Annotated in this window: 90 protein-coding genes, 3 tRNA genes and 6 rRNA genes (2 of these 99 cut by a window edge); 48 read left to right on the top strand and 51 right to left on the bottom strand. The window is 57.5% G+C overall.

Going from position 1 to position 115,343, the window contains the following annotated elements; translation table 11 throughout:
- On the bottom strand, positions 1 to 1,150 hold the 5' portion of the coding sequence (locus tag MTP39_RS13115) for a GH25 family lysozyme (protein WP_249240856.1). 278 nt of this gene lie to the left of the window's left edge; only the first 1,150 of its 1,428 coding nucleotides appear in the window; the start codon lies at positions 1,148 to 1,150; its stop codon lies beyond the left edge, outside the window.
- A 391-nt stretch (positions 1,151 to 1,541) separates the two neighbouring features.
- Here MTP39_RS13115 and MTP39_RS13110 point away from each other — a divergent pair, with 391 nt between their 5' ends.
- The 10 genes from MTP39_RS13110 (at position 1,542) to MTP39_RS13065 (ending at position 22,970) form a co-directional block, all read left to right on the top strand.
- Positions 1,542 to 2,600: a PTS transporter subunit IIC gene (locus MTP39_RS13110; RefSeq protein ID WP_097783316.1), complete on the top strand. Its 1,059-nt coding sequence runs from the start codon at positions 1,542 to 1,544 to the stop codon at positions 2,598 to 2,600.
- 319 nt (positions 2,601 to 2,919) lie between these two features.
- Positions 2,920 to 4,152, top strand: a complete 1,233-nt coding sequence (locus MTP39_RS13105) for an argininosuccinate synthase (protein WP_249240855.1) — start codon at positions 2,920 to 2,922, stop codon at positions 4,150 to 4,152.
- 134 nt (positions 4,153 to 4,286) lie between these two features.
- A complete protein-coding gene (gene argH, locus MTP39_RS13100; protein ID WP_249240854.1) occupies positions 4,287 to 5,687 on the top strand; it encodes an argininosuccinate lyase in 1,401 nt (466 codons plus the stop codon).
- Positions 5,684 to 6,625: an N-acetyl-gamma-glutamyl-phosphate reductase gene (gene argC, locus MTP39_RS13095; protein ID WP_249240853.1), complete on the top strand. Its 942-nt coding sequence runs from the start codon at positions 5,684 to 5,686 to the stop codon at positions 6,623 to 6,625. The genes argH and argC overlap by 4 nt, the downstream gene beginning before the upstream one ends.
- Positions 6,626 to 6,657: 32 nt before the next feature.
- Positions 6,658 to 7,887 carry a bifunctional glutamate N-acetyltransferase/amino-acid acetyltransferase ArgJ gene (gene argJ / locus MTP39_RS13090; RefSeq protein WP_249240852.1) on the top strand — a complete coding sequence of 410 codons (1,230 nt, stop codon included), beginning with the start codon at positions 6,658 to 6,660 and terminating at the stop codon, positions 7,885 to 7,887.
- A 16-nt stretch (positions 7,888 to 7,903) separates the two neighbouring features.
- Positions 7,904 to 8,758, top strand: coding sequence for an acetylglutamate kinase (argB, locus tag MTP39_RS13085; protein WP_097783321.1), 855 nt, complete (start codon positions 7,904 to 7,906; stop codon positions 8,756 to 8,758).
- Between the two features lie 99 nt (positions 8,759 to 8,857).
- Positions 8,858 to 10,060: an aspartate aminotransferase family protein gene (locus MTP39_RS13080; protein ID WP_249240851.1), complete on the top strand. Its 1,203-nt coding sequence runs from the start codon at positions 8,858 to 8,860 to the stop codon at positions 10,058 to 10,060.
- Complete coding sequence (gene argF, locus MTP39_RS13075) at positions 10,057 to 10,971, top strand: ornithine carbamoyltransferase (RefSeq protein WP_249240850.1); 915 nt, start codon at positions 10,057 to 10,059, stop codon at positions 10,969 to 10,971. The genes MTP39_RS13080 and argF overlap by 4 nt, the downstream gene beginning before the upstream one ends.
- A 298-nt stretch (positions 10,972 to 11,269) precedes the next feature.
- Positions 11,270 to 18,229, top strand: coding sequence for an InlB B-repeat-containing protein (locus tag MTP39_RS13070; RefSeq protein WP_249240849.1), 6,960 nt, complete (start codon positions 11,270 to 11,272; stop codon positions 18,227 to 18,229).
- A gap of 418 nt (positions 18,230 to 18,647) precedes the next feature.
- Positions 18,648 to 22,970, top strand: coding sequence for a carbohydrate-binding domain-containing protein (locus MTP39_RS13065; protein WP_249240848.1), 4,323 nt, complete (start codon positions 18,648 to 18,650; stop codon positions 22,968 to 22,970).
- Positions 22,971 to 23,257: 287 nt separating this feature from the next.
- On the opposite strand, the gene MTP39_RS13060 is transcribed toward MTP39_RS13065, so the two are convergent.
- From MTP39_RS13060 to MTP39_RS13045, 4 genes are all read right to left on the bottom strand, one after another.
- Positions 23,258 to 23,551 carry a GIY-YIG nuclease family protein gene (locus MTP39_RS13060; RefSeq protein ID WP_249240847.1) on the bottom strand — a complete coding sequence of 98 codons (294 nt, stop codon included), beginning with the start codon at positions 23,549 to 23,551 and terminating at the stop codon, positions 23,258 to 23,260.
- Positions 23,535 to 24,365, bottom strand: a complete 831-nt coding sequence (locus tag MTP39_RS13055) for an MYG1 family protein (protein WP_055186687.1) — start codon at positions 24,363 to 24,365, stop codon at positions 23,535 to 23,537. Before MTP39_RS13055 ends, MTP39_RS13060 begins: the two co-directional genes overlap by 17 nt.
- A 177-nt stretch (positions 24,366 to 24,542) precedes the next feature.
- Positions 24,543 to 25,502, bottom strand: coding sequence for a hypothetical protein (locus tag MTP39_RS13050; protein WP_249240846.1), 960 nt, complete (start codon positions 25,500 to 25,502; stop codon positions 24,543 to 24,545).
- Between the two features lie 239 nt (positions 25,503 to 25,741).
- Positions 25,742 to 26,377: a phosphoribosyltransferase gene (locus MTP39_RS13045; protein WP_249240845.1), complete on the bottom strand. Its 636-nt coding sequence runs from the start codon at positions 26,375 to 26,377 to the stop codon at positions 25,742 to 25,744.
- Here MTP39_RS13045 and MTP39_RS13040 point away from each other — a divergent pair.
- Positions 26,367 to 26,726, top strand: a complete 360-nt coding sequence (locus MTP39_RS13040; RefSeq protein WP_249240844.1) for a hypothetical protein — start codon at positions 26,367 to 26,369, stop codon at positions 26,724 to 26,726. The two genes, MTP39_RS13045 and MTP39_RS13040, sit on opposite strands and share 11 nt — an antisense overlap.
- 32 nt (positions 26,727 to 26,758) lie before the next feature.
- Positions 26,759 to 28,126, top strand: a complete 1,368-nt coding sequence (locus MTP39_RS13035; protein ID WP_249240843.1) for an MATE family efflux transporter — start codon at positions 26,759 to 26,761, stop codon at positions 28,124 to 28,126.
- Positions 28,127 to 28,181: 55 nt separating this feature from the next.
- Here the strand turns inward: MTP39_RS13035 and MTP39_RS13030 are convergent, their stop codons facing one another.
- From MTP39_RS13030 to MTP39_RS13015, 4 genes are all read right to left on the bottom strand, one after another.
- Complete coding sequence (locus tag MTP39_RS13030) at positions 28,182 to 29,453, bottom strand: ATP-grasp domain-containing protein (protein ID WP_249240842.1); 1,272 nt, start codon at positions 29,451 to 29,453, stop codon at positions 28,182 to 28,184.
- 128 nt (positions 29,454 to 29,581) lie between these two features.
- Positions 29,582 to 30,340 carry an esterase family protein gene (locus MTP39_RS13025; RefSeq protein WP_249240841.1) on the bottom strand — a complete coding sequence of 253 codons (759 nt, stop codon included), beginning with the start codon at positions 30,338 to 30,340 and terminating at the stop codon, positions 29,582 to 29,584.
- Between the two features lie 41 nt (positions 30,341 to 30,381).
- Positions 30,382 to 31,152, bottom strand: coding sequence for an alpha/beta hydrolase (locus MTP39_RS13020; protein WP_249240840.1), 771 nt, complete (start codon positions 31,150 to 31,152; stop codon positions 30,382 to 30,384).
- Between the two features lie 174 nt (positions 31,153 to 31,326).
- The gene (locus MTP39_RS13015) at positions 31,327 to 32,406 is read right to left on the bottom strand and encodes a branched-chain amino acid aminotransferase (protein WP_118658609.1); all 1,080 of its coding nucleotides are present in this window, start codon (positions 32,404 to 32,406) and stop codon (positions 31,327 to 31,329) included.
- Positions 32,407 to 32,657: 251 nt separating this feature from the next.
- On the opposite strand from MTP39_RS13015, the gene MTP39_RS13010 reads away from it, so the two are divergent.
- Positions 32,658 to 33,311, top strand: a complete 654-nt coding sequence (locus MTP39_RS13010) for an HAD family hydrolase (protein ID WP_249240839.1) — start codon at positions 32,658 to 32,660, stop codon at positions 33,309 to 33,311.
- A 65-nt stretch (positions 33,312 to 33,376) separates the two neighbouring features.
- On the opposite strand, the gene MTP39_RS13005 is transcribed toward MTP39_RS13010, so the two are convergent.
- The 6 genes from MTP39_RS13005 to MTP39_RS12980 form a co-directional block, all read right to left on the bottom strand.
- Entirely contained in the window at positions 33,377 to 34,327 is a 951-nt protein-coding gene (locus MTP39_RS13005; RefSeq protein WP_249240838.1) for an ROK family glucokinase, read from the bottom strand.
- A gap of 150 nt (positions 34,328 to 34,477) precedes the next feature.
- Positions 34,478 to 35,362 carry a fumarylacetoacetate hydrolase family protein gene (locus MTP39_RS13000; protein WP_005925410.1) on the bottom strand — a complete coding sequence of 295 codons (885 nt, stop codon included), beginning with the start codon at positions 35,360 to 35,362 and terminating at the stop codon, positions 34,478 to 34,480.
- A gap of 15 nt (positions 35,363 to 35,377) precedes the next feature.
- The gene (locus MTP39_RS12995) at positions 35,378 to 35,929 is read right to left on the bottom strand and encodes a DJ-1 family glyoxalase III (RefSeq protein WP_249240837.1); all 552 of its coding nucleotides are present in this window, start codon (positions 35,927 to 35,929) and stop codon (positions 35,378 to 35,380) included.
- A gap of 74 nt (positions 35,930 to 36,003) precedes the next feature.
- Entirely contained in the window at positions 36,004 to 36,297 is a 294-nt protein-coding gene (locus MTP39_RS12990; protein ID WP_112121429.1) for a YerC/YecD family TrpR-related protein, read from the bottom strand.
- A gap of 163 nt (positions 36,298 to 36,460) precedes the next feature.
- A complete protein-coding gene (locus MTP39_RS12985; protein WP_249240836.1) occupies positions 36,461 to 36,955 on the bottom strand; it encodes a GNAT family N-acetyltransferase in 495 nt (164 codons plus the stop codon).
- A gap of 8 nt (positions 36,956 to 36,963) precedes the next feature.
- Positions 36,964 to 37,485 (bottom strand): nitroreductase family protein, encoded by a 522-nt coding sequence (locus tag MTP39_RS12980; protein WP_249240835.1) that lies wholly within the window; start codon positions 37,483 to 37,485, stop codon positions 36,964 to 36,966.
- A 225-nt stretch (positions 37,486 to 37,710) separates the two neighbouring features.
- Between MTP39_RS12980 and MTP39_RS12975 the strand changes: the two genes are divergently transcribed.
- From MTP39_RS12975 to nagA, 4 genes are all read left to right on the top strand, one after another.
- Entirely contained in the window at positions 37,711 to 38,301 is a 591-nt protein-coding gene (locus MTP39_RS12975) for an RICIN domain-containing protein (RefSeq protein WP_249240834.1), read from the top strand.
- A gap of 193 nt (positions 38,302 to 38,494) precedes the next feature.
- On the top strand, positions 38,495 to 39,004 hold the full coding sequence (locus tag MTP39_RS12970) for an NUDIX hydrolase (protein WP_249240833.1): 510 nt from the start codon (positions 38,495 to 38,497) through the stop codon (positions 39,002 to 39,004).
- A gap of 284 nt (positions 39,005 to 39,288) precedes the next feature.
- Positions 39,289 to 40,755 (top strand): PTS transporter subunit EIIC, encoded by a 1,467-nt coding sequence (locus MTP39_RS12965; protein WP_249240832.1) that lies wholly within the window; start codon positions 39,289 to 39,291, stop codon positions 40,753 to 40,755.
- A gap of 203 nt (positions 40,756 to 40,958) precedes the next feature.
- A complete protein-coding gene (gene nagA, locus MTP39_RS12960; protein ID WP_249240831.1) occupies positions 40,959 to 42,086 on the top strand; it encodes an N-acetylglucosamine-6-phosphate deacetylase in 1,128 nt (375 codons plus the stop codon).
- Between the two features lie 121 nt (positions 42,087 to 42,207).
- On the opposite strand, the gene MTP39_RS12955 is transcribed toward nagA, so the two are convergent.
- From MTP39_RS12955 to MTP39_RS12930, 6 genes are all read right to left on the bottom strand, one after another.
- Positions 42,208 to 42,720: a PTS sugar transporter subunit IIA gene (locus MTP39_RS12955; RefSeq protein ID WP_249240830.1), complete on the bottom strand. Its 513-nt coding sequence runs from the start codon at positions 42,718 to 42,720 to the stop codon at positions 42,208 to 42,210.
- A 243-nt stretch (positions 42,721 to 42,963) separates the two neighbouring features.
- Positions 42,964 to 43,302, bottom strand: coding sequence for a GIY-YIG nuclease family protein (locus MTP39_RS12950; protein WP_249240829.1), 339 nt, complete (start codon positions 43,300 to 43,302; stop codon positions 42,964 to 42,966).
- Positions 43,303 to 43,313: 11 nt separating this feature from the next.
- A complete protein-coding gene (locus MTP39_RS12945; protein ID WP_249240828.1) occupies positions 43,314 to 43,532 on the bottom strand; it encodes a hypothetical protein in 219 nt (72 codons plus the stop codon).
- Between the two features lie 21 nt (positions 43,533 to 43,553).
- Positions 43,554 to 43,706 (bottom strand): hypothetical protein, encoded by a 153-nt coding sequence (locus tag MTP39_RS12940; RefSeq protein ID WP_249240827.1) that lies wholly within the window; start codon positions 43,704 to 43,706, stop codon positions 43,554 to 43,556.
- A gap of 34 nt (positions 43,707 to 43,740) precedes the next feature.
- A complete protein-coding gene (locus tag MTP39_RS12935) occupies positions 43,741 to 43,923 on the bottom strand; it encodes a hypothetical protein (RefSeq protein WP_249240826.1) in 183 nt (60 codons plus the stop codon).
- A 29-nt stretch (positions 43,924 to 43,952) separates the two neighbouring features.
- The gene (locus MTP39_RS12930; protein WP_249240825.1) at positions 43,953 to 44,138 is read right to left on the bottom strand and encodes a hypothetical protein; all 186 of its coding nucleotides are present in this window, start codon (positions 44,136 to 44,138) and stop codon (positions 43,953 to 43,955) included.
- Positions 44,139 to 44,392: 254 nt separating this feature from the next.
- Between MTP39_RS12930 and MTP39_RS12925 the strand changes: the two genes are divergently transcribed.
- From MTP39_RS12925 to MTP39_RS12915, 3 genes are all read left to right on the top strand, one after another.
- Positions 44,393 to 45,493 carry a WYL domain-containing protein gene (locus tag MTP39_RS12925; RefSeq protein ID WP_249240824.1) on the top strand — a complete coding sequence of 367 codons (1,101 nt, stop codon included), beginning with the start codon at positions 44,393 to 44,395 and terminating at the stop codon, positions 45,491 to 45,493.
- A gap of 175 nt (positions 45,494 to 45,668) precedes the next feature.
- A complete protein-coding gene (locus tag MTP39_RS12920) occupies positions 45,669 to 46,892 on the top strand; it encodes a DUF3048 domain-containing protein (RefSeq protein WP_249240823.1) in 1,224 nt (407 codons plus the stop codon).
- 12 nt (positions 46,893 to 46,904) lie between these two features.
- A complete protein-coding gene (locus MTP39_RS12915) occupies positions 46,905 to 47,984 on the top strand; it encodes a DUF3048 domain-containing protein (RefSeq protein WP_249240822.1) in 1,080 nt (359 codons plus the stop codon).
- A 208-nt stretch (positions 47,985 to 48,192) separates the two neighbouring features.
- On the opposite strand, the gene MTP39_RS12910 is transcribed toward MTP39_RS12915, so the two are convergent.
- The 3 genes from MTP39_RS12910 to MTP39_RS12900 all read right to left on the bottom strand — a co-directional run bounded on the left by MTP39_RS12910 (position 48,193) and on the right by MTP39_RS12900 (position 50,176).
- The gene (locus tag MTP39_RS12910) at positions 48,193 to 48,798 is read right to left on the bottom strand and encodes a twin-arginine translocation signal domain-containing protein (protein ID WP_249240821.1); all 606 of its coding nucleotides are present in this window, start codon (positions 48,796 to 48,798) and stop codon (positions 48,193 to 48,195) included.
- A gap of 98 nt (positions 48,799 to 48,896) precedes the next feature.
- Complete coding sequence (locus MTP39_RS12905) at positions 48,897 to 49,571, bottom strand: histidine phosphatase family protein (RefSeq protein ID WP_249240820.1); 675 nt, start codon at positions 49,569 to 49,571, stop codon at positions 48,897 to 48,899.
- A gap of 38 nt (positions 49,572 to 49,609) precedes the next feature.
- A complete protein-coding gene (locus MTP39_RS12900) occupies positions 49,610 to 50,176 on the bottom strand; it encodes a leucine-rich repeat domain-containing protein (RefSeq protein ID WP_249240819.1) in 567 nt (188 codons plus the stop codon).
- A 416-nt stretch (positions 50,177 to 50,592) separates the two neighbouring features.
- Between MTP39_RS12900 and MTP39_RS12895 the strand changes: the two genes are divergently transcribed.
- The 5 genes from MTP39_RS12895 to MTP39_RS12875 all read left to right on the top strand — a co-directional run bounded on the left by MTP39_RS12895 (position 50,593) and on the right by MTP39_RS12875 (position 53,620).
- Positions 50,593 to 51,288 (top strand): helix-turn-helix domain-containing protein, encoded by a 696-nt coding sequence (locus tag MTP39_RS12895; RefSeq protein ID WP_055186477.1) that lies wholly within the window; start codon positions 50,593 to 50,595, stop codon positions 51,286 to 51,288.
- Positions 51,289 to 51,406: 118 nt separating this feature from the next.
- Positions 51,407 to 52,024: a twin-arginine translocation signal domain-containing protein gene (locus MTP39_RS12890; protein WP_249240818.1), complete on the top strand. Its 618-nt coding sequence runs from the start codon at positions 51,407 to 51,409 to the stop codon at positions 52,022 to 52,024.
- 170 nt (positions 52,025 to 52,194) lie between these two features.
- Positions 52,195 to 52,710, top strand: coding sequence for a twin-arginine translocation signal domain-containing protein (locus MTP39_RS12885; protein WP_249240817.1), 516 nt, complete (start codon positions 52,195 to 52,197; stop codon positions 52,708 to 52,710).
- Between the two features lie 47 nt (positions 52,711 to 52,757).
- A complete protein-coding gene (locus MTP39_RS12880; protein WP_249240816.1) occupies positions 52,758 to 53,333 on the top strand; it encodes a twin-arginine translocation signal domain-containing protein in 576 nt (191 codons plus the stop codon).
- A gap of 196 nt (positions 53,334 to 53,529) precedes the next feature.
- Positions 53,530 to 53,620: transfer RNA gene (locus MTP39_RS12875), tRNA-Ser, on the top strand.
- Between the two features lie 315 nt (positions 53,621 to 53,935).
- On the opposite strand, the gene MTP39_RS12870 is transcribed toward MTP39_RS12875, so the two are convergent.
- From MTP39_RS12870 to MTP39_RS12860, 3 genes are all read right to left on the bottom strand, one after another.
- Positions 53,936 to 54,373, bottom strand: coding sequence for a YaiI/YqxD family protein (locus MTP39_RS12870; RefSeq protein WP_249240815.1), 438 nt, complete (start codon positions 54,371 to 54,373; stop codon positions 53,936 to 53,938).
- Positions 54,370 to 55,038 (bottom strand): alpha/beta hydrolase, encoded by a 669-nt coding sequence (locus tag MTP39_RS12865; RefSeq protein WP_249242066.1) that lies wholly within the window; start codon positions 55,036 to 55,038, stop codon positions 54,370 to 54,372. Before MTP39_RS12865 ends, MTP39_RS12870 begins: the two co-directional genes overlap by 4 nt.
- Before the next feature lie 205 nt (positions 55,039 to 55,243).
- Complete coding sequence (locus MTP39_RS12860; protein ID WP_249240814.1) at positions 55,244 to 55,879, bottom strand: helix-turn-helix transcriptional regulator; 636 nt, start codon at positions 55,877 to 55,879, stop codon at positions 55,244 to 55,246.
- Positions 55,880 to 56,269: 390 nt separating this feature from the next.
- On the opposite strand from MTP39_RS12860, the gene MTP39_RS12855 reads away from it, so the two are divergent.
- The 6 genes from MTP39_RS12855 to MTP39_RS12830 all read left to right on the top strand — a co-directional run bounded on the left by MTP39_RS12855 (position 56,270) and on the right by MTP39_RS12830 (position 63,189).
- On the top strand, positions 56,270 to 56,644 hold the full coding sequence (locus MTP39_RS12855) for a RidA family protein (RefSeq protein ID WP_249240813.1): 375 nt from the start codon (positions 56,270 to 56,272) through the stop codon (positions 56,642 to 56,644).
- Positions 56,645 to 56,681: 37 nt separating this feature from the next.
- A complete protein-coding gene (locus tag MTP39_RS12850) occupies positions 56,682 to 58,007 on the top strand; it encodes an L-cysteine desulfidase family protein (RefSeq protein ID WP_249242065.1) in 1,326 nt (441 codons plus the stop codon).
- A gap of 50 nt (positions 58,008 to 58,057) precedes the next feature.
- Positions 58,058 to 59,254, top strand: a complete 1,197-nt coding sequence (locus MTP39_RS12845) for a dicarboxylate/amino acid:cation symporter (RefSeq protein WP_249240812.1) — start codon at positions 58,058 to 58,060, stop codon at positions 59,252 to 59,254.
- Between the two features lie 231 nt (positions 59,255 to 59,485).
- Positions 59,486 to 60,670 (top strand): cation diffusion facilitator family transporter, encoded by a 1,185-nt coding sequence (locus tag MTP39_RS12840; RefSeq protein ID WP_117950226.1) that lies wholly within the window; start codon positions 59,486 to 59,488, stop codon positions 60,668 to 60,670.
- A 59-nt stretch (positions 60,671 to 60,729) separates the two neighbouring features.
- Positions 60,730 to 61,917: a pyridoxal phosphate-dependent aminotransferase gene (locus MTP39_RS12835; protein WP_249240811.1), complete on the top strand. Its 1,188-nt coding sequence runs from the start codon at positions 60,730 to 60,732 to the stop codon at positions 61,915 to 61,917.
- Positions 61,918 to 61,977: 60 nt separating this feature from the next.
- Positions 61,978 to 63,189, top strand: a complete 1,212-nt coding sequence (locus tag MTP39_RS12830) for an NADP-dependent isocitrate dehydrogenase (RefSeq protein ID WP_005925517.1) — start codon at positions 61,978 to 61,980, stop codon at positions 63,187 to 63,189.
- Between the two features lie 264 nt (positions 63,190 to 63,453).
- On the opposite strand, the gene MTP39_RS12825 is transcribed toward MTP39_RS12830, so the two are convergent.
- Both MTP39_RS12825 and aroD read right to left on the bottom strand, forming a co-directional pair.
- Positions 63,454 to 66,192 carry a response regulator gene (locus MTP39_RS12825; RefSeq protein WP_249240810.1) on the bottom strand — a complete coding sequence of 913 codons (2,739 nt, stop codon included), beginning with the start codon at positions 66,190 to 66,192 and terminating at the stop codon, positions 63,454 to 63,456.
- Positions 66,193 to 66,448: 256 nt separating this feature from the next.
- The gene (gene aroD / locus MTP39_RS12820) at positions 66,449 to 67,204 is read right to left on the bottom strand and encodes a type I 3-dehydroquinate dehydratase (RefSeq protein WP_249240809.1); all 756 of its coding nucleotides are present in this window, start codon (positions 67,202 to 67,204) and stop codon (positions 66,449 to 66,451) included.
- Positions 67,205 to 67,783: 579 nt separating this feature from the next.
- On the opposite strand from aroD, the gene MTP39_RS12815 reads away from it, so the two are divergent.
- From MTP39_RS12815 to MTP39_RS12780, 8 genes are all read left to right on the top strand, one after another.
- Positions 67,784 to 69,294, top strand: a 16S ribosomal RNA gene (locus MTP39_RS12815).
- A gap of 127 nt (positions 69,295 to 69,421) precedes the next feature.
- Positions 69,422 to 69,497: transfer RNA gene (locus tag MTP39_RS12810), tRNA-Ala, on the top strand.
- A 3-nt stretch (positions 69,498 to 69,500) separates the two neighbouring features.
- A tRNA-Ile gene (locus MTP39_RS12805) sits at positions 69,501 to 69,577 on the top strand.
- Positions 69,578 to 69,784: 207 nt separating this feature from the next.
- Positions 69,785 to 72,619: ribosomal RNA gene (locus tag MTP39_RS12800) — 23S ribosomal RNA — on the top strand.
- A gap of 126 nt (positions 72,620 to 72,745) precedes the next feature.
- A 5S ribosomal RNA gene (gene rrf, locus MTP39_RS12795) occupies positions 72,746 to 72,862 on the top strand.
- Together the 16S, 23S and 5S rRNA genes with 2 tRNA genes alongside form the textbook arrangement of a ribosomal RNA operon.
- A gap of 137 nt (positions 72,863 to 72,999) precedes the next feature.
- Positions 73,000 to 73,863, top strand: a complete 864-nt coding sequence (locus tag MTP39_RS12790) for a TraX family protein (protein WP_249240808.1) — start codon at positions 73,000 to 73,002, stop codon at positions 73,861 to 73,863.
- 4 nt (positions 73,864 to 73,867) lie between these two features.
- On the top strand, positions 73,868 to 74,548 hold the full coding sequence (locus MTP39_RS12785) for a response regulator transcription factor (protein ID WP_249240807.1): 681 nt from the start codon (positions 73,868 to 73,870) through the stop codon (positions 74,546 to 74,548).
- Positions 74,530 to 75,480, top strand: coding sequence for a histidine kinase dimerization/phospho-acceptor domain-containing protein (locus tag MTP39_RS12780; protein ID WP_249240806.1), 951 nt, complete (start codon positions 74,530 to 74,532; stop codon positions 75,478 to 75,480). The genes MTP39_RS12785 and MTP39_RS12780 overlap by 19 nt, the downstream gene beginning before the upstream one ends.
- Positions 75,481 to 75,624: 144 nt before the next feature.
- Here the strand turns inward: MTP39_RS12780 and MTP39_RS12775 are convergent, their stop codons facing one another.
- The 4 genes from MTP39_RS12775 to MTP39_RS12760 all read right to left on the bottom strand — a co-directional run bounded on the left by MTP39_RS12775 (position 75,625) and on the right by MTP39_RS12760 (position 80,209).
- Positions 75,625 to 76,560 carry an alpha/beta fold hydrolase gene (locus MTP39_RS12775; protein WP_249240805.1) on the bottom strand — a complete coding sequence of 312 codons (936 nt, stop codon included), beginning with the start codon at positions 76,558 to 76,560 and terminating at the stop codon, positions 75,625 to 75,627.
- Between the two features lie 21 nt (positions 76,561 to 76,581).
- Positions 76,582 to 76,833 carry an AbrB/MazE/SpoVT family DNA-binding domain-containing protein gene (locus tag MTP39_RS12770; protein ID WP_249240804.1) on the bottom strand — a complete coding sequence of 84 codons (252 nt, stop codon included), beginning with the start codon at positions 76,831 to 76,833 and terminating at the stop codon, positions 76,582 to 76,584.
- Positions 76,834 to 77,520: 687 nt separating this feature from the next.
- Positions 77,521 to 78,816 (bottom strand): cation:proton antiporter, encoded by a 1,296-nt coding sequence (locus MTP39_RS12765; RefSeq protein WP_249240803.1) that lies wholly within the window; start codon positions 78,814 to 78,816, stop codon positions 77,521 to 77,523.
- 364 nt (positions 78,817 to 79,180) lie between these two features.
- Positions 79,181 to 80,209: a glycosyltransferase family 2 protein gene (locus MTP39_RS12760; protein ID WP_249240802.1), complete on the bottom strand. Its 1,029-nt coding sequence runs from the start codon at positions 80,207 to 80,209 to the stop codon at positions 79,181 to 79,183.
- Positions 80,210 to 80,458: 249 nt separating this feature from the next.
- Between MTP39_RS12760 and MTP39_RS12755 the strand changes: the two genes are divergently transcribed.
- On the top strand, positions 80,459 to 82,036 hold the full coding sequence (locus MTP39_RS12755) for a RecQ family ATP-dependent DNA helicase (RefSeq protein ID WP_236132167.1): 1,578 nt from the start codon (positions 80,459 to 80,461) through the stop codon (positions 82,034 to 82,036).
- Between the two features lie 177 nt (positions 82,037 to 82,213).
- Here MTP39_RS12755 and nrdG read toward each other — a convergent pair whose 3' ends face one another.
- Together nrdG and nrdD are read right to left on the bottom strand one after the other, a co-directional pair.
- On the bottom strand, positions 82,214 to 82,771 hold the full coding sequence (nrdG, locus tag MTP39_RS12750; RefSeq protein ID WP_097782280.1) for an anaerobic ribonucleoside-triphosphate reductase activating protein: 558 nt from the start codon (positions 82,769 to 82,771) through the stop codon (positions 82,214 to 82,216).
- A gap of 89 nt (positions 82,772 to 82,860) precedes the next feature.
- The gene (nrdD, locus tag MTP39_RS12745; RefSeq protein WP_249240801.1) at positions 82,861 to 85,032 is read right to left on the bottom strand and encodes an anaerobic ribonucleoside-triphosphate reductase; all 2,172 of its coding nucleotides are present in this window, start codon (positions 85,030 to 85,032) and stop codon (positions 82,861 to 82,863) included.
- A 962-nt stretch (positions 85,033 to 85,994) separates the two neighbouring features.
- Between nrdD and MTP39_RS12740 the strand changes: the two genes are divergently transcribed.
- The 4 genes from MTP39_RS12740 (at position 85,995) to MTP39_RS12725 (ending at position 92,237) form a co-directional block, all read left to right on the top strand.
- Positions 85,995 to 87,505, top strand: a 16S ribosomal RNA gene (locus tag MTP39_RS12740).
- Positions 87,506 to 87,776: 271 nt separating this feature from the next.
- Positions 87,777 to 90,611 (top strand): 23S ribosomal RNA (locus MTP39_RS12735).
- Between the two features lie 126 nt (positions 90,612 to 90,737).
- Positions 90,738 to 90,854 (top strand): 5S ribosomal RNA (gene rrf / locus MTP39_RS12730).
- Positions 90,855 to 91,076: 222 nt separating this feature from the next.
- Positions 91,077 to 92,237, top strand: a complete 1,161-nt coding sequence (locus tag MTP39_RS12725; protein WP_249240800.1) for a glycosyltransferase family 4 protein — start codon at positions 91,077 to 91,079, stop codon at positions 92,235 to 92,237.
- A gap of 50 nt (positions 92,238 to 92,287) precedes the next feature.
- Here MTP39_RS12725 and MTP39_RS12720 read toward each other — a convergent pair whose 3' ends face one another.
- Positions 92,288 to 93,904, bottom strand: a complete 1,617-nt coding sequence (locus tag MTP39_RS12720) for a phospholipase D-like domain-containing protein (RefSeq protein WP_249240799.1) — start codon at positions 93,902 to 93,904, stop codon at positions 92,288 to 92,290.
- Between the two features lie 191 nt (positions 93,905 to 94,095).
- Here MTP39_RS12720 and udk point away from each other — a divergent pair, with 191 nt between their 5' ends.
- Entirely contained in the window at positions 94,096 to 94,725 is a 630-nt protein-coding gene (udk, locus tag MTP39_RS12715) for a uridine kinase (protein ID WP_249240798.1), read from the top strand.
- A 602-nt stretch (positions 94,726 to 95,327) separates the two neighbouring features.
- Here udk and atpC read toward each other — a convergent pair.
- From atpC to MTP39_RS12640, 15 genes are all read right to left on the bottom strand, one after another.
- Positions 95,328 to 95,726, bottom strand: a complete 399-nt coding sequence (gene atpC, locus MTP39_RS12710) for an ATP synthase F1 subunit epsilon (protein ID WP_249240797.1) — start codon at positions 95,724 to 95,726, stop codon at positions 95,328 to 95,330.
- Between the two features lie 3 nt (positions 95,727 to 95,729).
- Positions 95,730 to 97,124 (bottom strand): F0F1 ATP synthase subunit beta, encoded by a 1,395-nt coding sequence (gene atpD, locus MTP39_RS12705; protein ID WP_005921508.1) that lies wholly within the window; start codon positions 97,122 to 97,124, stop codon positions 95,730 to 95,732.
- A gap of 83 nt (positions 97,125 to 97,207) precedes the next feature.
- Positions 97,208 to 98,056 (bottom strand): ATP synthase F1 subunit gamma, encoded by an 849-nt coding sequence (atpG, locus tag MTP39_RS12700; protein ID WP_249240796.1) that lies wholly within the window; start codon positions 98,054 to 98,056, stop codon positions 97,208 to 97,210.
- A gap of 19 nt (positions 98,057 to 98,075) precedes the next feature.
- Positions 98,076 to 99,596, bottom strand: a complete 1,521-nt coding sequence (gene atpA / locus MTP39_RS12695) for a F0F1 ATP synthase subunit alpha (protein ID WP_005921512.1) — start codon at positions 99,594 to 99,596, stop codon at positions 98,076 to 98,078.
- Between the two features lie 90 nt (positions 99,597 to 99,686).
- Positions 99,687 to 100,226 carry an ATP synthase F1 subunit delta gene (atpH, locus tag MTP39_RS12690; protein WP_112090726.1) on the bottom strand — a complete coding sequence of 180 codons (540 nt, stop codon included), beginning with the start codon at positions 100,224 to 100,226 and terminating at the stop codon, positions 99,687 to 99,689.
- Positions 100,223 to 100,729: a F0F1 ATP synthase subunit B gene (gene atpF / locus MTP39_RS12685; RefSeq protein ID WP_015537344.1), complete on the bottom strand. Its 507-nt coding sequence runs from the start codon at positions 100,727 to 100,729 to the stop codon at positions 100,223 to 100,225. The genes atpH and atpF overlap by 4 nt, the downstream gene beginning before the upstream one ends.
- A gap of 37 nt (positions 100,730 to 100,766) precedes the next feature.
- A complete protein-coding gene (gene atpE, locus MTP39_RS12680; RefSeq protein ID WP_005921517.1) occupies positions 100,767 to 101,048 on the bottom strand; it encodes an ATP synthase F0 subunit C in 282 nt (93 codons plus the stop codon).
- A 51-nt stretch (positions 101,049 to 101,099) separates the two neighbouring features.
- Positions 101,100 to 101,843, bottom strand: coding sequence for a F0F1 ATP synthase subunit A (locus tag MTP39_RS12675; protein WP_015537345.1), 744 nt, complete (start codon positions 101,841 to 101,843; stop codon positions 101,100 to 101,102).
- Positions 101,844 to 102,347 carry an ATP synthase subunit I gene (locus tag MTP39_RS12670; RefSeq protein ID WP_005921521.1) on the bottom strand — a complete coding sequence of 168 codons (504 nt, stop codon included), beginning with the start codon at positions 102,345 to 102,347 and terminating at the stop codon, positions 101,844 to 101,846. It lies immediately after the preceding gene.
- A 15-nt stretch (positions 102,348 to 102,362) separates the two neighbouring features.
- Positions 102,363 to 102,623: an AtpZ/AtpI family protein gene (locus tag MTP39_RS12665; RefSeq protein ID WP_172679811.1), complete on the bottom strand. Its 261-nt coding sequence runs from the start codon at positions 102,621 to 102,623 to the stop codon at positions 102,363 to 102,365.
- Between the two features lie 339 nt (positions 102,624 to 102,962).
- Positions 102,963 to 104,381, bottom strand: coding sequence for a glycogen synthase GlgA (gene glgA, locus MTP39_RS12660; protein ID WP_249240795.1), 1,419 nt, complete (start codon positions 104,379 to 104,381; stop codon positions 102,963 to 102,965).
- A gap of 165 nt (positions 104,382 to 104,546) precedes the next feature.
- Entirely contained in the window at positions 104,547 to 105,674 is a 1,128-nt protein-coding gene (glgD, locus tag MTP39_RS12655; protein WP_097783029.1) for a glucose-1-phosphate adenylyltransferase subunit GlgD, read from the bottom strand.
- Entirely contained in the window at positions 105,668 to 106,861 is a 1,194-nt protein-coding gene (locus MTP39_RS12650; protein WP_113621535.1) for a glucose-1-phosphate adenylyltransferase, read from the bottom strand. Before MTP39_RS12650 ends, glgD begins: the two co-directional genes overlap by 7 nt.
- A gap of 86 nt (positions 106,862 to 106,947) precedes the next feature.
- A complete protein-coding gene (gene glgB, locus MTP39_RS12645) occupies positions 106,948 to 109,215 on the bottom strand; it encodes a 1,4-alpha-glucan branching protein GlgB (protein ID WP_249240794.1) in 2,268 nt (755 codons plus the stop codon).
- Between the two features lie 402 nt (positions 109,216 to 109,617).
- Positions 109,618 to 110,610: a 3D domain-containing protein gene (locus MTP39_RS12640; protein ID WP_249240793.1), complete on the bottom strand. Its 993-nt coding sequence runs from the start codon at positions 110,608 to 110,610 to the stop codon at positions 109,618 to 109,620.
- Positions 110,611 to 111,396: 786 nt separating this feature from the next.
- Here MTP39_RS12640 and MTP39_RS12635 point away from each other — a divergent pair.
- The 3 genes in view from MTP39_RS12635 to MTP39_RS12625 are tightly spaced (at most 12 nt apart) and all read left to right on the top strand, a layout consistent with a single transcriptional unit that may run on beyond the window.
- The gene (locus MTP39_RS12635) at positions 111,397 to 113,010 is read left to right on the top strand and encodes a hypothetical protein (protein ID WP_249240792.1); all 1,614 of its coding nucleotides are present in this window, start codon (positions 111,397 to 111,399) and stop codon (positions 113,008 to 113,010) included.
- 12 nt (positions 113,011 to 113,022) lie between these two features.
- On the top strand, positions 113,023 to 113,622 hold the full coding sequence (locus MTP39_RS12630; protein ID WP_249240791.1) for a hypothetical protein: 600 nt from the start codon (positions 113,023 to 113,025) through the stop codon (positions 113,620 to 113,622).
- Positions 113,619 to 115,343, top strand: the 5' portion of a protein-coding gene (locus MTP39_RS12625; protein ID WP_249240790.1) for a collagen-like triple helix repeat-containing protein. Its footprint extends 771 nt past the window's final position; the window shows 1,725 of its 2,496 coding nt (coding positions 1–1,725); it begins with the start codon at positions 113,619 to 113,621; its stop codon lies off the right edge, out of view. The genes MTP39_RS12630 and MTP39_RS12625 overlap by 4 nt, the downstream gene beginning before the upstream one ends.

Raw genomic sequence — 115,343 nt, 5'->3', positions numbered from 1 at the left:
GGCCGGTGCCGCCCGGGGCGGTGGAAGCCTCGGTGTCGTAGAAGATGGGGTAGTCCAGCATCCGGCCGTTCAGCGCCCAGTTGCAGCCCTCGGCCTCCTCCTGCGCCTCGGCTTCGTTCACGGCCTGCGTAAAGAAATACACGCCCACCTTCAACCCCGCATTGCGGGCGTTGGTGAAGTGCTCCTCGAACATGGGGTCCTTGACCAGATTTCCCGCAGCGCCGTAGCCCCGGTAGCCGATGCGGATGATGACGAAGCTCACGCCGGATTTTTTGATCTTGTTCCAGTCCAGCCCGGACTGATACTTGGACACGTCGATGCCAAAGGTCACGTTGTCCTGCTTTACGCCGTTGGCATCGAAATAATACAGCTTGCCGTCAATGGAGCGCAGACCGGTGACCTTTTTGTTGGTGCCCTGCGCGTAGTAGTAGGTCTTGCCGTTCTCGGTGCGCCAGCCGGAGTACACCGGCTCTTCTTCTTTGTCCTTGATGCCGAACAGCCAGTTGAACAGCCACCGGAAAAAGCTGTTTTCGTCGGTCAGGTCGATGCACTGCGCTTCGGCATCCTCCAGCGCGCCGGAATCCAGCGCCTGCTGGATCTGCTCCGGGGTCAGCAGTACGCTGTCCTCCGGGGTGTGCTGGGCGGCGGTGTCGTTCTGGGCGGTGCCGTCCGCTGCGGGAGCCTGCGGGTCCTGTGCGGCCAGCTCCGGGGTCTCTTCCAGCAGCATGGCAGGGGAGTTCTCCTCTTCCAGTGCGGTATCCTCAGCGGGCTGTGCCGGTGTTTCCGGCGTTTCGGCGGCTTCTTCCGGTTCAGCCGGTGCGGTTTCGGCGGTTTCCGGTTTTTCGGTCTGTTCCGGGGCGGGGGCAGTCTGCTGCGGCTGCGCGGTGCTTTCCGCTTCCTGCTCCGGGGCGGCGGCCGCTGTGCTCTCGGTGGCCGGTGCAGGGTCAGCCGCTGCCGGGCTGCTTGCCTGCGGCGTCTCGGCGGTAATATGGGGCACGACTGCGCCCACGGTCAAAGTTTCCGGCTGTGCAGACAGCAGGGTCGCTGCCCCTGTGCCGCCCACAGCCAGAACCAGCGCCATGGTCAGCGCTGCAACGGCTGCCGCCGCCTTGCGGCGGGCTGTGCCGGATCGGTCAAATCGTTTTTTCATCTGTCGTCTCTGCCTCCGAATCTCCCGGTGGTGCAGCACTGCGCTGCCCCGGGTCTTTGCCCCTTGCCCGGGGCGGGCCTGCTTTTATTCCACGCCGCCCATGGGTTCAGGATAAAAAGGACGGCGGATGATAACTTTACGCTTCCTCTAGTATACACCCGCACGCGGGGAGCAGTCAACGGCACAGCGGGCTTCTACACAAATTCTCCACCGGGGCAGTGTGTCGGAAAATGTTCCAAATGGAATACGTTCCGGCAGGGCAGAACATTGCACAAAGCTGAAATTTCACATTTTTTCCAGCAACCTCTTGCTGTCTTGACAGGTGTATGGTATGATACAGGGCATACGTTCGTAACCTTAACGATCTGTTTTGGATAGAAAGGCAAGTTTTATGTCGAAGCTGAAAGAATTTTTGGCGCGGAAGGATATCGTCATCTCTCCGCAGCGTTACCTCATTGACGCACTGGGCGCAATGGCGCAGGGCCTGTTTGCCAGCCTGCTCATCGGCACCATCATCAAGACGGTGGGTCAGCAGACCGGTCTTGCACTGCTGGTGGATCTGGGCGGCTATGCCACGGCTATGAGCGGCCCCGCCATGGCCTGCGCCATCGGCTGGGCACTGCATTGCCCGCCGCTGGTGCTGTTCAGCCTGATCACCGTGGGCTACTCGGCCAATGCGCTGGGCGGCGCAGGCGGCCCGCTGGCCGTGCTCATCATTGCCATTGTGGCAGCAGAGCTGGGCAAGGCTGTGAGCAAGGAGACCAAGGTGGATATCCTTGTCACCCCGCTGGTGACCATCTTTGCGGGCGTCGGGCTTTCCATGCTCATCGCCGCCCCCATCGGCGCAGCCGCAAGTCAGGTGGGCACTCTTATTATGTGGGCCACCGAGCAGGCTCCGCTGGTCATGGGCATTCTGGTGTCGGTCATCGTGGGCGTGGCACTGACCCTGCCCATCTCCTCTGCCGCCATCTGCGCCGCACTGGGTCTGACCGGCCTTGCGGGCGGCGCTGCCGTGGCGGGCTGCTGCGCCCAGATGGTGGGCTTTGCCGTGATGAGCTACAAGGAGAACGGCGTAGGCGGCCTTGTCAGTCAGGGTCTGGGCACCAGTATGCTGCAGATGGGCAACATCATCAAGAACCCCCGCATCTGGATCGCCCCCACGCTGGCCAGTGCCATCACCGGCCCGCTGGCTACCTGCCTGTTCCACTTTGAGATGAACGGCGCAGCGGTGTCCTCCGGCATGGGCACCTGCGGTCTGGTGGGTCAGATCGGCGTTTACACCGGCTGGGTCAGCGATATTGCCGCCGGCACCAAGGCTGCCATCACCCCCATGGATTGGGCTGCCATGGCACTGCTGTGCTTTGTGCTGCCTGCCGTGCTCAGCGTGGTGTTCTGCGAGGTGGAGCGCAAGCTGGGCTGGATCAAGGACGGCGACTTGAAGCTGAACTAAATATTGATAGGAAAACCACCGGAGCGTCTGCGGATGCTCCGGTGGTTTTGTTTGCAGAGGGTTTATCCTCTCCGAAAACCCATGAAAAAATACACTCGAATTGCATAAAATGCGCATATATTTAATAATATTTGCATAAAGATACAGATTAAACCAAAAGAAAAGCGAAACGGACGCTATGTTTGGCAGTTTTTAGCATTGACGAAAAACCCGCGCTGCGTATAATAAAAGCATCAACCGCAAACGAAAGACAGAGGATGCGAAGGGAAATGCGCATCAGAGAACAAAAGTGTATTTTTATTAAAGGAGCGCGTTTATCATGAAAAAGGAAAACATCAAAAAAGTCGTGCTGGCTTACTCCGGCGGTCTGGATACCTCCATCATCATTCCCTGGCTGAAGGAAAACTACAACAACTGCGAGGTCGTTGCTGTTTCCGGTGACGTGGGTCAGGGCACCGAGCTGGACGGTCTGGAAGAAAAGGCCAAGGCTACCGGCGCATCCAAGCTGTATGTGCTGGACCTGAAGAAGGACTTTGTGGAGAACTACATCTTCCCCACCCTGAAGTTCGGCGCGAAGTACGAGGACTACCTGCTGGGCACCAGCTTTGCACGTCCGTGCATCGCCAAGGCACTGGCAGACATCGCCATCAAGGAGGGCGCAGATGCCATCTGCCACGGCTGCACCGGCAAGGGCAACGATCAGGTGCGTTTTGAGCTGACCCTCAAGGCACTGTGCCCAGATATGGCCATCATCGCTCCGTGGCGTGAGTGGGACATCAAGAGCCGTGACGAGGAGATCGACTACGCCGAGGCGCACCACATCCCCCTGAAGATCAACCGCGAGACCAACTACTCCAAGGACAAGAACCTGTGGCACCTGAGCCACGAGGGTCTGGATCTGGAGAACCCCGCCAATGAGCCCCAGTACAATAAGCCCGGCTTCCTGGAGCTGGGGGTCAGCCCCGAGCAGGCACCCGATGTTCCCACCTATGTGACCATCCACTTTGAAAAGGGCGTTCCCACTGCCGTGGACGGCAAGGAGATGGGCGCTGTGGAGCTGGTGGAGTACCTGAACGCGCTGGGCGGCGCAAACGGCATTGGTTTGCTGGACATCGTGGAGAACCGTCTGGTGGGCATGAAGAGCCGCGGCGTGTACGAGACTCCCGGCGGTGCCATTCTGTACAAGGCCATCGACGTGCTGGAGACCATCACGCTGGACAAGGAAAGCTCTCACTTCAAGGCACAGCTGGCACAGAAGTACGCCGACATCGTGTACAACGGCCAGTGGTTCACCCCGCTGCGCGAGGCACTGGATGCCTTTGCCGACAGTCTGGAAAAGACTGTTACCGGCGATGTGAAGCTGAAGCTCTACAAGGGCAACATGATCAACGCCGGTGTCACCTCTCCGTACACCCTGTACGACGAGCAGACCGCTTCCTTCGGCGAGGACGAGGACTACAATCAGGCCGATGCCGCAGGCTTCATCAACCTGTTCGGCCTGTCCATCAAGGAGCGCGCAAAGCTGTCCAAGAACTGGCCGGAGGTCAAGTAATCGCAACATTTTCGACTGCGTGTGTTTTCACACTTTCACACGCGGGTTCTCACACCGGCATCGTTGCCGGCGGCACCGCCGCAGGAGCGTTTTCCCCTGCGGCGGCTTTGCCGTTTTTATAAGGAGTTTATATTATGGCAGAACAACTCTGGAAGGGTCGGTTTTCCAAGGCGGTGGACAGCCGCGTCAACGACTTCAACTCCTCCATCCGCTTCGACCAGCGGATGATCGCGCAGGATATGCGCGGCAGCGGCGTCCATGCCGCCATGCTGGCACGGCAGGGCATCATCTCGGAGCAGGACTGTGCGGACATCCTCAGCGGTCTGGCCTCCATCGCGGACGACCTGTCCAGCGGTGCGCTGACCATCGACCCTGCCGCCGAGGACGTGCACACCTTCGTGGAGCAGACCCTGACTGCCCGTATCGGGGATGCGGGCAAGCGGCTGCACACCGGCCGCAGCCGCAACGATCAGGTGGCGCTGGATATCCGCCTGACTTTGCGGGATTACAGCAAAACTTTGCAGGCTTACATCGTGGAGCTGGTGCGGGTGCTGTGCAAAAAGGCAGCGGAGAACACCGCCTCTGTCATGCCCGGCTACACCCATTTACAGCGTGCCCAGCCCATCACCTTCGGTCATGCGCTGATGGCCTACGCTTCCATGCTGCTGCGCGACCTTGACCGCTTTGCGGACGCCACCGCCCGCATGGACAGCCAGTGCCCGCTGGGCTCTGGCGCACTGGCGGGCACCACCTACCCGCTGGACCGGGATTTCACCGCCGAAAAGCTGGGCTTTGCCGCCCCCTGCGCCAACAGTCTGGACGGCGTGTCCGACCGTGATTTCTGCATCGAGCTGGCAAGCGCCATCTCCATCTGCATGATGCACCTGTCCCGCCTTTCGGAGGAGATCATCCTGTGGTGCAGCTGGGAGTTCAAGTTCATTGAGCTGGACGATGCCTTTACCACCGGCTCGTCCATCATGCCCCAGAAGAAGAACCCCGACGTGACCGAACTGATCCGCGGCAAGACCGGCCGGGTGTACGGCGACCTGAACACCCTGCTGGTGATGATGAAGGGTCTGCCGCTGGCCTACAACAAGGATATGCAGGAGGACAAGGAAGCCATCTTTGATGCGGTGGATACCTTGGAACTCTGCCTCAAGACCATCACCCCCATGCTGGATACCATGAAGACCCTGCCTGCCAATATGCGCCGCGCCGCCGCAAAGGGCTTTATCAACGCCACCGACTGCGCCGACTACCTGACCAAGAAGGGAATGCCCTTCCGGGATGCCTACAAGCTGACCGGCTGCATGGTGTCGGACTGCATTGCCGCCGACAAAACGCTGGAGGAGCTGACCCTGACCCAGTTCCAGACCTACAGCCCGCTGTTTGAGGACGATATCTATGATGCCATCGACCTTGTGCACTGCTGCGAGGGACGCACCAGCTACGGCGGCCCCAGCGCCGCCAGCGTAGAAAAGCAGATCGCGCTGGCAACGGCGCGGCTGGACGCATGGGAGGAGGAAAACGCATGAAGGTAAAGGTATTTATTGATGGCTCTTCCGGCACCACCGGCCTGCGCATCGCCGACCGTCTGGCCGAACGTCCGGAGATCGAGTTGCTGTCCATCTCTGCCGAAGGGCGCAAGGACGTGCACGAGCGGGCAAAGGTCATCAATTCTGCCGACCTTGCCTTCCTCTGCCTGCCGGATGCAGCTTCTAAAGAAGTCATGCCCTTGCTGCGCCCGGACGTGAAGGTGCTGGACACCTCCACCGCCTTCCGCACCGATGCCGCATGGGACTACGGCTTCCCGGAGCTGAAGGGACAGAAGGAAAAAATTCAAAACTCTTACCGCGTGGCAGTGCCCGGCTGCTATGCCAGCGGCTTTATCAGCATTGCCCGCCCGCTGGTGGAGCTGGGACTGGTGCCGCAAAGCTACCCCTTCAGCTGCACCGGCATCTCCGGCTACTCCGGCGGCGGTAAAAAGATGATCGCGGACTACGAAAGCCCCGCCCGCCCGGCGCACAGCAAGCTGGATGCGCCCAAAAGCTACGGCCTGAGCCTTGGCCACAAGCACCTGCCGGAGATGCAGAAGATCAGCGGCCTTGCGCATACGCCGATGTTCGTGCCGGTGGTGTGTGACTACTACTGCGGGATGCAGGTGCTGGTGCCGCTGGATCTTACCCTTGCGGGTACCACCGCCGAGGCCGTGGCTGCCGCCCTTGCGGATTACTATAAGGACGCCGCCACCGTCAAGGTGCACGGGCTGAACGAGCCGCTGCCGGAAAACGGCCTGTACTCCAATGCCATGGCGGGCACGGACCGCATGGAGCTGTACCTGACCGTGAACGCCGCCGGAGACCAGATGATGCTGGTCTCGCTGTTTGATAATCTGGGCAAAGGCTCCTCCGGTGCCGCCGTCCAGTGCATGAACCTGATGCTGGGTCTGGAAGAGACCAAAGGGTTGGAATAAATTGTTTTTCTTTGTGGGAAAGGAAAATCGTTATGCAGTATAAGGAAGTTGCGGGCGGCATCTGCGCGCCCAAGGGTTTTGCCGCCGCCGGTGTCCATTGCGGCATCCGGGCAAATCACAGCGAAAAATACGATCTGGCACTGATCAAGGCCGAGGTGCGCTGCGCTGCTGCGGGCGTGTACACCACCAACAAGGTCTGCGGTGCGCCCATCAAGGTGGACCGCGCTCATCTGGCCGATGGCTATGCACAGGCCATTGTGGTAAACAGCGGCAACGCCAACACCTGCGCCGCCAACGGCGTGGCGCTGGCAGAGGAGTGCTGTGCACTGGTGGGCAAGGCGCTGAACATTGACGAAAAGGATGTTCTGCCCGCCTCCACCGGTGTCATTGGTCAGCCCATGGTCATCGACCCCTTTGCCCGGGGCATCCCGGCGGCAGCGGAAAAGCTGGCTGCCACCGCGCAGGGCAGCACGGACGCTGCCACCGCCATCATGACTACCGACACCCATAAAAAGGAGTACGCCATCCAGTTCGAGCTGGGCGGCAAGGTGTGCACCGTGGGTGCCATCGGTAAGGGCAGCGGCATGATCGCTCCCAACATGGCTACCATGCTGGCGTTCTACACCACGGATGCTGCTGTCTCGCCCGCGCTGCTGGAAAAGGCGCTCAAGACCGTTGTGCCCGGCACCTATAACCAGATGAGCGTGGATCTGGATACCTCCACCAACGATACCCTTATCATCATGGCATCGGGTCTTGCGGGCAACCCGGAGATCTGCGAGGAAAACGCGGATTACGCCGCCTTTGTAGCAGCGCTGACCGCCATTGCAGAGCACATGTGCGCCGAGCACGCCGGAGACGGCGAGGGTGCTACCCACCTCATCACCTGCGAGGTGACCCACGCGCCCGACCTCAAGACCGCCCGCGCCGTTTCCCGCAGCGTGGTCTGCTCCAACCTGTTCAAGGCGGCGGTCTTTGGCCGCGACGCCAACTGGGGACGCATCCTGTGCGCCATCGGCTATACCCCCGGCGATTTCTCCATTGATAAGGTCTGCGTCTGGCTTTCCAGCAAGGCGGGCGAGGTGTATGTGTGCGAGAACGCCGCCTACCATCCGTACAGCGAGGATGAAGCCGCCAAGGTGCTGGCAGAGCACGATGTTCTGGTCAAGGTGGATATGGGCACCGGCGAGGCAAGCGCCAAGGCATGGGGGTGCGATCTGACCTACGACTATGTGAAGATCAACGGCGATTACAGAACCTGACAGGAGCGCGGAACAGATGAAAAACGAAGAAATGGCGCGGCTTTTTTCGGAGGCCACCCCTTATATCCAGAAATACCATGGCAGAACCATGGTCATCAAGTACGGCGGCAACGCCATGATCAACGAGACGCTGAAAAACGCCGTGATGAACGACCTTGTCACCCTGACGCTGCTGGGCGTGCGGGTGGTATTGGTGCACGGCGGCGGGCCTGCCATCAACGAGATGCTGAAAAAGGTGGGCGTGGAAAGCCACTTTGCAAACGGTCTGCGGGTGACGGACGATGCCACCATGGAGATCGTGCAGCAGGTGCTGGCCGGTAAGGTGAACAAAGACCTTGTGGCAAAGCTGCGCGGGCGCGGCGTGGGTCTGTGCGGCATGGATGGTCAGATGCTCCGCTGCACCGAGCTGGACCCCCAGCTGGGTCATGTGGGCGAGATCGTCCATGTGGATGCGACCCTGATCGAAAGCCTGCTGGACGGCGGCTTTATCCCGGTGATCGCCACCGTGGGCATGGACGACCTTGGGCAGGCGTACAACGTCAACGCGGATACTGCCGCGGCGCAGATCGCCATTGCCCTCAAGGCGGAAAAGCTGGTGTCCATGACCGATATCGCGGGTCTGCTGCGGGATAAGGAGGACGAGACCACCCTCATCCCCGAGGTGGAGGTGACCGAGATCGAGGGCTACAAGTCCGCCGGTATCATTGCGGGCGGCATGATCCCCAAGATCGGCGGCATGGCAGATGCCATCTATCAGGGCGTGCACGAGGCTGTTATCATTGATGGCCGCGTGCCGCACTCCATCCTGCTGGAACTGTTCTCCGACCGCGGCTCCGGTACCCGCTTTTACCGCCGCAGCCACCGCGAATAAAAAGATTGCGCAAGCGAAAAAGCAGTATTATAATAGAAAAAACGCTCCCTCCGGGGGAGCGGCGCATGCGCGGAACTTCTATTCACAGGAGGTACACCTATGGATTCTGAAAAAGTCATCAAGCGGGACAACGAGTACGTCCTGCACACCTATAACCGCAGCCCCATCGTGCTGGAAAAAGGCCACGGGCTGTATGCCGAGGGCCCCGAGGGGCAGAAGTATCTGGACTTCACCAGCGGCATCGGGGTGAACAGCCTCGGCTACTGCGACCTTGCATGGGCAGAAGCCGTGTCCCAGCAGGCACACAAATTGCAGCACACCTCCAACCTCTACTATACCGCACCCTGCGGCAAGCTGGCAAAAAAGCTGTGCAAGCGCACCGGCATGAGTAAAGTGTTCTTCGGCAACTCCGGCGCTGAAGCCAACGAGGGTGCCATCAAGGCCGCCCGCAAGTACAGCGTGGACCATTACGGCAAGGACCGCTACAACGTTATCACGCTGGTCAACAGCTTCCATGGCCGCACCATCGCCACCCTGACTGCCACCGGGCAGGAGGTGTTCCACAACTACTTCGGCCCCTTCAACGAGGGCTTCCAGTACGTCCCGGCGGGGGATATCGAGGCGCTGCGGGAACTGGTAGACCGCCACACCTGCGCCGTGATGATGGAGCTGATTCAGGGCGAGGGCGGCGTGATGGCGCTGGACCCGGACTATGTACAGGCCGTGCGCGCTTTGTGCGACGAAAAAGACCTTGTGCTCATCGTGGACGAAGTGCAGACCGGCGTGGGCCGCACCGGCACCTTCCTGTGCTGTGAGCACTATAACCTCAAGCCGGACATCGTCACCCTTGCCAAGGGGCTGGGCGGCGGCTTGCCCATCGGCGCAGTGCTGATGAATGAAAAGGTGGCCGAGGGCATGGGCCCCGGCACCCACGGCTCTACCTTTGGCGGCAACCCGGTGGTCTGCGCCGGTGCCAACGTGGTGGTGGACCGTCTGGACCAGAGCTTCCTTGCACAGGTCAGTGAGCGCGCCGTACAGCTGCGCACCGGTCTGGCAAAGCTGCCCCACGTCAAGAACATTTCCGGCATCGGCCTGATGGTGGGCATCGAGTTCTTTGACGTGCAGGCTGCGGATGTGCTGGCTGCCTGCCGCGAAAAGGGCTTGCTGGTGCTTACCGCCAAGACCCGGCTGCGTCTGCTGCCGCCGCTGACCGTCTCCGAGCACGAGGTAGACATGGCACTGGATGTGCTGGCCGAGGTGCTGGGCACGATGGAGCCGACGGCTCCGAAGGAGCAGGCATGAAAAATCTGCTGAAAATGGGCGACCTTTCCCCCGCCGAGCTGACCCACATTCTGGATGTGGCAGACCAGCTGAAAGCGGACTGCAAGGCAGGCCGCACCGCCCCGCTGCTGGCGGGCAAAAGCGTGGCGCTGCTGTTTTCCAAGGCATCCACCCGCACCCGCACCAGCTTTGAGGTGGGCGTGTACCAGATGGGCGGTCTTGGCAACTACATGAACACCGCCGAATTGCAGGCCGGGCGGGGCGAGCCCCTGCGGGACACCGCCCGGGTGCTGGGGCGCTACTACGACTGCGCCGTCTGGCGCACCTACCGCCAGCGGGACTTGGAGGAACTGGCGGAACTTTCCGGCATTCCGGTGATCAACGGCCTGACCGACTACGCCCACCCCTGTCAGGTGCTGGCTGACCTGATGACCATCCGGGAGCGCCGGGGCACGCTGGCAGGGCTGAAGCTCTGCTTTGTGGGTGACGGCAGCAACATGGCCAACAGTCTGATCGTGGGCGGCCTTTTGGCGGGGATGCAGGTGTCCTGCGTCTGTCCACCGGGCTACCGCCCGGCAGCGGATGTGCTGATGTTTGCCCACAAATACGGCAATGCCTTCCACCTGACCACCGACCCCGCCGAAGGTCTGCGGGATGCAGACATCGTAGCTACCGCCGCATGGAACACCACCGCCCCCGGCACCGCCGAAAGTGAGCAGCGTCTGCGGGATTTTGTGGGCTTTCAGTTGACAGGCCGTCTGCTGGAAAACGCAAAGCCCAACGCGCTGGTGCTGCACTGTCTGCCCGCCCACCGGGGCGAGGAGATCTCCACCGCCCTGTTCGAGCAGCACGCGGACGAGATCTTTGACGAAGCAGAGAACCGCCTCCACGTCCAGAAAGCCGTGCTGGCGGTGCTGCTGGCGGGCAAGTAAAACGGTTTTGAATGCCCGCCGTGTTGCTTTGGGCATCAATAGCGGAAAGAATATTTTGTATTGCAGTTCCGAAACGCCTGCGGGCGTTTCGGAACTGCTTTTTTATGGGAGAAAAGCATACCCCCCCCCGTATCGTGATTTTGCCCATAATTTTGCGCCATTTTTTGGCAGGTGCTGCCCGCAAAAGCGCTTTATTTCCTTGAATTTTGGTGTTATACTCAACTTGGCGTTTTGTCCGTTCCGACTGTTCCATTTGGGGGTATAGCCGGACAAATCAACCGACAAAGGAGAGGATATCATGAAAAAACGCATCGTGAGCATGATACTGGCGCTCAGTATGATGCTCTCCATCCTCCCTGTATCCGCATTTGCAGATGCAGGGGCAGGGTTTTCTTCCGCAGCGGCGGAAGAAACCAACAGCATTACTTACAGCTCCGAAGAAGAGCATGAGGCTGTTGGTAAGAACTCTGAAACAAATAATCAGGTGGTCAAGATCAAGATCGGTACGAACGGTCTGCCCAAGGCAGCAGCCGGTACCGGCTGGAGCTTTGACGAAACTACCGGACTGACCATCACCGGTACCGGCAGTGAAGATACCGAGTACATTCTGGACGGCACGGTCAGCTGCAATGTGACCGTCAAGAATGCCAACAGTTACACGGTGTATCTGCTGGACGGCACTGTCACCGGCACACTTTTGATAGAAGCCGACAATATGTACGGCGTCTACGTTCTGGGCGGCAGCTACGCCGATGTGCAGCTGAATCTGGGCACCATTGACGGTGGTACCTACGATAAGCTGACCGAGAACGGCGGCAATGTCCGGGGCGGCTTTTTCCGTGATATCTCCGGCCTGAGCGCCAGCACGCAGCAGCAGGCACACCAGCTGCTTCTGCCGGAGGGCTGCACCCTGAACGGACAAAAGGAAACAAAAATCTATATCATCAAGAAGTATAACTATTCCGGTGACGGGAACAATCTGGAGCTGGCAGTGGAAAGCGACACCGGCTGCGAGGTATGGGCGGTAGCCTCTACCGGCGGCAGTGTCATGGCGTTGCCCGCCGGTACCCAAAATTACGCCTTTACATACTTTGGCTCTACGATTGCCACGATCTCCATCAGCGCAGACGGAAAAACGCTTTCCGCCAGCTTTAACATGATCCCGGCGCAGGACGACGCACCCATGAAGCTGGTTCCTATGGTACTTGGCGCCACAGAACTGCGCTTTAACAATGAGGGTCAGCCCGACCTGACCGACGTGACCCATGTGGACAGTCTGGACACGGACACGAAGCTGCGCCGTGTTTACATGGGCAACGGCTGGGCTTATAACTGCTACCCCAACGACAGCAGCAATGAAAGCATTTTGCAGATCCTGGATCAGGGCGGCGCGAACTTCGACTTCAGCCTGCTGAGCGATGTGCCTATCAACTGCTATGTCGAGATCACCAATGCCAATATTACCGGCGGTGAGTTTGGCAAAAACGGCCGACTGAATATTTACAGCGGTAAGATCAGCGACGGCACCTTCCACAATGTCAGCGCGGGCATCAACTCGATCAATGGGAACAGTGCGGTCGAGATCACCGGCGGCACCTTTGATTCCCTGTACTGCAATGGCTCGTGCTCTATCACCAATGCGGTGATCCAAAGCTGCAATTTCAATACCTATGGCAATAACACCTACACCGTTTCGAATACGGTTCTGGGCGAACTGCCTGACGGCATCCAGAATCTGCTGGCCGATGGACAGCAGCTCAGCACACTGGTGGTGCGCAACGGCAATGTGACTGCGATGAACGGCAGTACTCTGCCTCTTTCCACCAATACCATCTATCTGGTGGGCGCAGGCAGCGCAGAGCTTACCCTGAACACCGATGTGCTGAGCATCAACGAGGCACCGGTCAGCAGCTACAACGCCAACACCTCTGCCGATGGCAAGGTGCTGCGCATTACCGGCAACAATGACGGCGCAGAGATCTTTGTGAATAAGTCTACCGATCCAAGCGACCTCAAGCCCCTGCGCATTACCGAAGAGGGTCTGCCCGACCTGACCGGCGTGACCGGTGTGCCGGTGAGCGGCGAGGGCATGACGGCTAACCTCTATGAGGGTCTGGGCTGGAAGTACGCCACCACGAAAGAGAACGGAAGGACACGCACGGCGCTCTACATCACCACCCCGGACGGCAACCCGGTGGATCTTACTTCGGATACCATCAACCCCTACCATAAGGCCATTGCCGTGGAGCAGATTACTTTTGCAAATGTGACTGTCACCGGCATCGTGGCAGATGGCTCTGTTGGTATGGAGAACACCATCATTCAGGACGGCACCTTCCAGAAGGATGTCTACATGGATGAAAACAGCACCATCGCAGGCGGCAGCTTCTATGATGTCGTCCGCGCTTATGGCACGATCACCGGCGGCTCATTCATCGCAGAGGTCCAGCTGAACAAGAACAGCGAGGTCACCGGCGGCGTGTTCCACGATGTCCAGCTGCCGAACTATGCCTCGGAGGCAACGGTCATCCGGAATGCCGTGATCCTTGGCAGCCTGAAAACGGACAGCGACAGCAAGGCTGCTATTTCCAATACGGTGAGCTGCGGCTTTATCGAAAGCAGATTCCTTGCCGCCGGTCAGCAGCAGAGCAAGCTGATGATGACGGACGGCACTGTGGAACGCCTCAACGACTATGCCGCAGCAACAGACGCGGTTTACCTTATCGGTAATGTCAAGGCAGAGATCCGCTTCAGCAATGCAGTCACGAACATCAACGGTGCGGAAGCCAGCGATTACAACGAGGGCACCTCTGCCATTGACCGCTCGCTGACTATCACCGCCAAGAATGACGGCGAGCCTATTGTGGTGAACGTGGCTGCCACCGGAAAGCTGCCCTTCTCTTCCCTGAGCAAGAGCGACTTTACCGTTTCCGGGACGATCGAACATCAGACCGTTACCAGCAGCAAGGAAGGCGTGGGCGAATTGAGCCTCGTCTATGTGCGCACCTACGATAACGCGGAGTTTGCAACCTACCCGGCGGCAAATGACCTATATGGCGTCTACAAGCAGCGCATCGTCGCGAAAGAGGGCGACAAGTACACAGAAGGCTCGCTTGAGATCGGCGAGGTGGTACGCAGATATCAACCGAAGCGCACCGACTTTGCGTATGACCCCAAGACCCAAACTGCAAACTATACCGGCAAGATGTATTTTGAGGATGCCCCGCATTATTCCATCCAGTATGTCACAGAGGATGGCTCGTCCGCGTCTGTGACGAAGCCTACCAAGGCAGGTACCTACTCTGTCAACATCGTGGTGGATTATAGCGACCACTACTATGGCACCCAGTACGAAGTGGACACCTATACTGTCACAGACAGCGAAAAGCTGCCCTTCTCTTCCCTGAAGGAGAGCAACTTTAAGCTTGAGGGGACTATAGAGGACCCGATCATTACCTGCGATCAGGAGGGCGTGGGCGAGCTGAGCCTCGTCAGTGTGCGCACCGACAACAACGCAGAGCTTGACCACTTCCCGTCCCAAACCGAGTACGGCAGCTATAAGGTATACATCGAGGCCACGGAGGGCGAGCGGTACACGGCCGGCCGCGTTCTGGTTGCAGAGGAACCGGTTGTGCGCAAATATAGGCCGACGATAGGGAACTTCAGCTTTGACTTCGACGCCGGTACGGCAACCTATACCGGCCCGAAGTATTATGGCAACGCAGTCCCGAAGGCTGACCTTGTGTACAACACCACAAACGACGATTCGACTGCTACGGCAACTGTGCCCACCGAGGCAGGCACCTACTACGTCTGGCTTGCTGTGGAGTATGACGATTACTACGACGGCAGCAGAGACTATGTGGATAGCTACACCGTGGCTGAAAAGCTGCCCTTTGAGGGCTTTACGCTGGATGACTTTAATCCCAACGACAACGAGGATGGCACCTTCACGCTGACCAGCCCAGAAGGCGTTGGCAAGAGCACACTTGAGTTCAAGTGCATTACCGGTGTAAACAAGGGCAAGATCTTTATCAACGAGATACCGAATGCGTATGGCCGCTATCAGGGAACCATCGTTGCAGAGGAAGGCAAAAAGTACAAGGCCGGTTCTATTGTTATAGGTGAGGATTCTATCCGCTACACGCCCGAGGCTAAGGACTTTACCTACGATGCCGCCAAGAACAAGGTGAAATACACCGGCACAAATTACTACGATGCCGACCCGAAGATGACCCTGCTGTACGGCACCGACCAAAGCGAGACGGTTCCCACCGCCCCCGGCAGCTACGATGTGTACGTCAAGGTGACGGCGGGTAAGAACTACATTGCAGACGCCCACGCCGAGGTTGATTTCAGAATTTATCAGGTGGGCACCTATGTTGTGCCCGAGCCGACCAAGCCGAAGTACTACTGGAATGGTCAGGAAGGCATGGAGCAAAACGTGGGCGATAAGATCACCCTTGGCGCTGAAAAGCGGGAAGGCTATAACGTTATCTGGACGGTCGAAGGACTGGCAGAGGATGCGTATACCATCACCGATACCGGCACGCATATCGAGATCCGGTTCACCATGCCCGCAAACGACGTCCGCTTGAAGAGCGTCTATGAGCCGATCTCCTACACCCTGACCGTGGATGGGAAGGACGAACAGCGTGTCTTTGATGAGGACGTCACGGTTACTGCACCTGAGAAGGACGGTTACACCTTCACCGGTTGGGAGGTAGATGGCGTGCCCGAGGGTACGGACACCACCAAGGCAACTATTACCTTCAAGATGCCTGCAAACAACGTCACGCTGAAACCGCAGTACGAGAAGAACACCTACACCCTGACCGTGGACGGCGTGGACGAACCGCGTGTCTTTGATGAGAACGTCACGGTTACTGCACCTGAGAAGGACGGTTACACCTTCACCGGTTGGGAAGTGACTGGTCTGCCTGCTGATGTGGACACCACTAAGGCGACCATCACCTTCACGATGCCCGCAAACAACGTCACGCTGAAGGCACAGTACACCGAGAACGCTCCCAAGACCTATAAACTCGATGTCTCCGATGCAACGATCACCTTGAAGGACGGCAGCGATGTTGCCGACCTGACGGCTGTGCCTGTGGGTACAGAACTCGTTGCCACCGCACCTGAGAAGGACGGTTACACCTTCACTGGTTGGGAAGTGACCGGTCTGCCCGCTGATGTGGACACCACTAAGGCGACCATCACCTTCAAGATGCCCGCAAACAACGTTACGCTGAAACCGCAGTACGAGAAGAACACCTACACCCTGACCGTGGACGGCGTGGACGAACCGCGTGTCTTTGATGAGAACGTCATGGTTACTGCACCTGAGAAGGACGGTTACACCTTCACCGGTTGGGAAGTGACTGGTCTGTCCGCTGATGTGGACACCACTAAGGCGACCATCTCCTTCAAGATGCCTGCAAACAACGTCACGCTGAAACCGCAGTACGAGAAGAACACCTACACCCTGACTGTGGACGGCGTGGACGAACCGCGTGTCTTTGATGAGAACGTCACGGTTACCGCACCCGAGAAGGACGGTTACACCTTCACTGGTTGGGAGGTAGATGGCGTGCCCGAGGGTACGGACACCACCAGCGAGACTATCTCCTTCAAGATGCCCGCAAACAACGTCACGCTGAAACCGCAGTACGAGAAGAACACCTACACCCTGACCGTGAACGGGAAGCCAGAACAGCGTACTGTTGGTGAGGAAGTTACTCTTACCGCACGGAAGCCGGAGGGCATGACCTTCAAAAAATGGGAGATCAAGAAGGGTCTGGCCGCTGATGCGGTGGATATCAACAGCGAGACCATCACCTTCACGATGCCCGCAAACGATGTGGAGATCTCCGCGATTTATGACAAGGTCCCGACGCCTGATCCCGATCCCGAAACCAAGACCTATAAGCTCGAGGTCAAAAATGCACAGATTTTCCTGAAGGATGGCAGCGCTGTTGCCGACCTGGAGGCTGTGCCTGTGGATACAGAACTCAAGGCTATCGCATACGCGGACACCGAGACCGAGGTGTTCAAGTGCTGGACTGGTCTGGAACTGACCGAGGAGCAGAGCACCGCACGCGTGGTGTACTTCACCATGCCCGACCATGATGTGAATCTGATGGCGGTGTTCGTTACTCCTACTAACAAACTCGATGTCTCCGATGCAAAGGTCACCCTGAAGGACGGCAGCGATGTTACCGACCTGACGGCTGTGCCTGTGGGTACAGAACTCGTTGCCACCGCACCTGAGAAGGACGGTTACACCTTCACCGGTTGGGAAGTGACTGGTCTGTCCGCTGATGTGGACACCACTAAGGCGACCATCACCTTCAAGATGCCTGCAAACAACGTCAAGCTGGAACCGCAGTACGAGAAGAACACCTACACCCTGACCGTGGACGGCGTGGACGAACCGCGTGTCTTTGATGAGAACGTCACGGTTACTGCACCCGAGAAGGACGGTCACACCTTCACCGGTTGGGAAGTGACTGGTCTGCCCGCTGATGTGGACACCACTAAGGCGACCATCTCCTTCAAGATGCCTGCAAACAACGTCACGCTGAAGGCACAGTACACCGAGAACGCTCCCAAGACCTATAAACTCGATGTCTCCGATGCAACGATCACCCTGAAGGACGGCGGCGCTGTTGCCGACCTGAAGGCTGTGCCTGCGGGTACAGAGCTCAAGGCCACCGCAGACGAGGACACCGAGACCAGCGTGTTCAAGAGCTGGAGCTGCACCGGTCTGGAGCTGACCGAGGAGCAGCGCATCGCACGCGTGGTGGAGTTCACCATGCCCGACCATGATGTGGAACTGACTGCTGTGTTTGAAGTTCCTGCTACTCCCGATCCGGATCCCACTCCCGCACCCAGCGATGACGGCGGCGGCGCAGTCATCGTGGCAGTAGCCGCTGTGGGCGGCGCAGCCATTGGCGTGGGTGCCTATATCGCAGGCACCACAGCCTACCTGAAGAGCGTCCTGCCCGAGGGTATGGCCATCCCCGCTAACCGTCAGCAGCTGGCAGTTGCACTGTGGACCGCCGCAGGCAAGCCTGCTACCCAGAGCACTGCACTGTTCAACGATGTGGCAGCAGATGCCGCAGAGCTGCAGGCCATCCGCTGGGTCGTGGAGACCGGCCTGATGACCGCACAGGACGGCAACTTCAAGCCCGGCAGCCGCGTAGGCCGCATGGAAGTGATCCGCACTTGGAAAGCTTACCAGCAGCGTGGCTAAAACCGCTGCCCCGTAACCCCTTATAACCCCGCAGGGACTGTTGCACAGCACTGTGCAGCAGTCCCTTTTTTGTGCCCCAAAGGGGTGCGCAAGGGCTTTTCAGGGCGATTCGATGCATTTCAGGGGTCATTCACGCAGAAATGCTCCACTTTTGCCGCCGTTCGTGGTATACTACGGGCACAGAGCAGTGCTCTGTCTAATATGCCATTCCCATAATTCCTATAGAGCAGAAAACCGTCCGGTAACCGCAAACCGGGCGGTTTTCTGTTTTTTGCGGGTGCGCCCGGCGCGCCGGGTCGTTTCAGCGCATTTGCGGGGCGATTCGTGCCCAAAACCGTCCAAAGAGGGCAAAACGTGGTACACTGGGTACAACAAAAAGCACCCGGCTTGGAAGGGCGCTTGAAAAGGAGAGGATCTTATGCAAAAACGGCTCATCAGCATGGTTCTGGCGTTAAGCATGGCACTGTCCGCAATGCCGCTGCCCGCCCTTGCCCAGAGCGCCCCGCCCGACACCGCCAACGCCGCCGCACTGGCAGAGGAAAACGACGATGTCACCGATATCTTTCCAGATGACTGGTCTGGCAAGCCCGCCGGCGACCCCTTCGGCGGCGGCAAAGGCAGCTGGTCCTACGACAAGGACACTAATACGCTCATCCTGGAAAAAGGTACCTTCTGCCTCCGTAATTACGGCTATGACAGCTACAATAATTACATCAAATGGAACGTGAAGATCGAGCCCGGTGCCACCCTGCAGGAGGCGCGGATCGGCTCGGAATACCATAACGGCTATACCGTGACCAACGCGGGCACCATCTCCGGCGGCACCTTCTACGGCAAGGTGATCTGTGAAGCCGGGGCTGTCATCAGCGGCGGCACCTTTAAGGGAGCTGCCAGAGTTGATGCTGCGGGCGGCGAGGTCACCATTGAAGATGGCACCTTTGAAGAGGTTAGTTATACCAGCGGCGTGACCGTTAAAGCAGCGGGTACCCTTACCATCAACGGCGGCACCTTTAAGGGCAAGCGCATCTGCTCCGTGGATATCGACAATTGTGAAAAGATCGTCATCAACGGCGGCAGCTTTAAAAGCTCGCTCACGGATCTTAAAAGGACAACGGAAACCATCATCAATGGCGGTCTGTTCAACGACAAGCTGTATGTTGCAGGAGATAAATGTACCGTCAACGGTGGTCTGTTCACCACTGAAGATGACCCGCTGCCCGAGGGTGCAGCCGTCAACGGCGGCTATTTCACGGCAAAAAGCACAGGGCTTGTAGCCATTGATGCAACCGATGTTCCGGTGTATCTCCCTGTTGCGGTGGCAGCGGACGGCACGGTGACCGCGTGGTCGGCAGATGCTTATAGCACCGTCTATGTCACGCCCAATACCAGTGTCACCCTGAAGCCTACCCGCAAGCTGGAAAGTGTCGTCAGCGGCGGCGCGGAGCTGGAAAATAACGCCAAGGACGGCGCAGTCAGCTTTACTGTGGGCACGGAAGCTGTCCAGCTCAACAGCGTTACCGTAGAGGAACTGGTCATTGAAGCGAGCGGCTTCCCCAAGGGCACAGACGGCGGCGTCTACGGCGCAAAGGGCAAGGGCTGGTCCTTTGACCCGAACCACAAGCACGCAGAGTGGCATACGAGCGATACCCCCGTCCTGACCATTGAGGAGGGTACGGAACTGAACCTTGACGAGGTGGAAAACCACTCTGCTACCGTAAATTTTGCGATTGAAAATAACGGCACCCTTACCGGCACCCTGAACTCCACCCAGTATGTGTACAACAAGAAAACCGGCACGATCAAGGACGCCACGCTGAACAGTCTGGAGAATCGCTTTTATAATGACGGCCGCGTGGAGAACGCTGTGCTGCGCTTTTATTACATTGGCAACGGCTGGCGCGACCCGGCACAGTCCGTTATTATCCTCAGTTCTGCGCTGGACGTCAGCGGGAGTGTGGCCAACAGCTCTACCTACAAAGCCGTGCTGGAAGATTGCTATAACAGCGATGATTATACCGGCAATGGCTCTATCGACAACGGCGGCACGATCAAAGACGGCAGAAGTACCCTGAAGCTGGCAGTGGAAAACACGGATGGCTATGACGGTAACGCAAAATACAACCAGCCCACTATTGACGGCGGCGAGTATACCTTTGTCTATAACAAGAACGGCATCTACCTGAATGATCCCATCATCCATGTGATGGCGGCAAAGAAAGAGGAGGACGCAAATGTCCTGTCCGGTGCCACCTGCTACACCATGAAATACACCCCGCCGGAGAATGCCCGCTACGATGCAAAGTACATCAGCGGCCTCAATGGGACGCTTACGGGCATTTGGCGCGATAACCTTACCACCCTTTACGTTGCAACGATCGATGACAGCATTTCAGCCTTGACCTGTGACCGCATCACGAGCGTGAACGGCGTAGCCTATAACGGCTCTGTGCCCGAGGGAAAGCGCTACTCTAGCACCATCGACCTGCGCAAGTATAACATCCCGCAGACCCATGTCCTCAACCTGAGCGCCACCGACGAGGGCGCGGCAGCGCTGCCGGATGCAGACCCCGCAGACTTTACCTTTGCCTTGCCCACTAACCCGACCTATGACGGCAACCCCAAGATGGTGGAGGTGATCGTTCGGGAAAACGCCACCAAGAAATACGGCGCTGTTACCGTGACCTACAAGCAGAACGGCGAGGTGCTGGACGGTGCTCCCGTTGAGCCGGGCACTTACACCTTTACCGTTACTGTAGCAGCTACCACCACCTGCGCGGGCGGTGATGTGACCCCGAAGGATAACAAATTTACCATTCAGAAGGCTGCACTGAACCCCGCAGACTTTACCGTGACAGAACCCACTGACCTGACCTATGACGGCAAACCCAAGGAAGTGACTGTGACAAACAACAGCTCCAAGGACTACGGTAAGATCACCGTGTTCTATGAGATGAGCGGCGGCAAAGTGGTCCATGGTGCGCCTGTTGAGCCGGGTAAATATTACTATTCCGTCGTCACCGAAGGCAGCGCACGATACAAGAGCGGCTCTGTGGCAGATGGTACATTCACCATCACAAATGACGTCAAGCCTGACCCAAAACCGGAACCTGACCCCGCAGACTTTACCTTTACCCTGCCCGCCAACAGGGTGTATGACGGCGAGGAGCATGGCGTGACAGTGCGTGCATCTGCCGGAAAGGGCTATGGTAATGTTACCGTGACCTATATCTCCGATACAGAGAAGTTTACCGCAGTTTACGATACGGACGGCGTGCTGCTGAGCGGCAAGCAGCCTGTAAACGCAGGTGATTACACCTTTACCGCCGTGGCAGCAGCTACCGACAGCTGCACAGGCGGCGATATCACCCCGCAGGAGAACAAATTTAGCATCCAGAAGGCCGAGCTGAAGGCAACGGATTTCAACATTCTGGTCAGCTACACTACCGTCAGCGATGGACAGAGCTATACAGCTTATATGAATGAGCAGAGCCCCGATTCCCCGCTCGTTCTGCGCTACGGCGATACGATCACCGAGTACAAGATCATTCCCTATGCGGATGCCGCTGCTAAGCCTGCTTCCTACACCGCTGCCGTCATGGGCGACTATGCTGTGCTGGACGACAACGGCAACAAGATCGGCACCGGCACCGGTACCCCCACAGAGCCCGGGCGCTACCGCCTGAGCATCCGGGTGACCGCCGATGCAAACCACTATGCGGAGCCGGAGCTGTGGGACGAAAATTGGGTGCTGGATATCTGGCGCGCCCCGCTGTATATCTCGGACTTTACCGTGACGGAGCCTGACGACCTGACCTACGACGGCAAGCCCAAGGAAGTAACGGTGCAAAACAACAGCGACAAGGACTACGGCGAGATCACCGTGACCTACCAAAACGACCCCTATAATTCGGACGGCGCAGTGCTTGACGGCGCTCCCGTTGAGCCGGGCGTGTACTACTATACCGTCAAAGCCGCAGGCGGCGCACTGTACGAGGGCGGTCTTGTGGCAAGCGGCTCGTTCCGCATCAAAGAGGCTGACACGCCCGATCCCGAACCGGAAAAGACCTATCAGCTTACCGTTGCCGGTGCAGACATCACCCTGCCCGAGGATGCAGACGCCAACGCCCTGAAAGCAGGACAGCTGGTCAGCCTGACCGCTTACCCGGATACCGCCACCGAGCGCTTTACCCAGTGGGTAGTGAGCAGTTCTGACGGCAAGGAACTGACCCTGATGGATGCCGCAGACGAACCGCTGACAGAGGAAGCCTTTAAGCAGCGCACCCTGACCTTCAGGATGCCTGCACAAAACCTGAATATCACCGCTATGACCACCCCGGTGAAGCCGCTGCCGGAGGAGGAAAGCACCGAGTTCAGCCCGCTGCAAACGGTGGCCATCGTAGCCGGTACAACGGCATGGTTTGCAGGCAGTGCAGTAATGGGCTACGAGGCTGTTACTTACAGCATTCTTGCAGACCTGCTGCCCACGGGCACGCCCATCCCGCGCACCCGGGAACAGCTGGCCGTGCTGCTGTGGAGCACCGCAGGCAGGCCCGAACCCGCTGCACCCGCTGTTTACAGCGATGTAGCTGAGCCCGACACCGCCAAGGCAGCCCGCTGGGCTGTGGAAGCCGGGCTGCTGCCCGATAAGGGCGAGGGCGTCTTTACGCCCGGCAAGCGTGTGACCAAGGTACAGGTCATCCGCGCATGGAACCAGCTGAAAAAGCTGGGTCTGGCGAAATAACAATTGCCATCTCCCGATCGATCCTTTCCAATAAGCGCAGCAAGGCCGTCCGGCGAATGCCGGGCGGCCTTGCTGCATTGCCCCGCCCGTGAAAAAGGGGTTCTGAAAAGCCCACAGGCTTTTCAGAACCCCAAAATTGAAATAATTCTTCCGCTGCAACGACGACGACCGCCGCCAGTGGCGGAAACAGGGAGGAGTTGTTGGGGCAGCGGCCAGCAAGACGCGAGTGCCGCCCAAGGCACGAAGCGGATGCTGGGTGCCGCAACCCGGAAGACGCGGAGGGCATTTCAATCGTTCTCCACCCCGGGGCACCCGGCGGCGTGCCATGCGGCGCACAGCACCTCTTTTTCCGGCTTGGAAAGCTTTTTTAGGGCGGCTTCCCGGCGCAGGGCGGCGCATTTGTCCGCGCAGCGTTCTATATAGGCAAAGCCCACCGCGCCGTGGGCGCGGGTGTAGCGGGCCCCTTTGCCGCTCTGGTGCGCTTTCAGCCGGGCGGCGGGGTGGTTCGTCCAACCGGTGTACAGCTGCCCGCCGGTGCAGCGCACCATGTAGACGTAGGCGGCGTCAGGCAAGGCGTCCATTATTTTTCAGCACCTGACGGCAGGCCGCAAGGGCGGTCTCCTTGTCCTTGGCGGTGATGAGGAAGCGGCTGGCGTGGCAAAAGCTGATGCCCGGGATGCCGCTCTTCTGCTCGATGACCTCCTGCGGCTGCCCCGCCCACGACTGGGGGAAGGGCAGCTTGGACTTTTTGGTCTTGTGGTCGGTGACGCACTGGGCGCTCCACCCGCCGCGCTGGCTGGGATACACCACAAACAGGGCGTCGGTCTTGTACAGACCGTTTTTCCACGGCAGATAGCAGGGCAGCACCACGATGCCGTCGCGGGAGCTGCGATAGGCCTGCTGCACTTTTTCGTCCGCGCGGTTCACGGCGTTGGCGCTGTCGATCTGGTTTTCCAGAATTTGCTTTGCCACGGCAACCGCCTTGAAAAAGCAGCTGTCCTGATCCTCCTTGGAGTCCCACACCGGGTTGAAAAAGCCAATGGCATCGCACAGGCTGTTCTGCTCGCCGGTGTTGTCGTTCAGGTCCAGCGGCTGGATAAAGTTTTCGTCAATGAGCCGCGCCTGCCGCTCGCCCACAAGGCCGGGACCAAGCACCCGCCACAGCAGGCCAAAGGCCGCGTAGGGCACGCCGTTGGCGCGGTACTCCCGGGGCTCCTGATGGTGGTCGAACATCCCAAAGCCGATATCATACACGATGCCGTCAAAATCGTCAGGCACGGTAAAGCCCCGGGTGATCTTGATATCCGGGCGCAGAATTTGCAGCAGCGCCGTAGCAAACACGTCATCGGCATGGAATTTGCCGGCGTGGGTAAAACCGTTTGCGGGAATTTTCATGGATTTGATACCTCTTCTTTACTTTCAGATACACCTTAGTTTTGTCTGGTATCAGTATAGCACAATCCCGCCCGGGGGACAACAAAAAGGAGCTGCCGCTTGGGTGCGGCAGCTCCTCAGAGCACATATTACGCGTTATGGGACGTAGGCTGTGTGTGGAAAATTACGGTCATGGGGTCAGGACATCATCTCGAAGAAATCGGTCAACCACTTGAAGTCATCGGTGACATCCTTACCGTCCTTATCAAGAACCTTAATGCCGGTGGTAGCGTCCTCTTGCAGAGTGAACTTGTTACCGTTCGCATCGATGAGGGTGCCGGTATTGTCATCAAAGCTATAGGTCTTGGTGCCGCTGGGCAGCGCGCACAGACCCTTGCTGGTGCCGGAACCGACCTGAATGGTCTTGTACAGAGTGGCGCTCTCGAGCTGCTTTTCGTTGAGATCTCTTACAAACTGATAAACAGGTTTGCCGTCTTCAGTAAAGCAGGTGGTATACTCGTAGGAGTGGTACTTATAGACCTCGGCATAATACTTGGTCGGACCTACCTTTATCTCGGTAGACCACATCTGAGTGGGAAGCTTATTCGCGATGAGAACGCCCAGAGACAGATCAATGTCATCCTCGCTGCGTGACTTGACGGCTGCCTTGCTGCTGCGGAAAAGCAGGTACTGATCCCAAGTCGATTTATTCTTGAGCATCAGAGTCTCGATAAGCTGCTGTTTGTTATTCTTGCCCAACGTAGCCATGCTCACATAGCAGTTCTCACCCTTCCGGGCAGCACGTCCATCGATGGAACGTGCAACAGAGCCGTCCTTGCCATAGCTGACTTCCTTCATTTCAACATAGAACTCCGTAGCACCGGCGTATTTCTTGCTGAACTGCACCAGCTTGCTGTTGTTCACATCGATAATGGGGGTCTTGGTGGGCTTGGTTCCGGTGCCCTCGCCGCCGCCTTCGCCGCCGCCCTCGCCCTCGTCGATGTCGGGCAGAACGATCTGGCCAGAGTTGTCGGGCAGGGTGCCGGGGGTGTTGCCGCCGCCGTTGCCGCCGGTGCCGCCACCGCCACAAGCGGTCAGCATGGAAAGTGCCATCGCAGCGGTCAGCAGACAGGCAGCCGCTTTTTTGTATAGTCTCATGCTATAAATACCTCCTGTAATGTGTTTCAAGGCGTCCCAAACTCGCTTTCTGAGTTTATGGTATCGTATCAAAAAAGTGTTGTCAAGCAGTGTGGGAAATTTTGGCAATGTCACAAAAAGCCATTAAGATTTTTGCCGTTTTGACGAAAAAAAGAGTGTGGCTTTTCCTGCAAAAAAGCAGCTCCGGGGCGCCCGCAGGCGGTTCGGAGCTGCTCATAAAAATACTCTTTCCGCGTTGCTTACAGCGCCGAATAGCCGAAGCTGTTTACCAGCGCGTCAATGTGCTGCCCGGCCTTGCACAGGGGGCAGTCGCGGGAGTCGAAGCTGGCGTAATCCGGCAGACTGGTGGGGTCGAAGATGGAGGTGACCGGGTAGCCCAGACACTCGTGGGTGGTGGCAAAAATAGCCGAAAGCCCTGCCACGATGCCGCCGTAGTAGTTCACGGCCTCCACGGCCGCCTGAATGGTGTAGCCGGTGGTGACGGATGCGGCCAGAATGAGCACATTCTTGCCCTTGACCATGGGAGCAAGATTGTCCCGCAGAATGATCTGGCTGCCGGAGGTGTATTCCGGGGTGACGATGTAGATGGTCTTGTGGGCGTTCATATTGGTAAAGCCGTCCTTGGTCAGTTCGTTGGCAAGGCAGGTGCCAATGACCTGCGTGCCGTCCAGACAGAGCACGGTATCCACGATGGTGCTGTGCTGGTAAGCGCTGACCAGCTCCTTTGCCACGGCTTTTGCCTCGGAAAGGCGGGTCTTTTGGGTGGTCACGTCGATGTAATAGTTGATGTGGCTGTGGCTGGTGGCAAAATGTCCCTTGGCCACCCGCAGGAACAGTTCGCTTTTGCTGGTGGGAAGCTTGACCATGTTGATCATTGTACAGCACTCCTTTTTTCACCGGGCGCAGCTGCGCCGCAAAATACAAAACAGCGCGGCGACCCATTTTGATCGCAGCGCTTATTTTTCTTCTCTGCTTCTTTATTGTACTGAAAAATGCCGCTGTGCACAAGACACAAACCTGACGAAAAACCTTGCTTTTTTACAGACATATCGCCGAAAACTTGGATGCAAAGGCTGTTGCCGCCCGGAAAACCGCACCGCAAAGGGTGCGCAATGGCAACACCGGCGCTGCGGCAGGGGGGCGCACTTTTTTGCGCAGCACGGAAAATTTTGCAAAAAGGGGCTGGTATTTTTGCGGGTTTTGAGTATAATAAAGGAGAGATAGTTCAAATTTGAAGTAAAAGGAGAATCACTTCCATGGCACAGGCAAAACAGGACATGGGCTCCGGCAGCGTAAAAAAGCTGATGCTGCAGCTCATGATCCCTGCGGTCGTTGCACAGGTGGTCAACCTGCTGTATAATATCGTGGACCGCATTTACATCGGACATATCGCCGGCATCGGCGCGGCAGCGCTGACCGGCGTGGGACTGTTCACCCCCATCCTTATGCTGCTGAACGCATTCGCCATGCTGGTGGGCGCGGGCGGCGCGCCCCGCACCGCCATTGCGCTGGGACAGGGCGACAAGGAGCAGGCGGAAAAGATCATCTCCAACAGCTTTACCATGCTGCTGCTCTTCTCGGTGGTGCTGACCGTGGTGTTCTACGCCGGAGCACCCACCCTGCTGCGGCTCTTCGGTGCCAGTGACGCCACCCTGCCCTATGCGCTGGCGTACAGCCGCATCTACATTCTGGGCTCGGTGTTCGTGCTGCTGGTGCTGGGCATGAACCCCTTCATCACCACGCAGGGCTTTGCCAAGACCAGTATGCTTACCACCGTCATCGGTGCGGTCATCAACATTATTCTCGACCCCATCCTGATCTTTGGTCTGGGGCTGGGCGTGCGGGGCGCTGCCATTGCCACCGTGCTCAGTCAGGCCGTGGGCGCAGTGTGGATCCTGCACTTCCTCACCGGCAAAAAGACCATCCTGCGCCTGCGCAAGGACTGTATGCGCCCGGAAAAGAAGGTCATCCTGCCGGTGATGGCGCTGGGCATCTCCACCTTTGTGATGATGTCCACTGAGAGCCTGCTGTCCATCAGCTTCAGTTCCAGTCTGGCGCGGTACGGCGGCGACGTGGCTGTGGGTGCCATGACCGTCATCACCAGCGCTTCCCAGCTGTGCACCCTGCCCATTCAGGGCATTTGTCAGGGCGGTCAGCCGGTGATGAGCTTCAATTTCGGCGCGGGCAAAAAGTCCCGCGTCAAGGAGGCGTTCCGCTTCCAGCTGACCCTGTGCAGCTGCTACACCTGCCTGTTCTGGCTGCTTATGATGCTGGCGCCGGGGGCTGTGGCGGGCATCTTCACCTCGGATACGGCGCTGATCGACTACACCACATGGTCCATGCGCATCTACATGGCAGGTATCTTTGCCATGGGCTTCCAGATCGCCTGCCAGCAGAGCTTTATGGCGCTGGGTCAGGCCAAGGTCAGCCTGCTGCTGGCCTGTCTGCGCAAGATCATTTTGCTGATCCCGCTCATCTTCATTCTGCCGCACCTGCTGCCGGACCCGGTGTTCGGCGTCTTTCTGGCAGAGCCGGTCAGCGATATTCTGGCGGCTACTATCACCACCATCACCTTCTTCTCCCGCTTCAACGGTATTCTGGAGCGGGGTGCTGCAAAGGTATAATGAAATAGAACAAGCCCGGAAAGTCCGCAGACTTTCCGGGCTTGAATTTTTGGCTTTAAACGGCCTCCGGCTCGCCCAGAGCCAGCACCTTCGTCAACTCGGACTGCACCTTGGCGTTGGTGGCATCGGTGACGGCCAGCACGTCGGAATAGAACTTTTCCATCTCGTCGCGGGTGGAGAAGGTTGCCACATACATCTGGTTGCCCATGGCACCGGACAGCGCCGCGGGGATGCGGTCCACCATGCGCATATTGTCCTGATACCTCTGCATCAGCTGCTCGTGGCTGTAAACGAAGCTCTTGCCGTCCCGGCGGCCGGCAAAGGCGCAGTAGTAGTGCTCGCCCACCGGCATATCGGTGCCGCCGAAGGCGATCATGTCCGCCCAGATCTTGTACACGTTGGTGGAACGGGCAAAGTCGATCATGTCCGGGGTAAAGCCGCCGCAGGGGCGCATATTGACCTCCAGTGCCACGATCTGGCCTTTTTTGCCCATGCTGGCCTGATCCTCGGTCATGCGGAAGAACTCGAAGTGGACAAAGCGGCTCTTCACCCCAAAGCTCTTGACGGCGGCACGGCCTGCGGCGCGGGTGTCCTCCGGCAGATCCTTGATGATGTAGTAGATAGAGTTGTCATCGTTGTTCACGATGTCCATGATGGACACCGGGCTCACGTTGCCCGCCTCAAAGATGGGGTTGCCGTGGGCGTCGATGATGGCATCGTAGCTGTTCACCTCGGCGCGGACGAACTCCTCCATGATGTAGGCCACATCCGGGTGTTCTTTTTCCTTGTAAGCCAGAAATGCTTCCAGTTCCTTGTCGGTGGAAAGACGGTGGGTATCCGAAGCGCCCACGCCGTTGTCCGGCTTGACCACCACCGGGTAGCCCACCTGTGCCACAAAGGCCTTGCAGCCTGCAAGGTCATCCACCATGTGGTAGCGGGCGGTGGCGATCCCGGCCTTCTGATAGTACTCCTTCATCTTGCTCTTGTACTTGATGCGGGGCATATCGCAGGTCTGGAAGCCGCTGGTGATGTGGAAATCGGTGCGCAGGGCGGCATCCCGCTCCAGCCAGTATTCATTGTTGGACTCCAGCCAGTCGATGCGGCCATACTTGAAGGTGAAAAAGGCCACGGCGCGGTATACCTCGTCGTAGTTTTCCAAGCTGTTCACCTTGTAGTACTCGTTCAGGCTTGCTTTCAGCTCGGGCTTCAGCTCCTCATAGGGCTGGTCGCCGATGCCCAGTACGTTCAGGCCGTTGTTCTTCAGTTCCCGGCAGAACTGCCAGTAGTTCGTGGGGAAGTTGGGAGAGATAAAAATAAAGTTCTGCATAGTATTTGTTGATTCCTCTTTCCGTTACCTCTATGATTGCAATGCCCCTGCGGGGCGGGACAGACTTTAATATTGGGAAACAACGGCGCGTCCATGGACGCGCCGTTGTGCCATTTTCACGGGATGGGTCACTGCTGGCCCAGAATGTAGGGCATATAATACGCCACCTGCTTGTACCACCAGTTCCAGTCGTGGTTGACATCGTGACCCCACAGGTCTACCCAGATGGGGATATGCTTTGCCTCAAAAATGCGCTTGAGCAGCCATGTGGTGTCCGGCTGTTCCCAGTCGCCCTGACCGCAGCAGATGACCGCCTTCTGATTGCGGAACAGCTGCATATAGGGGTGATCCTCTGGGAAGTTCTTCATGTAGTCCACGGGGGAGTTCATGTACACCAGCTCGTCCATATAGTCGCCAAAGCCGTAGTGAGCAGTGTAGATGCCGCTGAGTGCCAGACAGCCGCAGAAGATATCCGGGCGGCGCAGATACAGGTTTACCGCGTGGGTAGCGCCCAGACTGCACCCGAAGGCGATGATGCCGGGCAGGTCGTTCCAGCCGTTGCGCTGCTGCGCCAGATGCTGAAGCATCGGGGCGACCTCGCGGGTGATGTAGCGCAGCCACTGCTCATAGCGGCGGATACGCCAGTAGGGGTTGCCCTGTGCGTCCGACCATGTTTCCTGATCCATGGTGTCGATGGAAAGCACCATGATCTGCCCGGACTCGATCCACGGGGCAAGGGTGTCGGTCATGTGGAAGTTTTCAAAATCGAAGAACCGGCCGTCCTGACAGGGGATGTACAGCATCGGGCGGCCGGCGTGGCCGTAAAGCTTGCACTCCATATCCCGTCCCAGTTCCGGGCTGTACTCCTTGAAATACTGCATCTCCATGGTGTTTCCTCCTTTAATGTGGTTATGGTGTCACCCTTCTTTTATTCCTCCACCTCATACAGCAGGGTGTGGAACACGAAGGGCAGCTGTTTTTCCCAGCTGGCTTCGCAGTGGGTGCCGCCGGGCACGATGCGGCTGGTCAGGTGGATGCCCCGGGTCATCAGCTTACCGCTCAAGGCAGAAAACTGTCGGCGGATGCCCTCGTGGTTGCCCATCTCCCGGGAGCCGTAGTCCATGTACAGCACCGTGCCGGGGGCAAGCTTTGCGCGCCCCACAAGGCCGGAAAGCTTATCCGGTGCCACCCAGATGGAGGGCGACAGTGCTGCGGCGCGGCTGTAAGTATCGTTATATTGCAGCAGGGCATACAGGCTCATCAGTCCGCCCATGCTGCTGCCGCCGATAAAGGTATTTGCCCTGTCCGGCAGGGTGCGGAAATTCTGGTCGATCAGGGGCTTGAACCGGTGGATGAACCAGCTCATGGTGGCCTGTCCCCTGCCGTCAAAGTGGCCGTAGGTGGGGTCATCGAAGCGGTAGGGGGAATACTCCACCAGACGCTCGTTGTTCGCCCCGGCGTTGCACTCGATGGCCGCCACGATCAGCGGGGTGTCGGTATAGTCCAGATAATCTGCTACGCCCCAGCTTTTGCCGTAGGTAGCATCCTCGTTGAAAAACACGTTCTGCCCATCGAACATATACAGCACGGGGAACCGACGCTCCGGCTGTGCCTCGTACATGGTGGGCAGATAGACATACGCCCGGCGCTGCTCGGTGCCGTTGACCGCCGGGTAACTCATGCTCCATTTTTTGATCATGGTGCTTCTTTCCTCTCAAATCTTCCTGCAAGGGGCACAGGCGGCAAGCCCACGCCCTTTATAGGTAGTGTAGCACCATGCGGCGGGAATTGCAATGATTATAGAGCAAAGGGACTGTTGCCCCAGACGGTGTGCAACAGTCCCTTTAAAAGCCGTAGGGTGACAGGCGGCTTCTTAGTATTTCTTTTCCACAGGCACGATCCAGCCCTTGGTGTCGGGCAGCTTGCCCCACTGCATACCGGTCATAGTGTCGTACAGCTTCTGGGTGACAGGGCCGATCTTGCCGTCGCCGATAAAGGCGTGCTCGCCCTTCCAGACCAGCTCTTTGACGGGAGAGACGACAGCGGCAGTGCCGGTGCCGAACACCTCTTCCAGCTTGCCTTCGCGGGCAGCAGCCATGATGTCGGCAATGGCGATCTTGCCCTCGACGACCTCGTAGCCCCAGTCCTTCAGCAGCTCGATGCAGCTGCGGCGGGTGACGCCGGGCAGCACGGTGCCCACGGTAGCGGCGGTGTACACCTTGCCGTCGATCTTGAACATGATGTTCATGCTGCCAACTTCTTCAACGTACTTCTTCTCTACGCCGTCCAGCCACAGCACCTGTGCATAGCCCTGCTCCTCGGCCAGCTCACCGGCCTTGATGGAAGCGGCATAGTTGCCGCCGCACTTGGTAAAGCCGGTCAGACCCGGGGCGGCGCGGATGTACTCGTCCTCCACATAGATGCGCACAGGGTTGATGCCCTCGGCGTAGTAAGCGCCGGAGGGAGCGCAGATGATGCAGAAGATATAGTGCTTGGAAGCGTGCACGCCCAGACCCACATCATTGGCAAAGATGAAGGGACGGATGTACAGGGAAGCGCCGTCGGTGTGGGGCACCCAGTCGCGGTCCACGTCCACCAGAGCCTCAACGGCCTGAATGTAGTCCTCTACCGGGATCTTGGGGATGCACAGACGGTCGGCAGAATCCTGAAAACGCTTGGCGTTGCAATCCGGGCGGAACAGCTGCACGGTGTCGTCGGCGGTACGGTAGGCCTTCATGCCCTCAAAAATCTCCTGTGCGTAGTGGAACACCACGGTAGCGGGGTCCAGCTCAAAGGGGCCGTAGGGGACGATGCGGGCATCGTGCCAGCCTTCGCCCTCGGTGTAATCCATGACGAACATGTGGTCGGAGAACTTTTTGCCGAAGCCGAGCTTCGTCTCATCGGTGGGCTTTGCCTTGGGCGCAGCCGTGCGGGTGATCTTGATATCCAACATAGTGAGTTTCCCTCTTTCCTTTTATGCGCGTGCGCACGATTTCCGGCGCTTTATGACACAAATGTTGGTTTCTATTATAATATTCCCAGCCGGTTTTGCAAGGAATCGCAAAATGTTTCATCTTACCACCCGGTAAGTTGCACCAAATTGTGAGCACAGTGGTGTGCAAACTGCCAAATCTATGGTACAATAGGGGCACAGAGCACTTTTGCGGGGCACAGCCCCGCTTTTCTATGGAAGGAGATACTGCCATGATCGACGGCGTTATTTTTGATATGGACGGCCTGATGTTCGACACCGAGCGGGTGTGGGCCACCCTGTGGGAGCCTGCACTTGCTACCCTTGGGCTTTCTTATAAGGAGGGGCTGGACGTTGCCGCCCGCGGCACGGCAGGGGACACCATGCGGGCGGTACTGCGCCGCTTCTACGGGGAAAACTGCGACACGGATGCTATCATCGAGGCGCTGCACGCACAGGCGGAAAAGGCGTTTCAGGCACCGCCGCCCAAAAAGCCCGGGCTGGACGAAATTCTGACATGGCTGGACGCGCAGCACATCCCCATGGCAGTGGCTTCCTCCAGCCGGATGGCGTCGATCCGGCATCATTTGGACGGCTGGGGCTTGACCCACTATTTTAAGGTGATCGTCTCCGGCGAGCAGTTCTCGGCCTCCAAGCCCAACCCGGAAATCTTTCGGCGGGCAGCGGAAGCACTGGGCACCCAGCCCGGCCGCACCCTTGTGCTGGAGGACAGCTACAACGGCGTGCGCGCCGGTGCCAACGGGCGTTTTATCACCGTGATGGTGCCGGACATGGCCCCCGCCAATGACGAGATGCGCCGCCTGTACACCGCCGAGTGCCGCGACCTGTACGAGGTGCTGGACGGGTTGCAGAAGGGGAGGTTCTGATTGTAAAAACAAAACCAGCCAAGCCCGCAGGCTTGGCTGGTTTAAAAGTTGTCGGTATTCCTTTATTAGGCACCCACGATCAGGCGCACGGCACCGTAGATGCCGGCGTCGTTGCCAAGGCTGGCGGCCTTGATGGGAGTTTCCTTGCAGGACTGGAAAGCATACTCCTTGTAGTGGCGCACCAGCGGGTCGAAGAGGATCTCCCCGGCGCGGGCCACGCCGCCGCCGATCATGAACATTTCGGGGTCGGTGGTGGCGGCAATGTTGGCCAGTGCCATGCCCAGCGTAGAAGCCATCTCGTCCACCTCGCGGGCAGCCAGTGCATCCCCGGCGCGGGCAGCGTCGAACACGTCCTTGGCTTCAAAGTCCTTGCCGCGCAGGGTGCAGGCAGTGTCCGGGTTTGCGTCCAGCAGCTTCTTCATGCAGCGCACAACGCCGGTGGCGCTGGAATACTGCTCCAGGCAGCCGTGCTTGCCGCAGCCGCAGACTGCGGTCTCGTGGGGGTTGACGGTGATGTGGCCGATCTCGCCGCCGGCACCGTGAGCGCCGTCGATGACCTTGCCGTTCACGATGACGCCGCCGCCCACGCCGGTGCCCAGCGTGACCATGACGGCGCTGCGGCAGCCCTGTGCCGCGCCCATCCAGATCTCGCCCAGAGCAGCCACGTTGGCGTCGTTGCCCACCAGCACCCGGATGCCGCCCAGCAGCTCGCTGAGCTCAATGGACACGTTGCGGTTGCCCCAGCCGCCAAGGTTTGCACACACGATGGGCACGATGCTGGAATCCAGCACCGGGCCGGGCACGCCCAGACCGACACCCTCGACCTCGTCTGCGGACAGACCTTTTTCCTGCATCTTCTGCTGCACGGCAGCAGCCAGATTTTCCAGAATGTGAGCACCGTTATTGGAAGTATCGGTGCTTACCTCCCACTTTTCCAGCAGCTTGCCGCTGGTGGTGAACAGGCCGACCTTGGCAGTAGTGCCGCCCAGATCGATGCCAAATGCGTATTCCTTCATATCATTTACCCCTTTGATGCGGATACGCCGCATTTTTTATCAGTATTTTATAGTATACCATATTTTTCCGCAAAAGAGCAGTGCTGCGGCGGCATTTCGTGCAATCGGACTGAAATCTGTGTAAAATTTTGGGCAGTTCCACAAGGGACTTCAGCGCACGGTGTTGGTCAGGGTGCCGATTCCTTCAATCTCGCACTGCACGGTGTCGCCCGGATGCAAAAACTGCGGCGGGTCCATGCCCATGCCCACCCCGGCAGGGGTGCCGGTGGCGATGATGGTACCGGCTTTCAGGGTCATGCCCTGCGAAAGCTCGTGGATGACATGGTCGATATCAAAAATTTGCAGCTTGGTGTTGGAATCCTGCCGCAGCTCGCCGTTCACCCGGCTGCGGATAGGCAGCGCGGGCGGGTAGGTGTCGAACTCATCGGCCGTGACGATGCAGGGTCCCATGGGGGTAAAGCCGTCCAGACTTTTGCCGAAGTACCACTGCTTGTGGGCGGTCTGCACGTCCCGGGCGGAGACATCGTTCAGGATGGTGTAGCCGAACACATAGTCTTTGGTCTGCCCGGCGGGCACATCCTTGGCGTCCTTGCCCAGCACCACGGCCAGCTCACACTCGTAGTCCAGCTTCTGCACAAGGTCGGTGTGCGCCTCGATGAAGCCGCCGTCCGGTACCGCGCGGCTGACCCGCTTGGAGAAGTAGATGGCGTCCTGATGCTGGGTGGAAAAGGCATCCGCAGAGTACTTTTCGGCTTCGTCCGAGTGCGCCATATAGTTGATGCCCAGACAGACCACGTCCTGCGCGGGGCAGGGGATGGGGCTTTGCAGGGTGACGGCCTCCACCGGCAGTGCGGGGATGCCGCTGATGGCCAGCTGCAAGCCGAACCGCACCTGCGGGGTGAGAAAGGGGATGGCGTCGGACAGGGTCTCGTAGGAGAGCCCCAGCCAGCTCAGCGGCCAGACCTGTGTCCCATCCTGCGAGAGGATGGCGGGGTCCTCCATGCCGTCCGGCAGGCGGCAGGTGACAAAACGCATACAGTCTCCCTCCTCTCAGTGCCGGTAGGCGATGGCGCTGCGGATGCGGTCGGCTTCGGCGTCTCCCGCCAGCTGACGTACCAGTTCCAGCGCAAAGGGGATGGCGCCGCCCAGACCGTAGCTGGTGGTGATGTTGCCATCCACGACCACCTCGGTGTCCAGCACATGGGCGCCGGCCAGTTTGTCCTGAAATGCAGCGTGAGCGGTGGCGTTTTTGCCCTCCAACAGACCCAGTGCCGCCAGCACGCTGGGTGCGGCGCAGATGGCGGCTACCTTTTTGCCCGCCTTTGCAAAGGCAACGCAGGTGTCGGTCACCGTCTTGTTGGCGGCAAGGTTCGGCGTACCGGGAATGCCGCCGGGCAGCACTACCAGATCCACGTCGGAATAATCGACCTCCTCTGCCAGCGCATCGGCGGTGATGTGCACCTTATGGCTGCTCAAAATCTCCCGGCTGCCGGAAGCGCTTGCCACCAGCACCTCCACCTTGGCGCGGCGGAGCAGGTCTACCACCAGCAGAGCCTCGCACTCCTCGGTGCCCTCCGCAAAAAATACAACAGCTTTTGCCATAAGAATAACCTCCTGTTCAAATATCAAAAAGAAAAGCCGCGTGCCGCAGCTTTGGGCGGTACGCGGCCTTTGTATCAGTCAGCGGACTTTTTTTCAGCTTCCAGCAGCGCACGCAGTACACTGTCGTCCGCGCTCAGCACCCGGCTGACCCGGCTGATGATGGCGCTGGACGCACCGGTCTTGTCCATGATCTCGGTGTAGATGCACTTATCGGCCAGCAGCTCGGCAATGTTGTAGCGTTGCTCCATTGCGCTGAGCTCCGAATAGCTGCACACGTCCTGCAGAAAACGATAGCATTCCTCCGGGGTCTTGAGCTGCAGAAAAGCCCGGTACAGGCCGGAGTTGCCGGTGGGATGATCTTTCGCCATGATAGTCTCCTTTTTTGCACAGAATACCCGCAGAAAGCGGCTTTATTACACTACATCAGTGTAGTACAAACGCGGAAAAATTTCAATGGCTATTTTGTGATTTCTTTGAAATCACGGAGCCATTTAAGGCTTCCCCCGGACGGGGGAAGCCTTAAATGTGCGTTCAGCTCAGGGTATGCTCATACACCAGCTCGTTGCGGGGTACGGTGCCATTTTCCTGCTCGGCGGGGCGCAGCTCGCGGTAGCGCAGCGCCTTGAAAAACTGCTGCACCGGCAGTGCCTTGGCGTGGATGGTGCACCACACCCGGCCCTTGCCCTCGCCCTTGGCCAGCCGCTCGCAGGTCTGCACGATATCCCGGCCAATGGCCTTGCCGCGGTACTCCGGCTTGAGGTACAGGTGCATCAGGTGCAGGGCGGTGTTCTCCATCTTCCACGCAAAGTAGCCGATGAGCTTGCCCCCCAGAAACACCAGAAAATAGTTCACGTCATTGTCGATGTCCTCTTCAATGGCGTCGGCGCTTTGCAGCTCCTCCACAAGGGTGTCCAGCTGCTTGGCGGGGTAGTAGCGCTTGTAGACCTCGTGCCACAGCTCGCTGGCAAGGTCGGCGGTGTTGTGGATGTATTTGGCCTTTGCGACCAGCTTGTAATCAGGCTTCATAAAACTCCTTATACTCTTACGATGTAATCCGGTTTGCGGGGCGCGGCGGGCTTGGGTTCGGCGGCGGGGTAGCCCAGAATGCAGTGGCCTACGCCGATCCAGTCCCCCTCAATGCCCCACTTTTTCAGCAGTGCCTTGCCCTCGGCGGAGTCGAACTCCTCCCGGGCGCGGTTGATCCAGCAGCTGCCCAGCCCCAGCGATGCAGCAGCCAGCATCAGGTTGCCCATGACAAGGCTGCCGTCCTGCACGGCGCAGTTTGCGTGGGCATCGGCCAGCACCACCAGAATGGTGGGTGCGCCGTACATGGGGTCGCTGTCGGTGCCCATGACGGCGGCATTCATCCGGGTCAGCTGGGCGCGGGTAGCGGCATCCTGCACGACCACGATCTTAGCGCTCTGGCGTCCCATAGCGCTGGCGGCGTAGGTGCCGGCCTCCAGTACGGCGTCCAGCTCTGCATCCGTGATCTGCCGGGGCTTGTAGGCGCGGCAGCTGCGGCGGCTGCGAATGGTTTGTAAAGTCTCGTTGGTCATGAAAGATCCCCTCCTTAATAGTGGATGGCTTTATTGTACCACAACCTGCGCCGGAGTGCAAAGTGCCCGCCGGTAAAAAACATTGCTGGCTTCCGAAAACGTTTGCACAGCAAAAACACGGCAGAATGCACAAAAAACAAAAGAAAGATTATGGAAAAGCATTCTTGTTGCCAGCGGACAAATCGGGTATAATAGGGCTACCATAGCGGAAAGGAGTTGTGCTCTATGGCAAAGGCATCGCAGGTCGTCATTATGGAGGGGGAATACTATATTATCAAGTCCCCCAACGGGAAGGTACTGGAAGTAAAGGATTTCAACACGGAGAACGGCGCCGGCATCCAGCTGTGGAGCTATGCGGGCCATCCGTGGCAGCAGTGGCAGTTTGTGGACGCGGGCGAGGGACGCTGGCGCATCCAGAACCGCTTTACCGGCAAGATGATCGATCTGGCACTTGGCGGCGTGGTGGAGGGCACATGGCTGCACCAGTGGAGCCGCACCAGCGGGCTGAGCCAGTGCTGGGCGCTGGAGCCTACCCGCAGCGGACGCACCCGCATCCGCAATGTGCTGGCGGATAAATACATCGACCTTGTGGGCATGAACACCGCAAACGGCGCACAGGCGCAGATCTGGAACTATGTGGCGGGCGGCAATCAGGAGTGGACGCTGGAACGCATCGACCCAGATGTTGTCCAGACCGGCAAGCGCGCCGGAGAAGCCAAAGACCCCCAGCCCACCCCCAGCCAGCGCAAGCACCAGAACGATCTGGTGCGCAAGCTGAACAGCGCAGGCAAGGGCCGCGCCGGACGCAAGGCATAAATCGAAAAACGCTTCCGCTGCTTTGTGTGGGCATCCGCAGCGGAAACACTTCCCAAAGGGCTGCTGCACAGCGTTTCATGCAGCAGCCCTTTTTATGAAAAGAGATACGCGTATGCCGCCGCGCAGCGGCGGCATACGGTAAGCATTCTCGCCCTCTGGCGGAAAAACATCGGACAAAAAAGGAGAACCACCCATGAACTTAGGCGCATTTATGGACCCGGAATTTCCCATCTTCAGCACCACTTTGTGCTATCTGGAGCGGGAGGACGCTTATCTGATGCTGCACCGCATCAAAAAGCAGGACGACTACAACCACGACAAATGGGTGGGCGTGGGCGGCAAATTTGAGCGGTTTGAAAGCCCGGAGGACTGCCTTGTGCGGGAGGTGCGGGAAGAGACCGGCCTGACCCTGACGCGCTACCGCGCCCGGGGACTGCTGACCTTTGTGTGGGGCAACATGACCGAGTTCATCCACCTGTATACCGCCGACCGGTGGGAGGGTGAGATGATCAGGGGCGATGCCTGCGCCGAGGGAGAATTGCAGTGGGTGCAAAAGTCTGAGGTGCAAACGCTGCCCATCTGGGAGGGAGACAAGATCTTTTTCCGTCTGCTGGAGGAAGAGCACCCCTACTTTTCCCTCAAGCTGGTGTATGACGGCGATACCCTGAAACAGGCCGTGCTGGACGGAAAACGCATTGTTTAAAAATGTACGGATGCAGAAACCTATGGTGGGATGCAACCGTTTGGACAAAATGTACAAAAAAGAAAAGAATTTTCAGCACTTAAATCAGGACGCGTGCAGAAAAAACAAAAAATACTGACAAGCGTACCGTTAAACAAGGACTTTTGGTGCATTTTAATAGAAAAAAGAAAAAACCACTTCCTTTTTTTGCAAAAATATGTTACTATTCTGTTACGGAACTATGGACAGCCTGCAACCAGAGACTGTCTGTAAACACAAACATTCTTTAAGGAGGAATGTGTCTTATGATGAAGTATCTCCAGAAACTGGGCAAAGCTCTGATGCTTCCCGTCGCTGTGCTGCCGATCTGCGGCATCCTGATGGGTCTTGGTTATGCCCTTGCTCCGGGCGTTATGGGTGTTCCCGGTGCACCGACTTCCGGCGCAGCATACACCGTCGGCTTCCTGCTGGTCAAGGCAGGCGGCGCTCTGATCGATAACATGGCTTGGCTGTTTGCCATTGGTGCCGCTGTCGGCCTTGCTGACAACGATGGTACCGCAGGTCTGGCCGGTCTGGTCAGCTTCCTGATGATGCAGCAGCTGCTGAACCCCGGCGTGGTCAGCATGGTGCGCACTCTGGAAGAGGGCACCGCTACCTACATCGCCTTCCAGAAGGTCGCCGGCAACTCCTTCATCGGCATTCTGGCCGCTGTTGTGGGCGCTGCCTGCTACAACAAGTTCAAGAATATCCAGCTGCCTGACTGGCTGGCATTCTTCTCCGGCAAGCGCTTCGTTGCGATCGCTACCGGCGTGATCTCCATTCTGGTGTCCGTTGTTCTGCTGTTCGTCTGGCCCGTCATCTTTGGCGCGCTGGTCGCTCTGGGCAAGGGCATCGCTGGCATGGACGGCATTGGCGCCGGCATCTACGCCTTCCTGAACCGTCTGCTCATCCCCACCGGCCTGCACCACGCTCTGAACAACGTGTTCTGGTTCGACACCATCGGTCTGGGCGACCTGAGCCACTTCTGGGCTGGCGAGACCTCCGCTGATGTGGGCTGGAGCCTTGGTATGTACATGTCCGGCTTCTTCCCCTGCATGATGTTCGGTATCTTGGGCGCTGCTCTGGCTATGATCAAGACCGCTAAGAACAAGAAGGCCGCCATCGGTCTGGTTCTGTCCGCTGCAATCTGCGCATTCGTCTGCGGCGTTACCGAGCCCTTCGAGTTCGGCTTCATGTTCCTGTGCTTCCCGCTGTACGTTGTGTACTCCGCTCTGTACGGCATCTTCACCGTAATCACCTACTACTCCGGTTTCCGTGCTGGCTTCTGCTTCTCCGCAGGCGCTACCGACCTGGTGTTCTCCGCTTCTCTGCCCGCAGCTGCTAAGACTTGGATGATCATTCCTCTGGGCATCGCAGCATTCCTGGTGTTCTACTTCGTGTTCTACTTCGCCATCACCAAGTTCGACCTGAAGACCCCCGGCCGTGAGGATGACGACGAGGAAGCTGAGAAGAAGGTCGTTCTGGCTAACAACAACTACACCGAAGTCGCTTCTGCTGTTCTGGCTGCTGTCGGCGGCAAGGAGAACGTGAAGGATGTTGGCTACTGCGCAACCCGTCTGCGCTTTGAGGTGCTCGACAACGCTAAGGTTGACGAGAAGGCTGTCAAGGCTGCCGGTGCTGCCGGTGTCATCCGTCCCAGCAAGAACGCTTGCCAGGTCATCATCGGCACCAAGGTGCAGTTCGTGTACGACGAGCTGAAGAAGATGCTGTGATCCTGCACTTCTGAAAAGAATGAACTGCAAAAGTCTGGTTGATTTTGCAGCATGAACCGGGCCGCCGGGGGCGGGGTGCACAGCGCCCCCTCCCGGCGGCCCGTTCTTTTTGCACGGCGGTACAATGTTTACGCAAAAGGACTTTTGAAAAAACACCCGGCGTGCTATACTGGGTGAAAAGAAAAAAGAACGAGGTGTTTTGTATGATCCTTCAGAATGCACTGGTCTATACCCCGCGCCACACCTTTGAGCGCGGCACCATCGTCATCCGCGATGGCCGCATCGTGCCCTTTGCCGCCCCGGAAGAGGGCGAGGAGGTGCTGGACGCCGAGGGTCTGTACGCACTGCCGGGCCTTGTGGATATCCACTTCCACGGGGCAATGGGCAAGGACTTCTGCGACGGCACCGAGGAGGCTATCCAGACGCTGGCAGATTTCGAGGCAAGCAAGGGTGTGCTGGCCATCTGCCCCGCCACCATGACCTACCCCGAGGAGATCCTGAACAAGGTGATGGACGCCGCTGCCGCCCATAAAAACGGCAAGGGTGCCGACCTTGTGGGCATCAACATGGAAGGCCCTTTCATCAGCCCCAAAAAGGTGGGTGCGCAGAACCCGGAGTATGTGCAGGGCGCAGACGCCGCCATGTTCCGCCGCCTGCAGAAGCGTGCTAATGGCCTGATCAAGCTGGTGGACGTTGCCCCCGAGGAGCCGGGCAATCTGGACTTTATCAAGGAGTGCCATAACGAGGTGCGCATCTCCATCGCCCACACCTGCACCGACTACGACACCGCCGTCAAGGCTTTTGAGGCCGGTGCCACCCACATGACCCACCTGTACAACGCCATGTCCGGCATCACCCACCGTGCGCCCGGTCCCATCATTGCGGCCATGGAGCACGATGCCGAGGTGGAGCTCATCACCGATAACGTGCACATCCACCCCGCCGTGGTGCGGTTCACCTTCAACACCTTCGGGGACGACCGCGTCTGCCTGATCGCAGACAGTGCTATGTCCTGCGGCCTGCCGGACGGCCAGTACAGTCTGGGCGGACAGGCTATCACAGTCAAGGGGCCCCGCGCTACCCTGACCGAGCGCCCGGACACCATTGCGGGCAGCAACACCTGCCTGTACGACTGCATGAAGCGCGCCGTGCTGGAGATGAATGTGCCGCTGGAAAGCGCCGTCCGCGCCGCCAGCGAGACCCCCGCCAAGAGCATCGGCGTGGATAACGATTACGGCAGCCTTGCCGCCGGACGCTACGGCAACGTCATCCTTGCGGATAAGGAACTGAACATCAAGGCGGTCATCCAGAAGGGCGTCCGCATCGTCTGAGTTTTGTAAAAAAGTAATGCCGGACAGCCGCAGGCCGCCCGACATCACGCTGTAAAAATATATTTTCCGCAAAAAAGAGGCCGCTGCGCGATTGCAGCGGCCTCTTTGTGATGCAAAAAAATCAGACCTTGAACAGCGGGGTGCCGGGGGCGACATCGCCCTCTGCCAGCATCTTCACTTCATCGCCGGCACCATCGGTCACGATGATGGCGGTGGCGGTGGGGTGACCTGCGGCGCGGACGGCGTCCAGATCCACCTTCAACAGCGGAGTGCCTGCGGTGACCTTCTGGTTCTCCTTGACCAGAGCGGTAAAGCCCTGACCCTTCATGTCCACGGTGTCCATGCCGACGTGGATCAGCAGCTCGATGCCGTCGTTGCTGGTGATGCCCACAGCGTGCAGGGTGGTGGCGATCTGGGTCACAGTGCCGTCAAAGGGGGCGTATACGGTGTCGCCGGTGGGCTCGATGCCGCAGCCGGGGCCCAGAATGCCCTGTGCAAAGGTTTCGTCCGGGATGTCGGCCTGTGCCAGCACCTTGCCCTGCAGCGGGGTCAGCACGGTCTTGCTCTGGTTGGTGAACTTAGCGGTGTTTTCGTCCTTGGACTTGCCGCCAAAAAGCTTGTCAAAAAAACCCATAAGTATCATTCCTTCCTGTCATCATGCAAGGGCGGCAAAGGTAACAAAATGTTTGCCGACCCTGAAGTGTTTACCTGTATAAAAAGATACCATATCGCGCACCAAAATGCAAGAAAAGCGTGGACTTTTTCTCCATGCTATCAGGGCAGAGGAGGCTGTTTTTTACCGAGGGTGCAGAACAGCAAAAAAGACACCGGCCGAAGCAGGTGTCTTTTCGGGTTCCCGGGTGCAGCCACGGAAGCGTCACTTCCCGGCGGGTCTGCCTTCCCCGCCTTTGGAGCGGTTCAGGGTGGGGTGGTGCTTCTCGATGGACTGCTGCTCGTGCTCCCGGCGGGTGCGGGAGGTGGAGCGGCCGTCCGCCACCATGTACTCAAGGGTGCTGCCGCAGCCCTGACCGGTGGGCAGCTTACCGCTGCGGATATGCTCCCGCATACGCCGGGCGAGATCGTTGGTCTCCCCGATGTATGTAATGCAGCCGGAGCCGTCCCGCATCCGGTACTCGCCGGGACTGTTGGGCGGCCTGTGTCCGGCCCCGGTGGTGGGGTCGTATTTCCACGGGCGGCCTGCCTTGTAGATGGACATAGGGTACCTCCTTATCGGTGACCTCCGCGCTTGCGGAGGGGAAGTTCTGCGGTAGGAAAACTGGCGGGGAATGCGGGCTGCAGCGGCTGCTGCGGCAGATGCTGCGGCTCTGTGGAGCACTGCGCTTTGCCGCAGTACCGGCACACCAGACCGAGGTCGCCGATCGAGGGGTTATAGCGGTAGGTGCGGCGGCAGTGGACGCACTGCCGGGTCATGGGCAGCAGGCTCATGCTGAGACCCTCCTTTCCGGGTCAGTGGCGGTCGCTGCCGTGCTCCCGGGCGTTCCGGGAGATCTCGGCGGCGTCGGACAGGGCCTTGAGCCCTATGGCGGCGAGGAGCAGCCCGCTGACGGGCGGGGTGGTGGAGACCACAGCGGTCGTTACCGCAGTGAGAAGCGTGAACATACGGACACACCTCCTTTCAGGTGCAGAAAAGGCTTCAGGCCAGCGCGGATGCGCGGCGGCGCTGCTGGTCGGCGAAAAGCGCGGCACCGCAGACGGCACCGCCCAGCGTGCCGATGGCGGCGGTCCGCACGGCGTTTGTGCCGGTGAGGGCGGCAAGGGCGCTGCACAGTGCGCTGCCCACGTTGATGCCGGCGATCATGGTGCTCAGGAGCTCCACGGAAGACACCTCCTTTCCTGCCTGAATGCTCAGGCGAGCTGGCGCGCTGCGTCCCCGGCACCCTGCACGGTGCAGGCTGCCGCGGTGGTCCCGGCACCGATCAGGGTGCCGACAGCCGTGCCGGTGGTGACGGACGTGCCGGTGATGGTGGCGATGGCGCCGCCGATGGTGCCGCCCAGCGTAGCGCCGGTGAGAACGATAGAAAGAATAAACATGATAGACCCTCCTGTTGCAGATCACATGAACGAAAACGAAACGAGCCGGAACCTGCCCGGGAAGCCGCGCTCCGGCGGCTCCCGTGGGGGTGGCTCCCTTGACTGTGGCTTTATTATACAGCAGCCGGAATGGAATTCCTAGGTGACAAAAAATTTTATTTTTTGTTCCAATTCTGGCAGAAATATGCTATAATCGCCTTATAAAAGTACCGTCATGGGACAAACAATTGTTTTTAAGCCTGCGGAGGTGCAAGATGCTGTTTTCGGAGCTTGAGGAAATTCTGGAGGATCTTTCCAGAAACAAACAGCGGCTGACCGTGAGCCGCCATGCCTACAATATCCTGCTTCAGGATGATGAGATCTTTGAACCGGACAAAAAACAAAATCGCGCCGGTGGCGACCCCTCTTCTACACTGGTCAACCAGCTTTTCCAGAACCTTTACGAAACGGCGGAGTCCTCCATTTGGATGCGGCTCGGCGCGGAAAAGGAAAAGCTGGCCGAGCGGTTCAAGGGGCAGGAGAACGCCGAAGCCTGCACCGGGGCGGTGCTTGCGCTGCTGCAGGAACAGCTTGAAGAAAAGGCGCGCTGCCGCCAGCAGGACAAGGGCTGCTCTTTTTTTATCCGGCTCAGCAAGCCCGTGCTGGAAGCGCTTGCTTCCGACGAAGTGCGGAAGGATGCCGCGTTTTACGGCGACAAGGTCGGCAGCTACATGAAAGCACTTCTGGAGGAATATTGCGCGCTGCCCTATGCGGAGCGGGAACGTATCTATTATAGGCAGCAGCTGCAAAGCATCGAGCTGGCCATCACCAGGCAGGAAAAGCTCAAGCTCACCCTGAGCAGCAGAAAAAAGCTGACAGGGGGCGCGGCTGCGCCGAACAATATCACCTACCTGAAACCCCTGTGTGTCCAGAAGGACACCGAGCAGCTCTACAATTACCTTGTCGGCATGACCTCTGCCCAGCCAGGCGGGCCATGGGGCATGGGGTGTGTCCGGCTCAGTTCCATCAAAAAAATCAGCAGCCTGAAATGCGGCGGGTTCATCAGCGCTGACGACCGGCGGAAGATCGCAGAGGCGATCCAGAAAAACGGGGTGCAGTACCTGCCGGAGCAGGGGGCAGGGCAGACCATCCTTGTCCGGCTGACGCCATCCGGGGAAAGAAAGTACCAGCAGATCCTTCATCTCCGGCCGCAGTACGCCCGGAAAGAAGGCGCAGTGTACACCTTTACCTGCACGCAGCGTCAGGTGGAAAACTACTTTTTCAAGTTCGGCCACGATGCAAAGATCCTTGCCCCGCAGGAGCTGGCAGATAAATTCAAGCGGATGTATGAATCGGCGGCAGAGCAGTACGAGTGAAAAGCCGCAAAGTCCTTTCCCGTGCGGCTGCTAATTTTCACTTTACAAACGCCGCAAGAACCGTTACAATTACAATCAAAGCAATGCCGAAAGGCCGTTCGTTTTCATCCACCGTGCGCAACCGTTCCGACAGCGCCGGGGCTGCGCAAAACGCTCTTATCAGGAGGTTTTTTGCATGAAAAAGATCACGCGTCGTACCGTTCTCCGTGCCTCGGGGCTGGCAGCCGCCTCGCTGGCTCTGTCCGGCTGCGCACCCGCCGGCAGCGCCTGTGTGGGCAACGGCTTTTCCGACTGGCTGCAGCAGACCTTCGGAAAGGGCGGCAGCGCCGCCTCTTCAGAAAGCACCGAAGCCGCTGCCCCGGACGCCGGAGCGGCGTCTGAAGCCCCGGCAGAAAGCGCCGACAGCAGCCTGCCCGCCTACAACGCCGACCCGCTTACCGGCGAGCCCCGCCGCAGCAATGGCCGCATGGTGGGCGTGATGGTGAACAATATCAGCAACACCCAGCGGCAGAACGCCCGCCCGCAGCGCGGCCTTGGCTCGGCCGACCTGCTCATCGAGAGCAAGGTGGAGGGCGGCATCTCCCGCTTCTGCGCGGTGTACTATGACGCCAATGCCATCCCGGAGGTGGGACCGCTGCGCTCCGGCCGCGACCAGTTTTTGCAGCTGCTCATGCCGTGGCAGGCGCTGTACTACCATGACGGCGAAAGCGCCCCCTGCACCAAGTTCATCAACGTGTACAACTACTCCGGCCTGAACATCGGCGGCAAGAGCTACTTTGACACTCCCACCCATCCCCATGTGGCGCACCGCGACAGCCGCGGCCGCAACGTGGCCTACGAGCACACCGAGTTCACCTCCGGTGCCGAGATCCGGCAGGCCGCTGCCAACGCGGGCATCGGGCTGCAATACCCCTACGAGAGCACCTTCTTCCGCTTTGCGGACTACCGCACCGGCGCAGAGAACAAGATGTCCGGCGCTGCCGCCGCCAAGACCATCAACATCGTGCACTCGGACAGCTACAAGACCACCTTCAGCTACAACCGCTGGGAACGCCTTTATAAAATGTCCATGTACAGCCGCGCCGACGGTGCTTTTGAGAACACTGTGGACGAGCTGACCGGCAAGCAGCTTGGCTTTACCAACCTGCTGGTCTGCTTTGCAGGCATCGCGGACTACCCCGGCAACTCCGGCGGCGTGCAGCAGGTGGACTATGTGTCCGGCGGCGAAGCCTATTTCTTCACCCGGGGCGCAGTGCAGCGCGGCACATGGCAGAAGGCTTCCCCGGAGCACCCGCTCAAGGTGTATGCCGCCGATGGCAGCGAGATCTGCTTCAACCGCGGCAAGACCTATCTGGCCATTGTGGATGACGACGAGTGGCAAAACTTCAACTATCAGTAAGGGGAGAAGCCCATGAAACGCAAATGGAGCCTGCGCCTTGGTGCAGCCGTGCTGTGCGCGGTGCTGCTGGGCAGCTGCGGGAGCACCGCCGCTGCCCCCGCAGAAAGTACCGCCCCGGCAGACCCGCTTACCGGGCAGCAGCTGCTGTACCCGGAGCAGCGGGCGGCGGCGGTGGTCATTGAGAACACCACCGGCAGCACCACGCAATGGGGCATCGGCAGCGCCTCGGTGGTGCTGGAAGCCCTGACCGAGAGTGGCAGCTCTACCGAGCTGTGTCTGGTATACCCCGCCCTTGAGGCCATGCCCATCGTAGGGCCGGTAACGCGCGGGCAGGACTTATACTGGCGGCTGCTCAGCGGGCAGCAGGTGCTGCCCATCCAGTGCGGCAGCAGCGCGTATTCCAAGCGGTATCTGGAATACTATAACCTCCGCGCGGTGGACGCGCAGGAGGTGGGGCGCAATGCTTTTGCCAGCACCGGTTACAGCTGGAACAGCACGCCCTTGTGGCGCACCAGCGGCAAGGCGGTGGCCTCGGTGCTGGACAGTTTGAGCATCTCCACCGCCGTGAACCAGAACACCGTCTCCGGCAGCGAGAGCGAAACGGCAGGCGTGCTGCCCACCCTGCTGCCCCAGCGGGACACCGGCCATCTGCCGGACGCAAACGCCGCAGATGCAGTAAAAGTGACCGTGAATTTCCAGTCCGGCGGTGCCACCGGCTTTGTCTACGATGACGCCCTTGCCACCTACGGGATGCTGCACGCGGACGGCACCCCCCAGCTGGATGCCAACACCGGCACACAGGCGGCCTTTGACAACCTGCTCATCCTGTACAGCGGCTCCTCCCTGCGGGATGACGGCCGCACACTGGACTACGACCTTTCCATGGGCGGCGGTGTCTGGCTGAACGGCGGGCACCTGTGGCAGATCACATGGACGCAGGGCGTAGAGAGCACCCTTGCCCTCTACGATTCCAACGGCAAGCCGCTGAACCTCCCGGCAGGGCGCAGCTACATTGCCCTGCTCTCCAGCCTTACCGGGCAGGAGCTGCTGGTGCAAAGCAGCACCGGCGAAGCGCTGGTAGGCGCTGGCTGATCTCCGGCAACTGGACGATTTTGAATACGCTCCGCGTTGCTTTGCGCATATTCAGCGGAAAATTTATTATTATAATTTGCGGCTCAGAAACGTCTGCGGACGTTTCTGAGCCGCTTTTTCACGGGAGGGGGCACAGCGGTAAACGGCATTTGCTGCAAAAAAAGAGCCATTGCACGCAAACTTGTGCAATGGCTCTTTTACTATGCTGTTACAGATCCACCACGCTGCCGACCTCGGCGGGGGTGGTGGGCACGGGGCCCAGAGCGGCTTCGTCAGCATCGCGGCGCACCGTAAAGATGGCGCTGCGCCCGGCGGCAAAGTCCGGGTGCCAGGTCAGCTCAAGGGTCTGCCAGTCCTCCGGCACGGCGCAGAAGCAGTGCAGCAGCGCACCGCGCCCGGCGGCAAGGTTCAGGGTGAACACCGAAGCATCCGCCGCATTCTCGCTGTACAGCGGGGCGGCAAAGCTGCCGCAGGGCACACTCTGGCCGTTGCAGGCAGCGGTTACGCCGGTGCCCATGCTATACAGCTGCTCCCGGGTGCGCAGACCCCGGCTTTGCAGATAGCTGGTATCCACCGGCAGGCTGGCTGCCGAGAGGTTTTCCACCGAGAGGTACACCAGCACGCCGCCCAGCTCCGGTGCCGGGGCATAGCCCAGCAGCTCCACGGCGGCTTTGCCGTCCAGCAGGGCAGGCTCGCCCGCAAGACACGGCTGCTGCGCCGCAACGCAGACCCCGGTAAGCAGCGCAGCCGCAAGGCTGACCGCACCGGAACCGGCACATTTCAGGAATGACCGGCGGGAGATGGATTGGGACATGACAGCGTTCCTCCTGTATACGATACAATACACTACCCTTTAACAATAAAGGATTCTGCGCGTTCTGTCAAGGGGCAGCGGGAAACTGTAACCCTTTCTTATTCGTAGTTCTCGTTCTCCTCGGCCTCGGCCTGCCCCTGCAGGGTGTCGGCGTAGCCAAAGGGTACGATGTCGATGGCCTCCACCAGCTTGTCCCGCATCCACAGCTGCACATCGGTCTGCACGGTGTAGCCGCAGCCGGGGTCTGCCATCCACTGCTCGGGGTGGCGGGTGGGCACGGCGCGCTGGCTGAGCATACTCATGATCACGCCGCCGTGGGTCACGCAGGCGGCCTCGGTAACGTCCATGCGGATCATGTACTCGAACAGCTTCATCAGGCTGTCGGCGCAGCGGGCGTGGAACTGCTCGGTGGGCTCTGCGCCCTCCGGCAGATAGCCGGAGCCCGGGGTGATCCACTTTTTAAAGTCCTCGTCCTGCACGAGCTCCTTCACAGGTCTGCCCTCAAACTTGCCAAAACCGGCCTCCCGCAGATCGTGCACCGTAAACTGGTGGGCAGCTCCGGGGAACAGGATGTTGGCGGTTTCCACCGCACGCAGCAGGGGGGAAGAGAAAACAGTATCTACCTGCGGGTAGGCGAACCGCTCCTTCAGGTCAGCCAGCTGGGCGCGTCCCTCGTCGCACAGGGGCAGGTCAGTGCCGCTGCCGATGTACAGGCCCTGCAGGTTGCCCGCGGTTATGCCGTGGCGGATGAGATGAAGTTTGAAGGTTTTCATGGATCACACCTCTTTTGGTTTAAAATTACGGATGGGGCTTAGCCCTCGGCGCGGTTGACCTCCACGGTAGCGGGGAACACGTTCATGTCCAGACGGCAGTTGTCGCGGATGGTCACGCTGGTCAGGGCGTTGCAGTCCTTGAATGCGCCGGTCTTGATGTAGCCCACGCTCAGGGGGATGTTGACCTCGGTCAGGGCGGTGCAGCCGTTGAAAGCGCCGGCCTCGATGTACTCCACGCCGTCGGCGATGTTCACGGTGGTCAGGGCAGTGCAGTCCTTGAAGGCGGTAGCGCCCACGCTGGTAACGGTGCCCTCCACCTCAATGGTGGTGATCTGGTCGGCCTGATCAGCCCAGGGAGCCGGGGCGTCCTTGGTGAAGTTGGTCATACGGCCGGTGCCGCTGATGGTCAGGGTGCCGTCAGCCAGTGCCCAGGTCACGCCCTCGCCGCAGCTGTTGTTGGTGGCAGCAGCGGTGGAAGTAGCCACAGAAGAAGCGGCTGCGGAAGAAGCAGTGGTCTTGGAGCCGCCGCAGCCGGTCAGGGCGATGGCGGCGATCAGGACAGCAGCGGCAGCGCTGCACAGACGGACTTTGCGCTCGAGTTTCATGGTGAAGTTTCCTCTTTCTTATTCTTGGTATATTACCTTTTATAGCGTCTGGCTTGTCCTTTGCAGATTTGTGCGCCGGTCAAGAACAGTCGCCAAAAAGAGATTATAGCACAAACTTTGGAAAGATGGAACCACCCATTTGAAAATTTTTTGTTTCGAAAAAGACGTGCTTTCACAACGTCTGTCGGTTTTTTGCCGCGGTGGAAACACAAAATCTATGTGTTAATACCCATAGTTTAGCATAGATGTGGGGCACCCGGCAAGACTTTTGACAATAATGACGAAAAAAGACGAAAAATATCGGCATTTTTCTTGCTTTACAAGTCGTTTTCCAATGTGTATAATCAACCTGTTGTAAACCAAAAACAAGGATGTTACCAAAAAATAGATCCTTTGGAGATTGAGGAGAGCACACCATGGAGTTCAATCGTATCATCAAGCTGCTGCGCAAGGAGCGCGGCATCACCCAAAAGCAGGCGGCAGAGGATCTGGGGGTCTCTCAGGCGCTGCTGTCCCACTACGAAAAAGGCATCCGCGAGTGCGGCTTGGACTTTGTGGTGCGGGTGGCAGACTATTATAATGTTTCCTGCGACTACCTGCTGGGGCGCAGCGCCGAGCGCAACGGAATGATGCTCTCTGCCGAGGATCTGCCCAACCCCGAAAAGATGAAGGACAACGTCTACCACGGCAGCGTGCTGCCCACCATGAACAAAAAACTCATCTCTAACAGCCTGAACGTGCTCTACGCCAAGATCGGCCAGTGCCACAGCAAGGCACTGACCACCGAGGTGAGCGCTTACCTGATGATGGCGGTAGCCAAGATGTTCCGGCTGCTCTACTCCGCAGAGCCGCACAATGCTTCCAGTATGTTCAGCATTGAGCCGCACCGTTGGCACGGCTATTCCGACGCTGTGATGCGGATGGCTGAAGCCAATGTGGAGGCACTGCTGGACGGACAGGATGTGAACGGCGGCGAGGGCGTCAAGGACCCTGCCTGTCTTGCCATGACTACCGAGAGCCTGACGCGGGAATTCCCGCTGTACACGCCCAGCCTGTTAAATTTGGTCAAAACCAGCGAGACCCACGTCAAGGGGCTTTCGCCGCAGGAGTGACCTCGCTTGTGAAATTGTTGTAAAGAATCGCCCCGGGCTCTTGCATCTGTGCACAGGAAACGGTATAACCAAATAAGAAAGAAAAAAGAAAATCACCCTTCAAGGAGGATATAACGTTATGTCTACTGTCATTTCCCGCCGCAGCTTCCTCAAGTGCACCGGTGCATCCGCCGCTGCACTGGGCGCAGCCAGCCTGCTGGGCGGCTGCAAGTCCAACGGCAGCGATACCGTGGTGGAGGTCAAGGTGGGCGATACCGTCCGCAACTGGAACGGCTTGGGCGTGCAGCTGACCAGCGTGTTCCACCTGACGCAGGACCCCGTGCAGCCGGCAGGCTATGAGTATCTGGGCGTGCGGGTGACCACCGTCAACCGCAGCAAGACCGAGAGCTACGCCATCGGCGCACAGGGCATTGATGCCATCAACGAAGCCTACCCCGTGCCCCCGCTGGAGAACGTGGACGCAAACTTTCAGGCCATGGCCGCCGCTACCCCGGATTTTACCGCCGTCTGCGATGACCAGCCCGCAGCCTGCTGCGCCAATATCTCGCTGTACAACGCCAATTCCCAGAGCTTTTCCGATGTGGAGAGCCTGCCCCCGCAGGGCAGCGCCTATATCGTGCTGATGCTCATGGTGCCCAAGGACTGGAAGCAGCTGAAAGTCACCTATGTGCCTACCTTCCTGGAGGGCAAGAGCCTGACCTTTGTGATGAACGCTTCCGACGTGATCCGCAGCTGATAGAATTGCCAGAAAAACTGCTTAAGCTTCGTCTAAAATGTACGATGCTGCCACAAAATCTTCACATTTGTTTTGCGGAAAATCATTGACATTTTTCTCTGTTTCGCCTATTGTATAGGTAGTGCCCTATGGCAGAATCTGTATTGATGTGTCCTGAAGGAGGAACGAATATGACTGGGGAATTTTCCCGCCGCTCTTTCCTGAAATATACCGCACTTACCGCTGTGGCCGTAGCGGGCAGCAGCCTGCTGAGCGGCTGTGAGTACGGTTACAATCCGGTGCAGCACGCCCCCGGCACCAGCAATGTTGTGCTGAAGGTTCGTACCACGCTGGACCGGGTGGAATACGATGAAGATTCCAACACCACCTTGTTCCGGCTGGTGGTGACCAACGGCCGTAAAAACGCGCTGGAGGTCACTAAGGCAAACTTTGCCGTAAAGGCAGACGGATACTTGGCCTACCAGAACGACAAGTTGCAGGTGACTAGCCCGGATTCTCTGAGCCATCAGGTCAAGCAGGGCGAGACCTTCACCTATTATGTGAAAGCAAAGGGCCTGAACGCGCTGACAGACGGCCCTGTGACCCTTACCTACTACCCTGACCTGCAGTACAGCGAGTTCAGCGCCAACTGGGAGCTGGCCGCAGACGTTCTGGAGCCGGATCTCTCCGATTCCACCACGACCTGACCCCCTTGGCCGGAAGAACATACTGGTAAAAAACGGAGGAACAAACCATGTCTTATACATTTTCCCGCCGCGCATTCCTGAAGTATTCGGCGGCCACCGCTGTGGCTGTGGTCGGTGCCGGTCTGCTGAACGGCTGTGAATATCAGGATCCCAAGAACCCGGTCTGCAAAACGCTGCCCGGTGCGATCACCAGCGAGCTGCCGGTGAGAGCCGGCCTGAGAAGCATGAAGATCGAGGGTGGAACCTGCACCCTGATGGTGGATATCGAGTCTGCCCGTCAAAACCCCATCCCGCTGGACCCCTACCGTTTCTCTGTTGCTGTAAAGGATGTGGAGGGCAAGCAGGTCTACTTCAGCGATACCTACGGCGGCGTGCGTATTCTGGACGCCGAGAACAGCCTGATCTACAAGAAAAAGCCCATCACCATCCATCTGGCAGCCGACCACTTCCCTGCTTTGGATGAGGGTCAGACCGTGGTGTTCAAGTACATTCCCATCCGCGAAAACTCTGAGTATTCCATGAACTGGGAGATCACTAAGGAAGTGTACGATGCGTTCAACGAGTCGTCGTCCGGTTCCGGTTCCAGCGGGGCATCGGAGCCCGATGCGAGCACTACCGCCTGACCTTTGAAGCACGACCACAGGCCGCCGCACAAAGCTTTGTGCGGCGGCCTGTTTTTTGTGTGTAAAACTGCTTTAAACAGCGTACTGCCGATTCAGGCCGCAGCAGTCGGCCTTTGCCCTGCGCGCTTTGCGCGGTACATGGAGAAAAGTGTTGACGGCAGCAGGCTTTTTTGTTATACTATGTAAGGTTTATTATGGAGATGTATCGAAGTGGTCGTAACGAGAACGACTCGAAATCGTTTTGTCCTTAACCGGGCACGTGGGTTCGAATCCCACCATCTCCGCCAACAAAAGGCATCGGCTTAGGCTGATGCCTTTTTTGCGGCTAAGATGGTGAGGATGAGAACAGGGCGGCGGTCCGCAGACCGCAAGCAATCAGCCCAGTGCAACGACGACGACCGCTGCCTGTGGCAGAAACAGGGAGGAGTTGTTGGGGCAGCGTTCTGATTTTTCAAAGCCCTGCCAAGGGGCTGCGGAAAAATCAGCAAACGCAACCCGTTGCTGTTGCTTAGCCCGCGGGAGAATATCCACCATCTCCGCCAACAAAAGGCATCAGCTCAGGCTGATGTCTTTTTGTTTTTCCATCCCTCCAAAAGGATGTATCAATGGTTGTAGTTCAAGATCTTCTCAAGCGTATCCGTAAACCTGACATCCTGCTCCTTCGTCCGCTTTGGGCTCCCCTTGGGGTGCTTTCCTGCGCGGAGGAGCTTTTTGTTTTCATAACGCCGCAACATGAGGGCGTCTATGTTGTCGGCGGTGTATTCCAGACCATTCTGGTTCAGCACCCGGGCGCACTTGGCAAGGCACATACTCGCCAGCCCGTAGTCCTGTGTCACGACGATATCCCCCGGCTTTACCCGGTTGACGAGGGCAAAATCTACGCTGTCAGCCCCTTTATCGAACACCAGCGTCTGCGCACCTTCCCGCTCGATTTGGTGAGCTGTGTCGCACAGGATGATGACAGGAACGCCGAACTGTTTTGCAATCTGCAATGTCAGGTTCACCACCGGACAGCCGTCTGCATCAATCAAAATGGTCATGTGTGTTCCTCCATCGTCCACCGAAAGGCTTTCGCAGTGCGTAGGTCGGCGTCTTTGAAATGCCCGCCGCTGTTCCATTCAAGCGTGCAATCTGTGCTACGCTCTGCAAGCCGACTGTGCAGGGTGCGGATATTATCCCCCACCGCAGCCATGACGGCGTTTTTCGTGTGCTCTTCCTTGTCGCCAAGGCTCAGATAAACGCGCTGCGTCTGCATCGGGCGCTGCTGCTCAAACTCGATCCAGCCAGGAAACCAAACAGAAGGAGATGCAGCGGCGACACCGTAGAACAAATCGGTCTGGGTGGATGCCCACAACGCAAACAATCCCGCCAGCGAATAGCCGCCCAGAATGATTTTGACGTTTTCCGGGAGACGAAACTGCTGCTTCAGCGTGGGAATGACCTGCTCTGTCAGAAAGCGCAGGGTTTCCGCAGCCTTGCCCCCAAAGCCTTGCTTTCCCCACACAGCAGGGGCTTCCCACGGAGATAGTGCATCATTCCAGCTTTCCACCGGAATGGCCGCAAACAGAAAGTGGTGCGCACTCTGCGCAATAACGGTAACCTCGCTTTCCATGCTTTGCAGCTCATGTTCACCGGTCAGTTGGAGCAGTAGGTATTCCGCATGGGCTTCGCCGTAAATGCGGCAAGGTCTGTTCCCGATTTGCATTGTCTGTGCGGTCATTGCGGCATCCTCCCGAAAATTTTCGATAAGCCCAGTATAGCAACTGAAAAATCATTTTGCAATTCAAAAGGTGTTCATAGCCGTAGCAAGCAGGGTCTTCGTACTGTGGAGTCCCCTCGTTGGCACAAAGATACTGCCCCTCTTCGCTCAAGTGGGCGATTCCTTTTTCATGGAGCAGTTCCTTCACAGCTCACTTCAGCTTGCTCAGGTAGCGGTAGATGGTGGCCTCCGAGGAGCCCAGCTGGGCGGCGACCTCACTGACGGCGCCCTTCATATAAAAGATGCCCGCGTGGTGCAAGGACTCCACGATGCGGATCTTCTCCTCCATGGTCAGCCGGTCGGGCGGCAGCCCGGCGCTGCCGGTCACCTCGGCAATGGCGCTGTGCACGGCGTCGGGCAGGGAACTGACAAAGTTCTCCACCCCGATGCCGGTAGAGGAGGGCTCGGTGTGCGCGCCGCAGAGGGTGAGCAGCTCCTGCGCGATGCGGCTGTACTTGCCGGCATCAAAGTTGACGCAGAGCATGCCGATGAGCTGGCCGTTGTCCTTGATGAACATGGTGGAGGAGCGCAGACGCCCCTTGGCCTGCGAAGCGCCCTGATAGCCCGCCAGATAATCCTGCTTTTCGTACATCCGCTCCTGAATGAAGCGCAGCGCCATGTTGGAAAGGGGCGCACCCTCGGTGCGGCCGCTGATGTGGTTGTTGACGATGGCAACAATGGTGCCGTCCTCACTGGTAAGGTCGTGCAGAACTACTTCGTAGTCCGGGCCCAGCGCCTCCCCCAGAAAAGATACCACTACGCGATAAGGCTCAAGTCTTGCATCCATCCCGTTCACCTCTTTTGTACTGCTGGAGCGCGTGAGAAAAAATTCTCACGCGTGTTCTATTGCTATCATAGCAGAAATGACAGAAATTTACAATAAAAAGGTGCATTGTATCCATTGTTTCGTCAAAGTGATGACATTTTTCGGAAGTTTTTGTCACGCACGACAATTTGTTCTCGCGATAAGAAAATATTATTGACAAAATATTCTCACTGCGTTAGGATAGTGTCAGCAAGGGAAGGACAGCCCTTCCCGAAAAACACGGAAATCAACTTTTGAAGATTGACCCGGTGCAAAAGCCTTCACCCCTTGGGGACAGACTTCCCCCGGCCGGGGGAAGTCTTTTTCGGAAAATTGATTTCAGTGCCGACAAATGGAAAAGGAGAAAATCGGATGAAACAGGTGATCGTTACCCCCAATGCTCCCGCTGCCATCGGCCCTTATTCGCAGGGCATCACTGCGGGGCAGACCGTCTATGTATCCGGGCAGCTGCCCATCGATCCGGCCACCGGCCTGATCCCGGAAGGCATCGCCGCCCAGACTGCACAGTCCCTCAAGAACATCCAGGCCATTTTGGCACAGCAGGAGATGACGCTGGCCAATGTGGTCAAGACCACGGTGTTTCTGGCGGACATCAACGATTTTGCAGAGATGAACAAGGTGTACGGCGAGTACTTTGCGCAGCCCTATCCCGCACGCAGTGCGGTGCAGGTGGGCAAGCTGCCCAAGGACGCTCCGCTGGAGATCGAGTGCATTGCTGTAAAGTAAGTTCCCCCGCGCGGGAGGAAAAGAAACGGTGAACCAAATGGATAAACAGATGTTCGTTCGCATCCTGAACAGTGAGATGGAGCTGGCCACGGGCTGTACGGAGCCCGGCGCAGTCGCTCTCACCGCCGCAGAGGCGGGCGCAGCACTCCGCAAGGCGGGCAGCACACGGGTAGAAGCCGTGACCGTCCGCGCCAGCATCAATATTATCAAAAACGCCATGTCGGCAGGCATTCCGGGCACCTCGTATCAGGGCATGGATTACGCCGCCGCCATTGGTGCCGTAGGCGGTGACCCCGTCCACCTGCTGGAGGTCATGAACTATGTGCCCCGGGGGCAGATGGAGGAAGCCGCAGCCCTTGTCAAGGCAGGCAAGGTCAAGGTAGAGGTGGCACAGGTGCCGCAGAAGCTCTACGTTGAAGTGCTTGTCACTTCTGACGGCCACACCGGCCGTGCAGTGGTGCGCGACCTGCACACCAACGTGGTGCTGGTGGAGCAGGACGGCGTGGCGACGCTGGACAAGCAGCACACCGACCCCGCCGCAGCAGGGGACAGTGATGTGGTGACCCCGGAGCAGATCGCAGAATTTCTGACCGTCCGCTCCATCTGGGATTACTGCACTGAGGAGCTGGACCCCCTGCACGACCCCATCGACATCATCCGCAGCGCCGTACAGGTGAACACGACTATCAGCAACGAGGGTCTTTCCAAGGAATACGGCCTTGCCATTGGCCGCAATCTGGAACTGAACTGTCGCAAGGGTCTGATGACCCGTGACCTGACCACCAACGCCATGGTCATCGCTTCGGCCGGTGCGGACGCCCGCATGGCAGGCGCGCCGGTTTCGGTGGTGGCAAACTCCGGCAGCGGCAATCAGGGCATTACGGCTACCATGCCTGTTGTGGCAACTGCCCGCTGGCTGGACATCGACGAGGAGAAGATGCTCCGCGCCGTGACCCTTTCCAACCTGATCGCGATCCGCATCAAGGCCAAGTTTGGCCGCCTGAGCAACCTTTGTGGTGCAACGGTTGCTGCCACCGGCGCAGCCTGCGGCATTGCCTATCTGCTGGGCGGCGGCTACCACGAGGTATGCTGCACCATCCAGAACATGGTGGGCAACATCACCGGCATGGTATGCGACGGCGCAAAGGCCGACTGTGCACTGAAGATCTCCACCTGCGTCAACGCCGCCTGTCAGGCAGCTGCCATGGGCGTGCGCGGTGTGCGGGTGCAGAGCACCGATGGCATCGTGGAGCACAATGTGGAGTATACGCTGGACAACTTTGCCACCCTGAGCACCCACGGCACCAGCGACAGCGTGATCCTTGATCTGATGCTGAACAAACACCTCCCGGAGACGGAATGAGTCTCCCCACCCGGCCCCTTTCCGGGGCAAAAAAAAGAGGTACTAAAGTTATGAAAAAGCTATTCAATAGTCTGCCCTTCCGGCTTTTGCTGGGTATTTTTGTTGGTATCATCCTTGGTCAGCTGTTCAACGAGAACACCATGGGCGTTGTGGTGACCCTGCAGTATATCATGGGTCAGCTCATCACCTTCTGTGTGCCGCTGATCATCATTGGCTTCATTGCCCCGTCCATTACAAAGCTTGGCAAAAACGCCTCCCGCCTGCTGGCAGTGGCCATCGTCATCGCCTATGTGTCCTCTGTCTGCGCCGCTTTCATGAGCATGGGCGCCGGCTACGGCCTGATCCCTCACCTGTCCATCGACAACAATGTTGCCGGTCTGCGCGAGCTGCCGGGCGTCGTTTTTGAACTGAACATTCCCCAGATCATGAGCGTTATGAGCGCTCTGGTGCTGAGCGTTCTGGTGGGTCTGGCTGCCACCTGGACCAACAGCAAGCTGACCTGCGACTTTTTGGCCGAGTTCCAGAACATCGTGCTGGACATCGTGAGCAAGGTCATCATCCCCGTTCTGCCTTTCTACATTGCCGCCACCTTCTGCGGCCTGAGCTACGAGGGCACCATCACCCATCAGCTGCCCGCCTTCCTGCAGATCATTGTCATTGTCATGGCCGGCCACTACATCTGGCTGGCTGTGCTGTACCTGCTGGCCGGTGCTTACTCCGGCAAGAATCCCTGGGAAGTGCTGCGTCACTACGGCCCCGCTTACCTGACCGCTGTCGGTACCATGTCCAGTGCCGCTACGCTGGGTGTGGCGCTGGAGTGCGCCCGCAAGAGCAAGGTCCTGCGTAAGGATATGGTCAGCTTCGGCATCCCCCTGTTTGCCAACATCCACCTGTGCGGCTCTGTGCTGACTGAGGTGTTCTTCTGCATGACCGTTTCCAAGATCCTGTACGGCAAGCTGCCCAGCGTTGGCACCATGATCCTGTTCTGCCTGCTGCTCGGCATCTTCGCCATCGGCGCACCCGGCGTGCCCGGCGGCACTGTCATGGCTTCTCTGGGTCTGATCACCGGTGTCCTGATGTTCGACGACGCCGGTACGGCTCTGATGCTGGCTATCTTCGCCCTGCAGGACAGCTTCGGCACCGCCTGCAACGTGACTGGTGACGGCGCGCTGACCCTGATGCTGACCGGCTACGCCGAGAAGCACGGCATTGCCGATACCGGCGACCTTGAAAGCCCGATCCTGTGATAAAAACCTGCGCACTCCTCCTTAATTACAAGAGACTGTGAACAGACAGTCCCGAAATCTCCGAAAAGCCCTGGCGACCGCAACGGCCGCCGGGGCTTTTGTGCTGCAACCCGGTTTGATATCCGGCGTAATGGGATGAAATTTTTGAAACGCCTTTAAAACCATAAAGTAAAATGCTATACTAGAAGGACATTGGGTGCGCTGAAAATGCGCAGCCTGAAAGGAGCTTTTATGACGCAGCTTTTGATCCGTCTGTTTATACGCCGTCCCAATTCTCCGCAGGATCCCCGCGTCCGTGCCGCCTACGGCAATCTGGCCAGTGTGGTGGGCATGGTGTGCAATATCCTGCTCTGTCTGGGCAAGTTTGTGGTAGGTACCCTGTTCGGCTCGATCGCCATCACCGCCGATGCGCTGAATAACCTTTCGGATGCTTCCTCCAATATCGTCAGTCTGGTGGGCTTCAAGCTGGCCGCCAAGGCACCGGATGCTGAGCATCCCTACGGCCACGCCCGTTTTGAGTATCTGGCGGGTCTGGTGGTCAGCGTGACCATTCTGGGCATCGGCTTCTCCCTGCTGAAGGAATCAGTCACCAAGGTGCTGCACCCCACACCGGTGCAGTTCGGCTGGCTGACCGTGGCGGTGCTGGTGGTATCCATTCTGGTCAAGCTGTGGATGAGCGGCTTCAACCGAACCATTGGACGTATCATTTCCTCCGAGACCCTCATCGCTACCGCCGCCGACAGTCGCAACGACGTGCTGAGCACCGCTGCCGTGCTGGTGGCTGCCATCCTCTGCCGGGTGACCGGCTGGGATGTGCTGGACGGCTTGATGGGCGTGGGTGTGGCGGTGTTTATCCTGATCTCCGGCTGGGGACTGGTGATGGATACCCTGAGCCCGCTGTTGGGCGAAAGCCCCAGCGAGGATCTGGTGGAGCATATCGAACAGACCGTGATGGGTTATCCCGGCGTGCTGGGCGTACATGACCTGATGGTGCATGACTACGGCCCCGGCCATCAGTTTGCGTCCATCCATGTGGAGCTGCCCGCTGAGCAGGACCCGCTGGAAGCGCACGACCTGATCGACAACATCGAGCGGGACTTTATGAAGCACGACCATCTGATGGTGACCATCCACTATGACCCCATCGTTACCTCGGACGCCGCCGTGGGGGTGCTGCGCAGCCGCCTGACCGAAAAGCTGCGCCAGCTGGACCCGGCGCTCTCACTGCACGACCTGCGCATCGTGCCGGGCAAGACCCACACCAATGTGCTTTTCGATCTGGTGCTCCCTGCGGGCTATGCCGGGGACAAGGTGGAGCTGCTGACCCAGATGGAGCAGTTCATCAAAGAGCAGGATCCCACCTATAACTGCATCATCAAGCTGGAACAGAGCTATACGGCTGCGGCTCATAAATGAGGGGGGAGCCGCCCCGCACAGGCTCTGTGCAGATATAAGGAAAGCAGAGGGAAAGTAGTATGCTGAACGAGACCTACCGCGCCATGCTGAACAACAAAAGCGTCATCCGCGAGACCTTTATGTATGGCAGACAGCGCGCTGCCCAGATCGGCAGCGAGAACGTGTTCGATTATTCACTGGGCAACCCCAGCGTGCCCTGCCCGCCGGAGTTCACTGCCGCCATGCAGACCCTGCTGGCACAGGAAGAGCCGGTAAGCCTGCACGGTTATTGCCCTAGTCAGGGCGACCCGGGCTTCCGCACCGCTGTGGCGGCGCATCTGACCGAGACCTTCGGTCTGCCCTATGCGCAAAAGCACATTTTCCCCACCACCGGCGCGGCGGGTGCGATCGCCCACGCCATCCGGGCGGTGACCCAGCCCGGGGACGAGGTGCTGACCTTTGCGCCCTACTTCCCGGAGTACGGCCCCTATGTGGCGGGCACCGGCGCGGTGCTGCGGGTCGTTCCCCCGCAGGCACCCACCTTCCAGCCTAATCTGGATGCCTTTGCGCAGATGCTGACCGAAAAGGTCACCTGTGTGCTCATCAACACCCCCAATAACCCCACCGGCGTGGTCTACTCCGCCGACACCCTGACCCGCATGGCGGCGATTCTGACCGAAAAGAGCGCCCAGTACGGACACAATATCTTCTTGGTCAGTGACGAGCCCTACCGGGACATCGTTTTTGATGGCAAGACCGTGCCTTACCCGGCGGCGTTCTACCCCCACACCCTGACCTGCTTCTCCTACTCCAAGAGCCTGAGCCTGCCCGGCGAGCGTCTGGGCTATGTGGCGGTGCGCCCGGGGTGCGAGGGGGAGGATATCCTTGTGGACATGATGAGCCAGATCTCCCGCTTTACCGGCCACAACTGCCCGCCCAGCATCATCCAGCGGGCGGTCAGCCGCTGCCAGAAGGTGACCAGTGACCTTTCGGTCTACCAGACCAATATGGAGCTGCTGTACCAGAAGCTCACCGCGCTGGGCTTTGAAGTGGAGCGCCCGGGCGGCACCTTCTATATCTTCCCCAAGGCACTGGAGGAGGACGCCAACGCCTTCTGCCAGAAAGCCCGGGAATTCGACCTGCTGCTGGTGCCCAGCGACAGCTTTGGGGTAAAGGGCTATGTGCGCCTTGCCTACTGCATCGACACCGAAAAGGTAAAGCGCAGCCTGCCCGCCTTTGAAAAGCTGGCAGCCGCCTACCGCAAATAACCGGAACGCCCCTGCATGGGGCATAAAATACACAACAAATAGAGGAAAGGGAACCCTGCTATGGAAAAGATCAAGATGACGACCCCGCTGGTGGAGATGGACGGCGACGAGATGACCCGCATCCTGTGGAAGATGATCAAGGACGAGCTGATCCTCCCCTTTGTGGATCTCAAGACCGAGTACTACGATCTGGGTCTGCCCAACCGCGATGCCACCGCAGATCAGGTGACCATGGATGCCGCTCTTGCGAACAAGAAGTACGGCGTGTCGGTCAAGTGTGCCACCATCACCCCCAACGCCCAGCGCGTGGAGGAGTACAAGCTGCATGAGATGTGGAAGAGCCCCAACGGCACCATCCGCGCCGTGCTGGACGGCACCGTGTTCCGCGCACCCATTATGATCGACAGCATCCAGCCGGTGGTCAAGAACTGGAAAAAGCCCATCACCATCGCCCGCCATGCCTACGGCGATGTGTATAAGTGCACCGAGTTCCGCATTCCCGGTGCAGGCAAGGCCGAGCTGGTGTTCACCGGCGCAGACGGCAGCCAGCAGCGTGCCACCGTCTTTGATTTTGAGGGTGCCGGTGTGCTGCAGGGTCAGTACAACAAGGATGATTCCATCCGCAGCTTTGCCCGCAGCTGCTTCAACTACGCATTGGACGTGAAGCAGGATCTGTGGTTCGGCGCAAAGGATACCATCTCCAAGAAGTACGACCACACCTTCAAGGATATCTTCCAGGAGACCTACGACGCCGAGTACAAGGAAAAGTTTGAAGCTGCCGGCATCACCTATTTCTACAGCCTGATTGACGATATCGTGGCGCGCGTCATCCGCAGCGAGGGCGGCTTTGTCTGGGCCTGCAAGAACTACGATGGCGATGTGATGAGTGATATGGTCTCTACCGCCTTTGGTTCGCTGGCCATGATGACCAGTGTGCTGGTCAGCCCGGACGGCAAGTATGAGTATGAGGCCGCACACGGCACCGTCACCCGTCATTACTATAAGTACCTGAAGGGCGAAAAGACCTCCACTAACCCCATGGCTACCATCTTTGCATGGTCGGGCGCCTTCAAGAAGCGCGGCGAGCTGGACAACCTGCCGGAGCTGGTGCACTTTGGCGAGGCACTGGAAGCCGCAAGCCTGCAGACCCTGAACGAGGGCATCATGACCAAGGACCTGTGCGGTCTGGCAGAGGGCATCACCCCCACCGCCGTGGACAGCGAGGGCTTTATCAAGGCCATCCGTGAGCGTCTGGAAGCTAAGCTGGCATAAAACGATTTTCAATATAACATAAAAACCGGAACGATCCACCCGAAAAAGGGAAGATCGTTCCGGTTTATGTTTTAGGCAGGGTGTGCGACAAACTGGAATTTGCCGTTATCTACGCCGATGATGGTATTTCCGGCACCAACACAAAAAACGTGAGGACTTTAACTCTTTTGTGTATAAGCTTTCAGAAAAGGAACAGCAGAAAAAACTATAAACACAGTTTTTTCTGCTGAACATGATTATCAACAATAAAAAAATAAAAATTCGTCACTTTTTACAATGACTTATGCATACCCTTGAACAGTAACAGGCAATCGTATGGATCATTTTTTCTACATCCAGTGGTTTGGCTAGATGTGCGTTCATACCACAGTCCAGTGCATGGCGTACATCCTCTGCAAAAGCATTAGCGGTCATTGCGATGATGGGAATGGAAGAAGCATCCGTCCTGTCAAGCTTCCGGATCTGGCGTGTGGCCTCGTATCCGTCCATCAGAGGCATCATAATATCCATAAGTATCACATCAAATGTCCCCTCGGGGTGACGGGAGAAAAGTTTTACAGCTTCCCTGCCATTGGATACTGCAGTTACCACAGCACCTTCCTCTTCAAGGAGTACCTGTGCCACTTCTCTGTTTATTTCATTATCCTCTGCCAGCAGGATCTTTATGCCCTGAATGGAGTTTCGCTCAGATTCTGGCTCAGAAGAGATATCCGTTTCTTCTGCCTCTTCAAATGGCAAAGTGATCACAAAAGTACTTCCGATACCCGGAGTACTGGAAATCTCAATGGTACCACCCATCTGTTCAAATAGCGCTTTGGCAATGCTCATACCCAGTCCGGTGCCATGATATACACTTCGGGCATCCATATTCTCCTGAGTAAAGGGTTCAAAGATCTTCTCCAGATATTCTTTGCTGATGCCGATTCCCGTATCAGAGATCGTCCATCTGCAGACCAGCGTATGATCATGGGAAGGGAGAGCATGGATCTCCGTATGGATCGTCCCATTTTCTCTGTTGTATTTGATACAGTTACTGTAAATATTCATCATGGCACGACGGAGGTGCAGAGGGCTGCCGTATACAAAGGGATGTTCGTATATCTCCGGTGCGATATGAACGGTGAAATCAATGCCGTTTTTCTGTGCCTGCATATCAATCAGCATCTGTGTCTCTTTTTCATATCTGATCAGATCAAAAGGTTCATGGCTGAGTACAAGTCCACCCTCCTCGATCTTGGACATATCCAGCACATCATTGACAAGAGAGAGCAGATGACTGGCTGAAATGAATGCTTTTTCACGATTACTTTTCAGGAATCCGATATCATTTTCGTGCTTTTTATCAATTTCCAGCAGACCAATGATTCCATTCAGCGGCGTACGCATATCGTGGGACATACGGGAAAGGAAATTGGATTTCTCTGCATTAGCACGTTCGGCAGTATCAAGAGCTTCTTTGAGAAGCTTTTGGTGCCTGATTTCTGATTCCACCACATCGTCCACATTCAAAAATCCCAGAACAATGATACCAGAGTCTTCGTTTTTGATAAAGCGGAACTGATAGTAATGGATACCATCCCTGTCATTTATCCGGTAATTTCCCTTGTATTCGGACTGACCGGACAAAACACTCATTACATTACCCAGTTCCAGTGATTCTTCCAGCATTGTACGATCATCCGGATATACACGCTGCCGGATATAGTCTGAGAGGAAAAGATCATAGGGGTATGTATTGCTGTGTTTTTTGTCCGGATCAGGGACATCGTGGTCTTCCTGCTTGATCACAGAGAGAGTTTTTTCTCTGGGGTTGATCAGGTATACGTTCAGGTAGTTGCTGCTCAGTGTCTGGACAATACTTACCTGTGTCTCATAGGCTTCCTGTGTTCTGGTGACATCCTCACCGTAGAGGATTGCTTCCAGATGGTTATTGGAAGGATTGAGCAGCAGTCTTGTCACATATTTGGAAAGCCTGGTTATATTGTCATCGTAGAGACAGCGGGAAACTCTGGTGACCTCTACCTGACCGTCCTCGTAGCTTTTCATCAGGGAACTGCGGCAAAATGCGTTGATGAAATCGTTTCTGTCCTTTAATGCCGGTATAAAAACAGCAGTCTCTGCAATAAAATGGTCAATGGAAGCGTCAGCATCTATCTTATAGGCCAGGGCAGAAGTGCCTCCGACCTTCAGAATCTTATCATCTGTAAGGTCGAAATGAAAGTAGCCGGCAGCATGGGTAATGGATGCCAGAAGAGAGTGGAGCTGATTTTCATAGATTTTGCGTGCTGTCACATCATTGTCTTCACAGGCCACTGCAATTACGAAATCCCGATAGTCATCGGCGTTTCCGTTTCTGGCAATGAGCAGATAATAGTAATGGACAGTATCTGTGACAACCCTGAAATGGAATTTGAAAGAGGCTTCCTGAGAAAGTCTTTCCAGCAGGGTTTCATAATTCAGGTGTCTGGACACATAGGAACGCTCATCCGGATGAACATATTTCTGGATGAGAAAATCAAATGACAGCGTATAGTCTGCATTATCTTTAATATCCGCAAAAGCATCAGTAAATCTGGAACGATATACGGAGATTTTCCCGGTTTCCCGGTTTACGCCATAAACAGACATGTAGTCAGAAGCAAGCAGGTTGATGGCACCCAGCAGACGGAGAGAGTTCTCACCTGTGGGAATAGACTTTGACAGACTTTCTCCTTCGGCTACTGTGCTGAATACAAGTGCATGTCCTCTGCTACCGTCGGGCTGTACCGTCTCTACTGCATCAACTGTCTCATAAATATGACGGATCGGATCCAGGTAGGTCTTTGGCCCCTGTATCCCCAGTGCTACAGGGCAGGGCGGGCATGGGGAATCAAGCCCCATAAGTGCCTTATAGCATTTCACTCCCGGCTGGAGATTGGGGTACAGTTGTTTGGCAGTGTCGTTATAGCTTAGGATATTATAGTCTTTGTCTATGCTGTAATATCCGGATGAGTGTGTGTTCATAATTTTATACTCCCGGTGTTTAGTGCTTTAAAGTATACTCTTTTTATCAAAAAATAGCAATGATAATGGACGAATTTGTAAAGGTTGTACAACGTTTCGGTTACGGTTCACTCCGTTCTCAGTAACACGCTTAGCGACTTCCATTACTGACAGCCACTCAAGACTCGCTACTGGCGGTTGGTTAGACCTTACCGGACAGGCATTCCACCTGTTAGACTACTCGCCCTTTTCTGGGCGCACAATTCCGAGTTGTTGGTTACAAATGCAGTGCATTCAGCACTTCATTTACGATGTCCAGCGATACCTGCCCCGGTGCACTTGCCTGCCCGGGGTTGGCAAAGGTCATGGCAGAGCCGAAGGCCTCCCCAGCCAGACGGCTCACCGCGCCCAGCGCCCCCATGCTCATGGTGATGACCGGCGTTTCCGGGTGAAGGTCGGCCATTTCGGCAGTAGCGGCCAGCAGCTCCAGCACATCGCTGCGGCACCGGGGCATTACGGCCAGCTTGGGTAGGTCGGCTCCGGCCTGCTGCATCTGCACCATGCGGGAGACGAGCTCTGCCCGGGGCGGGGTCTTGGCAAAATCGTGGCTGGAGCACACCACCGCCACCCCGGCGGAGTGCGCCTGCTCCACCAGTTTGGGCAGGTCTGCCCCGGCGGTGAAGAATTCAATGTCCAGCAGGTCGGCGCAGTCGGTGTCGAGGATCAGGCGCAGAAAGGCAAGGTATTCGGGATGGGAGAGCGCCTGCTCGCCGCCCTCTGCCTTGGTGCGGAAGGTCACCAGCAGAAGCTTGTCCCGCAGGGCGACCCGCAGCTTCTGTACGCAGCGGGCAATGGCAGCGGGGGACTGAAAGCCCTCGAACCAGTCTGCCCGCCATTCCACACAATCGGCTGGCAAGGTTGAAAACTGCGCAGCCTTTTCCAGAATAGCAGCTTCGGTGCGCTCCACAATGGGCAGAATGACCTTGGGGCAGCCCTCCCCGATGCGGCAGCCGCGGATGTTGACACAGGACATGGCACTTCTCCTTTATATAATAAGGATAACTACATCATACAGGATACTGGAATGACTCCATAATACGTTCTGCCCGCCGCCTTGTCAAGAAAAGGCGGCTATTATAATAGGAGAAAAACAGAGGCGTTTTCTGCTCCGCAAAGAAATTGGAAAAAAGATGTCAAAAAGTGTTGACAACTGTCCCGGGGTGTGGTATTATACTTGAGCGCCAAGCGCTGAGACAAAAGAATGACTTCTGAAGTCCCAGCAGGAAGCCCTTGAAAAGAACCAATAGACGCTGAAAAACACCAGTTGACACTGAGATGTACGAAGCGCTCCAAGTTCAAAAACTTCAAAAGCTTCTAAAAAATAAAGCTTGACAAAAAACCGCTTCTGTGGTAAAATAATCAAGTCGTCAGCCGCAAGGCTAAGGCGCACAGGACCTTGAAAATTGAACAATATCGAAAGAACTTGTAACGGAACCTATTTTCGTGTTGGAAAAACACGTTAAACAATTCCAAACAAAAGTAATTCACACAGGACGCAAGCGATTGCGTGCTGAGCGAAACAAGATTTAACACTTTTAAGTGATAAATATCATTTATAAAGAGTTTGATCCTGGCTCAGGACGAACGCTGGCGGCGCGCCTAACACATGCAAGTCGAACGAGCGAGAGAGAGCTTGCTTTCTTGAGCGAGTGGCGAACGGGTGAGTAACGCGTGAGGAACCTGCCTCAAAGAGGGGGACAACAGTTGGAAACGACTGCTAATACCGCATAAGCCCACGGGTCGGCATCGACCAGAGGGAAAAGGAGTGATCCGCTTTGAGATGGCCTCGCGTCCGATTAGCTAGTTGGTGAGGTAACGGCCCACCAAGGCGACGATCGGTAGCCGGACTGAGAGGTTGAACGGCCACATTGGGACTGAGACACGGCCCAGACTCCTACGGGAGGCAGCAGTGGGGAATATTGCACAATGGGGGAAACCCTGATGCAGCGACGCCGCGTGGAGGAAGAAGGTCTTCGGATTGTAAACTCCTGTTGTTGAGGAAGATAATGACGGTACTCAACAAGGAAGTGACGGCTAACTACGTGCCAGCAGCCGCGGTAAAACGTAGGTCACAAGCGTTGTCCGGAATTACTGGGTGTAAAGGGAGCGCAGGCGGGAAGACAAGTTGGAAGTGAAATCCATGGGCTCAACCCATGAACTGCTTTCAAAACTGTTTTTCTTGAGTAGTGCAGAGGTAGGCGGAATTCCCGGTGTAGCGGTGGAATGCGTAGATATCGGGAGGAACACCAGTGGCGAAGGCGGCCTACTGGGCACCAACTGACGCTGAGGCTCGAAAGTGTGGGTAGCAAACAGGATTAGATACCCTGGTAGTCCACACTGTAAACGATGATTACTAGGTGTTGGAGGATTGACCCCTTCAGTGCCGCAGTTAACACAATAAGTAATCCACCTGGGGAGTACGACCGCAAGGTTGAAACTCAAAGGAATTGACGGGGGCCCGCACAAGCAGTGGAGTATGTGGTTTAATTCGACGCAACGCGAAGAACCTTACCAAGTCTTGACATCCTGCGACGGTTCTGGAAACAGAACTTTCCTTCGGGACGCAGAGACAGGTGGTGCATGGTTGTCGTCAGCTCGTGTCGTGAGATGTTGGGTTAAGTCCCGCAACGAGCGCAACCCTTATGGTCAGTTACTACGCAAGAGGACTCTGGCCAGACTGCCGTTGACAAAACGGAGGAAGGTGGGGATGACGTCAAATCATCATGCCCTTTATGACTTGGGCTACACACGTACTACAATGGCGTTAAACAAAGAGAAGCAAGACCGCGAGGTGGAGCAAAACTCAGAAACAACGTCCCAGTTCGGACTGCAGGCTGCAACTCGCCTGCACGAAGTCGGAATTGCTAGTAATCGCAGATCAGCATGCTGCGGTGAATACGTTCCCGGGCCTTGTACACACCGCCCGTCACACCATGAGAGCCGGGGGGACCCGAAGTCGGTAGTCTAACCGCAAGGAGGACGCCGCCGAAGGTAAAACTGGTGATTGGGGTGAAGTCGTAACAAGGTAGCCGTAGGAGAACCTGCGGCTGGATCACCTCCTTTCTAAGGAGTCAGGCAATGGCAGAGCATCTAAGATGGTCGGTCATTGGAACAGGTGACAAGTTAAAGTTTGAGTAGATATTGTTCGATTTTGAGGGCCCTGAAAAAGGGGTTACTCAAAACCTTATGTGGGGGTTTAGCTCAGCTGGGAGAGCACCTGCTTTGCAAGCAGGGGGTCAAGGGTTCGATTCCCTTAATCTCCACCACATGGGCCAATAGCTCAGCTGGCTAGAGCACACGACTGATAATCGTGAGGTCGATGGTTCGAGTCCATTTTGGCCCACCATGTGATGAAAATCAGAGTTCCGGGAGACCGGGCTTTGAGGGACATCACCAAGACGTACCTTGAAAACTGAATAATAACTGCGAAACAAAGATTATAGTAAGTTCTTTTTTAAGAAATATTACAATTTCAAAAGGAAGGGTAACAATAATCTTCGTTGGCAAGAGAGAATCAAGAGGATACCAAATGTTCTTAAAAGAACGTTTGAAAGGTCAAGCGAACAAGGGCGCAGGGCGAATGCCTTGGCACTGGGAGCCGATGAAAGACGTGATAAGCTGCGATAAGCTTCGGGGAGCTGCAAATAAGCATTGATCCGGAGATTTCTGAATGAGGAAACTCACCTGGGTTCATACTCAGGTACGTTATACTGAACTTAAAAATAGGTATATCGAGGGAACCGCCTGAACTGAAACATCTAAGTAGGGCGAGGAAGAGACATCAAACGAGATTCCGTAAGTAGTGGCGAGCGAACGCGGAAGAGGGCAAACCGGGAGTAGAAATACTTCCGGGGTACGGACTGCTTTTAGGACTTAATCTGTTAACCGAACGGCATGGGAAGGCCGGTCAGAGAGTGTGAGAACCACGTAGGTGAAAACGGAGAGAGCTGCGCAGGATCCAGAGTACGGCCAGACACGTGAAACCTGGTCGGAATACGGGGGGACCACCCTCCAACCCTAAATACTACCCAGTGACCGATAGCGTATAGTACTGTGAAGGAAAGGTGAAAAGCACCCCGGGAGGGGAGTGAAAAAGAACCTGAAACCCTGTGCCTACAAGCACCTAGAGCACGTCAATGTGTGATAGGGTACTTTTTGTAGAACGGTCCGGCGAGCGATTGTATGCAGCAAGGTTAAGGACTTAAGGTCTGGAGCCGAAGCGAAAGCGAGTTTGAAAAGGGCGTTAAGTTGCATACAATGGGCCCGAAACCGGGTGACCTACCCATGGTCAGGTTGAAGTGGAAGTAAAATTCCATGGAGGACCGAACCGACCTCCGTTGAAAAGGCGGCGGATGAACTGTGGGTAGCGGAGAAATTCCAATCGAACCCGGAGATAGCTGGTTCTCCCCGAAATAGTTTTAGGACTAGCCTCAAGTTAGATACCTGGAGGTAAAGCACTGAATAGCCTAGCGGCCGAGAGGTTAGCGAAGCTTATCAAACTCAGAATGCCAGAGTATTGATGCTTGGGAGTCAGACAGTGTCAGATAAATGTCATTGTCAAAAGGGAAACAGCCCAGATCTACAGCTAAGGTCCCAAAGTCAGGTTAAGTGGAAAACGATGTGAAGATACGTAGACAACCAGGATGTTGGCTCAGAAGCAGCCACACATTCAAAGAGTGCGTAATAGCTCACTGGTCGAGCGTCTTTGCGCGGAGAATTTAACGGGGCTAAACCTGACACCGAAGCTTAGGCAATACAGTAATGTATTGGGTAGGGGAGCGTTGTATACGCGGTGAAACAGTAGCGCAAGCGGCTGTGGAGTGTATAGAAGTGAGAATGCCGGAATGAGTAGCGCGAATGCAGTGAGAATCTGCATGGCCGAAAGCCTCAGGTTTCTGGAGGAAGGTTCGTCCGCTCCAGGTTAGTCGGGAGCTAAGGTGAGGCCTAACGGCGTAGCCGATGCACAGACGGTAGAGATTCCGTCACCACCAAAAGAGTTAAACACAGGGACACATTTGAAGTCTCGGAGCCGGGTGTTGGTTCCGGTAGCGATCGAGGGAAATTAGTACCGAAGTCCGGGATGGAAGATGGCGAGAAAAGCTGTGTGTATTTCTGCGGTGCCCGTACCGCAAACCGACACAGGTAGGTAGGAAGAAGATTCTAAGGCCAACGGGAGAAGGGTTGTTAAGGAACTCGGCAAATTGACCCCGTAACTTCGGGAGAAGGGGTGCTCTAGAGATAGAGCCGCAGAGAATCGGCCCAAGCAACTGTTTACCAAAAACACAGGTTTGTGCTAAATCGAAAGATGACGTATACGAGCTGACGCCTGCCCGGTGCTGGAAGGTTAAGAGGAGATGTGCAAGCATTGAATCGAAGCCCCAGTGAACGGCGGCCGTAACTATAACGGTCCTAAGGTAGCGAAATTCCTTGTCAGGTAAGTTCTGACCCGCATGAAAGGCGTAATGATTTGGGCACTGTCTCGACAGCCCGCCCGGCGAAATTGTAGTACCGGTGAAGATGCCGGTTACCCGCGACAAGACGGAAAGACCCCATGGAGCTTTACTGTAGCCTAATATTGGGTTTCGATGTTGCATGCACAGGATAGATGGGACACTGGGAAGCAAGTGCTTTGGCATTTGTGGAGTGGCCGTTGGGATACCATCCTTGCGATATTGGAATTCTAACCTGCGCCTTTGAATCAAGGCGGGGGACATTGTTAGGTGGGCAGTTTGACTGGGGCGGTCGCCTCCTAAAGAGTAACGGAGGCGTTCAAAGGTTCGCTCAGCTTGAACGGAAATCAAGCAAAAGAGTGCAAACGCAGAAGCGAGCCTAACTGCGAGACTGACGGGTCGAGCAGTAACGAAAGTTGGAGTTAGTGATCCGGTGGTATGTGAGTGGAAATGCCATCGCTCAACGGATAAAAGTTACCCTGGGGATAACAGGCTGATCTCCCCCAAGAGTCCACATCGACGGGGAGGTTTGGCACCTCGATGTCGGCTCATCGCATCCTGGGGCTGTATTCGGTCCCAAGGGTTTGGCTGTTCGCCAATTAAAGCGGTACGCGAGCTGGGTTCAGAACGTCGTGAGACAGTTCGGTCCCTATCTGTCGTGGGCGCAGGATATTTGATGGGAGCTGTTCCTAGTACGAGAGGACCGGAGCGGACGTACCTCTGGCGCACCAGTTGTTCTGCCAAGGGCATAGCTGGGCAACTATGTACGGATCGGATAAACGCTGAAAGCATCTAAGCGTGAAGCCGACCCAAAGATAAGATATCCCATTGTTTCAAACAAGTAAGACCCCTTGAAGACTACAAGGTTGATAGGCACGATGTGTAAGTGGAGCGATCCATTCAGCAAGCGTGTACTAATAGGTCGAGGGTTTGACCACAATTCGCTTGAGACTTTTAAGTCAACGAAAAAATGTTAGCAGTGATTATTCAGTTTTGAAGGCACGTCCTTCTAAGAAATACTGGACAGAAACACAGAAATGTGTTATACTGATTCAGTCAAATCGGTCGGTGTCGATGACGGTAAGGTTCCACCTGTTCCCATTCTGAACACAGAAGTTAAGCTTACTTGTGCCGAAGATAGTTAGCTGGAAACGGCTTGTGAAAATAGGTAGTCGCCGACTTAACAAAGAGCCCTGAGATGAAAGTCTCGGGGCTTTTTTGTTGCGTTTCGGAGCAAAAAATAGTATCATAAAGAAAAACCTTATACTTTCTACAGATTTTCCTGTTACACTGGATGCACAAAGAAAGGAGAGTCTGTATGGAAAAATTGACAAAAAAGGGGCTGGACGGTACCCAGCTCAAGACCATTGCACTGGTGCTGATGGTACTGGACCACATTCATTATTTCTTCGAGTTCACCGGCTGCATCCCGACGGTGTTCAGTATGCTGGGGCGGCTCAGTGCGCCGCTGTTTTTGTTCTGCACGGTGGAGGGCTTTGCCCACACCCATGACCGCAAGCGGTATTTTATCCGCATCTGGGCTATCGGTGCAGCCATGGCAGCGCTGGAATTCTTTATGATCTACGCCAAAGCATTCCGGCGCGGGGATGGCTTCTACCCGCTGAACGCTATTTTTCAGGATCTGATGCTGCTGTGCATCGTCTGGCAGGGCATCGACTGGCTGCGGGAGAAGAAGCTGGCAAAGGGCATTGCTGCCATTGCCGCCGTTTTATGCTGGCCGTATGTGGTAGTGATATTTCTGCTGCTTTTCCCCGGGGTGCAGGAAATGTCCATTGCTTCGACAGTCGTGGCCTTTGTCATCACCAGCCCGCTGCCCATGTGGAGCAGCATTACGGACGGCGGCTGGAGCTTTTTGCTGGGCGGCGTGCTGCTGTATGCCCTGCGTGGACGGCGCAAAGTGCAGCTGACGGCATGGGCGCTGACTGTTTTCCTGTGTGATTTTGCGCTGACCTTTGGGATGGCTTGCCGACAGGAGGGTTTTGTCTGGACGCAGATGTTCACCGACTACTACGAGTGGTTCGGGGTGGCGGCGGTGGTGCTGATGCTGCTGTACAACGGGCAGCGCGGCAGCGGGCACAAGCAGCTGTTCTACTGGTTCTACCCGGCCCATGTGTATCTGCTTTACGGGGCTTCCTGCCTGCTTTATAACGTGTTGAGGTGATCTTGTGGCAAATATTCTGGCCGTGGATGACAATCTGGAGCTCTGCAAGCTGATCCGCACCGCCTTGGAGCGGGACGGACACCGGGTAGAGACGCGGCAGGCGGGCAGAGATCTGACCGAGGCGCTCTGCCGCTGGGCAGACTGCATCCTGCTGGACGTGATGATGCCCGGGGAGGACGGCTTTGCGGTCTGTCGGCGCATCCGCAGCCTGACCGAAGCGCCCATCCTCTTTCTGAGTGCCCGCACCGACGAGGCTGCTGTGTTGGAGGGGCTGGGCATCGGGGCAGACGACTTTTTGTCCAAGCCCTTCCGGGTGGCAGAGCTGCGGGCGCGGGTGGCGGCACATCTGCGGCGGCAGAGCCGCACCCCGGCACACCGGATGGTGCGCGGCGGCGTGGCCTTTGACCTGACCGCCCGGAGTGCGTCGGTGGAGGGGAAGGCGCTGCCGTTGACCCGCTCGGAGTATGCCATCTGCGAGTATCTGGCGCTGCACGCCGGACAGACCTTTACCAAGGAGCAAATTTACGAAGCGGTTTTTGGCATTGACGGCACAGCGGATGACACCGCCGTGACCCAGCACATCAAAAATATCCGGGCAAAGCTGCGGGCGGCGGATGTGCCGGAGCCGGAAAAGCTGCTCAATACCGTATGGGGCGTGGGATACCGATGGAAAAGCGAAGACTGACCTCTCTGCGCAGCGTGCTGCTGCAATATCTGGTGCGCACGGCGCTGGCCTGCCTGCTGGTCGCGGTGGGGTGGCTGCTGGCGCTGATGCTGTGGATCCAGAACGGCGGGCCGTTCCTGCCCGCGAATCAAGCTGCACAGGCCTGTCAGAAAGCCGCACAGGACGTTTTGCCGGGCATGACCGCCGCCACCTTTGACGAGACGCAGCTGGATTCTTTATGCCGCTACGCCCTGTTTGCCGCGCCGGACAGCAGCAAGGTGCTGGCTACCAACATGGATGCCGGGCATTTGCAGCGGGCAATAGAGAACTGGCAGGGGAAAACCCGCTGGCATTTTGGCTACACACAGTATTACATGACGTCGAAATTGCAGGACGGAACGGTTTGTCTGCTGCAATTTGACTATGCCGTGCCCTACGCCGACCCTGCGCTGCGGGGCGTGCTGCCGGATATGCAGACCGTGCACTGTATTCTGGGCATTCTGCTGTTGGTAGGCGCGGTGGTGTGGAGCACCCACAGGACCGGGCGCTTCCTGACCCGGGAGACCGAAAAGCTGACCGCCGCCGCGCAGGCGGTGGCGCGGAAGGAGCTGGACAGCGCGGTATTTTCCGGCGCGAAGGTGCGGGAATACGAGAGCACTTTGCAGGCATTGCAGACCATGGGGGATGCGCTGACCGGCAGCTTACAGAAGCAGTGGGCCATGGAGCAGCGGCAGCGGGAGCAGATCATTCAGCTGTCCCACAAGCTGAAAACGCCGCTGACCATCATCGAGGGCAACGCGGAGCTGCTGGCAGAGGATGACGGCCTGACCGCAGAACAGAAAGCGCAGGTGGAGTCTATTTTGCAGGGCGCAGAGCAGACCCGCACCTATCTTGGGAAGATCCGCGCCGAGGTGCAGACCCCGCTGCGGTATAAACGAAATGTAGAACAATGACAAAATAAACGATTTATGGCTGATTTATCCTGACTGTAAAAAAGACTTCCAAAACGCCCGCAGGCGTTTTGGAAGCCAAATAAAAATGCTTATTTCACGCGAAAGGGCTGCCGCACGTTTTGTGCGGCAGCCCCTTTGCTCTTTTTACTGTTTTGCCAGCTGTTTGTCCAGCCATGCGGCGATGTCCGCGAAAACCTCCTGCTTGTTGATTTCCACCAGCAGCTCGTGGCGGGCACCGGGGTAGAAGATGCTTTCAATGTTCTGCACGCCGGCATCCTTCAGGCTCTGGATGGCGCGGCGCACGCCCTTGCCCTGCTCGCCCACCGGGTCGGCATCGCCGGAGAGGAAAAGCAGCGGCAGCTCCTTGGGCATCCGTGCCAGAAAAGCCGGGTCGTGCAGGCGCAGGATGCCGCTGAACATACTGTAATAGGCGTTCAGCGTAAAGGTAAAGGTACAGCGCTCCTCGGCCAGATACTTGTCCACCTCAGCCTGATCGCGGTTGAGCCAGTCGTGGGTGGTGCGGCCCTCCAGCCCCTTGTTGTAGCCCATAAAGGAAAGGTTGGCCACAAGGCTGCTGCGGTAGTGCCAGCCATGGAAAGTGGCCAGCACCCGGCAAAGGGTCTTGGCAACCTTGACCAGCGCCTTAGGCTGGAAGCCTGTGCCCATGATGATGGCACCGTTCAGCTCCCGGCCATACTCGCACAGATACTGCCGGGCGTAGAAGGAGCCCATGCTGTGCCCCAGCAAAAAGTAGGGCAGGTTCGGGTACAGCTCCTTGGTCAGCACGGTCACGGCGTGCAGGTCGGCCAGCACAGCGCGGTTGCCGTCCGGCTCGGCAAAGTAGCCGTAGTCCTCCTTGGTACGGATGGACGCACCGTGCCCCAGATGGTCGTGCCCGGTGACCAGAATGCCCCGGTCAGCCAGATACTCCGCCAAGGGGCGGTAGCGGTCGATGAACTCTACCATGCCGTGGGACAGCTGCAGCACCGCCCGCACCTGACCCTCCGGGACGCAGCGAAAGCCGTGCAGGGTGCGCCCCGGCACGGTGGAGGGAAGGGTAAAGTCGATGAACCGGCTCATGGAAAGAGCCCCCTTTCTGCGTTACAGTACGCTGAGTTTGCGGCGGCAGGCGGTGCAGATGCAGTAGCCGCCGAACTGGATGGCCTGCTCGTCCACCTCGCCGCAGAAATCGCAGCTGCCGGCGGGGCGGTGCTTTTTCAGGACGATGGCGTCCCCATCCACAAAGATCTCCAATTTGGTGTCGGTGTCGAGGTGCATACTAGTGCGCAGCTCCTTCGGCAGAACGATCCGTCCCAGCGAGTCAATGCCGCGAACGATGCCAGTGCTTTTCATAATGTGTCATTCTCCTTCACTATTCCTTTTTAGCAACCACTGACACAACAGGAAAATTATGCCAGTGCTGATAAGCTCAGTATACAAAAAATAACACCGTTCGTCAATGATTGCGTGCGGATTCGACAAAAAACAACCTTTTGCACATAAAGGTGGGGCAGGAGGTGGTAGCCCGTGGATGTTCTCTTTTGACACCAAAAGAGAACCAGAAAAGTGCCAGCGATTTCGACGCGCTGGAGCCACGAAAAAGGGGCTGCTCGCCCCTTTTAACCCCAAAGAAGTGGGCTACACCGAAAAAAACTGAAGATTCACGCCTGTTCGGCGTGAAGATCTTTTAACCGTTTTTTCCGGCTCCGCCGATTCAAAGCCCCTCAGTCGCTGCGCGACAGATTCCCCCTTTTGTCACCTGCGGTGACATCTTCCCCCGGCCGGGGGAAGTCGGCCCTCTCGGGGGAGCAAGCGCGCCCGCAAGCTTTGCACTTTAGCCGGAAACTTTCCCGCTATGCCAAGGGCTCCCTCCTAGAGGGAGCTGTCAAAACCGATAGGTTTTGACTGAGGGAGTTCGTTCCAACCCCCATCCGTGAAAAAGTAAATCGGGAAAATCCGCAGATTTTCCCGATTTACAAATTATAAATAATTCTTCCGCTGACTATGCGCAGAGCAACGCGGAGCGCATTTCAAACCGTCTCAGCTCAGCTCCACAGGGGCTTCGGGCTGGTTCTCCACGCGGGCGCTGGTGCGTCCCTCGGGGCGGATCTCTCCGGCAGCGGTCAGCGAGATCTTGGTCAGGGTGGGGCCTACCAGCTCGTACACCAGAACCGAGAACAGCACCACGTTGCGCACCATGTGGCCGTCCGACAGCTCGGCGGCGGTAGCAGCCATGCCCAGTGCCACGCCGGCCTGCGGCAACAGGGTGATGCCCAGATACTTCTGGATGGCGGGGCTGCAGCCAGTGGCGCGGCAGCTCAGGTAAGAACCGCTGATCTTACCGGCAGAGCGCGCCACAATGTACACCACGCCGATGAGCAGCACCATGGGGTTGGTGAGGATGGTCAGATCCAGCTCTGCGCCGGACAGCACGAAGAACAGGATGTTGATGGGGGACACCCAGCGGTCCAGACGGTCCATCAGCTCATCCGAGGTGGGGCAGACGTTGCAGAACACGGTGCCGGTCATCATGCACACCAGCAGCAGCGAGAAGCCGCAGCGGGTGCCATTGATCTCGAACTTGGTCATGGACAGGCCCACCGTCAGCAGCACAAAGGCCACCGACAGGCTCATGCGCTTGGAACGGGAGTGGAAGTAGACCTCCAGCAGGTTCAGCAGGTAACCGGCGGCAGCGCCCAGCGCCAGCGAGAGCGCGATCTCCAGCAGCGGCTCCAGCACCACGCTTACGGGGTCGATGCGTCCCTGCTCCAGCGCGTTTGCCACGCCGTAGGAGGCCGAGAACAGCACCAGACCCACAGCATCGTCAATGGCGACCACCATCAGCAGAAGCTTGGTCAAAGGGCCGTCGGCCTTGTACTGCTTGACCACCATCAGGGTAGCGGCGGGTGCGGTAGCGGCGGCGATAGAGCCCAGCGTGATGGCAGAAGCCAGCGAGATGACGTCCGGACGGGCAAAGTGCAGGGCAACAAGGGCGACATCCACCAGCGCGGTGGTGATCACCGCCTGTGCAATGCCCACAGTCACGGCGCGGCGACCCATGTGCTTCAGGGCGCTGAGCCGGAACTCGTTGCCAATGACGAAGGCAATGAAGCCCAGCGCCACCTGTGTGATAATACCGTAGCCCTCCACGGCGGCAAGGCTGGCAAAGCCGAAGCCGAAACGGCTCAGCCCCAGCCGACCCAGAAAGAAGGGCCCCAGCAGCAGACCGGTGAGCAGGTAAGCGGTGACGGCGGGCAGACGCACGGCCTTAGCAGCGCGTGACATGAGCAGACCGGCGATCAGGGCAAGGGACAGACAGATCAACATTTGTTCCATAATGTGGTTTGTATTGGGTGCGCAGCCAAAGGCCGCAGCACTCGGTTCCTCCTTGTCAAAAAAGTATCGAGCTCCTGTTTGAAATCCAGTGCGGGGTCAAAATGGGAAAACGTATCCAGTATACCGGAACAACGGAGGAAAAGCAACCACCCTGCGCGTTTCATACATCTTTTGGGACGAAAAGATATGTTTATCCCCTTCGCTTCGCTTAGCAGATTCCCCAAGGGAACGCCAACCCTCTCAGGCGCTACCGCGCCAGCTCCCCCGAAGGGGGAGCTTTTACGCATCTGCCGGTAAGCGCAAAAAAGCTCCCCCTTTCGGGGGAGCTGGCACGCCGTCAGGCGTGACTGAGAGGGTCTTACCCTTAGTTAAACTTAAAAATCTTGCGCAGCTGGCGGTAGGTGAAAAGAACCACCTTGTCGCCGCCGGGGAAGTGCAGGTCGGTCATACCGCCAAGGTTCACGCGCACGGCGCGGTAGACGCCGGGGGTAACGTGATCCTTGAGGTACTGCCACAGCTCGGCCTTTTTGGCGTGTGCCTCGGCGCTGCCGTCCAGCAGCAGGAAGATGTCGCTGACCGCCATCATGACCGACAGGTAGTGCACCATGTAGGCGCGCAGACGCTTCTGACCTTTGAGTGCGTCCAGATCCTGACAGTCGATCATGTGCTTGGTGACCCGCAGCTGCTGGTCCACGCGGCCGATCATCACGCTCTCGTTCACGCTCTGGTCTGCGCGGCCGATGAAGTAGCGGTACAGATCCAGATCCATATAGTACATGCTCTTGACGTAGGGCAGGGGCTGGTACACAAAGATATTGTCCACATAGAAGGTGTGCTTGGGCAGTACCATGCCGCACTGACGCAGCACCTCGGTGCGGTACATGACCGAGTGCATCAGCAGGTTCTGATCCGGGCGGAAGTGCCGGACGTGCACCCAGTCAAACAGGCGCTCCTGCGGGAACACGTTGGTGTAGCGCACGGTCAGGGTGGTGCCGTCCTCCACATGCTCGTACACATAGTTGCAGATCATCAGATCCGGCGCGGTGCCGCGGGCTACCAGCGTGGTCAGACGCTCCAGCACCTTCTTCAGGGCGTCGGTGTCCAGCCAGTCATCGCTGTCCACTACCTTGTAGTACAGGCCGGTGGCGTTGCGGATGCCCTGATTCACGCCCTCGCCGTGGCCGCCGTTCTCCTGATGGATGGCCTTGACGATAGTGGGGTACTTTGCGGCGTACTCGTCGCAGATGGCGGGGGTGTCATCCTTGACGGAACCATCGTCCACCAGAATGATCTCGGCCTGCTCGCCTGCGGTCAGCAGCGTTTCGATGCAGTGACGCATATAGGCTGCGGAATTGTAGCAGGGCACGGCAAAGGTGATAAGTTTCTGCTGCATATTATAAATGCTCCTTTTTACGTTGCATGGTCCATGCCGGGCAGTCTACGGGGTGGCATGGAGATATGTGTTCTCATTATAGCATTTTCGCGCCTGAAAAGCTATCCTTCCCGGGCAGAAAGATCGGTTATTGCACATTTTTGCGCAAAGTGACGCTTTTTTCTGCCAAAAGTATCGGTTTTGTGGTATACTGATAAGGTTTTGAGCGTTCTGTGCACTGCTGCATCTACTTATATAACGGAGGAAACCATGGAAAACCCGCACAGTATCCTGAAAAAAGTTTTCGGCTACGACAGCTTCCGCCCCGGGCAGGAGGAGATCGTCAGCCGCCTGCTGGCCGGGCAGGATGTGCTGGCGGTCATGCCCACCGGCGCGGGCAAATCCATCTGCTATCAGGTACCGGCGCTGCTGCTGCCGGGCATTACCATCGTGGTATCCCCGCTGGTCAGCCTGATGAAGGATCAGGTGGGGGCACTGGTGCAGGCGGGCGTGGCAGCGGCTTTTCTGAACAACAGCCTGACCGACAACCAGAAGGCGCTGATGCTGCACCGCGCCCGGGAGGGCTGGTACAAGATCATCTATGTAGCACCGGAGCGGCTGGAGATGCCGGGCTTCCAGCGGTTTGCGCAGGAGCGGCAGATCAGCATGGTCACGGTGGACGAGGCGCACTGCATCAGCCAGTGGGGACAGGATTTCCGCCCCAGCTATCTGCGCATCAAGGAATTTGTGGACAGCCTGCCCAGCCGCCCGGTCATCGGTGCGTTCACGGCTACCGCCACCGCCCATGTGCGGGAGGATATCCGCACCCATCTGGCGCTGCAAGCGCCCTACGAGGTGACTACCAGCTTCGACCGTCCCAACCTGTACTTCGAGACCCGGCGGGCGCTGCCCAGCCAGAAGCCCAAGGAGCTGCTGGAACTGGTGCTCAAGGAGGGCAATCATGCGGGCATCGTGTATTGCAGTACCACCCGGCAGGTGGACGAGACGGTGCAGCTGCTGCAGAGCCGCAGCATCCGGGCGGCGGCTTACCACGCAAAGCTGGATGCAGACACCCGGCGGCAGAATCAGGACGACTTCCTCTACGACCGGGTGCAGGTGATGGTGGCCACCAACGCCTTTGGCATGGGCATCGACAAGCCCAATGTGCGGTTCGTCATCCATTATAATATGCCCAAGGATCTGGAAAGCTATTATCAGGAGGCCGGGCGTGCCGGGCGGGACGGCCAGCCCGCCCGCTGCACCCTGCTGTATTCCGGCACGGATGTGCGCACCATCCGCTTTTTCATCGACAAGGAGCGGGAGGCCGACAACGGTCTGCCTGCGGATGTAAAGGCCGAAGCCGCCCGCAAGGCAGAGGAGCGGCTCAAGTACATGACCTTCTACTCTACCACCCAGCACTGCCTGCGCGGCTTTCTGCTGCAATACTTCGGGGAGGCTGCGCCCAAAAAGTGCGGCAACTGCTCCTGCTGCCTTGCCGCCGAGCAGGAAGCGCAGCTGCAGGTGGAGTACGCCCGCCGCCGTGCCGCCCAAAGCGCCGACCGGCTGGAAAAGCCCCGCCGCGCAAAGCCTGCCGCAGCGGGCAGCCTGAGCGAGGCGGACGAAAAGCTGCTCAACGCTCTGTACGCCGTGCGCAAGCGCCTTGCAGGTAAGCAGAACCTGCCCGCCTTTATGGTGTTCAACGATGCCACCCTGCGGGAGATGGCAGAGAAAAAGCCCATGAGCATCGACGAGCTGCTGAACATCAGCGGCGTGGGCGAAAAGAAGGCCGCCCGCTATGGCAACGCCTTCCTGCGCGTCATCGAGGACGCCGTGGGCAGCCGGGAGTGAAAAAAGAAAGAAGCCGCTGCACAGTCTGTGCAGCGGCTTCTTTTAGTGCGGGATGATTTCGAATGGCCTCCGCGTTGCTTTGGCCATATTCAGCGGAAGAATTATTTTTAATAGAGCGTTTGTCGCGGCCTGCGGGCTGCGACAAACGCATTTTCACGAGAAGGAGTTCAGCACCGCTTACCGTTCCATGGTATGGGTGGCGAACACCTTTTCGTCCTCCCACCACACGGGCTGCCCGGCGGCAAGGGACTTGGGCACATCCAGCAGGCGCTGGTTGCGGCTGCCGCGGAAGCGCAGGGAGATGTCGTGCTCAGCCTGCACAAATCTGCCGTCCACCAGCACATCCAGCAGTGCCAGCAGCTCGTCGGTCACTTCGCACCGCGCGGGGCTGGGCTCTTTGCCGGTAAGCTGTTCCCAAGTGTAGCCGGAGTAGCACCACACCGTCTTGGCGGGGTACAGCGCCTTGAAGTTGCGCACAAAGGGCAGCAGCTCCCGCTGATTCTCTGGTTCAAAGGGTTCGCCGCCCAGCAGGGAGAGCCCGGCGATATAGTCCGGCTGACAGGAGGCGAATACCTCGTTGCGCACGGTCTTATCAAAGGGCTGCCCGTAGTCAAAATCCCATGCCACGGCGTTGAAGCAGCCCGGGCAGTGGTGGCGGCAGCCGGACACAAAAACGCTGGTGCGCACCCCGGGGCCGTTGGCGATATCGTAATATTTGATGTTTGCGTAGTTCATGCTCATGTTCCTGTCGTTTGCTGAAAAGATGTTTGGAGCGGCCTTTCGGCCGCTCCAAACATCAAATCAAAAATAAAATTTAGCTGTTGTTACAGATGCAGCACGCGATCCTTGATCTCCTGCGTGCGGCCCTGGTTCCAGAACTGGGTGCCGATATAACCGCAGGTGCGGCGGGCAACGTTCAGCTTGTTCTGGTCGCGGTTGCCGCACTTGGGGCACTCCCACACCAGCTTGCCATCGTCCTCCACGATCTTGATCTCGCCATCGTAGCCGCACACCTGACAGTAATCGGACTTGGTGTTCAACTCGGCGTACATGATGTTATCGTAGATGAACTGCAGCACGCTCATGACGGCTTCCAGATTATCCTGCATATTGGGCACTTCCACATAGCTGATGGCACCGCCCGGGGACAGGCGCTGGAAGTCGGCCTCGAATTTCAGCTTGGTAAAGGCGTCGATGGGCTCAGAGACATGGACGTGGTAGCTGTTGGTGATATAGTTCTTGTCCGTGATGCCCTCCACGATGCCAAAGCGTTTCTGCAGGCACTTGGCGAACTTGTAGGTGGTGGATTCCAGCGGGGTGCCGTAGAGGGAGTAGTCCATGTTCTCGGCTTTCTTCCACTCGTTGCACTTGTCGTTCATGTGCTGCATCACGCTCAGGGCAAAGGGCTTGGCACCGGCGTCGGTGTGGCTCTTGCCGGTCATATACTTCACGCACTCGTACAGGCCGGCATAACCCAGACTGATGGTGGAGTAGCCGCCGAACAGCAGCTTGTCGATCTTTTCACCCTTCTTCAGGCGTGCCAGCGCACCATACTGCCACAGGATGGGGGCAGCATCGCTGGGGGTGCCCAGCAGCCGCTGATGGCGTGCCTGCAAGGCGCGGTGGCACAGCGCCAGACGCTCGTCAAAAATCTTCCAGAACTTTTCAAAGTTACCGCCGGAGCTCAGGGCAACGTCCACCAGATTGATGGTGACCACGCCCTGATTGAAACGGCCATAGTACTTGGGCTTGCCGGTCTCGGGGTCCACATAGGGGGTCAGGAAGCTGCGGCAGCCCATGCAGGTGTAGCAGTGCCCCTCACCGTTTTTGTCTACCTTCAGCTCCAGCATCTTCTTTTCCGAGATGTAGTCCGGCACCATGCGCTTGGCGGTGCACTTTGCGGCCAGCTCGGTCAGGTAGTAGTAGGGAGTGCCGGGGCGGATGTTGTCCTCCTCCAGCACATAGATCAGCTTGGGGAAGGCGGGGGTGATCCACACACCGGCCTCGTTCTTCACGCCCTGATAGCGCTGCCGGATGGTCTCCTCAATGATGATGGCAAGGTCGGCCTTTTCCTGCGGGTTGCGGGCTTCGCCCAGATACATGAATACCGTAATGAAGGGCGCCTGACCGTTGGTGGTCATCAGGGTGACAACCTGATACTGGATGGTCTGCACGCCGCGGTTGATCTCGTTGCGCAGACGGCGCTCCACGATCTCCTTCTTGCGCTCGGCAGAGACGTCCAGCCCTTCCATCTCCAGCTCCACCTCAGCGGCAATCTTCTTGCGGGAGACGTCCACAAAGGGAGCCAGATGGGTCAGGCTGATGCTCTGGCCGCCGTACTGGTTGGAAGCTACCTGTGCAATGATCTGGGTGGCAATGTTGCAGGCGGTGGAGAAGCTGTGCGGCTTCTCAATATAGGTACCGGAAATAACGGTGCCGTTCTGCAGCATATCTTCCAAGTTCACCAGATCACAGTTGTGCATGTGCTGGGCAAAGTAGTCGGAATCGTGGAAGTGGATCAGACCCTCCTGATGTGCCTTTACGATCTCCGGGTCCAGCAGCAGGCGGGCGGTCAGATCCTTGGAGATCTCGCCGGCCATATAGTCGCGCTGCACGCTGTTGACGGTGGGGTTCTTGTTGGCGTTCTCCTGCTTGACCTCTTCGTTCTGGCACTCGATCAGGCTCAGGATGCGCTCGTCGGTGGTGTTGGTCTGGCGCTTCAGGCTCTGGACGTAGCGGTAGGTGATATAGTGGCGTGCTACATCGTGCGCCTGAATGTCCATCAGCTGGTTCTCCACCAGATCCTGTACTTCTTCCACGCTGACCGCGCGGTTGAGCTGCTGGCACTGGTCGGTAACGGCTGCGGCAATCTGGGTGATCTGCTCCCGGCTCAGACGAGCCTGACCGCCCACAGAATCGCTGGCTTTGGTAACGGCGGTGATGATCTTGGTAATATCAAAAGGAACTTCTGCACCGTTTCGTTTGATGATCTTCATCGGTTCTCCTCCTTCTATATAGGCGCATTGTGAACGGGTACCTCTTATCATAAGAGATACCCGTCTGCGCACAACGATATCCAACAAACTGAATGTAGCTCTATTTTATCATTATCTAGTGGCAAGTCAAGCAAAATACCACTATATTTTGCGTTTTGTAGCAATCGCCAAAAATAGCAGATATTTTTCGGGACAAAATTTTGCACGGAAACTCTTGACAGCGCAGTGCGCTTTCCGGTGGGTAATATCAGCCGCCGTCTATACCTGTCTGGGTTTCACGCTGCCTATATAATGTAATAATATAGGGCTGAATCCTCTCAGGCGCTGCGCGCCAGCTTCCCCGAAAGGGGGAGCTTTTATGCATCTTCCGGTTAGTGCCAATAAAGCTCCCCCCGAGAGGACGGATTTCCCCCGGCCGGGGGAAAATGTCACCGCAGGTGACAAAAGGGGGAATCAGGCATCGCGCAGCGATGCCTGAGAGGGTTCTTTGAGGTTGGAGTTTTGCCCCCAAACCCCCACCGCAAAGAATTTGGAAAAAAGATGTCAAAAAGTGTTGACAAGTGCCCCGGGGTGTGGTATTATACTTGAGCGCCAAGCGCTGAGACAAAAGAATGACTTCTGAAGCCTCAGCAGGAAGCCCTTGAAAAGAACCAATAGACGCTGAAAAACACCAGTTGACACTGAGATGTGCGAAGCGCTCCAAGTTCAGAAAAGTTCAAAAGCTTCTCAAAAAAGTGCTTGACAAAAAACTGCTTCTGTGGTAAAATAATCAAGTCGTCAGCCGCAAGGCTGCGGCGCACAGGACCTTGAAAATTGAACAATATCGAAAGAACTTGTAACAGAACCTATTTTCGTGTTGGAAAAACACGGTAAACAATTCCAAACAAAAGTAATTCACACAGGACGCAAGCGATTGCGTGCTGAGCGAAACAAGATTTAACACTTTTAAGTGATAAATATCATTTATAAAGAGTTTGATCCTGGCTCAGGACGAACGCTGGCGGCGCGCCTAACACATGCAAGTCGAACGAGCGAGAGAGAGCTTGCTTTCTCGAGCGAGTGGCGAACGGGTGAGTAACGCGTGAGGAACCTGCCTCAAAGAGGGGGACAACAGTTGGAAACGACTGCTAATACCGCATAAGCCCACAGGTCGGCATCGACCAGAGGGAAAAGGAGCGATCCGCTTTGAGATGGCCTCGCGTCCGATTAGCTAGTTGGTGAGGTAATGGCCCACCAAGGCGACGATCGGTAGCCGGACTGAGAGGTTGAACGGCCACATTGGGACTGAGACACGGCCCAGACTCCTACGGGAGGCAGCAGTGGGGAATATTGCACAATGGGGGAAACCCTGATGCAGCGACGCCGCGTGGAGGAAGAAGGTCTTCGGATTGTAAACTCCTGTTGTTGAGGAAGATAATGACGGTACTCAACAAGGAAGTGACGGCTAACTACGTGCCAGCAGCCGCGGTAAAACGTAGGTCACAAGCGTTGTCCGGAATTACTGGGTGTAAAGGGAGCGCAGGCGGGAAGACAAGTTGGAAGTGAAATCCATGGGCTCAACCCATGAACTGCTTTCAAAACTGTTTTTCTTGAGTAGTGCAGAGGTAGGCGGAATTCCCGGTGTAGCGGTGGAATGCGTAGATATCGGGAGGAACACCAGTGGCGAAGGCGGCCTACTGGGCACCAACTGACGCTGAGGCTCGAAAGTGTGGGTAGCAAACAGGATTAGATACCCTGGTAGTCCACACTGTAAACGATGATTACTAGGTGTTGGAGGATTGACCCCTTCAGTGCCGCAGTTAACACAATAAGTAATCCACCTGGGGAGTACGACCGCAAGGTTGAAACTCAAAGGAATTGACGGGGGCCCGCACAAGCAGTGGAGTATGTGGTTTAATTCGACGCAACGCGAAGAACCTTACCAAGTCTTGACATCCTGCGACGGTTCTGGAAACAGAACTTTCCTTCGGGACGCAGAGACAGGTGGTGCATGGTTGTCGTCAGCTCGTGTCGTGAGATGTTGGGTTAAGTCCCGCAACGAGCGCAACCCTTATGGTCAGTTACTACGCAAGAGGACTCTGGCCAGACTGCCGTTGACAAAACGGAGGAAGGTGGGGATGACGTCAAATCATCATGCCCTTTATGACTTGGGCTACACACGTACTACAATGGCGTTAAACAAAGAGAAGCAAGACCGCGAGGTGGAGCAAAACTCAGAAACAACGTCCCAGTTCGGACTGCAGGCTGCAACTCGCCTGCACGAAGTCGGAATTGCTAGTAATCGCAGATCAGCATGCTGCGGTGAATACGTTCCCGGGCCTTGTACACACCGCCCGTCACACCATGAGAGCCGGGGGGACCCGAAGTCGGTAGTCTAACCGCAAGGAGGACGCCGCCGAAGGTAAAACTGGTGATTGGGGTGAAGTCGTAACAAGGTAGCCGTAGGAGAACCTGCGGCTGGATCACCTCCTTTCTAAGGAGTCAGGCAATGACAGAGCATCTAAGATGGTCAGTCATTGGAACAGGTGATAAGTTAAAAGTTTAAGTAGATATTGTTCGATTTTGAGGGCCCTGAAAAGGACACTCAAAGACGTACCTTGAAAACTGAATAATAACTGCGAAACAAAGATTATAGTAAGTTCTTTTTTAAGAAATATTACAATTTCAAAAGGAAGGGTAACAATAATCTTCGTTGGCAAGAGAGAATCAAGAGGATACCAAATGTTCTTAAAGAACGTTTGAAAGGTCAAGCGAACAAGGGCGCAGGGCGAATGCCTTGGCACTGGGAGCCGATGAAAGACGTGATAAGCTGCGATAAGCTTCGGGGAGCTGCAAATAAGCATTGATCCGGAGATTTCTGAATGAGGAAACTCACCTGGGTTCATACTCAGGTACGTTATACTGAACTTAAAAATAGGTATATCGAGGGAACCGCCTGAACTGAAACATCTAAGTAGGGCGAGGAAGAGACATCAAACGAGATTCCGTAAGTAGTGGCGAGCGAACGCGGAAGAGGGCAAACCGGAAGTAGAAATACTTCCGGGGTACGGACCGCATTTAGGACTTGAGTTGTTAACCGAACGGCATGGGAAGGCCGGTCAGAGAGTGTGAGAACCACGTAGGTGAAAACGACAAGAGCTGAGCGAGTTCCAGAGTACGGCCAGACACGTGAAACCTGGTCGGAATATGGGGGGACCACCCTCCAACCCTAAATACTACCCAGTGACCGATAGCGTATAGTACTGTGAAGGAAAGGTGAAAAGCACCCCGGGAGGGGAGTGAAAAAGAACCTGAAACCCTGTGCCTACAAGCACCTAGAGCACGTCAATGTGTGATAGGGTACTTTTTGTAGAACGGTCCGGCGAGCGATTGTATGCAGCAAGGTTAAGGACTTAAGGTCTGGAGCCGAAGCGAAAGCGAGTTTGAAAAGGGCGTTAAGTTGCATACAATGGGCCCGAAACCGGGTGACCTACCCATGGTCAGGTTGAAGTGGAAGTAAAATTCCATGGAGGACCGAACCGACCTCCGTTGAAAAGGCGGCGGATGAACTGTGGGTAGCGGAGAAATTCCAATCGAACCCGGAGATAGCTGGTTCTCCCCGAAATAGTTTTAGGACTAGCCTCAAGTTAGATACCTGGAGGTAAAGCACTGAATAGCCTAGCGGCCGAGAGGTTAGCGAAGCTTATCAAACTCAGAATGCCAGAGTATTGATGCTTGGGAGTCAGACAGTGTCAGATAAATGTCATTGTCAAAAGGGAAACAGCCCAGATCTACAGCTAAGGTCCCAAAGTCAGGTTAAGTGGAAAACGATGTGAAGATACGTAGACAACCAGGATGTTGGCTCAGAAGCAGCCACACATTCAAAGAGTGCGTAATAGCTCACTGGTCGAGCGTCTTTGCGCGGAGAATTTAACGGGGCTAAACCTGACACCGAAGCTTAGGCAATGCAGCAATGTATTGGGTAGGGGAGCGTTGTATACGCGGTGAAACAGTAGCGCAAGCGGCTGTGGAGTGTATAGAAGTGAGAATGCCGGAATGAGTAGCGCGAATGCAGTGAGAATCTGCATGGCCGAAAGCCTCAGGTTTCTGGAGGAAGGTTCGTCCGCTCCAGGTTAGTCGGGAGCTAAGGTGAGGCCTAACGGCGTAGCCGATGCACAGACGGTAGAGATTCCGTCACCACCAAAAGAGTTAAACACAGGGACACATTTGAAGTCTCGGAGCCGGGTGTTGGTTCCGGTAGCGATCGAGGGAAATTAGTACCGAAGTCCGGGATGGAAGATGGCGAGAAAAGCTGTGTGTATTTCTGCGGTGCCCGTACCGCAAACCGACACAGGTAGGTAGGAAGAAGATTCTAAGGCCAACGGGAGAAGGGTTGTTAAGGAACTCGGCAAATTGACCCCGTAACTTCGGGAGAAGGGGTGCTCTAGCGATAGAGCCGCAGAGAATCGGCCCAAGCAACTGTTTACCAAAAACACAGGTTTGTGCTAAATCGAAAGATGACGTATACGAGCTGACGCCTGCCCGGTGCTGGAAGGTTAAGAGGAGATGTGCAAGCATTGAATCGAAGCCCCAGTGAACGGCGGCCGTAACTATAACGGTCCTAAGGTAGCGAAATTCCTTGTCAGGTAAGTTCTGACCCGCATGAAAGGCGTAATGATTTGGGCACTGTCTCGACAGCCCGCCCGGCGAAATTGTAGTACCGGTGAAGATGCCGGTTACCCGCGACAAGACGGAAAGACCCCATGGAGCTTTACTGTAGCCTAATATTGGGTTTCGATGTTGCATGCACAGGATAGATGGGACACTGGGAAGCAAGTGCTTTGGCATTTGTGGAGTGGCCGTTGGGATACCATCCTTGCGATATTGGAATTCTAACCTGCGCCTTTGAATCAAGGCGGGGGACATTGTTAGGTGGGCAGTTTGACTGGGGCGGTCGCCTCCTAAAGAGTAACGGAGGCGTTCAAAGGTTCGCTCAGCTTGAACGGAAATCAAGCAAAAGAGTGCAAACGCAGAAGCGAGCCTAACTGCGAGACTGACGGGTCGAGCAGTAACGAAAGTTGGAGTTAGTGATCCGGTGGTATGTGAGTGGAAATGCCATCGCTCAACGGATAAAAGTTACCCTGGGGATAACAGGCTGATCTCCCCCAAGAGTCCACATCGACGGGGAGGTTTGGCACCTCGATGTCGGCTCATCGCATCCTGGGGCTGTATTCGGTCCCAAGGGTTTGGCTGTTCGCCAATTAAAGCGGTACGCGAGCTGGGTTCAGAACGTCGTGAGACAGTTCGGTCCCTATCTGTCGTGGGCGCAGGATATTTGATGGGAGCTGTTCCTAGTACGAGAGGACCGGAGCGGACGTACCTCTGGCGCACCAGTTGTTCTGCCAAGGGCATAGCTGGGCAACTATGTACGGATCGGATAAACGCTGAAAGCATCTAAGCGTGAAGCCGACCCAAAGATAAGATATCCCATTGTTTCAAACAAGTAAGACCCCTTGAAGACTACAAGGTTGATAGGCACGATGTGTAAGTGGAGCGATCCATTCAGCAAGCGTGTACTAATAGGTCGAGGGCTTGACCACAATTCGCTTGAGACTTTTAAGTCAACGAAAAAATGTTAGCAGTGATTATTCAGTTTTGAAGGCACGTCCTTCTAAGAAATACTGGACAGAGACACAGAAATGTGTTATACTGATTCAGTCAAATTGGTCGGTGTCGATGACGGTAAGGTTCCACCTGTTCCCATTCCGAACACAGAAGTTAAGCTTACTTGTGCCGAAGATAGTTAGCTGGAAACGGCTTGTGAAAATAGGTAGTCGCCGACTTAGAAAAAAGCGCTTCAGGAATTTCCTGAAGCGTTTTTTAGTGTGTAAAAGATGAAATTTCTACAAATAGAGCAAGATATAACTGAAAATTCACATTTTATTAAAATATTTCATGGAAATTAGTTGCGGCTAAGTGATGCTTATGTTACAATAATGATATATTAGTGTGATGGAAACTGGATTTGACGGGGATGTATTACAAAACGGAAGGAAGTAGTTACGGTGAAGGTGGCGATGATCGGGCACAAGGATTTTCCTAGTCGCTCGGGCGGTGTGGAGGTCATGGTTGGCGGGCTGGCCAGAAGTCTGGTGGAACGCGGCTATGACGTGACTGTGTATAACCGCGGCTTGGAAAAGCACCATAATGTGTACGATGTGGACGGCGTTCACGCACGGCGGGTGTTTACCCTGCAAAAGCCTGCATTGAATGCCACGATCTACTCTTTTCTGGCAACCTTTGATGCGCTGTTCCGGGGTTTTGATGTGATCCATTACCACGCCATCGGCCCCAGTGTACCGCTGCTGATCGCCAAACTGTTCGGCAAGCGCACCGTATGTACGGTGCACGGTTTGAACTGGAAAGTGGACAAATGGCGCGGCTTTGCTAGCCGTTATATGAAGCTGGGAGAGCGGATCGCTGCAAAATATGCGGATGATCTGGTGGTGCTTTCGGAGACGGAGTGGAACTATTTTTTGCAGAAATATGGCCGCGCGTCTATTCTGATCCCCAATGCCATCCGCTTTTATGAAAGGCATGCTTGCAGTCTGATCCGGGAAAAATACGGGCTGGAGAGGGGAGAGTACATCCTGTATGTGGGGCGTATCTCGCCAGAAAAAGGCACGCTGGATCTGGTGGAGGGCTACCGCAAGGCCAAGACAGGGAAAAAGCTTGTACTGGTCGGCCCGCTGGACGACAGCGAATATTGCAAGACCGTACAGCAGCAGGCACAGAATGACCCTAATATCATCATGACCGACTATTTGGTGGGTGACCTGCTGAAGGAGCTTTACAGCAACTGCGGGCTGTTCGTTCTGCCCAGCCACACCGAGGGACTTTCCCTGTCGTTGCTGGAGGCGATGTCCATCGGTGCACGGTGTCTGGTGAGCGATATCCCCGAGAATACGGTCGTGACCGACATTTACGGCGCGGCCTTCAAACCGGAGGATACGGACGACCTTGCCCGGGCGCTGGAGCGGGAATGCGCACAGGAGTACCCGGACGCAATGCGGCAGCAGCAGATCGAGTACGTCCATACAAATTTTGAGTACGATGTGATGTTAGACCGTTACGAGGAGGCCTATCATCATGTGGTGGGCGACCCGCTGAAGGCGATGCCCTCCACCCTGAAAAAAAAGAAAGTGCCGGCAGGCGCAAAAGCATAAGCCAAGAACGCCCCGGAAACGTTTGACAGCGTTTCCGGGGCGTTTTTCGTTTAGATCAGCGGGGCGATGAACTTGAGCATCATACCCACCAGATGCAGCAGCTTTTTGCCCTGCCAGACGCTCTGGCGGGTGGGCTCTACCGTGCGGCACTGTGCCAGTGTATCCTGAAAATCAGCCTCAATACGAGGCAGACAGTCCACACCGCGCATCCAGACCGCGTTTTCAAAGTGGTGGTACAGGCTGCGGTAGTCCAGATTGATAGTGCCTACAACCGCCTCTTGCCCGTCCATGATCATCACCTTGGCGTGGGTGAAGCCGGGGGCCCACTCGCTGATCTTCACACCGGAGGACAGCAGCGGCAGGTAATGGGTCTTAGCCAGCGCATAAGCAAACCACTTGTCCGGCTTGCCGGGTAAAATCAGGTGCACATCTACGCCGCGCTCTGCGGCAAAGCGCAGGGCAGTCTCCAGCTCGCCGTCCAGAATAAGATAGGGCGTGATGATATGTACGCTGTGCCGGGCGCGGTTGAGCAGGTCGATGTAGACCATCTCACCCACGCGCTCGCCGTCCAGCGGGCAGTCCCCGTAGGGGATGACAAAGCCGTTGGCCTGCGTTTCCGGGATGGGGCGGGTAAGGAACTGGGCGAACTCCGGCTCCCGCTGGATGCTCCACATCTGCAAAAACAGGGCGGTCATGGTGCGCACGCCCTCGCCCTCCAGCATGACGGCGGCGTCCTTCCAGCGGCCATATTTTTCAACGTGGTTGATGTACTCATCGGCCAGATTCACGCCGCCGGTAAAGCCCACACGACCATCCACGACAAGGATCTTGCGGTGGTCGCGGTAGTTGTAGTGGGTGGAAACAAAGGGCGTGACCGGCGCAAACACCTTGCAGCGGATGCCCAGCGCTTCCAGCCGTCTGGGGTAGTCCCGGGGCAGGGTGGAGAACTCGCAGGTGCCGTCATACATCACCCGCACATCCACGCCCTGTGCGGCCTTGCGTGCCAGAATTTCCAGAATGCGCCCCCACATCAACCCTTCGTCAATGATGAAGTATTCCAGAAAAATGTATTGGGTGGCGCTTTCCAGCTGGGGCAGCAGTGCGGCAAACTTGGCTTCTCCGCTGGGGAAATAGGTCACCTGCGTGTTTTCGTACACCGGGAAGCCGCCGCCCCGTCCGCGCAGATACTGCGCCAGAGAGGCCGCGCCGGGGCAGTCTGCGTCCAGCGCCTTGTCGGCCTTTTTGGGCTGCGGCAGCTGGCTGCGGGTCTGCCCTTCCAGCTCCATCAGGCGCTTTTTGAGCACCCGGTGGCCCACATCCTCCTTGGTGTACCAGAACAGCAGCACGCCCAGCACAGGAGCCAGCGCCGTGACAACCAGCCACGGGATGCGCACACTGTTGTTCATGTCCTGATTGAGCAGGTAGACCATCATGGCCGCCGTGACCAGCAAGGTGCCGCCCAAGTAGTGGGGCAGCAGGCCGCTGAACCAGCGCATCAGGCTGAACAGCGCCCCAAATTGTAGCACCAGCAGCACCAGCACCAGCCCGAAGCGGCTGAAGATGGCGTGGATAAGCCCTTTCTGGCTTTTGCGGAGCAGGCGGATGCCGCCGTCCTCAAAGACCCGGACCTTGCTTCTCATGGTGTGCTGCAATGTTTCTTTTGACATTTTGACCGTCCTTTTTTGTGAATGTGTCGGCGGGTGGTCTGCAAGCCCTGTCCAAATGACACATTTTGTGCTATGATAAAAGGGAAGAACTGCTGCCGGGCGGCAGCAGAGCAGATACAAATTTATTATAATCCATTCCCGCCGGTTTTTCCACAGAAACCGGCAGATTTTGTGCAGAAGGAGTTTGCATTATGAACAACCTGATCATTGGCATCGCGGGCGGCTCTGGCAGCGGCAAGACCACCCTTGCACTGCGGCTGAAGGAGCGCTTTGGGGAGGACGAGGTGCGGCTGATCTCCCACGACAGCTACTACAAGCGCCACGATGAGCTGCCCTTTGATGAGCGCTGCAAGCTGAATTACGACCACCCGGACGCCTTCGACAACGCCCTGCTCATCTACCATTTGCAGGAGCTGAAGGCCGGCCGTGCCATCGACTGCCCGGTGTACGATTATTCCAACCACAACCGCAGCAACGAGGTGCAGCACATCGAGCCCGCCCCGGTGCTGATCGTGGAGGGAATTCTGCCCTTTGTAGAGCCGGAGCTGTGCGCCCTGTTCGACTACAAGATCTTTGTGGACACGGACGCGGACGAGCGCATCCTGCGGCGCATTCTGCGGGACGTAAAGGAGCGCGGGCGCAGCTTGGACAGCGTGATCGATCAGTACCTTACCACGGTCAAGCCGATGCACGAGGCCTTTGTAGAGCCCAGCAAGCGCAACGCGGACATCATTGTGCCCAACGGCGGCGAGAACAGCACCGCCGTGGAGATGCTTGCGCACCACATCCGCACCCTGATCGAGCGGGCGAACCGGGGATAAGACGATTTGGAATGGCTTCCGCTGGGAGGATTTCTGCTTGCCAAGGGCTGTTCTCTTTTGACACCAAAAGAGAACCAGAAAAGTGCGTGCTCCGCAGGGAAAGTTACTGCTTGGCGCAAGCGAGCAAAGATGCTCCGCTGGGCCAGAGGCAGGGAGGGGTGTTCCGAGTCCCCCCTCCCTACCTCTGGACTCCACCCACCCCGCAACGGGCCAAGGGCTGCTCGCCCTTGACAATCCTAAAGAAGAAGTCGAAGCACAAAAAAGCTAGCGCTGCGCCAGTCGGCGCTATCGCTTTAACGCTTTTTTCGCTTCTCCATTTATAGCCCCTCAGTCGCTACGCGACAGCTCCCCCAGGGGAGCAAGCGCTCTCCCGCAGCGCCGCGCTTTCGCAGAAAGCGGCGCTGCAAATGCAGTTTGCCGCCACGACTCCTCCTGTGAAAATAGCGTTTGGAGCGCTCCGCAGAGCGCGACAAACGCGAAATTTAAAATATTTTTTCCGCTGATTATGCGCAGAGCGAAGCGGAGCGCATTCCCAATCGTCCATCACAAAACAAAAGGCACCCACAGCCATCCGGCTGCGGGTGCCTTTTTGCATACAGGGTTTAACGGACAGAGGTACGCACCAGCGCGCGCTTGAGGCGCGCCTGTGCCAGCTCGTACTCACGGTCGTTCAGGTTCTTGCGGGAAAGGATCTCCTCGGCGCGCTTTTTGGAAGCTTCTGCACGCGCCTGATCGATGTCCTCCGCCCATTCCCAAGTGGTAGCCACCAGACGCACGTCCCCGTCCAGCACGCTGAGCAGGCCGCCCATGCAGGCTGCACGGCGGCGCTGACCGTCGGCATCCACAATGTGCGCCTCGCCCATGCCCAGTGCCGTGCAGTAATCGCCGTGCTTTGCCAGAATGGCGATATCGCCGTCAATGGCGCGGCAGACGATGCGCTCGGCCTGACCTTCAAAGGCGCAGCCGTCCGGCGTGACCACCGTCAGATGAAAGGTCGTCATGGCTTACCCCTTCTTCGCTTTTGCGAACACGTCGTCGATGGTGCCCGCGAACAGGAATGCGCTCTCGGGCAGCTCGTCGCACTCGCCGCTCAGGATCATCTTGAAGCCCCGCAGGGTCTCCTTCAGCGGCACATACTGGCCGGGCATACCGGTGAACTGCTCTGCCACATGGAAGCTCTGGCTCAGGAAGCGCTGCACCTTGCGGGCGCGGCTGACGGTACGCTTGTCCTCCTCGCTCAGCTCGTCCATGCCCATGATAGCGATGATGTCCTGCAGCTCCTTGTAGCGCTGCAGCACCTTCTGGACGGCGCGGGCGATCTCGTAGTGCTCCTGACCCACGACCTCCGGGCTGAGGATGCGGCTGGTGGAGTCCAGCGGGTCCACAGCGGGGTAGATGCCCTGCGATGCAATGTCACGGCTCAGCACCGTGGTAGCATCCAGATGGGTAAAGGTGGTGGCAGGGGCGGGGTCGGTCAGGTCGTCGGCGGGCACGTAGACGGCCTGCACCGAGGTGATAGAGCCCTTGCGGGTGGAGGTGATGCGCTCCTGCAGGGCACCCATCTCGGTAGCCAGCGTGGGCTGGTAACCAACGGCAGAGGGCATACGGCCCAGCAGTGCGGATACCTCGGAACCGGCCTGCGTGAAGCGGAAGATGTTATCGATGAACAGCAGCACGTCCTGATTCTTCACATCGCGGAAGTACTCCGCCATGGTCAGGCCGGACAGTGCCACGCGCATACGGGCTCCCGGGGGCTCGTTCATCTGGCCGTAGACCAGCGCGGTCTTGTTGATAACGCCGCTCTCGGTCATTTCGCCGTACAGGTCGTTGCCCTCACGGGTGCGCTCGCCGACGCCGGTAAATACCGAGTAACCGTTGTGCTCGGTGGCGATGTTATAGATCAGCTCCTGGATCAGGACGGTCTTGCCGACACCGGCACCGCCGAACAGGCCGATCTTACCGCCCTTGGCGTAAGGGCAGATCAGATCCACGACCTTGATGCCGGTCTCAAGGATCTCGGTGGTGGACTGCTGCTCCTCGTAGCTGGGAGCGGGACGGTGGATGGGCCAGTAGGCATCCGGGGTGGGGGCGGGCTTGTTATCCACCGGCTCGCCCAGCAGGTTGAACACGCGCCCCAGACACTGGTCGCCTACGGGCACCTTGATGGACTCGCCGGTGTCCACGGCATCTGTGCCGCGCACCAGACCATCGGTGCTGCTCATGGCAATGCAGCGTGCCACATTGTCGCCGGTCAGCTGAGCGACCTCCACCACCAGCTTCTGGCCGTGGTTGTCGATCTCAATGGCGTTGAGCAGCTCCGGCAGCTCGCCATCCTTGAACTGGATGTCCAGCACCGGGCCAATGACCTGGATCACCTTGCCGATATGTTTTTCGGACATAGGCTACAACTCCTTCTTGATAGGTTTTTCCGCTCAAGCTCCCCCTTCGGGGGAGCTGCCGCCGTCAGGCGGCTGAGAGGGTTTTAGTTCTCCGCACCGGCCACGATCTCGGTGATCTCCTGCGTGATGGCAGCCTGACGGGCACGGTTATAATACAGGTTGAGATGGTCGATCATCTCACCGGCGTTCTTGGTGGCAGCGTCCATGGCGGTGCGGCGGGCAGCCAGCTCGCTGGCTACGCTCTCGCACACGGCACCGTAGACGACACCGGCCACATACTCCGGGATGATCGCGCTGAATACTTCCTCGCTGCTGGGCTTATACAAGATCTGACTGCGGCGCGCCTCGGCCTTCTGCTGCTCGGTGGGTTCCATGGCCAGCGGCAGCACCTCGATGGAAACTGCCGTCTGGGTCATCATGGAATCGAACCGGGTGTAGCAGAGCTTTACGGCGTCAAACTCGCCCTTGCGGTACCCTTCGGTGATCTGGCGCGCCAGCTGGAAGCACTGTCCCACCGATACATCGGCGGCCAGCAGCACCTCCTGCGTGAACAGTTCGGCTTCGTGGTGGACAAAATATTCTGCCGAGCGCTTGCCGATGGGCAGCACCTCCACGTTGCCGCTTTCCTGTGCGGCCAGCTTGAGCACGTTGGCGTTGTAACCGCCGGCAAGGCCGCGGTCACCGGCAATGACCACCAGCAGCGTGCGCTTGATCTCGCTGCGGCGCAGGTAGGGGTTGCGGGCCCGGGGGTCCGCTGCCGCGATCTCGGTCAGGGTCTTGTACAGCGTTTCAAAATAGGGTCGGCTGTGCTCGACCCGCTCCTTGGCACGGCGCATTTTGGAGGAAGCCACCAGCTCCATGGCCTTGGTGATCTGCATGGTGCTCTCTACGCTTTTGATGCGCAGCTTGATGTCCTTCATGGAACCAGCCATGCGTTACGCCTCCTTCCCTTTAATGCGCCTTGACAAAGCTTTCGGTATACCGGGTCAGCACGGCTTTGAGCTGCTCCTCGGTGTCCTTATCCAGATTGCCGGTGGTGCGGATGGTGTCCATCACGGCAGCCCCGGCGGCATCGTTGTCCAGATACTCGTACAGGCTCTTCTCGTACTCTGCCACATCCGGCACCTTGACGTTGACAAGGTAGTCATGGATGGTGGCGTACAGGATGGCGACCTGCTTTTCCACAGGTACGGGCGCGGAGCGGTTCTGCTTGAGCACCTCCACGATGCGCTCGCCCTGTGCCAGACGTGCCTTGGTGTCGGCGTCCAGATCAGAGCCGAACTGTGCAAAGGACTGCAGCTCGCGGTACTGGGAGTAGATCAGCTTCAGGGTGCCTGCCACCTTCTTCATGGCCTTGATCTGAGCGTTGCCGCCGACACGGGACACCGAAATACCGGGGTTGACTGCCGGCATAACGCCGGAGTGGAACAGCTCGGTCTCCAGGAAGATCTGACCATCGGTGATGGAGATGACGTTGGTGGGGATGTAGGCGGAAACATCGCCCGCCTGCGTCTCGATGATAGGCAGAGCCGTCAGGCTGCCGCCGCCCAGCTCGTTGGAAAGCTTGGCAGCGCGCTCCAGCAGACGGGAGTGCAGATAGAAAACATCGCCGGGGTAAGCCTCGCGTCCCGGGGGACGGCGGATTAGCAGCGACAGGGCACGGTAAGCCACAGCGTGCTTGGAAAGGTCATCGTAGATGATGAGGACGTGCTTGCCCTGCTGCATGAAGTATTCGCCCATGGCGCAGCCGGAGTAGGGGGCGATATACTGCAGGGGAGACAGCTCGGAGGCGGTAGCGGACACCACGATGGTGTAGCCCATGGCACCGGCTTCGGTCAGGCTCTGCACAAGGTTTGCCACGGTAGAGCGCTTCTGACCGATGGCAACGTAAATGCAGATAACGTCCTTGCCCTTCTGGTTGATGATGGTATCGGAAGCGATGGTGGTCTTGCCGGTCTGGCGGTCACCGATGATCAGCTCGCGCTGGCCACGTCCGATGGGGATCATGGAGTCGATAGCCTTGATACCGGTCTGCAGCGGTTCCTTGACGGGCTGGCGCTCGATGATGCCGGGCGCGCGGCTCTCGATGGCGCGGTATTCGGTGGTCTCAATGGGGCCTGCGCCGTCGATGGGCTGACCCAGTGCGTTGACCACGCGGCCGATCATGGCATCGCCCACCGGCACGGAGACTACCTTGCCGGTGCGCTTGACGATGCTGCCTTCTTTGATGCCGGCATCCGAGCCCAGCAGCACGATGGAAACGGTATTTTCCTCAAGGTTCTGGGCCATACCGTATTCGCCGTTGTCAAACTGGAGCAGCTCGCCTGCCATGCACTTTTCCAGACCGCTGGCCCGGGCGATGCCATCGCCCACCATAATGACCGTGCCGGTCTCGCTCTGCTCGATGGCATTTTCGTAATGCTTGATCTGCGCACGGATGATCTTGGAGATCTCTTCAGGTTTCAGTTGCATCTTTGTTTGTTCACCACTCAATTCATAATAGTCATTTCGGGTGGAAATTCGTTCTGTGCTCTGCCCCGTTTGCAAAGGGCAGGGGAAAAGTTACAAAGTGACCGCCGCAATATCCCGGCGCAGGGAGGCAAGGCGGTTCTGGACGGTGCCGTCCAGCTCGGTGCCCTCGATATCCAGCCGGATACCGCCCAGCACCTTGGCGTCCACCTTGGTTTTAAGGTCGATGGTCTTGCCGGTCAGGCTTTCCAGCTTGGCGTGCAGCGCCGCGCGCTGCTGCTCTGTCAGCGGGACAGCCGAGATGGCTGTGGCTTCCAGAATGCCGTGCGCCTGATTGTAGCGGATGCGGTAAGCCCGTGCGCAGCCGGACAGCTCCCGCAGGGTGCCCTTCTCGCACAGGATCTTTAAAAAGTTCAGCACATAGAGGTGGACCTGCCCGCGCAGGGCTTCGTCCAGCAGGCCGCAGCGCTCCTTTTTGGGGATGCTGGGGGTGCTGAGCAGCCGCAGGTAGTCCGGGTTTTGCTTGAGAAGCTGTTGCACCTCGTCAAGTTCGCCCAGAATGCGGGTCTCCAGCCCTTCCTCTGCCGCCAGATCGTACAGACTGCCGCCGTACATCTTTGCAGTTTCGGTCATGATGCTTCACCCACGTTTTTGATAAATTCGTCGATCAGGTCCTTGTGGTCCTTCTCGCTGATCTCGCGCTCCACCACCTTGGATGCGATCTCCATGGCAATGCCGCCGATCTCGTCCTTGACCTCGTTCACGGCCTTCTTGCGCTCCTGCGCAATGTCAGCCTCGGCCTTCTGCTTCAGCGCAGCAGCCTGTGCGCGGGCCTCGCCCACGATCTCTTCCGAGCGGGCGGTGGCGGTCTTTTGCGCCGTAGCTACGATCTGGTTGGCCTCGGTGCGGGCGTTCTGCAGGTTCTGCTCGTACTCCGCCTTCATGGCCTCGGCCTCGGTGCGCAGTTTCTGTGCATCCGCGATCTCGCTGTCGGCCTTGGCCTTGCGGTCGGCGATCACCTGTTTGATCGGCTTCAGCAGGAACTTTTTGAAGATGACCAGCTGGATCATCAGGTTGCAGATCTGGGCCAGAAAGGTCCAGCCATCCAGCGTGATCAACGCCTGATACAGTTCCATAAGCGTCTCCTTTCGTTATTTTTTCGGATCGGGAGGCTTATGCCAGATACTTCATGAACATACCGGGTGCCAGGAAGATCAGCAGCAGGCCGGTAACAAAGCCGTAGATACCGGTGGTCTCAGAAAGGGCAACGCCGAGGATCAGGGTGCTGGTAACGTCGCTCTTGCACTCCGGCTGACGGCCAACGGCCTCACAGGCAGCAGCAGCAGCGTTGCCTTCGCCGATACCGGGGCCGATACCTGCGATCAGTGCGCAGCCTGCGCCGATGCCGCAGCCTGCCAGAGCGATACCACGAGCCAGATACTGGAAATCAGTCATAAGATTTGTCCTCCTAAAATGTGTTTGTGTTTTGGGGGATGCCGGAAGGCCTTAGTCCTCACCGGCAGCACGTTTGATGAAGATTGTGGTCAGGGTACAGAAGATGAACGCCTGAATGCAGCCGCCGAACCAGTCGAAATACAGGCCGGTAAAGGCCGGGATGCCGATCTGGAACAGCTGGATCTGACTCAGGAAGCCCGGCAGCCAGCCAAAGATGACGTGGCTCAGGCTTGCCAGTGCCCAGTACAGCAGTGTGGAGATGACCGTACCGGACAGGATGTTGCCGAAGTGACGGAACGCCATGCTGACAGGGGTAGAGATCTCTGACAGCACATTGATGGGTGCCATGATAAAGATCGGATCGAGCAGACCCTTGAGGTAGGCCAGAATGCCGTTCGTTTTGATCTTGTAGTACATGATCAGAACAAACACCACGATGGCCCACGCTGCCTCGGTGTTCAGGTCGGCCGTGGGGCTCCACAGGCCGACGACGCTGATCAGGTTGCACCCGATGCTCAGTGCAAAAATAGCACCGACCAGGGGGATATACTGATCGAAGTGGAAGCCCATGTTGTCGTGCACGAACTGTTCCAGCCGCGTTACGATGAACTCGGCTGCGGCCTGTCGTTTGGACACATTTTCCAGCTTGAGGTCGTGCCCCAGCCAGATGGCAAAACCCGAGAGCAGCGCCATGACGATCCAAGTGCTTACCAAGGTCTGGGTAATTTTAAAATCACCCAGCAGGGGGATATTGGTGTGGATGGTATACAGGATCTTTGCGCCGTTCAGTTCCATTTATTCTTGTTCACCCCCTTCGTCACGGGGCTGCACCGCAGACTCCTCGGCGGGGGCGGGGTCATCTTCCACAGCGATGTCCACCGGCTCCTGCGGGGGCGTGAGCGGCTTGTACTTCCCGGTTATCTGGAGATAATAGATCGTAACTCTGGGGAACAGCAGCGGCAGAACGCCCGCAAACGCTTGGAAGCAGGGAGCCGCAATGGCTATGATGATCCACAGCGCCTGCAGCAGCATCCTTGTATTATAGGATATCTGCAGCTGCGCTTTACGCTTTTTTTCGTCCGGCTCGTCAATGACCTTCTGCACCACGAAGCAGATGCCGGCAAAGTTGCCGATAGCCACCAGTGCGCCGATGATGCCGCCCAGCAGCACCCGGTAGTCAAAGACCACCCAGCCCACCAGATGCAGCGCTGCAAACACCACCCACATCACGGCGGTGCATAAGGACACGCCGCAGGCGATGCGCAGCAGCTCCTTTTTGGATTCCGGCTGCAATTTCATAAAAACGGACCTCCATTACTGGTGGGAGTTAAAGCCCACCCGATGATTTTTTTCGTGTTTGGAGCGTTCCAGCCGTTCCTTGCAGAACACCCAGAAGTTCTGCGCCCCGGCGGCAAGCCCCAGACCCACAGCGGGCAAAAACAGCCATTCCGGCCAGCCCCAGTGCTCCACAGCCCACCAGCACCCGGCAAGGCAGAGCACCAGCGGCAGCAGCATATTCAGCCCCAGCTGGGTCAGCCAGACCAGATCTTCCAAAGCCTTGTACCAGCCCTTCAAGTTCTGCGCCGCTCCTTTCTGCGGGTGCCGCCCGCATTCCAGCATTTGGAAAAAATGCCAGAGACGGACAGGCAGCCAAAAAGTCTATGCCCTCAGTATACTTCAAAGCGTCGGATATTGCAATCAATTCTCCACCGAAATATAGTAAAATTTCATAGTTTGTTAAGACTGATTCCATAAATGTGCGCCTATAACACACATTGTGCGCCTGTGGGCACATCATTGCACAAACTTTGCGGAAAAGTTTGTGCAGAGTGTAAAAAAGCGGAAAAAGAAGCAAAAAAGGGGCTGCCGCACGTTTGTGCGGCAGCCCCGGCGGGTGCTTTGGGATTCAGGCGCTTACCAGAGGTTTGCGGTCTCGTTATACAGACCCTCGTAGCTCTTGGCGGAAACGTCCCAGCTGAAATCGCACTCCATGCAGTGACGCACGAGGTTCTTCCAGTTTTCCTTGTTGTTGTAGGCATCCTGTGCGTTGCAGCAGGCTACGTACAGCTCGTGGGCGTTGTAACCGGCAAAGGTAAAGCCGTTGCCGTCACCCATGGTGCTGTCGTGGATGGAGTCGCGCAGACCGCCGGTCTCGCGGACGATGGGAGGTGTGCCGTAGCGGCAGGCCACCATCTGTGCCAGACCGCAGGGCTCGCTCTTGGAGGGCATGATGAAGGCGTCTGCACCGGCGTAGATCTCCTGCGAGAGCTTGGGCTCAAAGCCGATGTAGGTGCCCACGCGGCCCGGGTGACGGCCGCACAGGTCAGAGAAGAAGTTCTCGTACTGGCTCTCGCCGCTGCCCAGAATGACCAGCTGGATGCCGCGGTCCACCAGACCGTCAGCGATGCTCTGCACCAGATCAAAGCCCTTCATGCCCACCATGCGGCTGACCATGCCAAAGACGGGGCTGCCGTCTTTGTTCAGACCAAACCTGTCCTGCAAAGCTTCCTTGCACTTGGCCTTGCCGGTCTCAAAGGTCTTGATGCTGTAATTGAAGGGGATGTTCTTGTCGGTGGCGGGGTCGTTGGCGTCCATGTCAATGCCGTTCAGGATGCCGCACAGCTTGTACTGCTTCTCACGCAGCAGAGCGTCCAGACCGTAGCTGAACCACGGGTCTAAAATCTCCTGTGCGTAGGTGGGGCTGACGGTGGTGATCTTGTCGGCGGTCTCGAAAGCGCCCTTCATGAAGTTGGCGCAGCCGTCGTACTCCACGATATGCTGGTCCCGGTGGCCGATGCCGCAGGTGTCCTCCAGAATATCGGTGCCGTACTTGCCCTGATAGGCGATGTTGTGGATGGTGAACACGGTCTTGATGCGGTTGAACTTGTCCAGATGACGATAGTACAGGTTCAGGTACACCGGCACCAGAGCGGTCTGCCAGTCGTTGCAGTTGATGATATCGGGGGTGAAGTCGATGTAGAACAAAGTCTCCAGCACGGCGCGGGAGAAGAAGGCGAAGCGCTCGCCGTCATCGTAGAAGCCGTACAGGCCGCGGCGCTTGAAGTAATACTCGTTGTCCAGGAAGTAGTAGGTCACGCCGTCCACATCGGCCTTGAACAGGCCGCAGTACTGGCTGCGCCAGCCCACAGGCACGGAGTAGTTGGTAACGTATTCCAGCTTATCGCGGAACTTCAAATCGCCGTACAGGGGCATGATGACGCGGGCGTCCACGCCGTCCTTGACCAGCGCTTTGGGCAGGGCACCTGCCACATCGGCCAGACCGCCGGATTTGGCAAAGGGATTGGCTTCCGAAGCAGCATACAGGATCTTCATAGGATTCGCTCCTTCCATGATACAGGCAGATGTTCGCGCTCCCCGCCGCCGTGAAAAGCGGCGCGAACCATGCATACAAAAGAGCAGGCGGGGGCACACAGGTGCCCCCGCCCCTCTCAAGAGGGGCTACCGGGGAGGAAGCCGCCCCTATGGATATTGCATCGATCAGACGGTGTGATTCTTCTGAACGTAGACCGGGAAGCTCTCGGTGCCGGACAGCTTTTTGCCGGCGGTGATCTTCACGTTCTTATCGGTGACAACGCAGTCCAACTCCACGTTGGGCTCGACCACGGTATCCTGCATCAGGACACAGTTCTTGACCACGGCACCCTTCTTGACCTTGACGCCGCGGAAGAGCACGCAGTTCTCCACGGTGCCCTCGATGACGCAGCCATCAGCCAGAATGGAATCCACGACCTTGGAACCGGTGACGTAACGGGTGGGGTTATCATCACGGATCTTGGTGTAGATGGGGCTGCCCTTGGGGAACAGCGCTTCCAGATTGCGGTCATCGATCAGCTTCAGGTTCTCGTCAAAGTAGCTCTTCATGTCGCAGATATGGGCGACATAGCCAGTGTACTCCAGAGCGTGGATGTTCAGGATGTTGACGTTGTGTGCCAGAATGTCGCGCTCGAAGTAGATCAGACCACGGGCGGTGGCGTCCTTGACCAGCTTGATTAGGGTCTCGCGCTCCAGCACATAGATGTTCAGATCCAGATTCTGCACGCCGGAGCGGTAGTCGTTGAACAGCAGCTCGGTCACGCGGCCATCGGAATCAATGGTCAGGGTGTAGTTGTCGTTCTTGCGGCCCTCGGGGATCTCGGTCTTCTGGTAAGCCACGGTCACATCGGCACCGCTGGCCTGATGGGCAGCCAGCAGGGCGTTGAAGTCGTAGTTGACGGCGATGTTGGCATCGCTCATGACCACATACTTCTCCTTCTGGTGCTCGAGGAAGCTCAGAATGGAGCCCAAAGCCTCCACACGGCCGGAGTAGATGCGCACGCCCTTTTCTGCAAAGGGAGGCACGATGTTCAGGCCGCCGTGACGGCGGGCCATATCCCACTCGCGGCCGGTGCCCAGATGATCCATCAGGGAGTGGTAGTTCTTACGCACCACGATGGAAACGTTGGAAATGCCGCAGTTGGCCATGCTGGACAGCACAAAGTCTACCATGCGGTAACGGCCCGCAAAGGGGATCGAGGCCATTGCGCGCTCGGTCACCAGCTCGGGAACGGTATTGTCATAGCTGTTGGGGAAAATGATACCCAACGCATTGGTGTTCTGTCTCAGCATACTTCCACACCCTCCTTGACGGATTCAAACACTTTTGCGCCCTCCTTGACGGTAGCGCCTGCGCCGATGGTCAGACCGGTGCCAACGTGGGCAATTGCGCCCTCGCCGCCGACCTTTGCACCTGCGCCCACAACAACGTCCTCAGCAAGGATGCAGCGCTTGACCACGGCACCTGCCTTGACCACGACACCGTCCATCAGCACGGCGTCCTCAACGGTAGCGCCCTCTTCCACAACAACGCCCGCGCTCAGGACAGAGTGCTTGACGTTGCCGTAGATCTTGCAGCCCTCGGTGATGAGGGAGTCCTGCACAACAGCGCGCTCGCCGATCTTCTGGGCGGGCAGCACGGGGTTGCGGCTGTAGATCTTCCAAGTCTTATCAAAGATATCAATGCCGGAGTTCTCGGGGTCCAGCACTTCCATGTTGGCTTCCCACAGGCTGTCGATGGTGCCGACGTCGCGCCAGTAACCGGCAAAGCGGTAGGCGTACATCTTGCGGCCATCACGCAGCAGGGCGGGGATGATGTTCATGCCGAAATCGTTCTTGGAGTTGGGGTCGGCCTCGTCCTCGATCAGATACTTCTTGAGCACATCCCAGTTGAAGATATAGATGCCCATGGATGCCAGATTGGACTTGGGCACCGGGGGCTTTTCTTGGAACTCGGTGATGCGGTCGTTCTCGTCCGCCACCATCAGGCCGAAGCGGGAAGCTTCCTTCCAGTCCACTTCCATAACGGCCACAGAGAACTCTGCGCCCTTTTCCTTGTGGAAGCGCAGGAAGTCGGCGTAGTCCTGCTTGCAGATCTGGTCGCCGGACAGGATGATGACGTATTCGGGATTATAGCTGTCGATGAAGCCGATATTCTGGTAGATGGCGTTTGCGGTGCCCTTGTACCAGTCGGTGCCGTTTGCCTGCTCATAAGGGGGCAGGGTGTGCACACCGCCGTGCAGACGGTCCAGATCCCAAGGCTGACCGTTACCGATGTACTCGTTCAGCTTCTGGGGCTGGTACTGCGTTGCGATACCGACCGTGTCGATATCGGAGTTGACGCAGTTGGACAGTGGGAAGTCCACAATGCGGTACTTGCCGCCGAAGGACACCGCAGGTTTTGCCGTCTTTTGTGTCAGCGCGTATAAGCGCGAGCCACGTCCACCGGCAAGGATCATTGCCACGATTTCTTTTGCCATAGCTTTATTCTCCCCTTTAGCATTTCCTTTTTGGAAATGATAGTCAACAGTTCAGAATGTTCGTGCGTGCATCCGTGTGGGCATCCTTATTCCTTGGGTGCTTTTGCTTTGCGGGTGCGCTTTGCGGGTTTGGTTTCTGTTTCGGTCTCAGGCTTTGCTTTTGCCGCAGTCTTTGCCTTGGCGGCGGTTTTCTTTACCGGCTTGTCCGCTGCGGCCTTGGGCTTGGCAGCGGTCTTTTTTGCTTTATCCGGTTTTTCATCCGCCGTTTCGACGGCCTTGGCCTTGGTGGTGCGGGTCTTTTTTACCGGCTTGTCGGCGTCCGGCTCGGCTTTGGCCTTGCGGGTCGTCTTTTTTACCGCCTTTTCCACGGCGTCCTTGACGGAGGTCTTTTTAGCGGTCTTTTTTGCCGGTTTATCCGCGCTGTCCTCTGCTGCCTTGCGGGTGCGCTTTGTGGGCACCTCAAAGTACAGGGTGCTCATGGGCGGCAGGGTAACGGTGATGCTCTGCTCAAAGCCGTGCTGCGGCTTTTTGTGGGTACGCACCGGCTTGTTGTGCACGGTGCCGGAGCCGCCGAAAGCAGCATCGTCACTGTTCAGGATCTCCTTATAGGTGCCGGATACCGGTGCGCCGAGGGTGTAGCCCTCGCGCAGGACGGGGTTGAAGTTGCAGATGACAAGGATCTGCTTACCGGCGGCGTCCTTACGCAGGAAGGCGATGACGCTCTGCTGCGAGTCGTCCGGCACGATCCACTGGAAGCCCTCCCAACTGTAATCGATCTGCCAGAGGGCAGGGTGCTCTTTATAAAAGGCGTTCAGGGTGCGGACGTAGTTCTGCAGCTCGGCGTGCTTGTCATAGTCCAGCAGCATCCAGTCCAGCTGCTTTGTCTCGTTCCACTCGGCAAACTGACCGAACTCCTGTCCCATGAACAACAGCTTCTTGCCCGGGTGTGCCATCATATAGCCGAAGAAGGTGCGCAGATTGGCAAACTTGTCGTCATACTCGCCGGGCATCTTATTCAGCAGGCTGCCCTTGCCGTGCACCACTTCATCGTGGCTGATGGGCAGGACAAAGTTCTCGCTGAAAGCGTAGAAGAAGCTGAAGGTCACCTTGTTGTGGTTGCCGGCGCGGAACAGCGGGTCGGTCTTCATGTAGCTGAGCATATCGTTCATCCAGCCCATGTTCCACTTGAAGTTGAAGCCTAAGCCCCCGTCCGAAGCGGGCTTTGTGACCATAGGCCACGCGGTGGACTCCTCAGCGATCATGTACTTGTGGGGGTGACGGCCCAGCACGGTGTTGTTCAGCTTGCGCAGGAAGGCGATAGCTTCAAGGTTCTCCTTGCCGCCGTCCTTATTGGGCTCCCATTCGCCCTGCTTGCGGTTGTAGTCCAGATACAGCATGGAAGCTACGGCGTCCACCCGCAGACCATCAATGTGGTACTGCTCCAGCCAGTACAGTGCGCTGGAAATGAGGAAGCTCTGCACCTCGTTGCGGCCAAAGTCGAACACCATGGTGCCCCACTCCTTGTGCTCGCCGCGCTTGGGGTTGGGGTCCTCGTAGCAGGCCTCGCCGTCAAAATTGTACAGGCCGAACTGATCTTTGGGGAAGTGGGCGGGCACCCAGTCCATGATGACGCCGATGCCTGCGGCGTGCATCTTATCCACAAAGGCCATAAAGTCCTTGGGGGTGCCGTAGCGGCTGGTGGGTGCAAAATAGCCGGTGACCTGATAGCCCCAGCTGCCGTCAAACGGATATTCCATCACCGGCAGCAGCTCTACATGGGTGTAGCCCATATCCTTGATGTACGGGATCAGCTCGTCCGCCAGCTCGGAGTAGTTGTAGGGCTTGCCGCCCTCCTTCATCTTCCAGCTGCCGGCGTGCATCTCGTAGATATTCATCGGGCCGTTGATCACGTCCGCCTTTTTCTGTGCGGTCTGCCAGGCGGCATCGTGCCATGCAAAGCCGGACAGATCGTAGACCTTGCTGCCGTTGGACGGCCGGGTCTCAGCGTGGAAGGCGTAAGGATCGGCCTTGTAGACAAGGTCGCCTGCGCGGGTGGTCACGCAATATTTATAAACATCGTATTCCTTCATGCCGGGAATGAACAATTCCCACACGGAATCGCCATCCACCTTGCGCATGGGATGGCTGCCGGGCTTCCAGCTGTTGAAGTCACCCACAACACTGATGGCTGCGGCGTGCGGTGCCCATACACGGAACACGACGCCGGACTCCCCGACCCGCGTTTCCAGATGTGCGCCGAAGTAGCGATAAGCCTCGCAGTTATTGCCCTGCTTGAACAGGTACACCGGCAGATCCGATGTATTGCTCTGAATCTTTTCTTCGGTCGGTTTCATAGACTGCTCCTCCCCGTGCGGAAGCCGAAAGCGGCTTGCGCAGCTTTGTACTCTTTTATATTAAAAGGTTTTTACCATTTTTGCAAGACTTTTTGTCCAAAAATCAAATACAATTACTACAAAATTTCTTTCTTTCTCTGTATGTTGTAGGCATACTATCTAAAATTTGCGGCTTGACATCGTGTAAACTGCTCATTTGCCAAACGGTTTTAGCGAAAGCGTTGCGAAAAAAGAAGGAAGGGTTTCGGTTAAAGTCCCTTCCTGTGAAAATGGAGCACCGGAGCGTCCGCAGACGCTCCGGTGCTCCGAAATAAAAAACAGTTCTTCCGCTCACATCAAAAGAGACCGCTGCACAGTTTGTACAGCGGTCTCTTTGCGTGGTTATTGTGTTTTGTTTACAGCTCAGTCCACAACGTAGACATTGACCTGAATCGCGCCGTTGATGACGCTTTCGGCGTAGGTCTCGTAGAACAGGTCTACAAGGATCTGCCCCTTCTGGACGGCGATGCCGGTATCGGTGGCTACGGCGTAGCCGTAGACGAACTTGCCGTCGGTGGAGGTGATGTAGAGCTTGGTGCCGTAGGGGATCACGTCCGGGTCCACAGCCACGGTGCCGTAGCCCAGACCCAGACCGGAAGAACCCTTGCCGGTACGGGAATAGTAGCCGGTGGCCTTGCCGGTGAGCACCTTGCTATAAGAGGTGGGGGCGTTGGTGGTGCCGTCCGCGCCGGTCAGGGGGGACACCGGCGCGCCTGCGCCGTAGGTCTTGATGACGTGGTCGGTGGGTTCTACCGTGGTGGTGGTATCCACAACGGTGCTGTTCTCCAGCTCACCGTCCACATAGCGGTCACGGGTGGTCACGGTCTGCTGACCGGCTGCGCCGTGCTGCAGGGTGGTGGTGCGGCCGGTGTTGCGGAAGTACAGGCTGGTGTAGACATACTGGGTGTCGTAGGGAATGGCCTGTGTCTCCACACGCTCTTCGTAGTCCACGCGGTGGACCACGATCTTGCTGCCGGCGGTCACAACATGATCCAGCGCCGGCTCGGTGTAGTCGTCCCCTTCAAGGGTGATACCGGCGCGCTCCAGTGCATCGGCTACGGTGCCAAACACCAGCTTTACCGGGTACTCCTGCCCGTCGGCGGTGATGCTGACGGAGAATGCGCGCTCGATATTCAGGGAGGCAAGATTGCCGCTGAATGCGGTGTAGTAGACCTCATCGCCCTCTTCAGAGCGGATGCCGGAAAGGTGCATGACCTGTGCAGGGGAAGCATCGGCATCGGTCAAAAGGACCTGCCGTGCACCATTGGAGTCGGTGACGTAGGTCAGCCGCAGATTTGCAGCGGTGACGCCAAGGGTAGCCACAAGGCATACCACCATGACACAAAATGCCAGCACACGGGGAGATACTGCCTGCTTTGCGGCAGTAACTGCTTTCTTCAATTTAACGGAAGCGATACGAGACAACTCCTCTCTTTGTCGTATTTGGTGCGGCCGCGGGTAGTGCATCGGCACCCCGGCCGCCCGGACTGCGGCGGCTGGGGATATAAGTGCCGCACAGTCAAATACGATGCTCTCTTTGGGTAAAAAGCGGAGCACCGTATTACAGGGTGGAATCCGTTTTGGGCAGACCACAAAACTGCCCCGGCACGGGCCGCATCTGCCCATGCCGTGCCGTACGCAGGACGGCTTTTTACTTCATCCAGATAGAATTTAAACGCTGCAACGTTCGTTGCGCAAACGTTATTTTACCAGACTGTAAAGCATCTGTCAAATTTGCGTCTTGCGCTTTGTTAGATTTGTAACATTATTTTTTGTGCAATTTCCACAGTGTTTCTTTTGATATTTTGGTTTTTAGGTGGTTTCCTTCTGATTTTTTCCATTTTTCTGCGGGTGATCCGTTCATGAATTTTTAACATTTGTATCATCTTTTTTCCCTGCAAATAAGGCCGCAGCAGCAGCCGCTGCGCCCAAAACAAGATGCCCCACATCGCGGGTTTTGCATGGAAAACCCGCAGGGGAATTACCCTATTTCAGTAGGGTGGAAGGGGCTGTATTTCCGATGCAAAAACCCCGTTTAGCAAAATGCCGAAGAACAGAAAATTTCACATTTTCTGTACACTCTGGATAGTTTTGCACCCCCGGCGGTACAATCGGGACAGCAAACAGAAAAGGAGGTTTTGCATGGAGATCGAGATCCTCAAGCAGCAGTGCGGCGGCACCGAATTTGTGCCCCAGCCGCATCGGCTGCACCTTGGCGCACAGAACGCCGAGGGGGTGGACAGGCTGCAGTTCATCCTGCCCGCAGCGTGGGCAGGGTGCACCATGGCGCTGTATCTGCGCCGCAGCGACGGGGTGCGGCTGGCCGCCATTCCGCTGGACACCGACGGCAGCGTGACGGTGGACCGCCGCCTGACCGGCAGCGTGCGGGGACAGTGGATGCTGGCCGCCATGGGCAGCGGCGGCTACACCGCCTACACCCGCCCCGGCAGCTACGATGTGTACGCCACCCTGCCCACGGATGGCGGCAGTGAGGAGCTGCCGCCCTCGGTGTACGAGCAGTTCGTAGCCCGCGTGCTGGAAAGCGCCCGCGCCGCAGCGGAAAGCGCCCGCCGCGCCGAGAACGGTGCGGCAGACACCGCCGTACAGGCGGCGCTGGCGCAAAAGGCTGCGGACAAAATTCTGGCCGACCGCACCGATGCCGATGCCTGCGCAAAGCGTGCAGAGGCCGCTGCACTGCGTGCAGAGAGCTACGCGCCCAAGGACGGCACCGTGCTGAGCGTGAACAGCAAGGGCGGCGCGGTGCAGTTGGACGCACAGGATGTGGCAGCGGTGCCGCTCCCGGCGCAGCCTTTGCCCGGCGAGGTGGTGCGCATCCTCAGCGTGGATACCGCCACCGGCGCGGTGCAGACCGATACCACCCCGCTGCCGGACCTGCGCCCCTATGTGCGCAGCGAGACCGTGCCCACAGCAGCAACGCCCGGCGCGGTGCGGGCAGACGGGCAGTACGGTGTTGCGGTGCGGACAGACGCCACCCTGACCACTGTGCCCGCTACGGCGGCGCAGCTGGACCGCATGACCGAGGCCTACGCGCCCCTGACCCCGGCGCTGCTGCCCTACGGCGTCAAAAAGGCACTGACCAGTGCCGCCGGGGCAGCAAGCTGGTCTGCGCAGGAAAAGGCGGCAGCGTTATTGCAGCTGGGCGCAGATGACCGGTTCTATTCCAAGGCCGAAGCGGACCGGAAATTCAGCACAGGCTACACCCTGCCGTGTGCCACCGCAGCCGTGCTGGGCGGCGTGAAAGCCGGGCGGGGGTTGACCGTGAGCGCGGACGGCACGCTGGAAGTGACAGCGGAAAATCTTGACACGGTGCTGGGCTTTCGCTTGGCCGAAAAACTGAAACGACTGGAAAGGATGATGGACATGGACGGAAAGCTGGTCTACACCGGCGCAGGCGTTGCGGGCAAGGTCGCAACGAGCTTGACTGTGCCGGAGACGGCGGATTACATCGTGGTAAAGATGCTGGCACCCGCAGCGCTTGAAAGCGGCGGCAACACCTCTACCGGTGTGGGAACGGCTGCGGACTATGGCAGCACCCGCATCGTGCGGGGCGGTACGGCGGTGGCCATGGTAGGCGGCCTGAAATACGACCTCAGCAGCGGCGTGAAGTGCAGCGGCGCAGCGCCCGTGCGGATGAGCTTTGCGGCAGACGGCACGCTGAACGTGGACGCTGCGAGAACGGACGCGTCGGGCGATCACAAGTATCCCTTCAACGTGGAGGGCTATCAGTATGTGTAAGGGTGGTGCAGCATGAATGAGATGACCATCCGGCTGGAGCGCAACGGTGCGGCAGCGGTGCCCGGCGGGCAGCTGCTGCTGGGGTACGCGGGCAACCGGGGCAACTACCGGCTGCGCATCGAGCAGCGGGGCGAGTGGAAGGGGCTGACGGTATGCGCCCACTGGCACACCCCCGGCGCAAGCGCGGCCACACTGGTGGAAAGCGGCTTTCTGACCGTTCCGGCAGCGGTGACGGCAGTGCCCGGCACGGGCTGCATCACCTTTGAGGGCACGGACGGCAGCCGCACCGTGACAAGTGCCGATGTGCGGTGCAAAGTATGCGCCAACAGCGGCACGGCAGAGGGCACGATGCCTGCACCGGCTACCCCGGCGTGGGAGGCACTGGTAGGGCTGCTGGGCACAGGCGGCATTACCACCGCAGAAAAACAGGCGCTGCTGGCGATCCTGCGGCTTCTGGCGGCGGGCAATGACGCGGCCATGGCGGCCTGCGACCGCTTGGCGGCATTATGGGGCACTACGCAGCCGGAAAAGCCGGATCAGCCGACAGACACGGTTTTTGCCGTGCTGGGGCAGGCAGTCCTTGGAAAAATGATCTTAGGGAGGAACAAATGAGCTACGAAAAACAGAATTTTGTGGACGGCCAGACCTTGACGGCTGCCCAGCTGAACCACATGGAAGCGGGCATTGCAGCCGCCGCCACAGGCGTCAAAGGCGATAAGGGAGATAAGGGCGACACCGGCCCGGCGGGCCCGAAAGGCGACAAGGGCGACCCCGGTGATCTGGGTACGGCGACCGCAGCACCTGTCTACGCGCCCAGCCGCATGGGCTGCGTGAACTATGCGGACGTGGCTGGCTGCGACTATGCGCAGATCATCATCTACGGCCAGAGTCTTGCCTCCGGCACCGAGAGCCAGATCGCACTGACCGATACGGCACTGGACGGTGTGTACATGGTGGGCAGCAGCGCGCACTGGTATCAGGCTGCCACCACCACCGGCCTGAACCCCTGCAAGAACGCGGGCTTTGAATCCCCCATCGTCGCAGCGGTGAACCACTTTGCCACCATGTACCGCAGACACCGGGACGCGGGACAGAAGTTTATCGCAAACTCTACCGGTCTGGGCGGACGTTCCATCGAGCGACTCTCCAAGGGCTGCACCAGCTATGGCTACGAGTATCTGTACAAGGACGCCTTTCTGGACTATCTGGACAACACCAAGGCTGCTGTCACTGCGCAGAACAAGACCGTGAAGTGCGTAGCCGTTATCTTCATGCAGGGCGAGTACAACTACGACGGCCACAACAGCGGGCAGGGCTTTACCAACGGCACGGACGGCACTACCGACAAGGCTGAGTACAAGCAGTATCTGCTCCAGCTGAAGAAGGATATGCAGGCCGACATCATGGCCAAGTACGGCCAGACCGAGCCGCCGCTGTTCTTCGTGTACCAGCCCGGTGGTGCGTTCATCACCAACGCCACCAGCAGCATCAACATGGCGCAGCAGGAGGCCGCAGCCGAGTGTGAGGACATGATCCTGCTGGGCAGCGCAATGCCCTGTCAGCGCTTTGCAGGCGGCCACATGACCTCCAACGGCTACCGCTGGCAGGGCGAGATGATCGGCAAGCAGCTGGCCGAGACCTTCCTGTGGGGCATGGCAGACCGGACGGTCATCGACCGCGCCATCACCGTGGAGGGCAACAAGGTCTGCATCGACTACGAGGTGCCGGTGCCGCCGCTGGTGGCAGATACCTACACGGTACAGGCGCAGCCCAACTACGGCTTCTCCGTCTATGTGGACGGCGTGGGCGTGACCGTAGAAAAGGCCGAGATACAGAACACCCGGGTGGTGCTGACCTGCGGGCAGGAACTGCATGGCAAGGTGGCAGTAAAGTATGCGGGCAACGCCGTGGGCGACCGTGAGCACCGCGGCATCGGCAACATCCGCGACAGCGACCGCTACACCAGCCTGTACCTGTACGCAGACGATACCAACGAGACCTCCTCGGCGGGCAACACCGTGGACTACCGCCCCAAAACGGCAGATGGCGAGAGCCTGAGCGGAAAGCACTATCCCCTGTGCAACTGGGCAAGCCATGCGTACCGGGAGATCATCGTGAGCGCCATCCCCGCTACCGACTTTACCCCCAAGCTATCCGGCAGCAAGGCAAGCGTGGGCGATATCCTGACCCTGAACGTCAGCTATACCCCCGCCAATGCAAACAGCGGTCTGGGCGTCACATGGAAGGTGTCGGACAGCACCAAGGCCAAACTGGAAAACGGAAAGCTGACCATTCTGGGCGGCGGCAACAATGATACGGTGACCGTGACCGGC

Origin of the sequence: Faecalibacterium sp. I3-3-33 (assembly GCF_023347295.1) — a bacterium.
Classification (GTDB): domain Bacteria; phylum Bacillota; class Clostridia; order Oscillospirales; family Ruminococcaceae; genus Faecalibacterium.
The sequence above is the reverse complement of the archived record's forward strand: the minus strand, read 5'-3'. Positions and strand labels throughout refer to the sequence as shown.

Coding starts and splice junctions, on each gene's coding strand:
- nrdG (WP_097782280.1), bottom strand. CDS start 82,771: ATGAACTACGCAAACATCAAATATTACGATATCGCCAACGGCCCCGGG.
- MTP39_RS12865 (WP_249242066.1), bottom strand. CDS start 55,038: ATGCAAATCGGGAACAGACCTTGCCGCATTTACGGCGAAGCCCATGCG.
- MTP39_RS12765 (WP_249240803.1), bottom strand. CDS start 78,816: ATGGAACAAATGTTGATCTGTCTGTCCCTTGCCCTGATCGCCGGTCTG.
- MTP39_RS12950 (WP_249240829.1), bottom strand. CDS start 43,302: ATGTCCATCTACAAGGCAGGCCGCCCGTGGAAATACGACCCCACCACC.
- MTP39_RS12775 (WP_249240805.1), bottom strand. CDS start 76,560: ATGAGCCGGTTCATCGACTTTACCCTTCCCTCCACCGTGCCGGGGCGC.
- atpC (WP_249240797.1), bottom strand. CDS start 95,726: ATGACGACCTTTCATCTGACGGTGGTCACGCCGGACGGCTGCGCCTTT.
- MTP39_RS13000 (WP_005925410.1), bottom strand. CDS start 35,362: ATGCGTTTTGTCACCTGCCGCCTGCCGGACGGCATGGAGGACCCCGCC.
- MTP39_RS12955 (WP_249240830.1), bottom strand. CDS start 42,720: ATGGGTTTTTTTGACAAGCTTTTTGGCGGCAAGTCCAAGGACGAAAAC.
- MTP39_RS12675 (WP_015537345.1), bottom strand. CDS start 101,843: ATGGAACTGAACGGCGCAAAGATCCTGTATACCATCCACACCAATATC.
- MTP39_RS12830 (WP_005925517.1), top strand. CDS start 61,978: ATGGAAAAGATCAAGATGACGACCCCGCTGGTGGAGATGGACGGCGAC.
- MTP39_RS12995 (WP_249240837.1), bottom strand. CDS start 35,929: ATGGCAAAAGCTGTTGTATTTTTTGCGGAGGGCACCGAGGAGTGCGAG.
- MTP39_RS12880 (WP_249240816.1), top strand. CDS start 52,758: ATGTCTTATACATTTTCCCGCCGCGCATTCCTGAAGTATTCGGCGGCC.
- glgB (WP_249240794.1), bottom strand. CDS start 109,215: ATGAAACCGACCGAAGAAAAGATTCAGAGCAATACATCGGATCTGCCG.
- argJ (WP_249240852.1), top strand. CDS start 6,658: ATGCAGTATAAGGAAGTTGCGGGCGGCATCTGCGCGCCCAAGGGTTTT.
- atpE (WP_005921517.1), bottom strand. CDS start 101,048: ATGACTGATTTCCAGTATCTGGCTCGTGGTATCGCTCTGGCAGGCTGC.
- MTP39_RS12975 (WP_249240834.1), top strand. CDS start 37,711: ATGGCAAAGGCATCGCAGGTCGTCATTATGGAGGGGGAATACTATATT.
- MTP39_RS13060 (WP_249240847.1), bottom strand. CDS start 23,551: ATGGACGCCTTGCCTGACGCCGCCTACGTCTACATGGTGCGCTGCACC.
- MTP39_RS12945 (WP_249240828.1), bottom strand. CDS start 43,532: ATGAGCCTGCTGCCCATGACCCGGCAGTGCGTCCACTGCCGCCGCACC.
- MTP39_RS13030 (WP_249240842.1), bottom strand. CDS start 29,453: ATGCAGAACTTTATTTTTATCTCTCCCAACTTCCCCACGAACTACTGG.
- MTP39_RS12920 (WP_249240823.1), top strand. CDS start 45,669: ATGAAAAAGATCACGCGTCGTACCGTTCTCCGTGCCTCGGGGCTGGCA.
- MTP39_RS12860 (WP_249240814.1), bottom strand. CDS start 55,879: ATGGATGCAAGACTTGAGCCTTATCGCGTAGTGGTATCTTTTCTGGGG.
- MTP39_RS12835 (WP_249240811.1), top strand. CDS start 60,730: ATGCTGAACGAGACCTACCGCGCCATGCTGAACAACAAAAGCGTCATC.
- MTP39_RS12845 (WP_249240812.1), top strand. CDS start 58,058: ATGAAAAAGCTATTCAATAGTCTGCCCTTCCGGCTTTTGCTGGGTATT.
- MTP39_RS12990 (WP_112121429.1), bottom strand. CDS start 36,297: ATGGCGAAAGATCATCCCACCGGCAACTCCGGCCTGTACCGGGCTTTT.
- MTP39_RS12755 (WP_236132167.1), top strand. CDS start 80,459: ATGGAAAACCCGCACAGTATCCTGAAAAAAGTTTTCGGCTACGACAGC.
- MTP39_RS13080 (WP_249240851.1), top strand. CDS start 8,858: ATGGATTCTGAAAAAGTCATCAAGCGGGACAACGAGTACGTCCTGCAC.
- MTP39_RS12855 (WP_249240813.1), top strand. CDS start 56,270: ATGAAACAGGTGATCGTTACCCCCAATGCTCCCGCTGCCATCGGCCCT.
- MTP39_RS13105 (WP_249240855.1), top strand. CDS start 2,920: ATGAAAAAGGAAAACATCAAAAAAGTCGTGCTGGCTTACTCCGGCGGT.
- MTP39_RS12930 (WP_249240825.1), bottom strand. CDS start 44,138: ATGTTTATTCTTTCTATCGTTCTCACCGGCGCTACGCTGGGCGGCACC.
- MTP39_RS13110 (WP_097783316.1), top strand. CDS start 1,542: ATGTCGAAGCTGAAAGAATTTTTGGCGCGGAAGGATATCGTCATCTCT.
- MTP39_RS13040 (WP_249240844.1), top strand. CDS start 26,367: ATGTTGATCATTGTACAGCACTCCTTTTTTCACCGGGCGCAGCTGCGC.
- atpF (WP_015537344.1), bottom strand. CDS start 100,729: ATGGAACTGTATCAGGCGTTGATCACGCTGGATGGCTGGACCTTTCTG.
- argF (WP_249240850.1), top strand. CDS start 10,057: ATGAAAAATCTGCTGAAAATGGGCGACCTTTCCCCCGCCGAGCTGACC.
- aroD (WP_249240809.1), bottom strand. CDS start 67,204: ATGTCCTGTGTCAACATCCGCGGCTGCCGCATCGGGGAGGGCTGCCCC.
- MTP39_RS13020 (WP_249240840.1), bottom strand. CDS start 31,152: ATGATCAAAAAATGGAGCATGAGTTACCCGGCGGTCAACGGCACCGAG.
- MTP39_RS13050 (WP_249240846.1), bottom strand. CDS start 25,502: ATGAGACTATACAAAAAAGCGGCTGCCTGTCTGCTGACCGCTGCGATG.
- MTP39_RS13065 (WP_249240848.1), top strand. CDS start 18,648: ATGCAAAAACGGCTCATCAGCATGGTTCTGGCGTTAAGCATGGCACTG.
- MTP39_RS13010 (WP_249240839.1), top strand. CDS start 32,658: ATGATCGACGGCGTTATTTTTGATATGGACGGCCTGATGTTCGACACC.
- glgD (WP_097783029.1), bottom strand. CDS start 105,674: ATGCTGAGACAGAACACCAATGCGTTGGGTATCATTTTCCCCAACAGC.
- nagA (WP_249240831.1), top strand. CDS start 40,959: ATGATCCTTCAGAATGCACTGGTCTATACCCCGCGCCACACCTTTGAG.
- MTP39_RS12900 (WP_249240819.1), bottom strand. CDS start 50,176: ATGAAACTCGAGCGCAAAGTCCGTCTGTGCAGCGCTGCCGCTGCTGTC.
- MTP39_RS13025 (WP_249240841.1), bottom strand. CDS start 30,340: ATGGAGATGCAGTATTTCAAGGAGTACAGCCCGGAACTGGGACGGGAT.
- MTP39_RS12980 (WP_249240835.1), bottom strand. CDS start 37,485: ATGACCAACGAGACTTTACAAACCATTCGCAGCCGCCGCAGCTGCCGC.
- MTP39_RS12910 (WP_249240821.1), bottom strand. CDS start 48,798: ATGTCCCAATCCATCTCCCGCCGGTCATTCCTGAAATGTGCCGGTTCC.
- MTP39_RS13005 (WP_249240838.1), bottom strand. CDS start 34,327: ATGAAGGAATACGCATTTGGCATCGATCTGGGCGGCACTACTGCCAAG.
- MTP39_RS12790 (WP_249240808.1), top strand. CDS start 73,000: ATGGAAAAATTGACAAAAAAGGGGCTGGACGGTACCCAGCTCAAGACC.
- argB (WP_097783321.1), top strand. CDS start 7,904: ATGAAAAACGAAGAAATGGCGCGGCTTTTTTCGGAGGCCACCCCTTAT.
- MTP39_RS12965 (WP_249240832.1), top strand. CDS start 39,289: ATGATGAAGTATCTCCAGAAACTGGGCAAAGCTCTGATGCTTCCCGTC.
- udk (WP_249240798.1), top strand. CDS start 94,096: ATGAACAACCTGATCATTGGCATCGCGGGCGGCTCTGGCAGCGGCAAG.
- argC (WP_249240853.1), top strand. CDS start 5,684: ATGAAGGTAAAGGTATTTATTGATGGCTCTTCCGGCACCACCGGCCTG.
- MTP39_RS12940 (WP_249240827.1), bottom strand. CDS start 43,706: ATGTTCACGCTTCTCACTGCGGTAACGACCGCTGTGGTCTCCACCACC.
- MTP39_RS12670 (WP_005921521.1), bottom strand. CDS start 102,347: ATGAAATTGCAGCCGGAATCCAAAAAGGAGCTGCTGCGCATCGCCTGC.
- MTP39_RS13045 (WP_249240845.1), bottom strand. CDS start 26,377: ATGATCAACATGGTCAAGCTTCCCACCAGCAAAAGCGAACTGTTCCTG.
- MTP39_RS12905 (WP_249240820.1), bottom strand. CDS start 49,571: ATGAAAACCTTCAAACTTCATCTCATCCGCCACGGCATAACCGCGGGC.
- MTP39_RS12850 (WP_249242065.1), top strand. CDS start 56,682: ATGGATAAACAGATGTTCGTTCGCATCCTGAACAGTGAGATGGAGCTG.
- MTP39_RS12885 (WP_249240817.1), top strand. CDS start 52,195: ATGACTGGGGAATTTTCCCGCCGCTCTTTCCTGAAATATACCGCACTT.
- MTP39_RS12650 (WP_113621535.1), bottom strand. CDS start 106,861: ATGGCAAAAGAAATCGTGGCAATGATCCTTGCCGGTGGACGTGGCTCG.
- MTP39_RS13015 (WP_118658609.1), bottom strand. CDS start 32,406: ATGTTGGATATCAAGATCACCCGCACGGCTGCGCCCAAGGCAAAGCCC.
- MTP39_RS12870 (WP_249240815.1), bottom strand. CDS start 54,373: ATGACCATTTTGATTGATGCAGACGGCTGTCCGGTGGTGAACCTGACA.
- glgA (WP_249240795.1), bottom strand. CDS start 104,381: ATGAAGATCCTGTATGCTGCTTCGGAAGCCAATCCCTTTGCCAAATCC.
- atpG (WP_249240796.1), bottom strand. CDS start 98,056: ATGGCTGGTTCCATGAAGGACATCAAGCTGCGCATCAAAAGCGTAGAG.
- MTP39_RS12630 (WP_249240791.1), top strand. CDS start 113,023: ATGAATGAGATGACCATCCGGCTGGAGCGCAACGGTGCGGCAGCGGTG.
- MTP39_RS12770 (WP_249240804.1), bottom strand. CDS start 76,833: ATGAAAAGCACTGGCATCGTTCGCGGCATTGACTCGCTGGGACGGATC.
- MTP39_RS12635 (WP_249240792.1), top strand. CDS start 111,397: ATGGAGATCGAGATCCTCAAGCAGCAGTGCGGCGGCACCGAATTTGTG.
- MTP39_RS13035 (WP_249240843.1), top strand. CDS start 26,759: ATGGCACAGGCAAAACAGGACATGGGCTCCGGCAGCGTAAAAAAGCTG.
- MTP39_RS12890 (WP_249240818.1), top strand. CDS start 51,407: ATGTCTACTGTCATTTCCCGCCGCAGCTTCCTCAAGTGCACCGGTGCA.
- MTP39_RS12915 (WP_249240822.1), top strand. CDS start 46,905: ATGAAACGCAAATGGAGCCTGCGCCTTGGTGCAGCCGTGCTGTGCGCG.
- MTP39_RS13055 (WP_055186687.1), bottom strand. CDS start 24,365: ATGAAAATTCCCGCAAACGGTTTTACCCACGCCGGCAAATTCCATGCC.
- MTP39_RS12825 (WP_249240810.1), bottom strand. CDS start 66,192: ATGAACACACACTCATCCGGATATTACAGCATAGACAAAGACTATAAT.
- MTP39_RS12895 (WP_055186477.1), top strand. CDS start 50,593: ATGGAGTTCAATCGTATCATCAAGCTGCTGCGCAAGGAGCGCGGCATC.
- MTP39_RS12925 (WP_249240824.1), top strand. CDS start 44,393: ATGCTGTTTTCGGAGCTTGAGGAAATTCTGGAGGATCTTTCCAGAAAC.
- MTP39_RS12760 (WP_249240802.1), bottom strand. CDS start 80,209: ATGCAGCAGAAACTTATCACCTTTGCCGTGCCCTGCTACAATTCCGCA.
- MTP39_RS12840 (WP_117950226.1), top strand. CDS start 59,486: ATGACGCAGCTTTTGATCCGTCTGTTTATACGCCGTCCCAATTCTCCG.
- atpH (WP_112090726.1), bottom strand. CDS start 100,226: ATGACCGAAACTGCAAAGATGTACGGCGGCAGTCTGTACGATCTGGCG.
- MTP39_RS13070 (WP_249240849.1), top strand. CDS start 11,270: ATGAAAAAACGCATCGTGAGCATGATACTGGCGCTCAGTATGATGCTC.
- atpD (WP_005921508.1), bottom strand. CDS start 97,124: ATGTCCGAAAAACATATCGGCAAGGTGATCCAGGTCATTGGCCCGGTG.
- nrdD (WP_249240801.1), bottom strand. CDS start 85,032: ATGAAGATCATCAAACGAAACGGTGCAGAAGTTCCTTTTGATATTACC.
- atpA (WP_005921512.1), bottom strand. CDS start 99,596: ATGCAACTGAAACCTGAAGAGATCTCCAAGATCATCCGTGCGCAGATC.
- MTP39_RS12985 (WP_249240836.1), bottom strand. CDS start 36,955: ATGAAGCCTGATTACAAGCTGGTCGCAAAGGCCAAATACATCCACAAC.
- argH (WP_249240854.1), top strand. CDS start 4,287: ATGGCAGAACAACTCTGGAAGGGTCGGTTTTCCAAGGCGGTGGACAGC.
- MTP39_RS12720 (WP_249240799.1), bottom strand. CDS start 93,904: ATGTCAAAAGAAACATTGCAGCACACCATGAGAAGCAAGGTCCGGGTC.
- MTP39_RS12780 (WP_249240806.1), top strand. CDS start 74,530: ATGGAAAAGCGAAGACTGACCTCTCTGCGCAGCGTGCTGCTGCAATAT.
- MTP39_RS12970 (WP_249240833.1), top strand. CDS start 38,495: ATGAACTTAGGCGCATTTATGGACCCGGAATTTCCCATCTTCAGCACC.